The sequence below is a fragment of the Pseudomonas sp. DCB_BI genome (assembly GCF_026240995.1).
Taxonomy (GTDB): Bacteria; Pseudomonadota; Gammaproteobacteria; order Pseudomonadales; family Pseudomonadaceae; genus Aquipseudomonas.
On record NZ_JAPFCG010000006.1, the window covers coordinates 108367 to 223077 of the forward strand.

109 protein-coding genes, 2 pseudogenes and 1 riboswitch (2 of these 112 cut by a window edge) are annotated in these 114711 nt (G+C 61.7%); of the genes and pseudogenes, 78 read left to right on the plus strand and 33 right to left on the minus strand.

Going from position 1 to position 114711, the window contains the following annotated elements; translation table 11 throughout:
- A protein-coding gene (locus tag OO258_RS08580; protein ID WP_266029751.1) for a DUF3300 domain-containing protein crosses the window boundary here: on the plus strand, nt 1–630 show its 3' end. The gene continues 750 nt to the left of window position 1, outside the view; the window shows 630 of its 1380 coding nt (coding positions 751–1380); its start codon lies off the left edge, out of view; the stop codon is at nt 628–630.
- A complete protein-coding gene (locus tag OO258_RS08585; protein WP_266029752.1) occupies nt 627–1520 on the plus strand; it encodes a DUF2950 domain-containing protein in 894 nt (297 codons plus the stop codon). Before OO258_RS08580 ends, OO258_RS08585 begins: the two co-directional genes overlap by 4 nt.
- A gap of 206 nt (nt 1521–1726) precedes the next feature.
- Here the strand turns inward: OO258_RS08585 and OO258_RS08590 are convergent, their stop codons facing one another.
- The 3 genes from OO258_RS08590 to OO258_RS08600 form a co-directional block, all read right to left on the minus strand.
- A complete protein-coding gene (locus OO258_RS08590; RefSeq protein ID WP_266029753.1) occupies nt 1727–1963 on the minus strand; it encodes a transcriptional regulator in 237 nt (78 codons plus the stop codon).
- 24 nt (nt 1964–1987) lie between these two features.
- Entirely contained in the window at nt 1988–3406 is a 1419-nt protein-coding gene (locus tag OO258_RS08595) for an amino acid permease (RefSeq protein ID WP_266029754.1), read from the minus strand.
- A 321-nt stretch (nt 3407–3727) separates the two neighbouring features.
- Complete coding sequence (locus OO258_RS08600) at nt 3728–4150, minus strand: Lrp/AsnC family transcriptional regulator (RefSeq protein WP_266029755.1); 423 nt, start codon at nt 4148–4150, stop codon at nt 3728–3730.
- Nucleotides 4151–4334: 184 nt separating this feature from the next.
- Here OO258_RS08600 and OO258_RS08605 point away from each other — a divergent pair, with 184 nt between their 5' ends.
- Complete coding sequence (locus OO258_RS08605; RefSeq protein ID WP_266029756.1) at nt 4335–5387, plus strand: ornithine cyclodeaminase; 1053 nt, start codon at nt 4335–4337, stop codon at nt 5385–5387.
- A 36-nt stretch (nt 5388–5423) separates the two neighbouring features.
- On the plus strand, nt 5424–6359 hold the full coding sequence (gene ctlX, locus OO258_RS08610; RefSeq protein ID WP_266029758.1) for a citrulline utilization hydrolase CtlX: 936 nt from the start codon (nt 5424–5426) through the stop codon (nt 6357–6359).
- 431 nt (nt 6360–6790) lie between these two features.
- Here ctlX and OO258_RS08615 read toward each other — a convergent pair whose 3' ends face one another.
- Genes OO258_RS08615 through OO258_RS08625 form a run of 3 tightly spaced genes read right to left on the minus strand, consistent with a single transcriptional unit; the run spans nt 6791 to nt 9321 of the window.
- A complete protein-coding gene (locus OO258_RS08615) occupies nt 6791–7375 on the minus strand; it encodes an isochorismatase family protein (RefSeq protein WP_266029760.1) in 585 nt (194 codons plus the stop codon).
- 36 nt (nt 7376–7411) lie between these two features.
- Nucleotides 7412–8248, minus strand: coding sequence for a pirin family protein (locus OO258_RS08620; protein WP_266029762.1), 837 nt, complete (start codon nt 8246–8248; stop codon nt 7412–7414).
- Between the two features lie 11 nt (nt 8249–8259).
- Complete coding sequence (locus tag OO258_RS08625; RefSeq protein WP_266029764.1) at nt 8260–9321, minus strand: alkene reductase; 1062 nt, start codon at nt 9319–9321, stop codon at nt 8260–8262.
- A 99-nt stretch (nt 9322–9420) separates the two neighbouring features.
- Here OO258_RS08625 and OO258_RS08630 point away from each other — a divergent pair, with 99 nt between their 5' ends.
- Nucleotides 9421–10302, plus strand: a complete 882-nt coding sequence (locus OO258_RS08630; RefSeq protein ID WP_266029766.1) for a LysR family transcriptional regulator — start codon at nt 9421–9423, stop codon at nt 10300–10302.
- 58 nt (nt 10303–10360) lie between these two features.
- Here OO258_RS08630 and OO258_RS08635 read toward each other — a convergent pair whose 3' ends face one another.
- From OO258_RS08635 to araD1, 4 genes are all read right to left on the minus strand, one after another.
- Nucleotides 10361–11947: an aldehyde dehydrogenase (NADP(+)) gene (locus OO258_RS08635; RefSeq protein ID WP_266029768.1), complete on the minus strand. Its 1587-nt coding sequence runs from the start codon at nt 11945–11947 to the stop codon at nt 10361–10363.
- 30 nt (nt 11948–11977) lie between these two features.
- Nucleotides 11978–13531 carry a UxaA family hydrolase gene (locus OO258_RS08640; protein ID WP_266029770.1) on the minus strand — a complete coding sequence of 518 codons (1554 nt, stop codon included), beginning with the start codon at nt 13529–13531 and terminating at the stop codon, nt 11978–11980.
- Nucleotides 13532–13558: 27 nt separating this feature from the next.
- A complete protein-coding gene (locus OO258_RS08645; protein WP_266029772.1) occupies nt 13559–14878 on the minus strand; it encodes an MFS transporter in 1320 nt (439 codons plus the stop codon).
- A 69-nt stretch (nt 14879–14947) separates the two neighbouring features.
- A complete protein-coding gene (araD1, locus tag OO258_RS08650) occupies nt 14948–15946 on the minus strand; it encodes an AraD1 family protein (protein ID WP_266029774.1) in 999 nt (332 codons plus the stop codon).
- A 129-nt stretch (nt 15947–16075) separates the two neighbouring features.
- Between araD1 and OO258_RS08655 the strand changes: the two genes are divergently transcribed.
- From OO258_RS08655 to OO258_RS08750, 20 genes are all read left to right on the plus strand, one after another.
- On the plus strand, nt 16076–16972 hold the full coding sequence (locus tag OO258_RS08655; protein ID WP_416309198.1) for a LysR family transcriptional regulator: 897 nt from the start codon (nt 16076–16078) through the stop codon (nt 16970–16972).
- Between the two features lie 199 nt (nt 16973–17171).
- On the plus strand, nt 17172–18077 hold the full coding sequence (locus OO258_RS08660) for an NAD(P)-dependent oxidoreductase (protein ID WP_266029777.1): 906 nt from the start codon (nt 17172–17174) through the stop codon (nt 18075–18077).
- On the plus strand, nt 18071–18385 hold the full coding sequence (locus OO258_RS08665; protein WP_060545516.1) for an NIPSNAP family protein: 315 nt from the start codon (nt 18071–18073) through the stop codon (nt 18383–18385). Before OO258_RS08660 ends, OO258_RS08665 begins: the two co-directional genes overlap by 7 nt.
- Before the next feature lie 14 nt (nt 18386–18399).
- Nucleotides 18400–19332 carry a VOC family protein gene (locus OO258_RS08670; RefSeq protein WP_266029780.1) on the plus strand — a complete coding sequence of 311 codons (933 nt, stop codon included), beginning with the start codon at nt 18400–18402 and terminating at the stop codon, nt 19330–19332.
- Nucleotides 19325–19699 carry a YciI family protein gene (locus OO258_RS08675; protein WP_026034390.1) on the plus strand — a complete coding sequence of 125 codons (375 nt, stop codon included), beginning with the start codon at nt 19325–19327 and terminating at the stop codon, nt 19697–19699. The genes OO258_RS08670 and OO258_RS08675 overlap by 8 nt, the downstream gene beginning before the upstream one ends.
- Before the next feature lie 10 nt (nt 19700–19709).
- Entirely contained in the window at nt 19710–20663 is a 954-nt protein-coding gene (locus OO258_RS08680) for a fumarylacetoacetate hydrolase family protein (RefSeq protein ID WP_266029784.1), read from the plus strand.
- 211 nt (nt 20664–20874) lie between these two features.
- Complete coding sequence (locus tag OO258_RS08685) at nt 20875–21759, plus strand: SphA family protein (RefSeq protein ID WP_323054377.1); 885 nt, start codon at nt 20875–20877, stop codon at nt 21757–21759.
- An 86-nt stretch (nt 21760–21845) separates the two neighbouring features.
- Nucleotides 21846–23081: an MFS transporter gene (locus tag OO258_RS08690; protein ID WP_266029976.1), complete on the plus strand. Its 1236-nt coding sequence runs from the start codon at nt 21846–21848 to the stop codon at nt 23079–23081.
- Nucleotides 23082–23263: 182 nt separating this feature from the next.
- Nucleotides 23264–24127 carry a VOC family protein gene (locus tag OO258_RS08695; protein ID WP_266029788.1) on the plus strand — a complete coding sequence of 288 codons (864 nt, stop codon included), beginning with the start codon at nt 23264–23266 and terminating at the stop codon, nt 24125–24127.
- 44 nt (nt 24128–24171) lie between these two features.
- A complete protein-coding gene (locus tag OO258_RS08700; protein ID WP_266029977.1) occupies nt 24172–24828 on the plus strand; it encodes a class II aldolase/adducin family protein in 657 nt (218 codons plus the stop codon).
- An 18-nt stretch (nt 24829–24846) separates the two neighbouring features.
- A complete protein-coding gene (locus tag OO258_RS08705) occupies nt 24847–26307 on the plus strand; it encodes a 2-hydroxymuconic semialdehyde dehydrogenase (RefSeq protein ID WP_266029790.1) in 1461 nt (486 codons plus the stop codon).
- 9 nt (nt 26308–26316) lie between these two features.
- On the plus strand, nt 26317–27099 hold the full coding sequence (gene dmpE / locus OO258_RS08710) for a 2-oxopent-4-enoate hydratase (RefSeq protein ID WP_060545506.1): 783 nt from the start codon (nt 26317–26319) through the stop codon (nt 27097–27099).
- Between the two features lie 10 nt (nt 27100–27109).
- Entirely contained in the window at nt 27110–27913 is an 804-nt protein-coding gene (dmpH, locus tag OO258_RS08715; protein WP_266029793.1) for a 2-oxo-3-hexenedioate decarboxylase, read from the plus strand.
- A 13-nt stretch (nt 27914–27926) separates the two neighbouring features.
- Complete coding sequence (locus OO258_RS08720) at nt 27927–28127, plus strand: 2-hydroxymuconate tautomerase family protein (protein WP_019470811.1); 201 nt, start codon at nt 27927–27929, stop codon at nt 28125–28127.
- Nucleotides 28128–28159: 32 nt separating this feature from the next.
- A complete protein-coding gene (locus OO258_RS08725) occupies nt 28160–29098 on the plus strand; it encodes an acetaldehyde dehydrogenase (acetylating) (RefSeq protein WP_266029796.1) in 939 nt (312 codons plus the stop codon).
- A 3-nt stretch (nt 29099–29101) separates the two neighbouring features.
- On the plus strand, nt 29102–30115 hold the full coding sequence (dmpG, locus tag OO258_RS08730) for a 4-hydroxy-2-oxovalerate aldolase (protein ID WP_266029798.1): 1014 nt from the start codon (nt 29102–29104) through the stop codon (nt 30113–30115).
- Between the two features lie 97 nt (nt 30116–30212).
- Nucleotides 30213–30977 (plus strand): SDR family NAD(P)-dependent oxidoreductase, encoded by a 765-nt coding sequence (locus OO258_RS08735; RefSeq protein ID WP_266029800.1) that lies wholly within the window; start codon nt 30213–30215, stop codon nt 30975–30977.
- A 117-nt stretch (nt 30978–31094) separates the two neighbouring features.
- The gene (locus tag OO258_RS08740; RefSeq protein WP_266029802.1) at nt 31095–31559 is read left to right on the plus strand and encodes an SRPBCC family protein; all 465 of its coding nucleotides are present in this window, start codon (nt 31095–31097) and stop codon (nt 31557–31559) included.
- A 58-nt stretch (nt 31560–31617) separates the two neighbouring features.
- Entirely contained in the window at nt 31618–32013 is a 396-nt protein-coding gene (locus OO258_RS08745; RefSeq protein ID WP_019470806.1) for a nuclear transport factor 2 family protein, read from the plus strand.
- Between the two features lie 97 nt (nt 32014–32110).
- The gene (locus OO258_RS08750) at nt 32111–33019 is read left to right on the plus strand and encodes a LysR family transcriptional regulator (RefSeq protein ID WP_266029805.1); all 909 of its coding nucleotides are present in this window, start codon (nt 32111–32113) and stop codon (nt 33017–33019) included.
- 38 nt (nt 33020–33057) lie between these two features.
- Here OO258_RS08750 and OO258_RS08755 read toward each other — a convergent pair whose 3' ends face one another.
- Nucleotides 33058–34011, minus strand: a complete 954-nt coding sequence (locus OO258_RS08755) for a LysR family transcriptional regulator (protein WP_266029807.1) — start codon at nt 34009–34011, stop codon at nt 33058–33060.
- Nucleotides 34012–34199: 188 nt separating this feature from the next.
- Nucleotides 34200–35561, minus strand: a complete 1362-nt coding sequence (locus OO258_RS08760) for an MFS transporter (protein ID WP_266029809.1) — start codon at nt 35559–35561, stop codon at nt 34200–34202.
- A 107-nt stretch (nt 35562–35668) separates the two neighbouring features.
- On the opposite strand from OO258_RS08760, the gene OO258_RS08765 reads away from it, so the two are divergent.
- From OO258_RS08765 to OO258_RS08780, 4 genes are all read left to right on the plus strand, one after another.
- A complete protein-coding gene (locus tag OO258_RS08765; protein ID WP_266029811.1) occupies nt 35669–36565 on the plus strand; it encodes a LysR family transcriptional regulator in 897 nt (298 codons plus the stop codon).
- A 125-nt stretch (nt 36566–36690) separates the two neighbouring features.
- Complete coding sequence (locus OO258_RS08770; RefSeq protein ID WP_266029813.1) at nt 36691–37644, plus strand: alpha/beta fold hydrolase; 954 nt, start codon at nt 36691–36693, stop codon at nt 37642–37644.
- Between the two features lie 23 nt (nt 37645–37667).
- Nucleotides 37668–38402, plus strand: a complete 735-nt coding sequence (locus tag OO258_RS08775; RefSeq protein ID WP_266029815.1) for a pirin family protein — start codon at nt 37668–37670, stop codon at nt 38400–38402.
- Nucleotides 38403–38426: 24 nt separating this feature from the next.
- Nucleotides 38427–39032: an isochorismatase family protein gene (locus OO258_RS08780; RefSeq protein WP_266029817.1), complete on the plus strand. Its 606-nt coding sequence runs from the start codon at nt 38427–38429 to the stop codon at nt 39030–39032.
- Between the two features lie 80 nt (nt 39033–39112).
- On the opposite strand, the gene OO258_RS08785 is transcribed toward OO258_RS08780, so the two are convergent.
- Nucleotides 39113–40036, minus strand: coding sequence for a LysR family transcriptional regulator (locus OO258_RS08785; protein WP_266029819.1), 924 nt, complete (start codon nt 40034–40036; stop codon nt 39113–39115).
- A gap of 172 nt (nt 40037–40208) precedes the next feature.
- Between OO258_RS08785 and salA the strand changes: the two genes are divergently transcribed.
- The 4 genes from salA (at nt 40209) to OO258_RS08805 (ending at nt 45322) form a co-directional block, all read left to right on the plus strand.
- Nucleotides 40209–41495 (plus strand): salicylate 1-monooxygenase, encoded by a 1287-nt coding sequence (gene salA / locus OO258_RS08790; protein ID WP_266029821.1) that lies wholly within the window; start codon nt 40209–40211, stop codon nt 41493–41495.
- A gap of 208 nt (nt 41496–41703) precedes the next feature.
- Nucleotides 41704–42468 (plus strand): SDR family NAD(P)-dependent oxidoreductase, encoded by a 765-nt coding sequence (locus tag OO258_RS08795; RefSeq protein WP_266029823.1) that lies wholly within the window; start codon nt 41704–41706, stop codon nt 42466–42468.
- Between the two features lie 178 nt (nt 42469–42646).
- Nucleotides 42647–43594, plus strand: coding sequence for a SphA family protein (locus OO258_RS08800; protein WP_266029825.1), 948 nt, complete (start codon nt 42647–42649; stop codon nt 43592–43594).
- Between the two features lie 84 nt (nt 43595–43678).
- Nucleotides 43679–45322, plus strand: a complete 1644-nt coding sequence (locus OO258_RS08805) for an acetolactate synthase large subunit (protein WP_266029827.1) — start codon at nt 43679–43681, stop codon at nt 45320–45322.
- Nucleotides 45323–45550: 228 nt separating this feature from the next.
- Here OO258_RS08805 and OO258_RS08810 read toward each other — a convergent pair whose 3' ends face one another.
- From OO258_RS08810 to OO258_RS08845, 8 genes are all read right to left on the minus strand, one after another.
- Nucleotides 45551–46180: an RraA family protein gene (locus OO258_RS08810; protein ID WP_266029829.1), complete on the minus strand. Its 630-nt coding sequence runs from the start codon at nt 46178–46180 to the stop codon at nt 45551–45553.
- The gene (locus tag OO258_RS08815; RefSeq protein ID WP_266029831.1) at nt 46177–46566 is read right to left on the minus strand and encodes a RidA family protein; all 390 of its coding nucleotides are present in this window, start codon (nt 46564–46566) and stop codon (nt 46177–46179) included. The genes OO258_RS08810 and OO258_RS08815 overlap by 4 nt, the downstream gene beginning before the upstream one ends.
- Before the next feature lie 58 nt (nt 46567–46624).
- Nucleotides 46625–47932: an OprD family porin gene (locus OO258_RS08820; protein WP_266029833.1), complete on the minus strand. Its 1308-nt coding sequence runs from the start codon at nt 47930–47932 to the stop codon at nt 46625–46627.
- Between the two features lie 73 nt (nt 47933–48005).
- On the minus strand, nt 48006–49331 hold the full coding sequence (locus OO258_RS08825) for an MFS transporter (protein WP_038409459.1): 1326 nt from the start codon (nt 49329–49331) through the stop codon (nt 48006–48008).
- Between the two features lie 139 nt (nt 49332–49470).
- Complete coding sequence (locus tag OO258_RS08830; RefSeq protein WP_266029835.1) at nt 49471–50697, minus strand: Zn-dependent hydrolase; 1227 nt, start codon at nt 50695–50697, stop codon at nt 49471–49473.
- Between the two features lie 28 nt (nt 50698–50725).
- Entirely contained in the window at nt 50726–51655 is a 930-nt protein-coding gene (locus OO258_RS08835) for a 2-hydroxyacid dehydrogenase (RefSeq protein ID WP_266029836.1), read from the minus strand.
- Nucleotides 51652–52407 (minus strand): class II aldolase/adducin family protein, encoded by a 756-nt coding sequence (locus tag OO258_RS08840; RefSeq protein ID WP_266029837.1) that lies wholly within the window; start codon nt 52405–52407, stop codon nt 51652–51654. The genes OO258_RS08835 and OO258_RS08840 overlap by 4 nt, the downstream gene beginning before the upstream one ends.
- A gap of 13 nt (nt 52408–52420) precedes the next feature.
- Nucleotides 52421–53716 carry an MFS transporter gene (locus OO258_RS08845; protein WP_266029838.1) on the minus strand — a complete coding sequence of 432 codons (1296 nt, stop codon included), beginning with the start codon at nt 53714–53716 and terminating at the stop codon, nt 52421–52423.
- A 156-nt stretch (nt 53717–53872) separates the two neighbouring features.
- On the opposite strand from OO258_RS08845, the gene OO258_RS08850 reads away from it, so the two are divergent.
- A complete protein-coding gene (locus OO258_RS08850) occupies nt 53873–54850 on the plus strand; it encodes a LysR family transcriptional regulator (RefSeq protein WP_266029840.1) in 978 nt (325 codons plus the stop codon).
- A 35-nt stretch (nt 54851–54885) separates the two neighbouring features.
- Nucleotides 54886–55005, plus strand: a pseudogene (locus OO258_RS08855) (integrase core domain-containing protein); the annotation flags it as partial.
- A gap of 62 nt (nt 55006–55067) precedes the next feature.
- Here the strand turns inward: OO258_RS08855 and OO258_RS08860 are convergent.
- The 4 genes and pseudogenes from OO258_RS08860 to OO258_RS08875 all read right to left on the minus strand — a co-directional run bounded on the left by OO258_RS08860 (nt 55068) and on the right by OO258_RS08875 (nt 57728).
- Complete coding sequence (locus tag OO258_RS08860) at nt 55068–56087, minus strand: branched-chain amino acid aminotransferase (RefSeq protein WP_060494052.1); 1020 nt, start codon at nt 56085–56087, stop codon at nt 55068–55070.
- 205 nt (nt 56088–56292) lie between these two features.
- A pseudogene (locus OO258_RS08865) lies at nt 56293–56820 on the minus strand (ATP-binding cassette domain-containing protein); the annotation flags it as partial.
- Nucleotides 56821–56991: 171 nt separating this feature from the next.
- The gene (locus OO258_RS08870; protein ID WP_266029843.1) at nt 56992–57354 is read right to left on the minus strand and encodes a hypothetical protein; all 363 of its coding nucleotides are present in this window, start codon (nt 57352–57354) and stop codon (nt 56992–56994) included.
- Nucleotides 57351–57728: a glyoxalase superfamily protein gene (locus tag OO258_RS08875; RefSeq protein ID WP_266029844.1), complete on the minus strand. Its 378-nt coding sequence runs from the start codon at nt 57726–57728 to the stop codon at nt 57351–57353. Before OO258_RS08875 ends, OO258_RS08870 begins: the two co-directional genes overlap by 4 nt.
- Nucleotides 57729–57829: 101 nt before the next feature.
- Nucleotides 57830–58042: riboswitch (cobalamin riboswitch) on the plus strand.
- Nucleotides 58043–58141: 99 nt separating this feature from the next.
- On the opposite strand from OO258_RS08875, the gene cobW reads away from it, so the two are divergent.
- The 4 genes from cobW (at nt 58142) to OO258_RS08895 (ending at nt 64657) form a co-directional block, all read left to right on the plus strand.
- Nucleotides 58142–59209 (plus strand): cobalamin biosynthesis protein CobW, encoded by a 1068-nt coding sequence (gene cobW / locus OO258_RS08880; protein WP_323054375.1) that lies wholly within the window; start codon nt 58142–58144, stop codon nt 59207–59209.
- A gap of 3 nt (nt 59210–59212) precedes the next feature.
- Nucleotides 59213–62974, plus strand: coding sequence for a cobaltochelatase subunit CobN (gene cobN / locus OO258_RS08885; RefSeq protein ID WP_266029846.1), 3762 nt, complete (start codon nt 59213–59215; stop codon nt 62972–62974).
- 1 nt (nt 62975) lies between these two features.
- Complete coding sequence (locus tag OO258_RS08890; RefSeq protein ID WP_110744445.1) at nt 62976–63989, plus strand: ATP-binding protein; 1014 nt, start codon at nt 62976–62978, stop codon at nt 63987–63989.
- Nucleotides 63990–64090: 101 nt separating this feature from the next.
- A complete protein-coding gene (locus tag OO258_RS08895) occupies nt 64091–64657 on the plus strand; it encodes a vWA domain-containing protein (RefSeq protein ID WP_266029847.1) in 567 nt (188 codons plus the stop codon).
- 106 nt (nt 64658–64763) lie between these two features.
- Here the strand turns inward: OO258_RS08895 and OO258_RS08900 are convergent, their stop codons facing one another.
- Nucleotides 64764–65030 (minus strand): hypothetical protein, encoded by a 267-nt coding sequence (locus tag OO258_RS08900; RefSeq protein WP_003247923.1) that lies wholly within the window; start codon nt 65028–65030, stop codon nt 64764–64766.
- A 339-nt stretch (nt 65031–65369) separates the two neighbouring features.
- Here OO258_RS08900 and OO258_RS08905 point away from each other — a divergent pair, with 339 nt between their 5' ends.
- Nucleotides 65370–66695 carry a sigma-54 dependent transcriptional regulator gene (locus tag OO258_RS08905; RefSeq protein WP_266029849.1) on the plus strand — a complete coding sequence of 442 codons (1326 nt, stop codon included), beginning with the start codon at nt 65370–65372 and terminating at the stop codon, nt 66693–66695.
- A 77-nt stretch (nt 66696–66772) separates the two neighbouring features.
- On the opposite strand, the gene OO258_RS08910 is transcribed toward OO258_RS08905, so the two are convergent.
- Nucleotides 66773–68773 (minus strand): peptidase U32 family protein, encoded by a 2001-nt coding sequence (locus tag OO258_RS08910; protein WP_110744442.1) that lies wholly within the window; start codon nt 68771–68773, stop codon nt 66773–66775.
- A 168-nt stretch (nt 68774–68941) separates the two neighbouring features.
- Nucleotides 68942–69322: a RidA family protein gene (locus tag OO258_RS08915; protein WP_266029850.1), complete on the minus strand. Its 381-nt coding sequence runs from the start codon at nt 69320–69322 to the stop codon at nt 68942–68944.
- Between the two features lie 136 nt (nt 69323–69458).
- Between OO258_RS08915 and OO258_RS08920 the strand changes: the two genes are divergently transcribed.
- On the plus strand, nt 69459–70154 hold the full coding sequence (locus OO258_RS08920) for a tRNA (adenine(22)-N(1))-methyltransferase (protein ID WP_110744456.1): 696 nt from the start codon (nt 69459–69461) through the stop codon (nt 70152–70154).
- 1 nt (nt 70155) lies between these two features.
- Here the strand turns inward: OO258_RS08920 and OO258_RS08925 are convergent, their stop codons facing one another.
- On the minus strand, nt 70156–70419 hold the full coding sequence (locus tag OO258_RS08925; protein ID WP_266029852.1) for a DUF2790 domain-containing protein: 264 nt from the start codon (nt 70417–70419) through the stop codon (nt 70156–70158).
- Nucleotides 70420–70543: 124 nt separating this feature from the next.
- Between OO258_RS08925 and OO258_RS08930 the strand changes: the two genes are divergently transcribed.
- Nucleotides 70544–71476: a LysR family transcriptional regulator gene (locus tag OO258_RS08930; RefSeq protein WP_110744439.1), complete on the plus strand. Its 933-nt coding sequence runs from the start codon at nt 70544–70546 to the stop codon at nt 71474–71476.
- A 99-nt stretch (nt 71477–71575) separates the two neighbouring features.
- Here the strand turns inward: OO258_RS08930 and OO258_RS08935 are convergent, their stop codons facing one another.
- Nucleotides 71576–72727 (minus strand): acyl-CoA dehydrogenase family protein, encoded by a 1152-nt coding sequence (locus OO258_RS08935; protein WP_266029854.1) that lies wholly within the window; start codon nt 72725–72727, stop codon nt 71576–71578.
- Between the two features lie 16 nt (nt 72728–72743).
- Complete coding sequence (locus OO258_RS08940; RefSeq protein WP_266029856.1) at nt 72744–73814, minus strand: enoyl-CoA hydratase/isomerase family protein; 1071 nt, start codon at nt 73812–73814, stop codon at nt 72744–72746.
- Between the two features lie 299 nt (nt 73815–74113).
- Here OO258_RS08940 and mdcA point away from each other — a divergent pair, with 299 nt between their 5' ends.
- The 35 genes from mdcA to OO258_RS09115 all read left to right on the plus strand — a co-directional run bounded on the left by mdcA (nt 74114) and on the right by OO258_RS09115 (nt 110677).
- Nucleotides 74114–75775 carry a malonate decarboxylase subunit alpha gene (gene mdcA, locus OO258_RS08945; RefSeq protein ID WP_266029858.1) on the plus strand — a complete coding sequence of 554 codons (1662 nt, stop codon included), beginning with the start codon at nt 74114–74116 and terminating at the stop codon, nt 75773–75775.
- Nucleotides 75775–76653 (plus strand): triphosphoribosyl-dephospho-CoA synthase, encoded by an 879-nt coding sequence (locus tag OO258_RS08950; protein ID WP_416309199.1) that lies wholly within the window; start codon nt 75775–75777, stop codon nt 76651–76653. Before mdcA ends, OO258_RS08950 begins: the two co-directional genes overlap by 1 nt.
- 1 nt (nt 76654) lies before the next feature.
- Nucleotides 76655–76954 carry a malonate decarboxylase subunit delta gene (locus OO258_RS08955; protein ID WP_012272082.1) on the plus strand — a complete coding sequence of 100 codons (300 nt, stop codon included), beginning with the start codon at nt 76655–76657 and terminating at the stop codon, nt 76952–76954.
- Nucleotides 76947–77795: a biotin-independent malonate decarboxylase subunit beta gene (locus OO258_RS08960; RefSeq protein ID WP_266029859.1), complete on the plus strand. Its 849-nt coding sequence runs from the start codon at nt 76947–76949 to the stop codon at nt 77793–77795. Before OO258_RS08955 ends, OO258_RS08960 begins: the two co-directional genes overlap by 8 nt.
- The gene (mdcE, locus tag OO258_RS08965) at nt 77792–78583 is read left to right on the plus strand and encodes a biotin-independent malonate decarboxylase subunit gamma (protein WP_266029860.1); all 792 of its coding nucleotides are present in this window, start codon (nt 77792–77794) and stop codon (nt 78581–78583) included. Before OO258_RS08960 ends, mdcE begins: the two co-directional genes overlap by 4 nt.
- A gap of 1 nt (nt 78584) precedes the next feature.
- Nucleotides 78585–79199 (plus strand): malonate decarboxylase holo-ACP synthase, encoded by a 615-nt coding sequence (locus tag OO258_RS08970; protein ID WP_110744432.1) that lies wholly within the window; start codon nt 78585–78587, stop codon nt 79197–79199.
- Nucleotides 79196–80116, plus strand: coding sequence for a malonate decarboxylase subunit epsilon (gene mdcH / locus OO258_RS08975; protein ID WP_110744431.1), 921 nt, complete (start codon nt 79196–79198; stop codon nt 80114–80116). The genes OO258_RS08970 and mdcH overlap by 4 nt, the downstream gene beginning before the upstream one ends.
- Nucleotides 80117–80296: 180 nt before the next feature.
- Nucleotides 80297–80719: a malonate transporter subunit MadL gene (gene madL, locus OO258_RS08980; protein ID WP_110744430.1), complete on the plus strand. Its 423-nt coding sequence runs from the start codon at nt 80297–80299 to the stop codon at nt 80717–80719.
- A 2-nt stretch (nt 80720–80721) separates the two neighbouring features.
- The gene (madM, locus tag OO258_RS08985; RefSeq protein WP_110744429.1) at nt 80722–81486 is read left to right on the plus strand and encodes a malonate transporter subunit MadM; all 765 of its coding nucleotides are present in this window, start codon (nt 80722–80724) and stop codon (nt 81484–81486) included.
- A 256-nt stretch (nt 81487–81742) separates the two neighbouring features.
- Nucleotides 81743–87577 carry a manganese-oxidizing multicopper oxidase MnxG gene (gene mnxG / locus OO258_RS08990; protein ID WP_266029865.1) on the plus strand — a complete coding sequence of 1945 codons (5835 nt, stop codon included), beginning with the start codon at nt 81743–81745 and terminating at the stop codon, nt 87575–87577.
- 19 nt (nt 87578–87596) lie between these two features.
- The gene (locus tag OO258_RS08995; protein ID WP_266029867.1) at nt 87597–89573 is read left to right on the plus strand and encodes a cytochrome D1 domain-containing protein; all 1977 of its coding nucleotides are present in this window, start codon (nt 87597–87599) and stop codon (nt 89571–89573) included.
- Nucleotides 89570–90226, plus strand: a complete 657-nt coding sequence (locus OO258_RS09000) for an SCO family protein (protein ID WP_266029870.1) — start codon at nt 89570–89572, stop codon at nt 90224–90226. The genes OO258_RS08995 and OO258_RS09000 overlap by 4 nt, the downstream gene beginning before the upstream one ends.
- Nucleotides 90223–90888, plus strand: a complete 666-nt coding sequence (locus OO258_RS09005) for an SCO family protein (protein WP_110744425.1) — start codon at nt 90223–90225, stop codon at nt 90886–90888. The genes OO258_RS09000 and OO258_RS09005 overlap by 4 nt, the downstream gene beginning before the upstream one ends.
- 101 nt (nt 90889–90989) lie before the next feature.
- Nucleotides 90990–92477 carry an ABC transporter substrate-binding protein gene (locus OO258_RS09010; protein WP_266029873.1) on the plus strand — a complete coding sequence of 496 codons (1488 nt, stop codon included), beginning with the start codon at nt 90990–90992 and terminating at the stop codon, nt 92475–92477.
- 12 nt (nt 92478–92489) lie between these two features.
- Nucleotides 92490–93131 carry a SurA N-terminal domain-containing protein gene (locus OO258_RS09015; protein ID WP_266029875.1) on the plus strand — a complete coding sequence of 214 codons (642 nt, stop codon included), beginning with the start codon at nt 92490–92492 and terminating at the stop codon, nt 93129–93131.
- A gap of 249 nt (nt 93132–93380) precedes the next feature.
- Nucleotides 93381–93914, plus strand: coding sequence for a response regulator (locus tag OO258_RS09020; protein WP_177410727.1), 534 nt, complete (start codon nt 93381–93383; stop codon nt 93912–93914).
- 60 nt (nt 93915–93974) lie between these two features.
- Complete coding sequence (locus OO258_RS09025; protein ID WP_266029877.1) at nt 93975–95681, plus strand: GspE/PulE family protein; 1707 nt, start codon at nt 93975–93977, stop codon at nt 95679–95681.
- Nucleotides 95665–96444, plus strand: coding sequence for a hypothetical protein (locus OO258_RS09030; RefSeq protein ID WP_266029878.1), 780 nt, complete (start codon nt 95665–95667; stop codon nt 96442–96444). The genes OO258_RS09025 and OO258_RS09030 overlap by 17 nt, the downstream gene beginning before the upstream one ends.
- Nucleotide 96445: 1 nt before the next feature.
- Complete coding sequence (locus tag OO258_RS09035; RefSeq protein ID WP_266029880.1) at nt 96446–96988, plus strand: pilus assembly protein; 543 nt, start codon at nt 96446–96448, stop codon at nt 96986–96988.
- Nucleotides 96975–97538 (plus strand): type 4a pilus biogenesis protein PilO, encoded by a 564-nt coding sequence (gene pilO, locus OO258_RS09040; protein ID WP_266029882.1) that lies wholly within the window; start codon nt 96975–96977, stop codon nt 97536–97538. Before OO258_RS09035 ends, pilO begins: the two co-directional genes overlap by 14 nt.
- The gene (locus OO258_RS09045) at nt 97538–98047 is read left to right on the plus strand and encodes a hypothetical protein (RefSeq protein WP_266029884.1); all 510 of its coding nucleotides are present in this window, start codon (nt 97538–97540) and stop codon (nt 98045–98047) included. Before pilO ends, OO258_RS09045 begins: the two co-directional genes overlap by 1 nt.
- The gene (locus OO258_RS09050; protein WP_266029886.1) at nt 98044–99909 is read left to right on the plus strand and encodes a secretin N-terminal domain-containing protein; all 1866 of its coding nucleotides are present in this window, start codon (nt 98044–98046) and stop codon (nt 99907–99909) included. The genes OO258_RS09045 and OO258_RS09050 overlap by 4 nt, the downstream gene beginning before the upstream one ends.
- Complete coding sequence (locus OO258_RS09055) at nt 99906–100385, plus strand: type II secretion system protein (RefSeq protein WP_110744416.1); 480 nt, start codon at nt 99906–99908, stop codon at nt 100383–100385. The genes OO258_RS09050 and OO258_RS09055 overlap by 4 nt, the downstream gene beginning before the upstream one ends.
- Before the next feature lie 5 nt (nt 100386–100390).
- Nucleotides 100391–100765 (plus strand): type II secretion system protein, encoded by a 375-nt coding sequence (locus OO258_RS09060; protein WP_003247965.1) that lies wholly within the window; start codon nt 100391–100393, stop codon nt 100763–100765.
- Nucleotides 100740–101267 (plus strand): type II secretion system protein, encoded by a 528-nt coding sequence (locus OO258_RS09065; protein WP_266029889.1) that lies wholly within the window; start codon nt 100740–100742, stop codon nt 101265–101267. The genes OO258_RS09060 and OO258_RS09065 overlap by 26 nt, the downstream gene beginning before the upstream one ends.
- Nucleotides 101264–101653: a curli production assembly/transport protein CsgE gene (csgE, locus tag OO258_RS09070; RefSeq protein ID WP_110744414.1), complete on the plus strand. Its 390-nt coding sequence runs from the start codon at nt 101264–101266 to the stop codon at nt 101651–101653. The genes OO258_RS09065 and csgE overlap by 4 nt, the downstream gene beginning before the upstream one ends.
- Nucleotides 101650–102063, plus strand: coding sequence for a curli assembly protein CsgF (locus OO258_RS09075; RefSeq protein WP_110744413.1), 414 nt, complete (start codon nt 101650–101652; stop codon nt 102061–102063). The genes csgE and OO258_RS09075 overlap by 4 nt, the downstream gene beginning before the upstream one ends.
- 34 nt (nt 102064–102097) lie before the next feature.
- Nucleotides 102098–102949, plus strand: a complete 852-nt coding sequence (locus OO258_RS09080; RefSeq protein ID WP_266029893.1) for a CsgG/HfaB family protein — start codon at nt 102098–102100, stop codon at nt 102947–102949.
- Between the two features lie 265 nt (nt 102950–103214).
- Nucleotides 103215–103700, plus strand: a complete 486-nt coding sequence (locus tag OO258_RS09085) for an Hcp family type VI secretion system effector (RefSeq protein ID WP_266029895.1) — start codon at nt 103215–103217, stop codon at nt 103698–103700.
- Nucleotides 103697–104410, plus strand: coding sequence for a DUF4225 domain-containing protein (locus tag OO258_RS09090; protein ID WP_266029897.1), 714 nt, complete (start codon nt 103697–103699; stop codon nt 104408–104410). Before OO258_RS09085 ends, OO258_RS09090 begins: the two co-directional genes overlap by 4 nt.
- Nucleotides 104407–104691 carry a hypothetical protein gene (locus tag OO258_RS09095; RefSeq protein WP_266029898.1) on the plus strand — a complete coding sequence of 95 codons (285 nt, stop codon included), beginning with the start codon at nt 104407–104409 and terminating at the stop codon, nt 104689–104691. Before OO258_RS09090 ends, OO258_RS09095 begins: the two co-directional genes overlap by 4 nt.
- Nucleotides 104692–105079: 388 nt before the next feature.
- The gene (locus OO258_RS09100) at nt 105080–106990 is read left to right on the plus strand and encodes a sigma-54-dependent Fis family transcriptional regulator (RefSeq protein ID WP_266029900.1); all 1911 of its coding nucleotides are present in this window, start codon (nt 105080–105082) and stop codon (nt 106988–106990) included.
- Between the two features lies 1 nt (nt 106991).
- Nucleotides 106992–108725 carry an ABC transporter ATP-binding protein gene (locus OO258_RS09105; RefSeq protein WP_266029902.1) on the plus strand — a complete coding sequence of 578 codons (1734 nt, stop codon included), beginning with the start codon at nt 106992–106994 and terminating at the stop codon, nt 108723–108725.
- A complete protein-coding gene (locus OO258_RS09110; protein WP_266029903.1) occupies nt 108715–109392 on the plus strand; it encodes a S8 family serine peptidase in 678 nt (225 codons plus the stop codon). Before OO258_RS09105 ends, OO258_RS09110 begins: the two co-directional genes overlap by 11 nt.
- Nucleotides 109385–110677, plus strand: coding sequence for an NAD(P)/FAD-dependent oxidoreductase (locus OO258_RS09115; protein WP_266029905.1), 1293 nt, complete (start codon nt 109385–109387; stop codon nt 110675–110677). The genes OO258_RS09110 and OO258_RS09115 overlap by 8 nt, the downstream gene beginning before the upstream one ends.
- A 175-nt stretch (nt 110678–110852) precedes the next feature.
- Here OO258_RS09115 and OO258_RS09120 read toward each other — a convergent pair whose 3' ends face one another.
- Nucleotides 110853–112166, minus strand: a complete 1314-nt coding sequence (locus OO258_RS09120; protein ID WP_266029906.1) for a hypothetical protein — start codon at nt 112164–112166, stop codon at nt 110853–110855.
- A gap of 154 nt (nt 112167–112320) precedes the next feature.
- Complete coding sequence (locus OO258_RS09125) at nt 112321–113814, minus strand: aldehyde dehydrogenase family protein (RefSeq protein ID WP_266029908.1); 1494 nt, start codon at nt 113812–113814, stop codon at nt 112321–112323.
- A 496-nt stretch (nt 113815–114310) separates the two neighbouring features.
- Between OO258_RS09125 and peaA the strand changes: the two genes are divergently transcribed.
- Nucleotides 114311–114711: the start of a quinohemoprotein amine dehydrogenase subunit alpha gene (gene peaA, locus OO258_RS09130; RefSeq protein ID WP_416309200.1), read on the plus strand. The gene runs 1165 nt beyond the window's last position; 401 of the gene's 1566 nt are visible here — the first part of the coding sequence; the start codon lies at nt 114311–114313; the stop codon falls past the right edge of the window.

Below are 114711 nucleotides of genomic sequence, written 5' to 3' on the forward strand. Positions count from 1 at the left end.
GGCGACTGCGACTGGGGCAACAATGACATCGATATCGACGTCAACCGTTACAACAATATCAACGCCAACAACCGCATCACCAACAACCAGAACAAATGGCAGCACAATGCCGCCAACCGTGAAGGCGTGCCTTACCGCGATGCCCGCAGCCGCCAGCTGTATGGCCGCCAACTGGACGGCGCCACCCAACGCACTGCCTTCCGGGGCGACGACGCGCAGCGGGCGCAAGCTCGGGACAAGGCCCGGGCCTCGATGGACCGCGCGGGTATCGAACGCCCGGCCACCGACAACCGCCAGGCACGCCAGCAAATGCGCGAAGCGAAGGTGGGCAATTCGGCGGGCAACCGCATGCAATCCGGTGGCGACAATGCCAGAGCAACCGACCGTCGCCAGGAAACACGCAATGCCCAAGGCCGGCAGGTGGCACAGAACCGGCCGGCCAACAGCGCCGGCCGGGCGCGGAACAATGCCTTTGACGGCGTGCGCTCGCCGGCGCGCACCAGTATGCAGGCCAACCGCGGTCACACCAGCCAGTCGTTTGCCCAGCGGCCCAGTGCATCCCGTGCTGCCGGCCACCAGATCTCCCGACCCAGTGCGCCAGTGCGTCGTGGCGGAGGAGGTCGTCGATGAAACGTCAAGTATTTGCAGCAATGCTGCTTGCGACCGGCTTGGCATGGGCCTCCCTGGCGGCTGCCCAGGAGGCATTCCCGACGCCGGAGAAGGCCGTGGAGTCTTTCATTGCGGCGCTGGGTACGGAAAAGGCCGATGAAGCCCGCCTGGCCCAGTTGCTGGGTGATGACTGGCGCACCTACATACCGCGTGGTGGTGTGCAGCGCAGCGACGTGGACACCTTTCTGGAGCAGTATCGCGCGCAGCACAGTATCGACATGGCGGGCGAGGGCAAGGGCATCCTGGCGGTGGGCAGTGATCACTGGACTTTGCCCATACCGTTGACCAGAAGCAGCCAGGGCTGGCGCTTCGACCTCAAGGCCGGCAGCACCGAAATCCGCGCCCGGCGCATCGGCCGCAACGAACTGGCTGCCATGCAGGCGTTGTTGGCTTACCACGACGCGCAGATGGACTATGCCAGCCAGGACCGCAACGGCAACGGTGCGCTGGAGTACGCGCAGAAAATTTTCAGCGAGCCCGGCAAGCATGACGGGCTGTATTGGGATGACGACGGCGATGGCCAGGTCAGCCCGCTGGGGCCGCTGTTTGGCCAGGATGTGGTGGGTGATGACTGGTATGGCTACCACTTCCGCATCTTGGACGCACAAGGCCCGTCCGCCCCCGGTGGCGCCTACAGCTACCTGATCGGCAACCAAATGAGCCGTGGCTTCGCCATGGTCGCCTGGCCGGCCAGCTACGACGACACCGGGGTGATGAGCTTCATGATCAGCCATGACGGCCAGGTGTTCGAAAAAGACCTCGGGCCGCACGGCGACAGGCTGGCCAAGGCGATGAAGCGCTTCGACCCGGATGACAGCTGGAAGGTGGTGGATGTGGCAGCGGGGGATTGAGCCCGCAAATCACTGCAACCCCGCAGCCTTGTCGCTGCTGATGGCGATGGCGATAGGTTCTGATGGGAAGGCGAGAAATATGTCCTGCTCGGAAGTCTGATCGCTGTGAATCGCCGCTGGTTTGCCAGACACCTTCAAGCCTCATCATGAGCCTTGAAGGTGTCCGGCAAACCAGCGGCGATTTACTTGCTCACAGTCGATTATCTCTAGTCGCTGCTCAAGAGTTTCAGTCGATTGAGGACGCTGTTAAGTCGTTCATCGGCTTCTATGTCCCCATCAATCAGCATCTCGGTAGCGGGTGAGCCTTGCTCGACGCGCTGCAGCCAATAAAGTACCGCCATCTTCATGAACCAATGCGGTGTCCGGTCAAGGGTGGCTGCTGCCTGCTTGATCCTTGCCTTGGTTGAATGATCCAGCTTGATACCTGATGTCGATGAGCTCATGCGCGCCTCCTTTCGATGACGGGTTCAGGGTACTGCTGCCACGACGTGGCGTGAGCTGCGTTGCACCTTACGGTGATAGGCAATCAGCAAGCCGATGTACCAGATTGGCATCACATACAGGGCGGTGCGGGTGTCCGTTTCAAGCGCCAGCACGCACAGGACAAACACCAGGAACACCAGAGACATACCCGCCGTGAACCGGCCGCCGGGGAGCTTGAAGGTCGAGCGTGAGTGGGCTGGGTGGTTATTTCGTCGATAAGCGAAATACGACAGCAGGATCAACGACCAGGTCACGATGACCATGACGGCTGAGATCGTCGAGACCAACGTGAAAATTGCCATCACATCGGGGATCACGAACAGTAGAGTCAGTGCGATGACCATGCAAACCCCTGAGAACATCAGTGCGCGTGTGGGTGTGCCAGAGCCTGACAAACGCCCGAAGGCTTGGGGTGCCTGCTTGTTATGAGACAAGCCGAAGAGCATCCGCGACCCGGAATAGATGCCACTGTTGGCAGAGGATGCGGCAGACGTCATGACCACGAAGTTGATCATGCCTGCAGCAGCAGGCAGGCCGCCAAGCAGGAAAAGCTCAACGAAGGGGCTACGATTTGCCGGCACGTTTGCCCAGGAGATCACGCTGATAATGCAAGCGAGGGCGGTGACGTAGAACAGCAGAATCCGCACTGGAATGGTGTTGATGGCTTTGGGCAGTGTTTTTTCTGGGTTGTGGGCTTCCGCCGCCGCAGTGCCAATCAGCTCGGTGCCGACAAACGAAAAGATTGCAATCTGGAACCCGGCGAGAAACCCGAGGATGCCATGCGGCATCATCACGCCGGGCGCTACCAGATTGCTGAAGGACGCGGTGACTCCGCCCGCGGAGGTGTAAGACGTGGCCACCATCACAAGACCGGTGACGACGAGCGCGACGATGGCGATGATCTTGATCAGGCCGAACCAGAATTCCACCTCACCGAACGCTTTCACGGCCAGCATGTTGAGCGCCAAGAGCAGGAACATGGTACCGAAAGCAGGAATCCACGTGGGTAGGTTCGGGTACCAGTACTGCAGAAACCCAGCGACCACTACAACATCACCGACGGCCACGACCACCCAACTTAGCCAGTAAGACCAGGCGAGGATGAAGCCGGCCCTGGGTCCCAGATAATGGTGGACGAGCTCAGCGAATGAGCCCATTTCAAGGTCGGCGAGCAACATTTCTCCCATCGCCCGCATGATGCAGAAAACGAAGAAGCCGATGATTGCGTAGACCAGGATAATCGACGAGCCCGACAGCGCAATCATCTTCCCTGAACCCATGAACAGGCCAGTACCAATGGCGCCGCTAATGGCAATCAGTTGAATGTGACGATTCTCCAGGCGTCGTTTAAGTGTTCGTTCTTCATCGTGGGATGTCGCTTGCGAGTTGCACGTTTGATGCATGAATAACCTCTTATTCTTTTTTTAAGAAAACCGCTACCAGTCTCGTTGCAGGAGAGGGTGCATGGGGGCATCGATAGCCGCCGCATTGTGGGAGGCCGATAGTTCCTGACTAAACTGTCAGATAAATGAAGTTCCTGATAGGCCTGCGCGTTCGCTACGTGTCACGGCTACCGGGCTCTGGAAAATTGGAAGTGCCCATTTTGCCAGCCACAGTTGTCAACCGGAACACTACAAACTGCCAGCGCCCCGTCTGACTTTGAGCAATTTGTATAGGCGAGTCTGCAGTGTGCCAGGTCGCCTGAGCGGCGTATCGAAGAGCCATTACATCTTGAAGGAAGACAGCAAGATGCTGGTTTCAGTGTTGTCGATGTGCTTGATGGAACGGATGGTGTTGAGCGCCTTATCGAAGGCCTCCAGCGTTTCGGCATGCAGCTCCGCCATCAGGTCCCACCTGCCGTTGGTGGTGTGGATGGCAACCACATTGGGGTGCCCGCGTAGTGCATGCTTGACCTCGGCGGCGTGGTGGCCGCTGATGCCGATGCTGGTGATCGCCCTGACGCCGCGCACCATGGCATCGGTTTGCAAGCGCACGGTATACCCGAGAATGACGCCACTCTCTTCAAGCTTGTTCAGCCGGTTCTGAACAGTGGCCCGAGCGACCTTTAGTTTCTTGGCCAATGTCATGACCGGGGTGCGCGCATTGCTTCGTAATAGTGCGATGAGTTCTTGATCGATGTTGTCCATGATGATGCACACTGCCCACATTGCTATTTCTGGTGAGCAAAGTGTCTAGATTCCTGCGGAATTTGGCAACCTGTAAGCTTCATTTTGTATCGAAGGTGCATCAGAATTTCTTCGTCGGCCACATTCATACTTGGCGCTCCCCGCTCAATGCCGAGCAGAGAGTGCACTCATTAGGTGTATAACAATGACGCATTTCATCGATGTACCCACCATGTCTGACCTGGTGCAGGATATTGGCGTAGTTGAATTTCTAGGTGAGCTTTCGAAAGTTATTCACGACGATTTCAAACGCTGGCCGGAGTTCGACAAATCGGCACGCGTGGCCAGCCACTCTGCAGTAGGGGTGATCGAATTGATGCCAGTGGCCGATGCCAGTCGGTATGCGTTCAAGTATGTAAACGGCCATCCATCCAACACATTCAAAGATCTGCATACCGTGATGGCGTTCGGGGTGCTGGCCGATGTCGATACCGGCTATCCAGTGTTGCTTTCCGAACTGACCATTGCAACGGCCCTGCGCACTGCTGCGACCTCCCTGATGGCCGCCAAAGCGCTTGCGCGACCGAACTGCAAGAGAATGGCCCTGATCGGAAATGGGGCGCAGAGCGAATTTCAGGCACTGGCATTCCACAAACATCTGGGGATCCAAGAAATTGCTGCCTTCGACACCGACCCTCAGGCGACAGCCAAGCTGATCAGGAATCTGCAGGAATACCCAGAACTCAAGATCACGCGTGCCCGCAGCGTGGCAGAAGCTGTACATGGTGCAGACATCGTTACGACCGTTACCGCCGATAAGGCCTACGCGACCATCATCACGCCCGATATGCTCGAACCCGGCATGCATCTGAACGCGGTGGGTGGTGACTGCCCAGGCAAAACAGAGTTGCACGCTGATGTCCTGCGCCAGGCCAGGGTTTTTGTCGAGTACGAGCCTCAGACCCGTATTGAAGGTGACATCCAGCAGCTTGAGGCTGATTCACCTGTTGTTGACCTGTGGCGGGTACTGACAGGCGAGGAAGAGGGGCGTCAGAGCGATGACCAGGTCACTGTATTCGATTCTGTCGGCTTCGCCCTCGAGGATTATTCGGTACTGCGCTACGTGCTCCAGCAGGCCCAGCAGCGTGGGGCTGGTACAAAAATTGACCTGGTCCCGTGGGTGGAGGACGACCCGAAGGATCTGTTCAGCCACACCCGTGGCCGCGCCGCAAAAAAACGCATCCGACGCGTTGCATAACCCCCACGATCAGCTCATTACCTTTGGTATTTCTTGATGGCATTCCCAACGCGTTCAATCCAGGCACCTGCGGCTGTGGTGATGATCAGGCCCCATGCGTTTACCCCCAATCCTGAAACCGCTGCTGACAACTCATTCCAGCGTTCGAGTGCTGAGCTCGCTGCACATACCCTTGCCGAAATTGCCCATGGAGAGGTCACCCAGGCGGCCAGTCGGCTGGAAGCCGAGGGAGTTCGGGTGCATCTTTTCGATGATTTGGGCGAGAGAAACACGCCGGACTCGGTGTTCCCGAACAATTGGTTTTCCACGCACCCTGGTGGGCACATCGCAATCTACTCCATGTATTCGCCCAACCGACGGCGTGAGCGACGCACCGATGTTATCGAGATGCTCAAGCAGGAGTATCGGGTCCAGGATGTAATCGACTACTCGGGCCTCGAACAGGATGAACTGTTCCTTGAGGGCACCGGCGCCATGGTGTTCGACCACATGTCCAGGGTGGCCTACACAGCACGCTCCAATCGCGCCGACCCGATAGCCCTCGAACGGTTCAGCACACACTTCAACTTCGAGCCCATGGTGTTCGACACTGCTGACGAGCAGGGGGCACCGATCTACCATACGAATGTTCTTATGTGCGTGGCGACGGAGTTTGCGCTGGTAGGGTTTGGTACTTTCACCAACAAAGTGAGAGCTGAGCAGGTGCGTATGCGTTTGATGGAGTCAGGTCGCGATGTTATCGACCTGACCAATCAGCAGATCGCGGAATTTGCCGGTAATGCGATCGAGCTGTCTGGTCGAGACGGTCGTATCCTTGCGCTTTCCCGCCGAGCGTTCAACAGCCTGACCGATATTCAGCGTCAACGCATCGAACGTTCGGCCCGACTGGTACCGCTTGACGTGCCCACGATTGAAATGGCGGGTGGTTCTGTTCGCTGCATGATCGCCGGCATCCACCTGTCCCCTCGCTAATTGCGATTGCGCAGCAGCATCCATGCACTTTCCGCTTTGCCAGGCTGGAAAGTGCATGTCGATGACAGTGCGCTCAGCGCGCAACACTTCCGTGTGTTGTTGGGCATAGTCGACTTGCGATTGATGTTGCGCGAAGGCTGCACGGGCTCGTGTCCAGGTAGCTCTTGACTGGTCGAAGTCTTACTGACCTTCGCACTCGCGGCTGCGCTACTAAGCCTTGGATGAAGGGCATACGAGATGCTTCATATCTCGCGAACACGCTACCCATCGGCTCATCGGGCTGGTTTTTTTCGAGCAGCCGGGCCAAACATTACAGCCTCTTGCCAGAGTCCTGGCCAAACGCGCGGCACGGGATCGAGCAAGTTATTCTTGAGTGCTTGGCTGGCTTCAAGACGATGAATGTCTCGCGGGCTCACTGTGACTGGGGGCACTTAGCCGCCGAACGACTCCATGAGCACCTGTACCAACTCTCCGCCTTCAGGCGTTGCCCAGCTGCCAGCCAGTTCGGCAATCAACTGGTTGGTGGTGGTCAGCGTTACACCTGCCTTGTCCATCCGACGGAGCGCTATGTCATCGGCCATCGCGGTTGGCGACGCGCCTGCGTCGGCGACAACCTGTACCTCAAAGCCGTCACGGACCAGCGACAGTGCCGGGTAGACGGTGCAGACATCATTGGTTACGCCGGCAATGATGAGCTTCTTGCGACCAGTTGCTTTGACGGCTGCGGCAAAATGTTCGTCGTCCATTGCGTTGACGATGCCCAAGCGCTTGATGCGCTCCGCGAACTCGACCGGGAGGATTTCTTGCAGTTCACTCAGCAACGGCCCTTGCGCATGCTCCTCCATGCTGGAGGTGAGCACGACTGGCAGCTTGAGAATGCGCGCCGCCTTGGCGAGCATCAGCGCATTGCGTTTGAGCTCATCGAAGGGCATGGATTTGGCCCACCCCATGGTGCCAACCTGATGATCGATCAGCAGCAGGGCAGCGTTGTCAGCATTGAAATTTTCGTAAGTCATGATGATCTTCTCGCTTAGTTGGGAATGGTTGTTGGCTTATCGGGTTTGCAGGCTGCCGAACAGCCCGCGTTGATAGCGCTGCACGGCTTCGCCCAGTGCAGCTGGTGACGCCAGCGCCATTGGGCCTTGCCAGTGAACGGGCTGATTCAGCGGTGTCCCTGAAAAAACCACTGCCTTTGCGGCGCCGTTTTTTGCTTGCAGCATGACAACCCGCTTTGGCCCTTGGGGCAGATTCACGGGGGCCTTTGGATCAAGCAGACTGAACGGCTGGCCATCCACGCTCACCTCCCCATCAATCGGCACGACGAACGCTACATGCCCGACCGGGATTGGAATTTCTACCTCACCGCCCGCTTCCAGCAGGATGTCCAGCAACCGGACATCGGTGGGCAACGAGAGGGGGGAGGCGATCTCGCCGAAGGCCCCGAGGGGCACACGAATCTTCACCCCCGGCAGGCGTACAACGGGTACATCGCGTGCTTCCAGGCTGAAGGCATGAGGAGCCTGCGCCTGTTTGTCCTCGGGCAGATTGATGAAGATTTGCAGCATGTGCACGGTCTTGCCGGGCTCCGCTGGTACTTCTTCATGTACCACGCCGCTACCCGCCGCCGTCCAGTGCAGGCCACCGGGATGAATCACATTGCGATTGCCCAGTGAGTCCCGGTTATCGATCCCCGTTTCTGAATCCAGAAACAGGTATGACACTGCGGAGAAACCCGCATGCGGATGCGGTGGGAAGGTCGGTCCGCTGATCCAGGCATGATCCACGCCCAGAAACGGATCAATTGGTTTCGCAAACTGATCGCCACGAAGGCTGAACGCTCGGAACTGGCTTCCGTGATTCATACGCTGCAGGCGTGCGGTGGGTAGCATGGTGGCGCTCCTCAGGCCCCTTGGGTCAGGGATGGGTAATCGATGTAGCCCTCTGCGCCAGGCGCATAGAAGGTGTTTTTATCCGGGGCGTTGAGCTCGGCACCGACGCGCAGACGCTCTGGCAAGTCCGGGTTGGCGAGGAACGCACCACCAAATACGGCTGCATCCGCTTTGCCGCCGGAAATAAGCGCCTCGGCGCTTTCTTTGTTCAGGCCACTGCCGATCAGGTAGCTGCCATTGAACAGCGGACGCAGTGCACTGTGGTAGTCGAACTCGGCCCCAAACAGGGCGACGTGCAGGTAGGCGAGGTTGAACGGCCGCAGGTGCTTTACCAGGTAGGTGTAGGTCTCTTGCGGATTGGCGTCGACGATATCGTTGAAGTTCATTTCCGGAGAAATCTTGATACCCACGCGATCGCCGCCCACTTCCTCGACTATCGCGGCAAGCACTTCGAGAACGAAGCGAACGCGGTTTTCAACTGAGCCACCGTATTCGTCGTCGCGCTGGTTGCTGCCGCTGGAGAGGAACTGTTCCGGCAAATAACCCGATGCTGCATGCAACTCCACACCGTCGAAGCCAGCCTCGATAGCCCGACGAGCAGCCTGGCGGTAACCTTCAACGACGCCAGCGATTTCGACGATGCTCAGTGCATGCGGGATGACGAAGTCCTGCAGGCCGGTAGCGGTATAGGTTTGGCCCGCGGCCTTGATGGCTGATGGTGCCTGTGGCTGGGCGCCGTCGATCAATGACGGGTGAGAAACACGGCCGCAGTGCATCAGTTGCATGAAGATACGGCCGCCACGGGCGTGAACGGATTCAGCGACCTTTTTCCACGCTGCTACCTGCTCATCGGTTTCAATACCCGGGGTCCGTACATAACCCTTGCCAAGCGCCACCGGGAAAACACCTTCCGAGATGATCAGACCAGCACTGGCGCGTTGCTCATAGTAGGTGGTGACGAGATCGGAAGGAACGCCAGCATCGTTTGCACGTGAACGTGTCATGGGGGCCATGACCATGCGGTTGGACAGCGTGTAACGGCCTACTTGGACTTCGGAAAAAAGAGAGTTCATTACAGTGCTCCTTTGCGGTGATGGGGTTATCATCATTCAATCCGTTGTCGGGATAAATCCGGCAAAACTGAAATGACTAATCCATTTTTGGAGCAATGCTTGGAATACCTGAACGACATGGCCCTGTTCGTCGAGGTCGTGAAGATGCGCAGCTTTCGGGGCGCAGCGGAGTCCATGAACATGCCAAGCTCGACGCTTTCAAGGCGTATCACCAGCCTGGAGAAGCAGATAGGGTTGCGCCTGCTTCATCGCACCACGCGCAAGATTGAGCTGACAGAGGCCGGCCAGCTTTACTTTGATCGGTGCAAGCGCATTGTCGACGAAGCGAGGCTGGCGCATGAGCAGCTGGGTGAGTTGCTCGCCAGGCCCAGCGGCCTGTTGCGCGCCTCGTTGCCAGTGGACTTCGCCAACATCTACCTGGCGCCGTTGATTGCGGATTTCGCAAGACTGTATCCAGGCATCACCTTTGACTTCGATCTCACACCACGGCAGGTCGATTTGGTCAGTGACCCCGTGGATGTCGTCATTCGGATGGGCGAGCCGGCCAATTCCAACTTGATTGCGCGGAAACTGGCTACCCTGCAACGCGGCCTGTACGCCTCACCTCACTATCTACGGGTTTCCGGCGAGCCCCGTGATCCAGCGGAGCTTGTGCATCACGAATGCCTGCGGATGTCAGGAGCAAGCGCGGACAAGTGGACCCTGACCAGCCAGGGTGCTGTCGAACAGGTTCAAGTGGGTGGCCGCTTTGAGCTGAACAGTGTGGGGATGTTGCGTCGACTTGCCTCGCTAGACCTTGGCATCGCACTCCTGCCTGCCGGTATCGCTGCGCCAGATGTCAATGCAGGTGCTTTGCAACGGGTGCTGCCGCAGTGGCAAGCGACACCGGTACCCGTGTACGCATTGACAGAAACCCGATTGCTTCCTGCCAAAACCCAGCGGTTTATCGAGTATCTGCGAGATCAGTTGGAGCAGCCTTAGTCACAGAGAATGGGGCGCCCGCTCAGCGAGTGCCCCGATGGTTGCGAGTGGTACCAGATCAATCCGCCAAGGTTGCATGCTGCATCTCACCGTCGACCAAACGGCTGATACCCAGCGGATTGGCGTTTTGCAGCGCCGGGGGCAATAGCGCATCCGGGTAGTTCTGGAAGCATACCGGACGCAGGAAACGGTCGATCGCCAGGGTACCGACGGAGGTTCCTCGAGCATCCGAGGTCGCCGGGTATGGCCCGCCATGCACCATGGCGTCGCACACCTCGACACCGGTTGGATAACCGTTGAGCAGCACCCGACCGACCTTTTCCTGTAACAGCTCACCCAGCCAGCCCCAGTTCGGCAGCTCGTGCGCTTCACCGATCAGGGTGGCGGTCAGTTGCCCACGCAGCGCCTGGATGGCAGCCGCCAGCTGTTGCGCATCCGCCACTTCGATCAGCACAGTGGCCGGGCCGAACACCTCCTCCTGCAACAACTCGTCACCGCCCAGCAGCAGGCTGATGTCGGCCTGGAACAGTTGCGGTTGCGCCTGATGGTCGCCCTGGGCGCTGCCGGCCAGATGACGAACGCCCGGATAGGTGCGCAGGTGCTCCAGCCCCTTGCGGTAGCTGGCCAGCGTGCCGCGATTGAGCATGGTTTGCGCCTGCTGGTCGGCCATGTGCGCTTTGAATTGCTCGACGAAGGCGCTGAAGGCTGGCGAGCGCAGGCCGAGGATCAGACCGGGGTTGGTGCAGAACTGGCCGCAGCCCATCACCACTGACGCGCTGAGGTCACGGGCGATGTTGTCGCCACGGGCCCGCAGGGCCTCGGGCAGGAGGATCACCGGGTTGATGCTCGACATCTCGGCGAACACCGGGATCGGTTGCGCACGCTCGGCGGCGAGCCGGCTGAGGGCGTTGCCGCCCTTGAGCGAGCCGGTGAAGCCCACCGCCTGGATCGCCGGGTGCTTGACCAGCCATTCACCCACGCCGCCGCCATAGATCATGTTGAACACGCCGGCCGGCATGCCGGTGCGCTCGGCGGCGCGGATGATGGCATCGGCCACCCATTCGGCCGTGGCCATGTGGCCACTGTGGGCCTTGACCACCACCGGGCAGCCAGCAGCCAGCGCCGAGGCGGTGTCGCCGCCGGCCGTGGAGAAGGCCAGCGGGAAGTTGCTGGCGCCAAACACCGCCACCGGGCCCACGCCAATGCGGTACTGGCGCAGGTCCGGGCGCGGCAGCGGCTGGCGATCCGGCAGGGCGCGGTCGATCCGTGCGCCATAAAAGTCGCCCCGGCGCAGCACCTTGGCGAACAGGCGCATCTGGCCGCTCGTGCGACTGCGCTCACCCTGGATACGCCCGGCAGGCAGGGCGGTTTCACGGCAGACGGTGGCGACGAAGTCGTCACCCAGGTCGTCGAGTTCGTCGGCGATGGCGTCGAGAAACTCGGCACGCCGGCTGGCCGGCACATTGCGGTACAGCGGGAAGGCGCTCGCAGCGGCTTTTGCAGCAGCATCGACCTCCGCTTCGGTGGCCTGGCTGAACACGCCGGGCAGCGCTTCGCCGGTCGCGGCGTCGAGGCTTTCAAGGCGGATCTCGCCGTGCGCGGAACGTTGGCCGCCGATGTAGTTGTGACCGAGGATGCGGGTCATGGAGGGCTCCGTAATCGAGTGGGTCGGGAATCAGGTGATGGCGCCGATCTGCCACGGCACGAATTCGTTCTGGCCGTAGCCGTGCTGCTCGCTCTTGCTGCGCTCGCCCGAGGCGATGGCGAGCATCAGGCGATAGATGTGCTCGCCGCGTTCTTCGATGGTCATGCTGCCGTCGGCGATGCCGCCGCAGTTCACGTCCATGTCTTCTTCCTGGGTTTGCCACAGGCGGGTGTTGGTGGCGAGCTTGATCGAGGGCGACGGCGCGCAACCGTAGGCTGAGCCACGCCCGGTGGTGAAGGCGATCAGGTTGGCCCCGCCAGCGACCTGGCCGGTGGCCGAGATCGGGTCGTAGCCGGGGGTGTCCATGAACACCAGGCCGTGGGCGCTCACGGGTTGAGCGTATTCGTACACGTCCACCAGGTCGCTGGAGCCAGCCTTGGCCACGGCGCCGAGGGATTTCTCGAGGATGGTGGTCAGGCCGCCTGCCTTGTTGCCGGCCGAGGGGTTGTTGTTCAGTTCGGCGCCCATGCGCGCGCAGTAGGCTTCCCACCACTGGATGCGGGCGATGAGTTTTTCGCCCACCTGCTGGCTTACCGCGCGGCGGGTCAGCAGGTGTTCGGCGCCATAGATTTCCGGGGTTTCCGAGAGGATGGCGGTGCCGCCTGCGGCCACCAGCCGGTCCACGGCATTGCCCAGTGCCGGGTTGGCGGTGATGCCGGAATAGCCATCCGAGCCGCCGCATTGCAGGCCGACGGTGAGATGGCGAACGCTGACCGGCTCGCGTTGCACGTCGTTGGCTTCGGGCAGCAGGGTCTTGATCTGGGCGATGCCGCTGGCGATGGTCTTGGAGGTGCCGCCGGTGCCCTGGATGGTGAAGGTGCGCAGGGTGTTGCAGCTTTCCAGGCCCTGGGCCGCGAGCAGGTCGGGGATCTGGTTGGTCTCGCAGCCGAGGCCGATCATCAGCACCGAATGGAAGTTGGCGTGCACCGCGTAGCCGCCGAGGGTGCGTTGCAGCATGGCCAGGGCTTCGCCACCGGGATCGACCGCGCAGCCGACGCCGTGTGTGAGGGCGACCACGCCGTCGACGTTGGGGTAGGCGGCCAGTGCCTCGGGGTGGATATCACGGCGGAAATGGTCGGCGATGGCCCGGGCCACGGTGGCCGAGCAGTTCACCGAGGTGAGGATGCCGATGTAGTTGCGCGTGGCAACCCGGCCATCGGCGCGCACGATGCCCATGAAGCGGTCTTCGACTGGCGCTTTCACGCCCTTGGCGTCGACGCCGAAAGCGTAGTCGCGGCTGAAGTCGCCCATGGCCACGTTGTGCACGTGGACATGCTGGCCGGCTTCGATGTCGCGGCTGGCGAAGCCGATGATCTGCCCGTAGCGACGCAGCGGCTGGCCCGCCGCGATAGCGCGGGCGGCGACCTTGTGCCCGGCCGGGATCGGCTCGCGCACGCGGATGCCTTCCGGCAGTTCCAGCCCTTCGGTCAGCGGCTGGCGGGCAATCAGCACATCGTCCAGCGGGTTGAGTCGGATCACGGCGTTGGCAGCGCTTGCACTGCCTGTTGTTGTAATGAGTTGCATGACAGTCACCTCAATGGGGCGAGTGGCTTAGGCCAGCCCACGCTCGCGATAGTCGATCAGGCCGGAGAACAGCATCAGGCCGAAGGCCATGACCACGAAGAAGATCAGGGCCAGGAAGTAGGAACCGGTGAACTGCACGATCAGGCCGATCAGGATCGGTACGATGACGCCGACCATGTTGCCGCAGAAGTTCATGCTGCCACCCAGTACGCCGGCCTTGGATTTACCGCCGAGGATGGCCGGCAGGCACCAGTACATGCCGCACCAGCGGATGAAGAACAGCGCGACGCAGAGCAGGGCGATGACGCGGGCCGCATCCGGGGTGTAGGCCACCAGCAGGATGCACAGCGCGGCCACGGCGGCGGAGCCTGCGAACATGCTGCGCATCACGGTGTTTGGCTGGCCACCGTTGGTGCGCCATTTATCGGCGATCCAGCCGCCGATCAGTTCGCCGACGAAGCCGCACATGAAGATCAGGAAGGTGGCGCCGCCCATGGCCTTGATGTCGAGGTTATGGGCCTGGTGCAGGTAGCTCGGCATCCAGGTCAGCAGGCCGTAGAACACGCTGTTGTAGCAGGCGTAGCCGGCGAACATGCACAGCACCGAACGGCTTTTCAGCAGCTCCTTGAGCACGGCCTTGCGGTTGCCGTTGCTGTTGGCCGCGGCGTCGTTGGCGCCGGTGATGTAGTCCAGCTCGGCCTTGTTGACCAGCGGGTGCTCGCTCGGGTGGTTGCGGATGTACCACCAGGCCCAGATGCCGACGACCACGGTGCCGACACCGGCAATGATGAAGGCGATGCGCCAGGAGTCGAACCAGGTGATGAGGCCGGCGATGATGATCGCGCCGAAGGCCGTGCCCAGCGGTGCGCCGCCGTCTACCAGGGTGGCACCACGGCCGCGCTCGTTGGGGGTCAGCCAGGCGCCGTTGAGCTTGGCGCCGGCGGGCATGATCGGCGATTCGGCAACGCCCAGGCCGATGCGGGTGACCAACAGGGTGATCCAGTTGTGGGCGAAGCCGCCCAGAGCCTGGAACGCGCCCCAGCCGACGGTGGCGACGCCGACGATGTTGCGCACCTGGAAGCGGTCCAGGAGCATGCCGCTGGGGATCTGCATCAGCGCGTACGACCAGAAGAAGGCGCTGAGGATCAGGCCTTCCAGGGCCGGGGTCAGTTCGAACTCGGCGGAAATCAGCGGCAGGGCCACCGACAGCGAAGCGCGGTCGATGTAGTTGATCGCCGCGAGCAACAGCAGGATCAGGAAGATGCGCCAGCGCACGTTGGTCGGACGGGTGCTGTCGGCGGTCGCGAGGGCGGGCGAGGGGGCCGCCGGGTAAGGGCTGTTCTTCATGCTCATCTCACTCTTATGTTTGTTATGAAATGCCGGGGCGGCGCCTCCCTGCGCCTGATGCGGTTCAGGTCAAAGGGGCTTCACGGCTCCCGGTTCCAGGGGCGCGGCAGCCTGGCCGACGGCATTGCGCAGCGGCGCGCCGAACTCGGCCAGGCTGATCTCGAAGACGTCGCCCGGGATGGTCTTGACCTGATCGGCGAACGACAGGGTCGCGGTGCCGAAGAAGTGGATATGCACATCGCCAGGGCGCAGGAATTGCGGGTACTTGAAGTGGTGGTACTCCAGATTCTCCAGGGAGTGGCACATGTTGTCTTCGCCACTGAGGAACGGTTTTTCCCACAATACGGTGTCACCACGGCGAATCCGGCTGGTGCCTTCGAGGTGGCGGGGCAGGTCGCCCACCCGAAGTTCGGGGCCGTAGGCGCAATTGCGCAGCTTGGAGTGGGCCAGGTAGAGGTAGCTGCGGCGCTCCATCACATGGTCGGAAAATTCGTTGCCGATGGCGAAGCCAAGCCGGTAGGGCTGGCCATCATCGCCGATCACGTAGAGGCCAGCCAGTTCCGGCTCCTCGCCGGCGTCTTCGGCGAACGCGGGGCTCTGGAACGACTGTCCCGGACGGACCACGGCAGAACCGTCGCCCTTGTAGAACCACTCCGGCTGGGCGCCCACCTGGCCTGCGGCCGGGCGGCCGCCGTCGATGCCCCACTGGAACATCCTGGCGGTGTCGGTCAGGGCGGCGGTGTCGGCGGCTTTTTGCTGGTGCATCTTGTCGCGGGTCGAGGCGCTGCCCAGGTGGGTCAGGCCGGTGCCAGTTACCAGGCAGTGGGCCGGGTCTTCGTGGTCCAGCGGCGGCAGCACGCGGCACTCGGCCAGGGCCAGGGAATAACTTTCAGTACTGCTGTCCAGTCCGCGCTCCAGCACTTCGGCGCTGAGGCTGCGCTGGTTGCGGATGGCGGCAAGGGCCAGTTCACGCATGTGGGTGGTGTGGCGGACGAGCTGGATCAGGTCGCCTTCGACCACGCCGACGTGGCGCTGGGCGGTTGCGGTTTCAAATTGGATCAGGCGCATGCTGGCTCCGTGTTGTTCTTGTGGGATCGATGGCAACCACTTTAATTTTCCCGGCCGATGCTGCCTAATGAGAGCTGTTTGCCCCGTGATAACTTTTAGTGATCCCCTATGCTCCCACCCTTGAGTTCCATGGCCTCGCGCCTGCGCCTGCGCCAACTGCGCCTGCTCATCAACCTCGATGAGCTGGGCTCGATCCACAAGGCCGCCGAGGCCATGTCGATTACCCAGCCCGGGGCGACTAAGGCGCTCAACGAGATCGAGTCGACGCTGGGCGCGGTGCTGTTCGAACGGACCAGCAAAGGCCTTGAAGCCAATGACCTGGGCCGTTGCGTAGTGCGCTATGCACGCTTGATCGGTAACGATCTCGCGCATCTGCGTGAGGAGATGCTGGGCATTCTCCAAGGCCACGGCGGACGTCTGTCTGTGGGCACCATCATGGGCGCTGTGCCGATCATGGTCGAGGGTTTGGCGCGCTTGCGCGAGAACCAGCCGGACCTGTCTGTATCGGTGGTGGAGGACACCAGTGACCGCTTGCTCAACCTGCTCGACCAAGGGCGCTTGGATGTGGTGATTTGCCGGACGAGCGTCAGTCCAAGACCTAAAGCCTATGAGAGCCGGGTTAAACATCAGGAACAGTTGGTGCTGGTGGCAAACCCGGCGCATCCGCTGGCGGCCTGCTCAGCGTTGACCCTTGAGCAATTGGCGCAATCGCGCTGGGTGGTGTTCCCGGTAAACATGCCCATGCGCCTGACCCTTGAGCGTGAGTTTCGCGAGGCCGGCTTGAGCTTCCCGCAATACCCCATCGAAACCTCGTCGACTTTCACGACGTTGTCCATGCTCATGCAAGATCGGGATCTGCTCGCGGTGATGCCATGGGATGTCGCCAGGATGGCCCTGGACCACGGCATGCTGGTCCGTCTGCCGCTGCAACTCAAGTCGCGGAGCGAGCCCTACGAGGTCGTGACTCGGGTTGGCGTCGAGCTGAGTAAACCTGCACAGATGCTGGTAGACATTCTGATGGCCTAACCCGTTCAAGTGGCCGCGAAGACACGGCCCTTCGGGCTCCCAGCATGTTCTTCGGGCGGCTGCATGCCCCTCCTATAAGTCTCGATTCTATTTATTCATAAGCAGGGCTGTTTGCTCCGGAACACGGCTGCGCCTAGGTTAGCGCTAAGCCGAGCGACACGCTCCGGACAGAACAAAAACAATAGAAGAGAGGCTTCAAATGCCTGAAATAACCATCGGTATGGTGGGAATCGGTCAGCTTGGCCTTCCTATCGCAACCAACCTGCTTGCTGCCGGGTTTCGTGTCGTCGGATACCGGCGCCGAGACCGCGAGGCTTTCATCAGCCAAGGGGGAGTTGCCCTCGACAGTCCGGCGGCCGTGGCCCAGCGGGCAGATATCATCCTTACCTGCCTGCCAAGTGAGGTCGCCCATGTTGGCATCATGGAAGGCCCTGAAGGTCTGCTTGATTCCATCGGGCCGCAGCACACCCTGATTGAAATTGGCACCTACTGCAAAACGTTCAAGCAACGTATCGCCCAGCGTATCGAGCAACGCGGCGCGCGTGTGCTCGAGGCCGAAGTCAGTGGTACCCCTTCCATGGTGTTGCAGCGCAAGGCCTCATTGTTCCTGGGGGGTGATCCGGACTTGGTTGCGCACTGTAAGCCTGTGCTCAATGCCATCGCCGACATCCAGTTCCACATCGGTGAATTCGGTAGCGCAGTGGCGATGAAGCTGATCGCCAATTATCTGGTAGCTATCCATACCCTGGCTGCTGCAGAGGCGCTGAACCTTGGCGTGAAGGCAGGTTTCGATCCCCAGCAAGTGGTTGATGTGATACGCCAAAGCGCGGGCGGCTCGACGATGTTCAACGCGCGCGCGCCCATGATGGCCGAGCGTCATTTCGTGCCTGCACCCGGGCCGTTCGTAACCCTCGAAAAGTACATTGATATGGCCAGCGAGCTTTCTGATGGGCTCGATTGTGCTGCGCCCTTGTTCAACGCCGCGAAGCCTTATTTTGTGCGTGCGATCGAGGAGGGCATCGGTGAAGAAGATATTTCGGCAGTGATCAAGCTGATCGAGGCCGATTCCATGGCCAATTCCAAAAAAGAGAAAACATCATGCTGATTGAACAACGTACCTACCAACTAAAGCCTGGCGCGATGCACGAGTTCCTGCGCGCGTATCAAGAGGAAGGTCTGCCGATCCAAGGCGAAGCTTTGGGCAACCTGATCGGGTACTTCAAGCCCGAGACCGGAGACATTAACCGGGTCATCCAGCTGTGGGGCTACGCCAGCTTTGAGGACCGCGCCCAGCGGCGCGCGGCATTGTCCAACGACCCTAAATGGCGCGCTTTCCTCGGCAAGAACGCACACATGGTAGAAGCGCAACAGGTCGAGCTGCTCAGCGCCGCACCGTTCTCTCCCATTCGCTAAGAGGAGCCTCACCGATGATTCGCTCTCTTCAACACGTAGGTATGACCATTCCGGACCTGGAAGTGGGTCGTTCGTTCTACGAGGCAGTCGGTCTCGAAGCGCGTATCTCTGGGCAACACGTCGTGATGCGCTGCAAAGGACGCGCCCAAGACCAGGTGCGGCTGATGCCCGGCATCCAGAAGCATTTAAGCTACATCTCATTTGGCACCGACGCTGAGGGCCTGCAGGCAATTCGCGAGAACTTGAGTTTTCATGGGGTAGTAATTCACCCGGCGCCTTTTGACATTGGTCAGGACGGGATCTGGTTCCGTGATCCATCCGGTGACTGGGTACATGTCAACGAAGCCGATTCGATGCCTGCACAACCGCTGGAAACCCCGGAGCTGAATACCCCGGGCCGCTATCGCCGTATTGGTGAGCGCGGCTGTACTCCGACCTCAAAACTGCGTCGGGTAACCCCGCTGCGCCTCGGTCACCTGATCAAGTTCACCGCCGACGTTAATCGTTCCATTGAGTTTTACACCCGCGTGCTGGGGATGAAAGTCTCTGACCGTGCAGGGGACAAGATCGCATTCCTGCGCTGTGGCTGTGGTGGCGACCATCACGTCCTGGGTCTGGCCAAGAGCAGCCATAGTGGCCTGCACCACCTAAGTTTCGAAGTGACCGATCTCGACGAGATCCAGCTCGGGGCCAAACACCTGATGAGTCTTGGCTACGAGAGTGCTTTCGGCTTGGGACGTCATGTGGCCGGCTCCAATTACTTCCACTACATTCGCGACCCTTGGAGCAGCATGGTCGAGTACTTCTGGGACATCGACGTCATCCCGGAAGACGACAGTGAATGGGAAGCTTTCGACGGCGATCCTCAGGATGTGATTGCGGTATGGGCGACCAACCCTCCGCCTGAAGCATTCATCAAGAACTTCGAGGCGGCACGCGATGAGTAACTCATCGGCTCAGGAACTTCTGGCTGGCATGCTGAAAAAACCATTGTTCGTGGTGCTTCGTAAGCCCCGCGATCTGAGTAGGCTGGCGGAGTTGCTGGAAGCTCACTTGATGTGGGCGATTGTCGCCGAGAAACGTGGCGAGCTGTTCGCATCTGGCCCTTTCGTTTCGGCGCACGCGTCGCCAGGCGAACTGGGAGGCATGAGCATCCTGCGCGCGGCTGATGAAGCCGAAGCCCTGCGCATCGTCCAAGCAGATCCGTTCATTGCCAACGGACTGTATGACGTGGAAATCCGCAAATGGCTGCTGATGGAAGGTGGTTTGACCGTCCACGTCAGTTTCTCCGATCAACGCTATTCGCTTTTGTGATGGTGGTCCCATGAAGTATCAGCTTTTTGCTTATTACAACGATTTCCAAGCCCAAGCAACCGGCCTGTTGGTGGGTGAGTACGCTTATGATCTGGGGCACCTTGCTGCCAATGCCGGTGTAAAGGTGCCGTTGGTTTCGCTGGATGCGCTGCTCGACGACTGGGCTGCAACCAATACTCAGCTGCAAGCACTGGCAGATAGCGTCTTCGGCGCTCCAGCGCTCCATGAGGGCTACCGCCTGGACCTTGAGGCGGTGGAGTTTGCGCCGTTTCTGGCTCGGCCGGGCACCATTTATGCTGCGGGCGCTAACTACCGCGACCATGTGGAAGCCATGGCGCGTGCGTTCAACATGAAGTTATCGCTGGACCCACGCAGCGAAGGCATCGCGCCTTGGCACTTCATCAAGCCTGGCCGTGGTTGTCTGGTTGCACACAAGCAGTCGGTCGAGTTCCCGGCAGGTGTGCGGATGCTGGATTGGGAGGCTGAACTGGCAGTCGTGATCGGCAAACGTGCGTCGCGAGTTTCCGTTGAAGAGGCCCTTGAGTATGTAGCCGGGTACACCTGCGCCAATGACCTTTCGGCGCGCGATCGCCTTCGCCGCGAACAGGTCGATGCTAGCTCGCCGTTTCGTTTCGACTGGATCGGGCACAAGTGCTTCACCGGGTCATGCCCATTGGGGCCATACCTGACACCGGCACAGTTCGTGAAAGACCCTGAGAACCTGGATATCAAGCTGGCACGCAACGGCGCTTGGGTGCAGGACTCCAACACGCGGAATCACATGTATGGCGTCGCTGAGCAGATCTCTTATCTCAGCCAGACCATCGACCTGTTCCCAGGTGACGTACTGCTCACCGGCACGCCCGCCGGGGTGGGCATGGAAAGCCATACCTTCCTCGAGCGCGGCGATGTGTTGAAAGTGTGTATCGAAGGGTTGGGCGAGTTGGTAACTACTATCCGCTGAAACCTCCAGAACGAACTGCCTGAGTCCTGACTTACTGAAAATTGCAACTTGCTGAATGATCGGCGTGCGACGAAGCACCCGATCGTTTGGCCACGGCAGAGGAAAACTCGGCCTGGAACTTGAAGATCTCCTCCGCAATACAACAATAAAAGTGGACTATGAGATGAGCAAACCAAACCTCACGGCCAGCCGTGCAGCGTGCCTATGCGTCATGCTACCTTTCACCTCAATGACTTACGCCACTGAAGGTGGTGGTACTTCATATCCTCTCGGTGTTAACACGGTGGGCGCCGGCAAGATGCCACCTCCCGGATTTACCGAGTTCTTCTATCTTTCGGATTATCGTGCAGGTCAAACACTCGATGGGGACGGCGATAGAAAAGCAGGTATTCATGACTTCGATCTAAATATCCAGGCACTTTCGATTCGCGTCGATTATGTCTATCAGGACGTTTCATTTCTCGGCGGCAAATTTGCCAGTCGCGTCGCCTTGCCACTGGTCAAAGGCGATATCAGTTTCAATGTCGATACCCCGGCAGGTCGCGTGAGGCGCAGTGACCATCAGGAAGGCATCGGCGACCTAACCGTCGTGCCATTCGTGCTGGGCTGGAGCTCCCCCCGTTACCATCAGTTGTTCGGGCTGGACGTATTTGTGCCGGTGGGAGCCTACGACAAAGACCGCTTGTTCAACCCGGGTAGGAACACTTGGGCCTATGGGCCATGGTATTCATTTACGGCATATCCGCTGGAAAATCTCGAAGTCAGCGCAAAGCTGATTTATATGATCAACGGCGAGAACAAAGATACCGATTATCGCTCCGGCCATGAGTTCAATGCCGATTACAACATTGGCTACAACATTACCCGCGAATGGCAGCTTGGGTTGAACGGCTACCTCTACAAACAGGTCAGCGATGACGAGAAAGACGGACATACCTACCTAGATGGCAATCGGGGCCAAGTGGCCGCAATCGGTCCCGCTCTGAAGTACCAGGCGCCGGAGTTCGGTTTCGTCATGAAATGGCAACATGAAACGCATGTGGAGAATCGGGCCTCGGGTGACCGTATTTGGTTGCAAGCCGTTTACCGATTCTGAGTGTCGTTTGTTGCAAGGATCGCGCAAAGCAAAGCGACAGTCATTCCATGAATATCACTGCACTAAAATTACAATCAGGTGAAATCATGACTGGTATATCCAAGTGGCATGTATTGATCGGCGGTTTCATTGCCTATCTGTTCGATGCAATGGAAATCATTCTGCTGACCGTGGCGCTCCCGGTCATCCGTCAGGATTTAGGTTTCAGCCTCAATGAGGCAGGCGCTATGGCCAGCGCGACGCTGTTGGGCATTGGCGTCAGCGGGGTTGCGACTGGCTGGTACTCCGACAATTTTGGGCGCCGGAATGCGTTGCTCGCATCGTTGGCAATTTTTGGCGTGCTGACGTGCTTCTTTGCACAGGCTCACGAACTCTACCTACTCATGGCACTGAGATTTGTATCCGGGTTAGGACTCGGTGGCGTCTGGACCATTCTCTCAGCTTATATCGTCGAGACCTGGCCGCCTAAGCAACGGGCGCGCGCGATTTCATTCGTGATCAGCGCATTTCCGATAGGGGCAATCGTGGCCGCATTGGCTGCGAAGTTCATGTTACCCGAATGGCGTTCTATGTTCTTGTTGTCTGGGATTTCGGTGCTCTTGCCCATTCTGTATGTGTACTTCCTTATACCCGAATCGCCCGCCTGGCAAGCACAACGGCATTCGGTTGCTGAAGCCACTTCCCGTATTTCAGTGCGCGAAATTTTTGCACCGGCACTGCTTCGTTATACGCTGTTTGGCTCATGTGCAGCGAGCTTCGCTTTATTGGGGTCGTGGGGCGTAAGTACATGGCTGCCCACTTACCTCATGCAAGACAGGGGGCTGGGCTTGGCAGCCATGACCAGCTTCATGGCGGTCCTTCATTTGGGTAATTTTGTCGGGCTGAACATCTTCGGATTCATTGCGGATCGCATCGGCAAGCGGCTGACCATTGTCATATCGCTGTTGCTCACATCGCTGATGGCTGTTGTGTACGTCTACACGCCGGAGGCGCAATGGCTCATCTGGATTGGTGCGGGCTATGCCTTCTTCATGGTGTTCGCTGGGTTGTTTGGCTCTTACTTCAGCGAAATGTATCCGATACGCGTGCGAACACTGGGTGCGGGATTCTGTTTCAATGCGGGCAGGGGACTGGCGGCATTCGCCCCGGTACTCCTCAGTGGCATTGCTAGTTTCTACAGCCTTGCCGCTGGATTGATGGTGTGTGCAGGGTTCTACGTTATCTCTGCGATCTTCGTCATCGCTATGCCCCAAAACCCTGTAACGGCAGATGATGGCCATAGCGCCGAAGGCGTTCTGCCAGGGCAAGAAGCGATCAATTAAGGTTCATCTCGCGCATTGCGCCCCGGGTCCCAGGACTCGGGGCTTTTTTTTGCCTGAGTGAAAGCCAATTATGGGAAGGTCATAATAAAATCGGATAGTGGGAATAATGAATATTTGCTTCATTTATTGATCGTCGCGCCTGAAGATCTTGGTCAGACAACATCAATAAGAGGACAACCCTCATGATCAACTTGCACGATATTCGTTACGTCAGGCTGGGTACGGCCAACCTGGATGATGCAAGGCGCTACGCCACTCAGATTCTGGGCCTGCAGGTCGTGCGTGAAGCGCATGGCGCCATCTACTTCCGTTCCGACAATCGCGATCACACGCTCTGCTATTACGAGGGCGATCCCCACGAGACCACCACAGCCTTCGAGGTGAGGACCGCGCAGGATCTGGAAGACGCAGCCATCCTGCTTGAGCGTAACGAATTCAAAGTCCAGCACGGCTCGCGTGAGGACGCTGAAGTGCGCTATGTCGACGACTTCATTCGTTTCAAAGACCCTAGCGGCAACAACATCGAGCTGGTGCTGCGCCCTCATGCCAGTGGTCGCAACTATTTCCCGAGCCGAGATGCCGGCATCACCGGCTTCAGTCATATTGGCTTGCGCACCATGAATCCTCGGCGCGACGAGTTGTTCTGGACACAGCTCGCAAACGCCCGGGTAAGCGATCGCATCGGCGAGGCGCCGCTGCTACGCATCGATGAAGTTCACCACAAGATTGCGCTTTTCCCGTCGTCCCACGCTGGGGTACAGCACATCAACCATCAGGTCGAGTCGGTGGATGATCTGATGCGTGCCTATTACTTCCTGGTTGACCGGGGGATTCGCATCCTGTTCGGCCCAGGGCGCCATCCGACCTCAGGCGCGATGTTTCTGTATTTCGAAGGGCCGGACGGCATGACCTACGAATACTCGACCGGCGTCAGCCTCATCCCTGCGGAGAAAGATGCTAGCCACCAGCCACGGCAGTTCTCGGCGACGAACGAATCCTTCTGCGCATGGGGCGCAAAACCTGACATTCCAGAGTTCAAATCGTGAATCAATTTCCGATACCCAGCGGCGATGCGCAGCGACAGGTGCGCATGGCAGCGCGAGCGCTGGCGCGTGCTGGCCTGGTCCATGCTTATGGGCACTGCAGCCTTCGCCTGGACGATGAGCATTTCCTGGTATGCGCGGCACGCCCCATGGGGCTTATCAGAGCAGGCGAACCCGGGGTCGTGGTGCCAATTCACGGGGAGCTGCCCGAAGGTGTGTTGGGTGAAGTTCGTATCCACCAGCAGATTTACAGCCGTCGCCCCGATGTCCGCGCAGTGATACGGAGCATGCCAGCCCAAGTCATGGCGCTATCCTGCGCCCGGCTGACGCCGCAAGCCCGGCACGGGATCGGCAGCTATTTCAGCGCACCGATTCCCTTGTGGGATGACCCTCAGTTGCTGCGCAACGAAGCACAAGCCAGCGCGCTGGCTGACCAGTTCGGGAACGGGAACGCATTGGTAATGCGTGGTAACGGCGCCATCGTTGCTGGCGTATCGCTAGTCGAAGCGTTGACGTTGACCTGGTACTTGGAAGACGCCGCGCGCATCGAGTTGCAGTTGCACAGTGCCGGCCTTGCCGCTGAAGGACCGGTGCTCGATGCACAGGCATGTGCCCAGCGGGCTGTCACCACCGGCCGGATCTACGAGCGCATGTGGGACTACCTCACCGCCGCTGACCCCGAATACCGCATCCCCTCTCTCTAAAACAAGAAGGAATACCGTATGCCTGCGAAAGAATTCCGCCATTTCATCAATGGTGAGTGGGTGTCCAGCACCCGCACATTTGAAAATCGTAACCCTGCAGACAATAGCCTTGTCGGGTTGGTGCACGAGGCAAACCAGGAGCAAGTCGATGCTGCCGTACGCGCTGCGCGCAATGCCTTGAAAGGCCCTTGGGGCAGCATGACGGTGGCGCAGAGGACTGCGCTGCTACACAAAGTTGCAGAAGGTATTGAGCGTCGTCATGACGAGTTCGTCGCGGCTGAAGTTGCCGATACAGGCAAACCACGTGCGCTTGCTGGCCACCTGGACATCCCACGCGGGGCGGCCAACTTCAAAGTGTTCGCTGACCTGATCAAAAATGTGCCCACTGAAAGCTTCGTGATGGACACACCGGATGGCGGCAAGGCAGTCAACTACGCCGTGCGCGCTCCACGAGGCGTGATCGCCGTGGTCTGCCCATGGAACCTGCCGCTGTTGCTCATGACCTGGAAGGTCGGCCCGGCCCTGGCCTGCGGCAATACCGTGGTGGTGAAACCTTCCGAAGAAACACCCGCTACAGCCACGTTGCTTGCCGAAGTGATGAACGAGGCAGGTGTGCCACCTGGCGTGTACAACGTTGTGCATGGTTTTGGTGGCGATTCTGCCGGTGCCTTCCTGACAGCCCATCCCGAGGTTAACGGCGTGACGTTTACCGGCGAGACCGGCACCGGTGAGATCATCATGAAAGCGGCCGCCAATGGTATCCGCCCGGTATCGCTGGAACTGGGCGGCAAGAACGCCGGCATCGTCTTCGCCGACGCAGATCTTGAAAAAGCCGTCAAAGGTTTGGGCCGTGCCGTGTTCGAGAACAGTGGCCAGGTCTGTCTGGGTACCGAGCGTATCTACGTGCAGCGCCCGTTGTTCGAGCGCTTTGTAGCTGCATTCAAGGCGCATGCAGAGGGCATCAAAGTTGGCGACCCCAACCAGGCCGACACCAACATGGGGCCAGTCATTTCGCTGGGCCACCGCGAGAAGATTCTCTCCTACTGCCGCCAGGCCGTTGCCGATGGTGCAACAGTGGTCCACGGCGGCGGTATTGCGCAGGTGCCGCCGCATCTAGCCGAAGGCGCTTGGTTTGAGCCGACCATTTGGACTGGCCTTGCAGAAACCTCTGCCGTGGTCCGCGAGGAAATCTTCGGCCCAGTGTGTCATATCGCCCCATTCGATACCGAAGAAGAAGTGGTCCGCATGGCAAACGACACCCCCTATGGCCTGGCTGCCAGTGTGTGGACGCGCGACTTGCAGGTAGCCCACCGCTTGGGCAGTGCGCTCGATGTGGGCATTTGCTGGATCAACTCGTGGTTCCTGCGCGACTTGCGTACCGCCTTCGGCGGCGCCAAGCAGTCCGGTATCGGGCGTGAGGGGGGCGTTCACTCGCTTGAGTTCTACACCGAACTGCGCAATGTCTGCGTGCGGCTGTAAGGAGCCATCATGAACAAGCAAGAAATCGAAAAGCTTGGCCTGCAGCTGCATCAGGCGTTGACTGACCGCCAGGCAGTCGCGCCGTTGACCGAGCGTAATCCCGACATGACGCTTGAGCAGGCTTATCAGGTCCAACTGGCAATGATCCAGCATCGTCTCGAAGGAGGCCAGAAGGTCATCGGCAAGAAGATCGGCGTCACCAGCCAAGTGGTCATGGACATGCTCGGTGTCGATCAACCGGACTTCGGCCACCTGCTTTCGGACATGCTCTATGTCGATGGTGCTGCGATCTCTCTGGACGGTTTGATCGCGCCTAAGGCTGAAGGTGAAATTGCCTTCGTACTTAAAGAGGACCTGCGCGGTCCAGGCGTCACCGTAGCCGATGTGCTGCGGGCCACCGCCTATGTGATGCCCTGTTTTGAAATCGTCGATTCGCGCATTCGCGACTGGAAGATTCGTATCCAGGACACCGTTGCGGATAACGCTTCCGCAGGTGCGTTCGTGCTGGGGGGGCAGGGTGCCGCACCGCGCGACGTCGATCTGGCCTGTGTCGGCATGACCTTGGAAAAGAATGGTGAAGTTGTCGCAACCGGCGCTGGCGCTGCTGCGCTGGGGCACCCGGCGAACGCTGTTGCTTGGCTAGCCAACAAATTGGGGCAGCTGGGTATCGGGCTCAACAAGGGCGAGGTGATTCTCTCCGGCTCACTCGCCGCCATGGTCCCAGTTCAACCTGGCGATCAATTGCGTGTATCGCTCGGCGGCATCGGCTCCGCCTCTGTCCGTTTCGTTTGAAGGAACTCTTATGAATCTCTCTCCAAGCACCATTGCCCAACTCGCCGAACACCTGGAAAACGCTGAACTCAAGCGTGAGGCGGTAGCGAAGATCACCGATGCTCACCCAGACATGGATTGGGAAGATGCCTACGCGATCCAGGATGCGATCCGTCAGCGCAAGGAGGCACGCGGCGTGCGCATTCCAGGCCTGAAGATGGGCCTGACTTCCTTTGCGAAAATGAAACAAATGGGCGTAACTGACCCTATTCACGGCTTCCTCACCGACTACGGTTCATGCCTTGATGGCGCGGCCATTGATGTCGATAGTCTGATCCACCCCAAAGTGGAAGCCGAGATCGCCTTTGTGCTCAAGCATCCGCTGAAAGGCCCGGGCGTGCACGTTGGCGATGTACTGGCTGCCACTGATTTCATTCTGCCTGCAGTCGAGGTCATCGACTCGCGCTACGAGAACTTCCGCTTCGATCTCAAGAGCGTCATTGCGGATAACACATCCTCGGCGCGATTCGTCACAGGCGGCCAGATGAGCGGTGTACAAGGCATCGACCTGAAATGCCTGGGTGTCGTCTTGGAGAAAAACGGCGAAGTCGTCGCGACTGGCGCTGGCGCCGCCGTACTGGGCCACCCGGCGCAGAGCGTAGCGATGCTGGCTAACATGCTGGGCGCCAAGGGACGTGAGCTGCCGGCCGGCTGCTTCATCATGACCGGAGGCATTACCGAGGCGATCGCCGTTGCAGCTGGGGACAACATCAGCGTCCGCTACCAGCACTTGGGCAGCGTCTCCATGCGTTTCACCTCTTCCAGCCAACGTTGAGTCGGAGTCGACCATGCCTATCGCCATGATCCACCTCGCCGAAGGGCGTAGTGAAGAGAAAAAGCACGCATTGTTGGTCAGCGTCACTCAGGCCATCGCGCATAGCCTCGAAGTGCCAGTCGACAGCGTACGCGTGTTGTTGCAGGAAATCCCCGATACGCAGTGGGCCGCAGGTGGCAAGACCCTGGCCGAGCGCCGGCGCGGTAATGCCTGACCCAAGACTGTGTCACTAGAGGAAAAACAACAATGAGTAATCCAATCAGCGTCGCAATTATTGGTTCTGGCAATATCGGCACCGACCTGATGATCAAGATCCTGCGCAATGGCAAACACTTGAAAATGGCCGCCATGGTCGGCATCGACCCGGCCTCCGACGGCCTGGCCCGTGCTGATCGACTGGGGGTAGCCACCACGGCTGGCGGTATCGACGGCTTGCTGGCGATGCCTAACTTCAAAGATATTCGTATCGTCTTTGATGCCACCAGCGCAGGTGCGCATGCACACCATAACGAAGTCTTGCAGCAACATGGTGTGAAGGTGATCGACCTGACGCCTGCGGCAATCGGCCCCTATACCATCCCCGCGATCAACCTGGACGCCGAGCTGGATGCGCCGAACATCAATATGGTGACCTGCGGTGGGCAAGCCACTATCCCGATGGTGGCAGCGGTGTCGCGTGTGGCCAAGGTGCACTACGCAGAGATCATTGCCTCGATCAGCAGCAAATCTGCCGGTCCAGGCACCCGGGCCAACATTGACGAGTTCACCGAAACCACGTCGCAGGCGATTGAAAAACTCGGTGGTGCACAGCGCGGTAAAGCCATCATTGTGCTCAACCCCGCCGAACCACCCCTGATCATGCGCGACACGGTGTTCGTGTTGTCCGAGCTTGGAAGTCAGGACGAGATTGAACGTTCGATCGAAGATATGGTTGCCAGCGTACAGAGCTATGTACCGGGCTATCGACTCAAGCAAAAGGTTCAGTTCGAGGTCATTCCCGAAGATGCCCCGGTCAATGTTCCGGGCCTGGGCAAGCTCAGTGGTCTGAAAACCTCGGTATTCCTTGAGGTAGAGGGCGCCGCCCACTACCTGCCAGCTTACGCAGGCAACCTCGACATCATGACCTCGGCCGCCATGGCATGCGCCGAGCGCATTGCAAGTACTCGCATGAACGCAGAGGGCTGAACCATGACAACGCAGAAAAAAATCTACATCTCGGACGTGACTCTGCGCGACGGTAGCCACGCCATTCGCCATCAGTACAGCCTTGAACACGCACGGACAATCGCCCAAGCCCTGGATGATGCTCGGGTAGATTCCATCGAAGTAGCCCATGGCGACGGTTTGCAGGGTTCTAGTTTTAACTACGGGTTTGCTGCCCACAGCGACCTGGAGCTAATCGAAACAGTGGCGAGTGTGACCCGCCACGCGATGATCACCACGCTGCTGTTGCCCGGGATCGGGACCATTCACGATCTCAAGGACGCCTATTCAGCGGGGGCCCGCGGGGCGCGTATTGCGACCCATTGCACTGAAGCCGATGTTTCTCGTCAACATATCGAATACGCTAGAAAGCTGGGCATGGATGTTGTCGGTTTCTTGATGATGAGCCACATGCAGACACCGCAAGGGCTGGCGCAGCAAGGCAAGTTGATGGAGAGCTACGGAGCAAATTGCATTTATGTGGTCGACTCAGGCGGCGCATTGAACATGACCGGTGTGCGCGATCGCTTCAAAGCGCTGAAAGACGTGCTTGATTCGCACACGCAAACCGGGATCCATGCCCACCACAATCTGAGCCTCGGCGTGGCCAACTCCATTGTCGCGGTGGAGGAGGGATGTGATCGCGTTGATGCAAGTTTGTCGGGAATGGGCGCTGGGGCCGGCAACGCACCTTTGGAGGTTTTCATCGCCGCCGCCGAGCGGTTGGGCTGGAATCACGGCACCGATCTCTACACCCTGATGGACGCTGCCGATGACATCGTCCGACCCCTTCAAGATCGACCGGTGCGAGTTGACCGCGAGACCTTGGCGCTTGGCTATGCGGGCGTTTACTCAAGCTTCCTTCGCCATGCTGAAGCAGCGGCCAAACGGTATGGCCTGAGTACTGTGGACATTTTGGTCGAGTTGGGCCGTCGGAAAATGGTTGGAGGCCAAGAAGACATGATTGTCGATGTTGCCTTGGATCTGACTCGACGTTGATTGGTGGATCATTGCAACAGTCTTTGGTGTTTTTACGGGATTGTCCGTCTTGGTCACTCAAAATAGAGTGAAAAAAACAACGAGGATGTGTTCCATCATGGCTGATCTAAAAGACCGAAACATCATGCTAACTGGGGCGTCAGGCGGTATTGGACGTGCCTCTGCACTGGCCTTTGCCGAAGCTGGCGCAAGGGTTGTATTGATAGATCGCGATGTTTCGGGTCTTGAAGAGGTCTACAGCGCTATTACTTCGACGGGCGGCAAAGCTTACTCAATCGTATGTGATATCACGAATGAAGAGGCTGTTGCCGCTGCAGTTGAGGAGGTCGTGGTTCGGTTTGGCAAGCTCCATGGTGCGTTTAACAATGCCGGCGTCGAGCAAAGTAACTTGCCGCTTCATGAGATCTCGTCTGCCGCATGGGAACGCATTGTTCGCATTGACCTGACGGGTGTTTTCTACTGCATGAAGTATCAGGTTCGCGCCATGCTGAACAGTGGGGGTGGCTCAATCGTGAATACCGCGTCTGCATTAGGCGCGGTAGCAATTGCGGCCGCTGCTGATTATGTAGCAGCCAAGCACGGCGTGATTGGTTTAACCAAGGCGGCTGCGGTTGACTATGGCACGCAAGGCATCCGCGTTAACGCGATCATGCCGGGTGTCATCGAAACGCCGATGATCGTACGTGCCTCACAAGACCCGAACTTCGCCAAGCAGTTTTCGGCATTGCGGGAGCGCCACCCGATTGGCCGTCTAGGCCAACCAGAGGAAATTGCCAAGGCGGCACTATGGTTGCTGTCGGACGACGCGAGTTTCGTAACCGGTACATCGCTGGCCGTCGACGGCGGTTACCTCACCACTTGATGGAGCTGCTCGCGGCCTTTGTATTTTCAATGTCATCGACTGGGAACGGTCGCCTAAGGTTGCCTTGCTGATTTAGCAACGGCAGCAGAGCTAATTCAGAAGTAAACGGAGTCTGTCATGATTAATGTAGGTCGTCGTATTCAAGTAAACGCTGAACCGGACGCAGGCGGCGTGCGCCTTGACCGTAGCCAGGTGTGGGAAGGCCTGGTCAGTAAAGCGCGCAATGCCGTTCCTTTTGTATCGGCCATCACCGAATGCAACATCGTCGAGGACAAGGGCGATCGCTTTATTCGTGAGGTGTTGTTGCACGGCGAACGCCTGCAAGAGCTGGTCATCCTCACCGAAGAGCAGCAAGTCGAGTTTGTGCGCCTGTCTGGCAACGCACGCGGGATCATCAAGAACGTCATCGAAGAAGAAAACGGCGAACTGTACCTGCGGTTCACCTTCGATTTTTCCTTGTCGGGCGCGAAGCCTGGCAGCGAGCAGGAAACTGCATTTGCAGAAGGGATGCAGAAGTCTTATCTGGGCGCTGTGAAGAGTACCTTGGATACCATTCGTAACAAGGTCAAAAAGGCCGCCTGAGTAGCGGCAACCTGATGCACGCTCAAAAACAACAACAAAAAATGAGGATTGCCTTGCGATGAAGCATGAACTGACTGGTATGTTTGAAGATGTAGACCGGATGTCTGTCGATGGTTTTTTGAGCTATCTGACGGATGATGTTGTATTTCGTTTCGGGAATGCCCCAGAGCTCCGCGGGAAGCAGGCTGTCAGGGAGGCAATCGAGCTGTTTTTCAGTGGTATTGCCGGCCTCAAACACGATCCCCAAGGTGTTTGGAGTGAAGGAGATACCACTGTCTTACGTTTCGATACGCACTATACCAAGCTCGACGGTGTCATCCTGTCCGTGCCGTGTTGCGTCGTTGTACAGTTTGATGCATCACGTTTGATCCACGACTATCGAATTCACATCGATATTTCATCACTGTTCAGTAAAGCCTCTGTCGACGCGGTGTTATTGCAGGCGACTGCGTAATTCACCGAGTGGTTGCACCGCGCTTGTCGGCTAGAGTCCACGAATGCTTTGCCGGCTCGCGCGGTGTTTTGGTTTTGGCGCACCAGAAGGCGTTGTGATGAAAGACTTGAACCTTCTCTATACCTTCGAAGCGTTATGGCGGGACCATTCGGCTTCCATAGCGGCCCAGAATCTAGGGGTCACCCAGGCGGCGGTGAGCGGTTCGCTCAAACGCTTGCGCAGCGAGTATGGCGATAGGCTCTTTACGCTGGTAGGTCGGCGTATGGAGCCGACGCCGTTCTGCATTCACATAGCACCCAGATTACTGACCTCACTGGCCATGGTAAGAGAAGCTGCCTGCCAGATGCCCATGTTTGATCCGCAAAGCTGCGAAAAAGCGTTCACGGTACGCATGCGTGATGTCGGTGAGGTGGTCTGCTTGCCTGCCATTGTCAGCGAACTCGCGCGTGTAGCGCCTAAGGCGCGCATCCACACTGTGGCGGCGGGGATGGACGAAACCCTGAACGGCCTATCCACCGGAAGGATTGATCTGGCGCTGGGGTTCATGCCAACGCTTCAAACCGATATTCATCGAACGGCCGTCTTCTCGCAGCATTATGTTTGCGCCATGCGCAAGGATCATCCATTGGCGCAGGGGGGCTTAACGCCAGAGGCTTTTGCTATAAGTGAGCATTTGCTGGTCGAGTCTGGGGGCAGTGGCCATCTGGCGCTTGAGCGCGCCATGATCGATGCCGGAGGGAGGGACTGCATCAAAATGAGAATTCCCCAGTATCTGTCAGGTCCTCACCTGCTGCTGGACTCTGACATGATATGGACACTACCCAATGCACTGGGTAAAACCTTGGCGCAATTCTATCCGCTCGTAATATGGCCTCTGCCCCTGCAGGTGCCATCATTCGAGATCGATCTGTATTGGCATGATCGGTTTCACCGCGACCCACAGAGCCGATGGTTCAGAGAAATGGTGGGCGGCGTACTGCGCAGCCAGCAATCGGTCTGGCAATGACAGGATTTTTCCAGGGCATATTGACACTGCCCTCCAACCTACGTGGACTTGACCCCGTCGCTGTGTAGGCTCAAAGGAGAGTCCTCGGCCGTGAAAATGTGGGGCAGATGCAGGCTCAGGTAGTCGATCAGGCTACGGACAGAGGGCAGCATGCCTTTGGGCTTGGGATAGAGTAAATGGATGATGTGCGTTGCACCGGTCCAGGACGGGATGACCTCCAGATCCTTTGAGTTGACAGATGCCGCAGCAATGGGTTCGGGCAGCAGAGCTACTCCGATGCCATTGACCGCAGCTTCCAGTTGCATGCGTAGGTCGTCAGTGATCAACCGCGGTTGATGACTGATCAGCACGTCTTCACCCTCGTGATCTTGTAATAGCCATCGTCCCACGCCATCGTGGATGTCACCCGGGCGAGAGAGCGTCTCCAGGCCAGACAGGCCGTGTGCAGTTGCAGGCCGTCCCACACGATCAAGGTATCGAGGGCTTGCGACTAAAATCTTCCGAGAGGTTCCCAGACTTTTCGCAACAAGGCCTGCGGTTTCCTCTATTTTTGCCCGCGACCGTAGCGCCAAATCAAAGCGCTCTTCGAACAAGTCGACCTCCCGGTCCACCGCGCTCATCTCCAAGCGGACCTTGGGATACTTTTCCATATAGCCTGGGAGCAGAGGGGCCAAGTAGGTCTGCGCCATTACTTGCGGGCAGCTCAGCCTCACCAGCCCGACGGGTTCACGCCGCAGGTGCTCGACACTTTCATAAGCAGTGTGTGCCCCCTCAACGACAGGTTGGCTGAGGGCATAAAAATGATGACCTGCCTCGGTCAGCGAGACCTGACGGGTCGTCCGGTGCAGCAGCCGTGCGCCCATTCGTAACTCCAGGTGGGCCACATGCCGGCTGAGAAGCGTTTTTTCGATCCCGGTTGCGCGAGACGCTGCAGAAAAACCGCCGTGCTTGACCACCAACACAAAGTAATACAGGTCGTTCAGATCTTTCATGCATCACCTTTTCCTGCAATCGAACGCCCCGTTAGAGAGTGAGGCCGATCGCTGGAGTGAGAGGAGTCGTGGCGCCTGTGACGGCTACGCGGACTGATGGCGTAATGATCAGTCACCCAAGGAAGGGGATAAAGGCGTCTGGGTTGAAATGACTGTTCCATCAGTGGAGCAGTCATGGCCCTAATGGCTTACTGAGCTTCGGAATGTGCCGTCATTGTTGAAGGCGCTGGATCGCGTTCTCGCCTATCTAACCAGTAGAGGGTGCAGAGCGTGATTGCAGCCGCGGCCACTGGAGCAGCCAAGCAATGGAAGAAGGCCTGGGCATTACCGGCTGCGGCGATGACCCACGCGCCCATCATGGAACCCACAATCGAACCGGAACGGCCTACCGCCATTGCCCAACTGACGCCAGTGACGCGAGCGGTGGTGGGATACAACGTTGCTGCCACGAGATTCAGACCATTCTGTGCACCGGCGATACCAAAGCCGATGACAAACACCATCGCGGCCAACTGATAGGCATCCCCCATCATGTAGCCAGTAATCGCAACGACGACTGCTGTCACCGAATACGCAACTGCTAGCACTGGGTAAGGCCCTGTACGGTCCATCAGCATGGCCATGAGGAGGGCGCCAGCTGTTCCGCCCAGGGGCACCATGGCACCGATGCGTGATGCATGAGCAATATCGTAACCTGCATCTTTGAGCAGCGTTGGCAGCCAACTGCTGAGCAGGTAAAAGACAAACAGTGAGCAGAAGAACGAGAGCCACAGCAGCAGCGTGCGAATGGCACGGCCCTCGATAAAGAGATATTTGACCGGCGATCTTGCCTGGTCATGATCCTGGTCACCGCTGATCGTGATGTCGCGCCAGCTAGTGCGAGTGATCCGCTCGACCACTCTACGCAGGCGTTCTGCATGCTTGGCTGATGAGGCCATGAACTGGACAGATTCTGGCATCAGCCACGCCAGCAGCGGTAATAGCAGCAAGGGTAAAATACCGCCCAGGATTAACACTGAACGCCAGCTGTATGCAGGTATCAGGTAGGCGGCCAGCACGCCGCCCAAAGCGAGTCCAGCGGTGAAACCACTCCAACTCAATGTCACGAGGATCATTCGGCGTCGCTTTGGCGAATATTCGGCACTCAAGGCTATGCAGGCGGGCATCGCTCCGCCCAAGCCGACGCCTGTGACGAAGCGCAAAATTGTCAACGATTCGATGGTCTGGGTGTATGCGCTGGCGAACGTCGCCAGCCCGAACACCAATATGGAAATCAGCAAAACACGCTTACGCCCGACAGCATCGGCTATTGGGCCCAACATCAGGCTGCCGACCATGAGCCCGAACAGTCCGGCGCCGAAGACGGGTGACAACTGGCGGGGCCCTAACCCCCATTCTTCCCGCAGAGAAGGCGCGATATAACCAATGGCCGCGGTATCAAAACCGTCGATAAGAACAATGATGAAGCACATGGACAGGGTTGCGATCTGGTAGGGCGAAATCTTGGCACGATCGATGATTTCGCCAATTCGGATGGGCGTAGCATTCATGGGTACGATCCATATTTTTATTTTTTGAGTAGACGGGATCGTCGCTAACCGTTTTAAATAAAGGAAGCTAATTCTATTTATGTAAACTATCCGTTTTGGTTATACCCATGCGAACCGATCTGAATCTGCTGCGCGTTTTGCTTGCCGTATACGAAACCGGCAACGTAACAACAGCCGCCAAGCGGCTTGGCATGAGTCAACCAGCGGCAAGCGCTGCGCTGGCGCGTTTGCGTCATTCCTTGGGTGACCCATTGTTCATTCGCGCCGGCAATGCGATGGAGGCCACCCCCCGTGCACAAGGCATCATTGAGCACACACGTGAAGTCATCGAGATTATTGATCGTGACATCCTCATCGGACCCAGCTTCGACCCCGCTACCAGCGAACAGGAATTCGTTTTCTGCCTGAGTGAGGTAGGGGAGGTAGTGTTCCTGCCGGCGTTATTCCAGAGCCTGCGACGGCTTGCACCCAGTGCCCGGATACGCACCATCAGCCTCGCACCTGATGAGCTTGTGGAAAGTCTTCATGAAGGGCGGGTCGATGCGTTGTTGGGTTATTTCCCCGATTTGATTACGTCAAACATTTACCAGCAACGGCTGTTTTCACACGATTTGGTCTGCCTGGTACGACTCGACCACCCCTTGGTGGGCGAACACCTGACGCTTGACACCTTCAGCAAGTTGGAGCATTTGCAGGTTCGAGATGGCAGTCGTCGCCAGGAAATGTACGAAGCCCACTTGGGCAAGAGCGGCGTTCATCGCAACATCGTGCTGCAGACATCTCATTACATGAGCGTGCCCTCGATCATCGAGCAATCGGACCTGATCGTCGTTCTACCACGCACAGTTGCCAACATGTACATTCATCACCCGAATGTACGAACGGTGGAGCCCCCACTGGCGTTTCCGCGCTACGACCTCAAGCAGTACTGGCACGCCCGCTATCATGAGGCACCACGGAGTGTGTGGTTGCGGCGATTGATCTCGACAGTGTTCAGCGAGTAATGAGTCACTTTTGACCGTCTACAGCGACTGGTGCATAGTCGCAACAGCCTTTGGTGTTTTCGCCCCTAGTCATCCCCGCTCATCACTTCTAACGTCATTCGATTAAATGAATCGGATGAATTCGGATGTTGCAAACGGAGCACTTAAAAACACTGTCGGGACTTGGATCCGTACACGATGCCCCCGGTTTGTCTGAGGGTTTTACCGAGGTGTTTGAAAGTTATCAGGTGCCTGCCAACGGAGTGGACTTGCACGCCGTCATAGGCGGCGAAGGCAAGCCATTGCTGCTACTGGGTGGTTGGCCGCAGAGCTGGTTTGCCTGGCGCTACCTCATGCTGCCCTTGGCTCGCCACTACACGGTGATCGCTGTCGATCCCCGCGGTGTAGGGCTTTCAGAAAAACCTTCAGAGGGCTATGACTCCATAACCCTTGCCCAAGACATGTTTGCACTCATGGATGCGTTGGGTTACGCCTCTTTCGCCATGGCAGGCCACGATATCGGCATGTGGACAGGCTATGCCATGGCCCACGACCAACCCGGGCGAATCGAGCGCATTGCGTTGGGTGAGGCGCTAATCCCAGGGGTTTCACCTTCACCGCCTTTACTGCCAGATCAACGATGGCTAAGTGACTTCCTTTGGCATTTCAATTTCAATCGGGCTTTCAGCGTCAACGAGCTGCTTGTCAGAGGGCGTGAAGAAATCTATTTCGGCCATCAGTTCGCTACCAAGGCCGGTTCGCCTGACGCCGTGCCCCGTTACGCCGTTGACCATTACATAGCGTTGCTCAAGCGTGATCCAGAAGCGCTGCGAGCAAGCTTTGACTATTACCGCGCCATTGATCAGTCGATCCCGCAAAACCGGGAGCGCATGGCAACGCGTTTGACTCTACCGGTGCTTGCGTTTTCCGGCGCGCTTGCACGCGGCGACAGTGTTGACGCAGAGCTGCGCACAGTGGCGGCCAATGTCGAGTCCGTCGTCATCCCGGCGTGTGGTCATTACCCTGCAGAGGAGCAACCGGATGCGCTGCTTGGCGCTTTGCAGCGCTTTTTCGCACCTTATGCAGATGCCCCTGCCTGAGACCCGATCCAGAGGTTGCATACATGTCTAAAGTCATTGTCCCAGTCCATCGCGCCAAGGTGGGTGATCACTTCCATGGTTACGGGCTGCGAACAGATCAGCATCTGATCTCACCCTTCATCGGGGTTGATCATTACTGGATGACCGCCCCCACTTTTGCTCCGCACCACCACGCCGGTATTTCGGCCCTCTCGTACCTGCTTGGCGATTCAGAAACGGGAATGGCAAACCGGGATTCAATCGGTACTCAAAACATTATCAGCCCCGGCGGGCTGCATTGGACTACTGCCGGGCGCGGTGTGACCCATGAGGAAGTACCGGCGCAATCCGGGAAAACCGTTCATGGTTTACAAATTTTCGTAGCTCTTGCGCAGTCGAGGCAAGGTATCGCTCCTTTCCCGTTGATACTCGAATCACAGGCTGTACCAGTGGTGAACAAGCCGGGGGCGATTATCAGGATACCGCTAGGGCAATATGAGGGCGTGCGCTCTCCCGTGGATCCTCCCACCGAAGTAACGATGCTCGATATCAACCTCGACGCAGGTGCGGAGTTACGTGTGCCCGTGACAGAGGGGCATTGCATGTTCGTTTTACCGATAGCCGGTACGGCGGAAATCGATGGACAGCTTTTCGACCGTGAAGACCTCCAGGTCCCGGTTTTCACGGCACAAGACAAAACCCAGACAATAATCTTCAAGGCGCCGCATGGTAGTGCCCAGGCCGTGCTTTTCAGCGGCCCTCCGCTACCCTTTGTGTGACTCCACCCAGCGAGGATCTGAACTATGGCTGTCGTACGATTTACCGCAGACAACGCCGCATTGCTGCTCATCGACCACCAGGTCGGTACGATGCAATTGATCAAGAACATCGACAGTGATCTTGCCGCCAAACAGTCGGTTGCATTGGCAAAAATGGCAAAAATTCTCAATATGCCAGTAGTCATTACTTCGAGTCAGGAAGATCAAGCTCAGGGCCCGATACTGCCGGAAATCGCTCAGGTGCTTCCAGATGCGTACGCAGCGAGGGTCAAACGGCCAGGCGTGGTAAATGCCTGGGAATATCCAGACTTCCACAAAGCGGTACTGGCTACTGGCCGCAAGAACCTGATCATGGCGGGGGTAACTACTGATGTCTGCCTTATCTTCCCTGCGATCGACGCTGCTCAGGAAGGCTTCGCAGTGCAAGCGGTGATGGATGCGTCAGGATCGCCCAGCTTGCTATCTGAGGAATTCGCCCGGCAGAGAATGCATGATGCTGGCGTGGTACTCACCGCCACCAATACGTTGATGGCAGAAATCGGCAAAGACTGGTCAACACCAAACGGACAGCAGTTGATTGGCCTGTTGTTCAGTGATGTGTTCCCTGCATTAGGGGCTGGCATCAAATAACGTTTGGCATCCATCCATCGGAACTCGGGGGAGGCTAACTGCTCCCCCCTAGGCGCGCATCGAGCTGCAGTCAAACCACATCACGAAATCGCCACCCTCTGCTGGTCTGAAAACAGGTCAAACATCGTTTGGCGCAACCACCGATTCGCCGGATCCTTGTTGAAACGTTCATGCCAGAACAGGTTGATCTCGATATTTGGCAATTCAACCGGGGGTGGCAACATACAGAGGCCGAACGGTTCCTGACAACTGATCGCAAAGCGTTCCGGAACTGTTGCGAGGAGGTCCGTTCGCTGAAGTATGTGTCCCACCGCCACAAAATGCGGGACTTCAAGGCGGACATTGCGCGCAACGCCAGCACGCGCGTAGAAGGTGTCCACCTCACCATGCCCTGTGTTGGCAGCTACCACCTTTACGTGACCGTAACTGGAGAACGCTTCAAGTGTCAGTGGCTGTAGCGTGGCAGGGTGACCAGCACGGCAGAGGCATACGTAGCGGTGATGGAACAGCCTGCGCTGAAAAAAACCTGCTTGCAGATGAGGAAGCAAACCAACCGCCAGGTCGACAGTACCATTTTGCAGCCCCTCGGCGACGGAATCAGAAGTGTTTCTCAGTGTGCTGATGGTGCACCCTGGGGCTAGCTCAGCCAAGGCATCCATCAACGCAGGCATGAAATAGATTTCGCCGATGTCCGTCATGGCCATGGTGAAGCGCCGGTTGCAGGTCAAAGGATCGAATGTATTTTGTCGGACAAGCGCATCGCGCAGCGTTTGTATGGCATTAGTTACCGGCCCAGCCAGATGCAACGCATATGGGGTCGGCGCCATGCCTTTGGAGGTCCGTACGAACAGTTCATCATTGAGCGCTGTGCGCAGGCGCTTGAGTGCGTTGCTCATTGCGGGCTGGGTCAGTGCGAGATTTTCTGCGGCGGTCGAAACCTTGCGATCTATGAGCAATTGGTTAAAAACCAGCAGCAGGTTCAGGTCCAGGTCGCGTAGTTCCATGATGCCGTTACTTTCCTAACCGTCGATGGTTGAAGGCAATGCCGGGTAATCGGGCTGCCAGGTACATTCACAAGCGTGATGGGCATTATACCGGTCACGGCATTTATAAATAACATCACAGCAGCAATCATCTGGGAGCTCCAATAACAATCATTCCCAGGGGTATTTAGCTATGCATGACTCATCTTCTGCCTTGCGTGTCTCGATTATCGGTGGCGGTATTGCCGGCATCGCCCTCGCTCTCAATCTTTGCCGACATACCCACCTAAGCGTTCAATTATTTGAAGCCGCCCCCGCATTTGGCGAAGTGGGCGCTGGCGTTTCGTTTGGCGCTAACGCGGTCAGAGCAATCGCGGGCTTAGGTATTGCAGGGCATTACCGAAAGATCGCTGATTGCACACCCGCTCCATGGCAAGACATCTGGTTTGAGTGGCGCCTTGGCAGCAATGCCCACTATTTGGGTAACAGCGTTGCGGAGGGGGTCGGCCAGTCTTCGGTCCATCGCGCTGATTTTCTGGATGCGCTGGCCCGGCAGTTGCCATCGGGTATTGCTCAGTTTGGGAAGCGTGCGCAACAGGTGATTCAGAACGAGGAGGGGGTTCGCGTAACGTTTTCTGATGGTAGTAAGCATCACTGTGATTTGTTGATCGGCGCCGACGGCATCAAGTCATCGATTCGTGACCATGTACTGCAGGGCTTGCAGCAACCCTTGGTTTCACCCCGGTTCAGTGGTACTTGCGCCTACCGCGGCCTTATTGACAGCCAGCAGTTACGCCGCACCTACCGGGCGCGCGGGGTCGATGAACACCTACTGAATGTGCCACAGATGTATCTCGGCCTGGATGGTCATATCCTTACCTTCCCTGTCAAACAGGGGAGGCTGATCAATGTGGTCGCATTCACCTCCAATCGTACCCATTCCGAACCAACCTGGCCGAGTGATGAGCCTTGGGTCAGGACTGCAAGTCAAACAGAAATGCTGCAGGCGTTTGCGGGCTGGGGCGATGCAGCACGCATCCTGTTGGAGGCTATTGCGAGCCCATCGTTATGGGCACTGCACGACCTCCCAGAGCTTCCAGGTTACACGCATGGGCGCGTGGCCGTGATCGGCGACGCGGCCCATGCAATGCTGCCGCATCAAGGTGCGGGCGCTGGTCAAGGCCTAGAAGACGCCTGGCTACTCGCGCGCCTACTTGCCTACCCACAAGTGGTCAACAAGAATCCTGAAGCTGTGCTGGAAGCGTATGACGCCGTACGCCGTCCACGCGCCTGCCGTGCCCAAAGAACGTCGTGGGAGGCGGGCGAGCTTTATGAGTTTCGTAACCCTGATGTATTAGATAACCAGCAAATGTTGGGCAAAGCGCTGAGCGAGCGATTCGACTGGCTATGGCAGCACGATATGCACGTCGATCTACTTGAGGCTATGAAAATCCTGGGGTTGCATGTCCAGGCAGCGTGATATCTGAAGGGAGCGGACCAATGTATAAGTCCACTCAATACCGGCTCAGCCCTGATGATTATTGGTGCTCACACGCAACAGTGTTTAGTGATTTGCTCGACTAGTCATCCAAGTGGGCAAGTCCCTAAAGTTTACTCAAATATCGACTCCATAGTCTTTTTTTAGATGTTGCGCCTGAAAATATTCAAATAACAACAAGGAACACGTCATGAGCGATCGTTTGAAAGGCAAGGTCTGCATTATTACGGGTACCGGTGGCTCAATGGGCCGAGCTGCTGCGCTTATGTTTGCTCGGCAGGGCGCCAAGGTTGTTGGCTGCGATGTGTATCCGGAATCTGCCGAAGAGACAGTGGAGATGGTCAGAGGACAGGGCGGCGATATGGTCTCCCTCAGTCGTTGCGACCTGACCGACCCAGCCAGTTGTGCCAAGCTGGTTGATCTCGCTGTATCAACCTATGGCCGTGTGGACGTGCTGTTCAACAACGCTGCAATGGCCTATTTTGGATGGATTGATCAGATCTCCGATGACGACTGGCACCGCACCATCGATCAGGAAGTGAACCTGGTCTTTCACATGGTGCGGGCCGCATGGCCTGAACTGATCAAGTCGCCGGGTGCGTCGATCATCAATACGGCGTCTGTGTCAGCGTGGTCCACATACAAACTGCTGCCCGGGATTGCCCACTCGGCGGCGAAAGGCGCCGTGCTGTCCATGACTCGCCAGTTGGCGCTGGAGGGGCGAGTCCATGGACTGCGGGCCAACAGCATTTCCCCCGGCCTGATCGAGTCCAAGCAAACCATTCCGCTGCTCCAAGATCCCGTATGGGCCGAGACCATGGTAGGCAAGGTCATGCTGGGGCGCATGGGGAAACCGGAAGAAGTCGCTGCCACGGCGCTATTTCTGGCCTCGGATGAGAGCTCCTTCATCACCGGTACGGATATCCGCGTGGACGGCGGTACTACTGCCTGGTAGCGATCAAGCATGATGGCTGCGGCATTCTCATTAAGCCGAGAGTGCCGCGCCCAACTGAAGTATTTCCCCCGAATCCGAGCAAGTTACCTGGCACCAGGAGGAACACTGCTGCCTGAAATGAAGCATCCACTACATGAATCTTCGTAATTAAAACAACAATCCATACGAGATCATCTTTATGCTGCGTGCCCCTGCGTTGCTGACCGGCAACCGTTTCCCTGTTTTTTGTGCAGCCGCCACCCTGCTGTTGAATGCCCCCGCACACGCGACTGAATATAACGGTACTGCGTACCCTTTAGGCCTGGACACGGTACTGGCTGGCCGAATGCCACCGCCAGGGCTGACGACCTTTCTCTACAGTTCTGCGTATAAGGCAACAGAGCTAAAAGACGCAAATGGTCATGAACAGTCGGGTATTGAGGACTTCAGCATCAGCTACGAGGCTCTTGCCGTCTGCCTTGATTACGTTTACAGCGACTACACCCTATTCGGTGCAACAATCGCCAGCCGAGCTGCGCAGCCTTACATCAGCGGCCAAGTGAGTTGGTACACGAACACGCCTCAGGGCCGCGTGCGCTATAGCGGCAAAAGCGCGGGACTTGCCAATCTTGCATTTACCCCATTGTTCATGGGCTGGAGTTCGCCACGCGTTCACCAGATGCTGGGTGTGGATGTCTACGCCCCCACAGGTTCGTATGACAAAGACCGACTGTTCAACGCCGGGACGAATGTGTGGTCGTATTCGCCTTGGTATTCGATCACAGCCAACCCAATCGATGAACTCGAGATCAGTGCAAAGATGCTGTACATGATCAATGAGAACAACCGTGAGACCGATTATCGATCGGGACGGGAGGTCAACGTCGACTACCACTTGGGCTACAGCGTAAATGAGCACTGGCAAGTGGGCTTGAGCGGCTATCTGTACAAACAGGTCAGCGATGACGAGCACCAGGGTGAGTCGGTGGGAGAGAACGGCAACCGTGGGCAGGTCGCTGCATTTGGCCCGGTGGTGAAATACCAGACGCCAGAATTTGGAGTCGTCCTGAAGTGGCAACATGAAGCGCTGGTGGAAAACAGGGCACAGGGGGAGCGCATCTGGTTGCAGGCCGTTTTATTGTTCTAAGGCGCCACACGCCTGGGTCAATCAAGGGGGAGCACCCAGTCCCCATTCGTTTATTTCCACAACAATCTCAGAGAGTGAACTGATATGACCAAGGCCGCCGATGTCGTTGTGCAATGCCTGGAAAACGAAGGTGTCGAGTATGTGTTCGGCATTCCCGGTGAAGAAAACCTGGACCTGTTGGAATCCCTGCGCAAGTCGAAGATCAAGCTGGTACTGACCCGTCACGAGCAGTCCGCCGGCTTCATGGCTGCCACTTATGGCCGCCTCACCGGCAAAACCGGCGTTAGTCTGTCGACCCTTGGCCCTGGCGCGACCAACTTGGTGACCGCCAGTGCCTACGCGTACTTGGGTGGCATGCCGATGATGATGATCACCGGCCAAAAACCGATCAAGAAGTCCAAGCAAGGCCGTTTCCAGATCATCGACGTGTGCGGCATGATGGACCCCATCACCAAGTACACCCACCAGTTCGCCTCCGCCGACAACATCCCGGCGCGTATGCGCGAAGCGTTCCGCCTGGCTGAAGAAGAAAAACCGGGCGCCGTGCACCTGGAGTTGCCTGAGGACATCGCGGCGGAACAGACCGACAGTTTGCCGATTCCCCCGAGCCTCCACCGTCGCCCCCTGGCGGAACACAAGGCCGTCGAAGCCGCTGTAGAAAAACTGCAGAAGGCTCGCAGCCCGATCCTGGTGATCGGTGCCGGTGCCAACCGCAAGATGACCGCCAAGGTCCTCAAGCAGCTGATCGACAAGACCGGCATCCCGTTCATCACCACCCAAATGGGTAAAGGTGTGGTCGACGAGCGTCACCCGCGTTTCCTGGGGAACGCTGCGCTGTCGTCCGGTGACTTCGTCCACCGCGCCATCGAAGCGGCCGACCTGATCATCAACATCGGCCACGACGTGATCGAAAAGCCGCCGTTCTTCATGGTCCGTAGTGGCACCGAAGTCATCCACATCAGCTTCCGCTCCGCCGAAGTCGATGCCGTGTACTTCCCGCAGGTGGAAGTGATCGGCGACATCGCCAATGCCGTGTGGCAGATCAGCGAAGCGCTGAACGATACCGCGCACTGGGACTTCACCCGCCTGATGGCCATCCGTGAAGCCAACGAAGCGCAGATCGCCGAAGGTGCCGATGATGACCGCTTCCCGGTCTACCCACAGCGCCTGGTGGCCGACATCCGTCGCGTGCTGCCGTCTGAAGGCATCGTTGCCCTGGACAACGGCATCTACAAAATCTGGTTCGCCCGTAACTACAAGGCGCACAAGCCGAACACCGTGCTGCTGGACAATGCACTGGCGACTATGGGCGCCGGCCTGCCGTCGGCCATGGCGGCGCATCTGGTACATCCGGATCGTCCGGTGATTTCGGTGTGCGGCGACGGTGGCTTCATGATGAACAGTCAGGAACTGGAAACCGCGGTCCGTCTGGGCATGCACATCACTGTGGTGATCCTGCGGGACGACGGCTACGGCATGATCCGCTGGAAACAGGCCAACATGGGCTTCACCGATTTCGGCCTGGACTATGGCAACCCGGACTTCGTTAAATATGCCGAAGCTTACGGCGCCAATGGATACCGAGTGGACAGTGCTGATGCTTTGCTGCCGCTGCTGGATCACTGCATTGCCAACCCCGGCGTGCACGTGATCGACTGCCCAGTCGACTACAGTGAGAACGACCGCATCCTTAATGGGGAATTACGTGAACGATCACTGGCTGTATAAGGTTTCCGGTGGCGAGATCGGGGGGGGGCACGGGGGACGCTTCCCGTTATTCCGTCACTCCCGCTCGCATGGCGAGCGTTCAACTGCAACTTACGCCGAGCAGTGCCTCAGCCCTATTGAGGCACCCTCGGGAAGCGTCTTAATGGCGTTTTTTTACTCTATGATTTGCACTGCACATGGGTGGATGGCAGGTTTCCAATCACCCATGTGCGAGCAGCCTCACACAGTTTAGCTAGCCGTTTCAATACTCGTAAGCAGCATCTCGTGGAGCGGTACGCCATCGCGCAGTCGCGCCAGTAAATCGGGTTCAGTGAGGTCGGCATTGAGTGCCTTGTCTATTACTTTTGTCAGCTCTCGTGCTGGCAAGATGAGCACACCGTTGTCATCGGCCAAGACAAGGTCGCCTGGATTCACCGTGACCCCAGCGCAGTTCACTGTCACATTCACCTGGCTGGTGGCGCTTCCGATCAGCTTGGTAGTCAGCTGAGTGGTGCCGCGAGCGAAGACCGGCAACTGGCAAGCACGCAGCTCGTTGATGTCGGTAACTACGCCGTCAACGATGATGCCGGCTGCACCTGCGCAGCGAGCCGCAAACTGCGTGACCGCACCAACGCAAGCGTGGGCATGGTCACCCGCCATGTCGATCACCAGAGCGTCGCCCGGCTGCAGGGAGATCAGGGCGCGATTGACTGCGATGGCATCCGGCTCTGCAAGACGCAACGTCACTGCCCGGCCAACAATGCGTCCGCCCGGCACCATTGCGCGGACTTCGTGGCTGACGAACCCTTGTTCGAGGAAGTGGCCCAGTGCAGCGAAGCTGACCTCTCGCAGCTTTGCGATAAAATCGTTGTCGTTCATTTCCCACGCTCCATGTCGACCAGCTCGGCTATACAGTCGATTTCCAGGCTCACTCCCCACAACTGTACGCAGACGGTTGTACGGGCAGGTGGTGCATGGCCAAGGATTTCCTTGTAAACCTCGTTGAATGGCGTCAGTTGATCGGGATCTGTCAGGTATGCGTTGACCTTGACGATGTGTGACAGGCTGGAGCCAGCTGCGTCGAGGATCGCGGCCAGGTTGGCGAAGGTCTGTCTGACCTGATCTTTGAAGTTATCGGGTTGTTCCTCGAGGCTGCCCAGTGATGGGATCTGGCCGGCGGTGAATACCAGGTGGCCGCTGACCACGGCTTGGGAGTAGGGGCCTACTGGGCTGATGGTGCCAGTGGCGCTGTGGATGCGTTTCATTGAGAGCTCCTTGAAGCGAAGGCGTGCCGCCGGCTCGCCGGCAGCACTTGGTCAGAAATCAGAAAAGCGCCAGGGTGTAGCTGACTATGAGTCGGTTTTGTTCCTGGTTGGGATCGATTTCGGAGTGCAGCAACCCGTGGCGCCAAGCCAGACCGAGGCCCTTGAATGCACCGTCCTGCACGACATAATCCAGGCCAACATCCCGCTCCCATTCGCTCGCGTCATTTCCGCTGGTGGTGCGGATGTCGTCACCCTTCAGGTACATCAGGGAGAACTTCAGGCCAGGTACGCCGGCAGCGGCGAAGTCGTAGCTGTACTGAGCGAACGCGGTACGCTCGCCTGCCCGGTTGAAGCTCGCGAGCATACGGTCGGTGTAGAGATAGACACTGGCACCCCCTGCACCCTTGCCGCTGAGGGAGCCCTGGTTCGGCTGAACGAAGTTGCTCCCATCCGACACTGCCTGATAGCCGGCCATGAGCGCGTGTCCCTGTACGGAATAGGTAAGCGCGGCGCTCCAGGTGTGGTTATCGATCTTGCCGTCACCGTCCTCGGTGTAACCGCCCACGCGGTATCCACCTGCGCGACCAGAAGCAGAGTCGTTTGCTCCATCGGCGAAGGTGCGGAAGTAGCGCAGATCAGTCCGTAGCGATTGGCCTTCGGAGAACGGAAGGGTGTGGGTGAGGCCTACGAAGTGCTGGGTGTAATAGTCCTCAAGGTTGGCAACGTAGTATTGCGCCGTGAGTTGTTTGCCGAAGCGGTAGTCGCCACCCGCGAAGAGGAACTGGTCGCTCTCACGGGTGCCGCCGGCTACGGCCAATCCAGTACGGTCACTGGAGGCACGGCCCGTAGCACGATTGAGGCGCCCGCCGGTAAGGGTCAGGCCATCCAGGTCGGTTGAGGTGATCTGGGCGCCCTCGAACGTTTGGGGTAGCAGGCGACCATCGTTGTAGGTCAGCACCGGCAGCTTGGGCATCAGCGTGCCGTATCGCAGTTCGGTGTTGGCGACTTTCAGCTTGGGTGTCAGGCCCAGGCGACTCCACTGTTGGGCCGCGCCGCTGCCGTCGTCGGGGATCATGCTGCTGCCCCGGTGGCGACCATCGCCGCTATCGAGCGTCACACCCATCAAGCCCAAGGCATCCAGGCCGACTCCGATTGGCCCATCGGTAAAACCGGATTTGAAGTCGAGCACGAAGGCCTGGGCCCACTCTTCGGTTTTGCTCTGGCCGAGGCTGCCGGCCTGATCGCGGAAGTCGTTGTTGAAGTAAAAGTTGCGCAGGCCAAGGTTCGCATGGCTGTCGCCCACCAGATCGGCTTGAGCGAAGGGGGACAAGGCGAAAACGCCTGCACTCATCAGGTACTTTTTCATCGGGAAACTCTTCAAATGGAAATGGAAAGCGCTCGCCTGGTTGGCAAGAAGCACTCACGGGTACAGCACGGAATTACTGCCGTGCTTGGTCGATATCCCGTTTGAAGGTCTCGGTGAGTAGCAGCAGCGCGATCAGAGAAACAACTGCTGAGCCGATCATGTACCAGGCAATCGATGAGCCTTTGCCAGTCCACGACAGCAATGCGGTGGTAACCAGAGGCGTTGCAGCGCTTCCGAGGAGGCCGGAAAGCATGTAGCTGATCGACAGGCCCGAGTAACGCACTCGAGTGCCGAACAACTCGGCGAGGAACGTGGCAATGGGGCCGTAGTTGGCCGCGAATGCCGTCATCATCAGCATGTAACCGGCGAACGCCAGGCCGAGAACTTTGGAATCCATCAGCCAGAACATCGGGAAAGCCACGAGTGCCTCGGCGATGATCCCGCCGATGATGATCGGCTTACGGCCAACCTTGTCTGAGAGGGCGCCGAAGAACGGCAGCATGGCGATACAGGCAGCGCAGGAAACCAGCACTACCGTGAGCATTTCGCCACGTGTGAAGCCCAAGGTCTGGGTGCCGTAGGTCAGGCCGAAGGCCACGATCAGGTTGTAGGAGGTGCCAGTGGACATAGTTGCCACGCCTCCTAGGACTACCTGCTTCCAGTATTTGCGGAACACTTCGAACAGCGGCACTTTGACTTGTGTGCCTTTGTTCTCCACCGCTTTGAACGACGGCGTCTCATGGATATTGAGGCGGATGTACAAGCCCAGTCCGATCAGCAGAACGCTTAGCAGGAACGGGACACGCCACCCCCAATCCAACAACTGCTCGTTGGTCAGCGTGGTGGCGAACATCAGGAACACGAGGTTTGCCAGCATCGTCCCCGCGGGTACGCCGATTTGAACCCACGAGCCGTACAGTCCACGCTGATGTTTGGGAGCGTGCTCCACGGCCATCAGAACGGCGCCGCCCCATTCCCCACCCAAGGCCAGGCCCTGGATGATGCGCAGTGTCAGCAACATGATCGGTGCCCAGATGCCCACCGATTCATAGCTCGGCAACAGGCCGATGGCGAAGGTGGCCGCCCCCATGGTCAGCAGCGAGATGAGCAGCATCGATTTTCGGCCCAGGCGGTCACCGAAGTGACCGAAGAGCGCGGCGCCGATCATCCGGGCGCCGTAGGCTGAAGCAAAGGTGCCGAAAGCGAGGAGGGTGCCTACCAGGGGATCAAAGCCTGGGAAGAAGATTTTGTTGAATACCAGGGCCGAGGCCGTGGCGAAGAGGAACAGGTCATACCACTCAACGGTGGTGCCGATCACACTGGCGACCGCGACTTTTTTCATGTCGGCGGTGCGTTGTGGTTGCGCGCTGGCAACCTCGGTGTACGCAGGGCTGGTCATTGCCATTTTCTCCCGAAAGATGGGTTCTGGTTGTTATTGGCAGCTGAAGACGGAGCGGCTATTTCTTGTTTTTGGGCAAAGCGTTCCCGTGGGCCCAGCTTTCTTGAATTGGCTGGGCGCCTGGGTGGATCTGGCTAAGTCAGCGTCTGTCGGCGCGGGTCAGCACGGCGTTAAGCAGTACGTCGCAGCCCATGGTCACGTCGTTGGGCAATGCGTCTTCGGCTTCGTTATGGCTCAGGCCGCCGACGCAGGGGATGAACACCATAGTGGTTGGGCAGTGACGGGCCAGGTGAATGGCGTCATGGCCGGCGCCGCTGACGATTGGCTGGTACGGGTAGCCCAGGCCTTCGATGGCTTTGCGTACTGCATCGATGCAGGCCGGATCGAAAGGCGTGGCCGGGCTCAGCCAGTGGCGGTTGATCTGAACTTGCAAGCCACGCTTGGTGGCGATCTGGTCGATGAGTGCACGGGCGCTGGCTTCCATGTCAGCGATGGCGGCGTCTTCGTGATGGCGAAGGTCGAGGGTGAACGCCACGTGGCCAGGGATGGTGTTGCGGGAGGAGCGGGCGATCTGCAATTGGCCAACGGTAACGAGACCTTTGGGGGCGAAGTCGCGTGACAGTTGTTCGAGTGCGGTGATCATTTCCCCTACGCCGAACAAGGAGTCGCGGCGCAGAGGCATTGGCGTGGTGCCTGCGTGAGCGGCCTGGCCACTGATCTCGATGTCCAGCCAGCAGATCGCTTGCCCACCCGTGACCAACCCTACGGGCAGGCCGGCGTCCTCCAGGATTGGGCCTTGCTCGATGTGTGCTTCGAAGTACGCGTCGAACTCACGGCCCAGAGGAAGCTCACCTGCGTAGCCGGTTTGTTCCAACGCTTCGGCCACGCTGACGCCTTCAGCATCGCGGCTGGACAGCGCTTGGGCCAGGGGCAGCTCGCCCGTGAACACCGCCGAGCCGAGCATGGCGGGAGTGAAACGAGCGCCCTCTTCGTTCGTCCAGACCGCGATTTCCAGTGGGCGCTCGGGCTGCAGGCCTTTGTCTTGAAGGCTGCGTACCACTTCCAGGCCGGCAAGCACGCCGTAAATGCCATCGAAGCGCCCCCCCTTCGGCTGGGTGTCCAAATGGCTGCCCATGACCACAGGGGGCAGGTCGTCATTGCGACCTGGCAGGCGGGCGAACAGGTTGCCGATAGCATCGACATGGATGCTCATCCCGGCCCCGCGGCACCAGTTTGCGAACAGCTCGCGTCCATCACGGTCTTCTTTCGACAGTGCCAAGCGGCAGTTGCCGCCTTTGGCGGTTGGGCCGACCTTGGCCATGTCCATGAGGCTGTCCCACAGCCGTGTGCCGTTGCATGTATGCATGATGTGAATCCTCAAACAGGCGGTGGGATCAGTATCCGAGCGCGGGGTCTACTTGGTTTAGAAGTGGTTCATCGCAGGCCAGGCGCCGGGCGTTCTCGGCCACCTGCTGCGCGATGCAGTCGTGGGAAGCGCATGAGGCCATGTGGGGTGTGACGACGATTCCCGGCGTGCTCCAGAGGCGGCTGTCCAATGGCAGCGGCTCTTTCTCGAACACATCCAGCAACGCACCGCGCAGGCGGCCAGTGTTGACGGCGTTGACCAGGTCAGCCACCTGCAGGTGCTGCCCGCGTCCGCAGTTGATCACTGCCGCGTTTGGCGCCAAGGCTTCAAAGGTCTTCTGGCAGAGGACGCCGCGAGTGGCGTCGGTCAATGGCAGCAGGTTGATCAACAGATCGAGACCATCCAGGAACTGATCGAACTCCGCTGGGCCCGAGAATGTGCGCACGCCGGTCAGCTGCCTGGCACTCCTCGACCAACCTCGCACTGCATATCCGGCCTCGGCCAACTCGCCGGCAATAGCTCCTCCAAGGGAGCCGAGCCCCATGACGCCGATGCGGTATTCACCAGCGAGTCGTTGAGGGTGACGTTGCCATACCTGTTGCTGCTGTTGGGCAAGTGCTCGGTCGAAGTCCCGATGGTAGTGGATGACCGCCCAGCGAACATACTCCGCCATGCCTTGGCGGTGAGCTGGGTCTACGACTCTGCACACTGGCAATGCTGGCTGGCTCGGGTCGTTGGCCAGGTGATCAACACCAGCAGCCACCGAGTGGATCAGCTTCAGGTTGGGTAATGCGCTGAGGCTGCCTATGGGAGGGAACCAGCAAGCGGCTACCTGTGCCTCTTGGGCAGCGGGATCGTTGGCCAGCACCACGCGTAGCTGCGGAGCGCTGCGAGCGAAGGCGGACTGCAGTTGGCCCAGAAGTGCCTGGTCGGTTGACAGTAATACCAGCGGTTTCATGAGCAGTACGACTCGCGTTGGTGTTCGATCAAGGTCAGGGCGGCGTTCCAGCTCAGGCTGATGATTTGCGCCGACTCGTCGCGTTGGAATTGCGCGGCGGTGTGGCGGCAGACTTCTTCGCTGGGGTAGATGAGCTTGCTGCCGCCGGCCAATGCTTGCACTTGCGCTTGGCAGGCGCGCTCCAGGAAGTGAATCTCGTGGAAGGCCTCGGCAACACTGGCGCCGCCGGCCAGCAGTCCATGGTTCCGCAGGATCATTGCTTTGTGCGTGCCGAGGTCGGCGATCAGGCGCTCACGCTCATCCAGGGACAGGGCGATGCCTTCGTATTGGTGGTAGGCCAGTTTGCCGTAGAACTTCAGCGCATGCTGACTGATCGGCAACAACCCTTGCTCTTGGGCTGACACGGCTATGCCAGCAGCTGTGTGGGTGTGGATCACACAGTGCATGTCCGGGCGGGCCATGTGGATCGCCGAGTGGATCACGAAGCCGGCAGCATTCACCCGGCGTTCACCAAAAGCCTCGTCGACGACGTTGCCATGCTGGTCAATTCGTACCAGGTCACTGGCGCGCATCCGGTCGAAGATCACGCCGTATTGGTTGATCAGGAAGTGATGCTCAGGCCCAGGAATACGCAGGGTGATGTGGGTGTCGATCAAGTCGGTCATGCGGAAGTGCGCCACCATCCGGTACAGCGCGGCCAGTTCGCAGCGTGCCTGCCATTCGACATCGCCAATGTTGTGCGGCTTGCTCATGAAAACTCCTGATTTAACGTGCGATGGCGGGGGTGGGGTGCTGCTGCTCGCCACGAAGGCGAGAGAGACCACAGACGCCGATCAAGGAAAGCGTGGAGAGCGCGGTGAAGAATACGGCGAGTGGCAGCCACTGGCCGGCGAAGCGGTCGGCCAGCAATGTGCCAATGATCGGCGTGCTGCCCCCAGCGATGGCGCAAATCAACTGATAGGCGAGAGAGATCCCCGAGTAGCGCAGGTGAGCGGGGAAGGCCTGGGTCATGTAGCCAGCGATCACCGCATACAGCGCCGAGAGCGTGACCACTGCCATCGCGATGCCGGCTGTCATCAACACCAGATTCTGGGTGCCGACCAGCATGAACATGGGGTAGGGCACAGCCATGCACAGCAGGGCCACCAATTTGAGGAACCGGCCTTCGCCAATGCGTTCAGCGAGCAGTGCTGCCAGCGGCTGGGTCAAGAACTGCAGGATGGTCACCAGGAACAGGCAGTCGAGGATGGTTGCTCGTGGGATACCCTGGTAGTTGGTGACGTAGGTGATCATGAAGGTGTTCGTGAAGAAGAATCCGGCGGAGCCGATGGTCACCGCGAGAGCGGCAAACAGGATCTGCCTCCAGCAGTCACGTACCACTTCCAGCACCGGGTATTTGACGACCTCTTGCTTGGCCTTGGCGGCTTGGAATTCAGGGCTTTCCTCGACGCCGAAACGGATCGCCAGACCAACCAGCATCAGGACGCCGCTGGCCAGGAACGGCAGACGCCAACCCCAGTTCAGGAACTCTTCGGGTTCCAAGGAAGACACCAGGCGGAATGCGATCAGCGCGAGCAGCAGGCCAGCCGGGCTGCCGAGCTGAGCGAAAGAGGCATAGAACACTTTGCGTTTGGCCGGCGCATGCTCACTGGCCATCAGGACGGCACCACCCCACTCACCGCCGACGGAGATCCCCTGGACAATTCGCAGGGCAATCAGACCGATGGGGGCCCAGATGCCAGCACTGGCGTAACTGGGTAGCAGGCCGATGCCTGTGGTTGCCAGGCCCATGAGAACCATGGTGACCAGCAGCATTTTTTTACGGCCCAGACGGTCGCCCAGATGGCCAAACACCATGCCTGCCATTGGTCGGGCAACGAAGCCTACGGCGAAGGTGCCGAATGCCGCCAAGGTGCTGAGCAAGGAGTTGCCGCTCGGGAAGAACACCTGACCCAGCACGAGCGCAGCCGCCGTGGCGTAGATGTAGAAGTCGTAGAACTCGATGGTGGTGCCGACAAATGCGGCAGCCGCCGCACGACGCGGCTGGTTTGACGTATGCATGCAAGGCCCTTCTTAGAGTTATAGGCAGGTGGGCAGGTTTGGCTAAGCCGGTCGCGCTCTGTTCGGCGCTTTCGAGATTTATCGCCTTCGGGCTATGATTAGTCAATTTGCTAATTCTTATCCGTCGTATTAGCAGCGCTACTAATAGGCCCGTCAATGAATCCGCCAACTTCAAGATCTGATGCTTTGGTCAACAAATGGGAAGGACGTCGATTTCTGAACGATCGCCTGGACTGGAACCTGCTGCGTACCTACCTTGCGATTGGCCAAGAGGGCAGCATCAGCAGAGCTGCAGCAAGGCTGCACGTGACCCAGTCAGCGGTTAGTCAGGCGCTGAGGCGTCTGGAGGAGCAGCTCGGCTGCGCTCTCATTCTCCGAGGCGGGCCGCGTTTCGACCTCACGGTTGCCGGGGAGGAGGTCTTGCGCATCGCCATTGATATCTATGGGGATGTATCGCGCATCAGTGCTGCGGTGGAAAAGGAAAGCGATGACGTAGTAGGCAAGGTGCGAGTGCTGAGCGTTAGTCGGGTTCAGTCACAGCTCTACGACGATTTCCTGGGAGATTTCCATGAGGCGCATCCACGTGTGGAACTGGAAATTGATGTCATGCGTAGCGCCGATATCATCAGCTCTCTGCTTCAAAAGACTGCCACTGCTGGTGTTGGCTTGTGTCGCATTCCCCAGCTGAAGCTGGAACAACGCCTGTTGCTTAGTCAGCGTTATGCGTTTTTCTGTGGCGTGCGGCATCGATTGTTTGGGCGCAGCGATGTGACGCTTGAGTCGCTACGCGGGGAAAATTTCGTGAGTTTTGTCAGCGATCAGTTGGGGGGCAACCTATCTCCCCTTGCGATGTTTCGCGATCAACATGGCTTCACTGGGCGCATCGTTGCATCGTCTCCGAGTGTTGAGGAAGTTCAGCGGCTGGTTTGTGCCGGGTACGGAGTGGGCTGCATGCCTGAGCACCTCCTCCATGAAGAGGTGGAAAAGGGGTTGCTATGGCGGTTGCCGCCTGCAGAGGGCATCGTCAACGCGGATTTGCATTTGCTCTGGAATAGGGAGCAGAGGATGACCATGGCAGAGACAGTGTTCTTGGAAAGTTTCCAGCACCGTCTCGCTCAGGCCTTGCTTGCCTGATAGGTTCGACTGGGGTTGGGCATGCCCGTTCACTGCCTCTACGCCTGGATCAAGCAAGACAGATGGTTGATGAGACAGTGCGGATCTACAGCACAGAGAGGCCACACATGGCCCTGAAAAACAAAACGCCCGATGCAGTGCATCGGGCGTTTTGAGGCCTGTCAGGCCTACCTGAACAGGTGTAAGCCTATTTCAGGATTAGACACGCTGAAGCGCCTCAGGCGACCTTGACGATCCAGCCTGCCGGCGCCTCTACATCGCCGCTCTGGATACCGGTCAGCTCGTTGTAGAGCTTCTGGGTAACCGGGCCGACCTTTTCCAGGTCGTGGAACACGTGCAGCTTGCCGTTGTACTCGATGCCGCCGATCGGGGTGATCACGGCTGCGGTACCGCAGGCACCGGCTTCGATGAAGCGGTCCAGCTTGCTGATCTCGACATCGCCTTCGATCACGGTCAGGCCCAGACGCGACTGCGCCAGTTCCATCAGCGAGAGGCGGGTGATGCCTGGCAACACCGAGGCCGATTTCGGGGTGACGAACTCGTTGTTGGCGGTGATGCCGAAGAAGTTGGCCGAGCCGACTTCTTCGATCTTGGTGTGGGTCAGTGGGTCCAGGTAGATGGCGTCGGCGAAGTTGGCTTTCTTCGCTTCAGCGCCTGGCTGCAGGCTGGCAGCGTAGTTGCCACCGACCTTGGCCGCGCCGGTACCCTGCGGGGCAGCACGGTCGAAGCTGGAAATCTGGAAGTTGTGCGGCTTCATGCCGCCCTTGAAGTACGAGCCAACTGGGATGGCGAATACCGAGAAGATGAACTCGGGGGCGGTGCGCACGCCAATGTTGTCGCCGGTGCCGATCACGAACGGGCGCAGGTACAGGGCGCCTTTGCCGTGCGGGGGCACGAACTTTTCGTTGGCCTTGACCACTTGCTTGCACGCTTCGATGAACACATCGGTCGGCACGTGCGGCATCAGCAGGCGGGCGCAGCTGCGCTGCATGCGGGCGGCGTTCTGGTCCGGGCGGAACAGGTTGATCGAGCCGTCCTTGCAGCGGTAGGCCTTCAGGCCTTCGAAGCACTGCTGGCCGTAGTGCAGGGCCGTGGAGCCTTCACTGATGTGCAGCACGTTGTCTTCGGTCAGGGTGCCCTTGTCCCACTCGCCATTGCGCCATACGGACAGGTAGCGTTTGTCGGTCTTGATGTAGTCGAAACCCAGCTTGTCCCAATTAATGCTTTCGTTGCTCATGACACCCTCATTGTCTTGCAAGTGCCCGATCGCTCGGGCTGCTGTTATATGCGCACCATGCCACCTTAATACATCCTTGGCGGATCGGGAACGGCCAGTCACGAATTGATAGGCTGCGATGCTTTTTTTTTGGTTTCTACAACAGCAAGTACTCATCCAGCGCCAGGTTCTCCAGCAATACCACATCATGGGACACCACTATCAGCGCCCCGCAAAACAAGGTAATAGCGCTGTCTTGCTCCACCTTGCGGGCGGCGTCACGCACTTGGCCCAGTAGCGTTTGCCGAGCATCGCGATGGTCGCGGCGCTGCTTGCCAGCGGTGGCCTGGCTGCGCTCCTGCTTGCGGTGGATCAGAATCTTGGCCTGGTTGGCGTGCTTGGCTTGGTGCCCGGCCCGCGCTTGATGGCGCTCCAGGTCTTCGCGTTGGCGCTGCAGTTCACGGGCCTGGCGCTGCTGCTCCTGCTTCAGCCGGGCAAGTTGCTGCTGGGCCTGCGTGCGCTCGATGACTTGCTGGTCCAGCAAATGGACAGGCCCGAGGCGTCGACAATGGCCGCTGCTCGGTTCACGCTGGCCGGCATGAATCTGCCCTAGCAGGCTTTTGCCCACGCCATTGCGCCCGACCAGGCCGGTGCGCCGTTGGTCGATGGTTTCGTTGAGGTTGCTAAACAGCGGCCTGCCATCAGGCAAGGCCAAGGACACGCTGTCCAGCGTCAGCGTCGACGTGTTCGTCATGCACAACTCCATAAATGCCGCGACATCTCCGGTACGAACCGGAGGCTGAAGACTGGCCGTCGAACGGACGGCGGCATCAATGGCGCATTGGACGAACACCTCGTAATTTACAGAATGCGTAGCCTAACGGACCGTCTGGGGCCGGGTAAAGCACCGGCTGCCGGTTGGGGCTCAGCGCTGCGTCTGCAAGCGCTTGGCCCAGTCTCCGCCGTGGCCGTGCGCGCAGGCTTCTTCACTGTCGAATCGCACATGCCAGGCCGGATGGTCCAGCTGAATGCCGGCTTGCTCCAGCGCCAGAGCGGTAAGTGCCAGCATGCGCGCCTTCGCATCACCGACCACGGCCGCTGCCTTGTCGGCCTCTTGCTCGAATACCCAGGTAATACGCAGGCTGCTCGGAAAGTCCTCGGGGTCGAGGCGATGGGTAAGCCAACTGAAGCCGACAATCTCCGCCTTGGCGGCTTCGCAGGCATCGGTCAGGCACGCGACCAACTCCCGCTCCAGGCGGCCTATTTCGCGCTTGCCCAAAGCCTTCACGGGTTGGCCTCGTCATCGATCTGCTGGCAGAAGCGCAGGCGGTTGCCGAACGGGTCCCACACTTGCATCTGCAGGCCCCAATCCAGGCGCTCGGCCTCCGGCCGGGCAAAACCGTACTGTTTACCCTGCAATTCACGCTCCAGCGCGCGCAGGTCGTCGAGGCGGGCGAACACGGTCGAGCCAGGGCAGGCATCGCCATGGTGCTCTGAAAGGTGCAGGATCAGGCCATCACGGTGGATTTGCATATACAACGGCAAGTCAGGGCTGAAGCGGTGCTCCCAGTCCAGGCTGAAACCCAGGAAATCGAGGTAGAACTCCTTGGCCTTGTCGATCGAGAATATGCGCAGTACAGGTATGGCAGGGGCGAGGGGCATGGTGCGTCCTTGACCGTGGATAAAGGCGCCACTGTAGCGCACTTGCGCCCAGCGTTGTCGACCGGCCCCGCAGCAATGGTTGACCACCCGCCAGCCACTGCGTAGCCTTGCCACTTCGAGGTTCTTCGGCCAGGCCGAAGCTAAGACGGGAACGCGGTACAAGCCGCGGCTGCCCCCGCAACTGTAAGCACCGACAACGGATCGACACAGCCACTGCGCCAGGCGCGGGAAGGCGTCATCCCGCCAGACTGCTGCATCAGCAGGCGACTGGAACGGTGCAAGCCAGGAGACCTGCCTCGCAACGTTTTCGACTTTCAACCGGGCGGGGTGATCCGGTGGCGAACAAGCCCGGCCGGTCTGGCCCGTGGCTGTCGTCCTGCATGCCCGCGCCATACTGCCAAGGGCAATGCGACATGAAAACACTGGCCAAGCTCCCCGTCACCATCGTCACCGGCTTCCTCGGCTCGGGCAAGACCACCTTGCTGCGCCACATGCTCGACAACGCCCAAGGCCGCCGTATTGCGGTGATCGTCAACGAATTCGGCGAACTGGGCATCGACGGCGAAATCCTCAAGCAGTGCAGCATCGGTTGCACCGAAGAAGAAGCCAGCGGCCGCGTCTATGAACTGGCCAACGGCTGCCTGTGCTGCACCGTGCAGGAGGAGTTCTTCCCGGTCATGCGCGAGCTGGTGGCACGCCGGGGCGACCTGGACCACATCCTGATCGAAACCAGTGGCCTGGCCCTGCCAAAACCGCTGGTGCAAGCCTTCCAGTGGCCGGAAATCCGCAACGCCTGCACCGTCGATGCCGTTATCACCGTGGTCGATAGCCCTGCGGTGGCTGCCGGCACCTTTGCTGCTTACCCGGAACAGGTCGATGCGCAGCGCAAGCTCGACCCGAACCTGGATCACGAATCGCCACTGCACGAGCTGTTCGCCGACCAGCTGGCCAGTGCCGACCTGGTGGTGTTGAACAAGGCCGACCTGATCGACGCCGAAGGCCTTGCCAAGGTCCGCGCCGAAGTCGCCGAAGAACTGCCGCCCGCGGTGAAAGTGGTCGAAGCCAGCAGCGGCAAGCTGCCGCTGGAAGTGCTGCTGGGCGTGGGTGCCGAGTCCGAGGCGCATATCGATGGGCGCCGCACCCACCACGACTCGCACCACGACGGTGACGACCATGACGATCATGACCACGATGCCTTCGACTCCATCTCCATCGACCTGCCAGAAGCCGACGAAAGCCTGTTGCTCGATGCCCTTACCCAGCTGGTGGTGGAGTTCGGCATCCTCCGTGCCAAAGGCTTCGCGGCCATTCCGGGCAAGCCGATGCGCCTGCTGGTGCAAGGCGTGGGTACCCGTTTCGACAAGCACTTCGACCGCGCATGGCGCGCTGACGAGCCGCGCATCACCCGCCTGGTGCTGATTGGCCAGGACCTCGATGCGGCGCAGCTGGAAGCGCGCCTGCGCCAGGCCCTGGGCGCCTGACCCATGCACCTGCTGCGGACCCAGCCCGGCGGCTTCGTGCCGGATGACAGCATTGCCGACCTCGGCCAGACACCCGCCGAGCTGGTGATTCTCTGCAGCGGCGATTCACACCTGGCATTGCTCGCCGATACCGCCGAGCAATTGCCCGAAGGCTTCCCCAGCTTGCGCCTGGCCAACCCGATGCAGGTGCAGAACCATGCCTCGGTCGACCTGTATGTCGACCAGGTGCTGCGCCATGCCAAGGTCATCCTGGTGTCGTTGCACGGTGGCGTCGGCTACTGGCGCTACGGCGTCGAACAGCTGGTCGAGCTGGCCGCCCGCGGTGTGCAGCTGATCCTGGTGCCAGGCGACGACCGCCCGGACCCGGAGCTGACCAGCCTGGGCAGCGTCACGGGTGCGCAGGCCGAGCGCCTCTGGCACTACTTGCGCCAGGGCGGCAAGGCCAATGCCATCAACCTGTTCAACTGCCTGGCCAACCAGTGGCTGGGCCGCGACTACGCCTGGGACGAGCCGCAGCCATTGCCGCGCACGGCGGTGTATCACCCGCACAAGGGCAGTGCGACGCTGGAGGACTGGTACCCGCAGTGGCACCCTGAACAGCCGGTGGCACCGCTGCTGTTCTACCGCTCCCACCTGCAGGCGGCCAACACTGCATTCATCGATGTGTTCTGCCAGCGCCTGCAGGCTGCCGGGCTGAACCCGTTGCCGATTGCCGTGGCCAGCCTCAAGGAAAGCGCCTGCCTGGAACAGGTTGAAGCCTGGCTCGACGAGGTCGGCGCCGAGGTGCTGGTCAATACCACCGGCTTTGCCCTGTCCAGCCCGGAACGCCCCAACCTGCGGCCGTTCCGCCGCGACATCCCGGTGTTGCAAGCCATTTGCGCGCAGGACAACCAGCCCGGCTGGGAAGGCAGCGAGCAGGGCCTGGGCGCGCGTGACCTGGCGATGCACATCGCCCTGCCGGAACTTGACGGGCGCATCATCACCCGGCCGGTCAGTTTCAAGGACATGGCCTGGCGCAGCGAGCGCAGCCAGTCCGACGTGGTGTGCTACCGGGCCCACCCCGAACGCATGGACTTCGTCGCCGAGCTGGCCCGCCGCTGGGTCGAGCTTGCCCGCCTGCCAAATGCGCAGAAACGCGTAGCACTGGTGTTGGCCAACTACCCGACCCGCGACGGCCGCATCGGCAATGGCGTCGGCCTGGACACTCCGGCAGCCGCGCTGAATATCCTCAAGGCATTGCAGGCCCAAGGCTACCCACTGGCCGACCTGCCGGGCAGCGGCACGCAGCTGATTCACCAATTGCTTGGCGGCGTGACCAATGACCTCGACCACCTCGACCAGCGGCCCTGCGCCCAAAGCCTGAGCCTGGACGACTACCAGGCTGCGTTCGACCGCCTGCCCGAGGCCAACCGCCAGGCGGTGCTGGAGCGCTGGGGCCCGCCCCAGCGCGATCCGATGTTCCGCAATGGCCGGCTGATGGTTGCCGGCTTGCGTTTTGGCCTGACCTTTGTCGGTATTCAGCCGGCGCGCGGCTACCAGGTGGACCCCAGCGCCGTGTACCACGACCCCGATCTGGTGCCGCCGCACGGTTACCTGGCGTTCCACTTCTGGCTGCGTCATGCCTTTGCCGCCGACGCGGTGATCCACGTCGGCAAGCACGGCAACCTCGAGTGGTTGCCCGGCAAGGGCGTCGGGCTGTCGGCGCAGTGCTGGCCAGATGCCTTGCTCGGCCCGTTGCCGAATATCTACCCGTTCATCGTCAACGACCCGGGTGAGGGCGCCCAAGCCAAACGGCGTACCCAGGCGGTGATCATCGACCACCTGATGCCGCCGCTGACCCGGGCCGAAACCTACGGCCCGCTGCGCCACCTGGAGCAGCTGGCCGATGAGTTCTATGAAGCGCAACTGCTCGACCCACGGCGTGCCCGCGAGTTGCAGCGCGACATCCTTGAACTGGTCAAGGCCAACCACATCGACCGTGAGCTGCAGCTGGAAGGGCAGCTGGACGATGCCGCGGTGTGGTTGCCACGGCTGGACACCTACCTGTGCGACCTCAAGGAGTCGCAGATTCGCGATGGCCTGCATGTGTTCGGTGAGTCGCCTGAAGGGCGCTTGCGCCTGGATACGCTGCTGGCGTTGTTGCGGGTTGAGCGCGGTGACGGACGCGGCGGCAATGCCAGCCTGCTACGGGCGTTGGCCAAGGCGCTGGTGCCCGGCTTCGACCCGCTCGATTGCGAGCTGGGCCTGCCGTGGCAGGGGGCACGCCCCGAGCAGTTACAGGCCATGGGTGAGGCACCTTGGCGTACCTGTGGCGACACCCGCGAGCGCCTTGAACTGTTGGCACTGCAACTGATCGAGCAGGTGCTGGCCGGTACTGCGCAGCTGCCCGCGCAAAACGAATGGCAACCGGTGCACGACGTGGTACACGCCCTGCGTGACGCTGTAGCCCCCAGCCTGGATGCCTGCGGCCCTGCCGAAATGAATGGCCTGCTGGCGGCGCTGGCCGGGCGTTTCGTACCGGCCGGCCCCAGCGGCGCGCCTAGCCGGGGCCGCCTCGACGTACTGCCCACCGGCCGCAACTTCTATACCGTGGACGTGCGCAACCTGCCCACCACCACCGCCTGGCGTCTTGGCTTCGCCTCGGCCAACCTGATCCTTGAGCGCCACTTGCAGGACCACGGCGACCACTTGCGCCAGCTGGGCCTGTCGGTGTGGGGCACGGCGACCATGCGCACCGGTGGCGACGACATCGCCCAGGCCATGGCGCTGATGGGCGTGCGGCCTGTGTGGGCCACCGGCAGCCAGCGTGTCGATGATTTCGAGATACTGCCCCTGAGCCTGCTCGACCGCCCACGGGTGGACGTGACCTTGCGCGTTTCCGGGTTTTTCCGCGATGCCTTCGGCAACCTGATCCGCCTGTTCGATGCTGCAGTGCAGGCCGTGGCCGCGCTGGACGAGCCCGACAGCCTCAACCCCCTGGCCGCCCGGGTGCGCGGCGAGCGTGCTGCCCTGCTTGAACAGGGCGTTGACGCTGAACAGGCCGCGCGCCAGGCCGGCTGGCGGGTGTTCGGTGCCAAACCAGGTGCCTACGGGGCCGGGGTGCAGAACGCCATCGACGGCCGGCTGTGGCATAGCCGCGACGACCTGGCCGAGGTTTACCTCAACCACGGCGGCTACGCCTACGGGGGTAGCGACGACGGTACCCCGGCCCGCGCCCAGTTCGCCCAGCGCCTGGCCAAGGTACAGGCGGTGCTGCAAAACCAGGACAACCACGAGCACGACCTGCTCGATTCCAACGATTATTACCAGTTCCAGGGCGGTATGCTGGCGGCGTCGGAAACCCTGAGCGGGGCCGGCGTGGCCAGCTACCATGGCGACCACAGCCAGGCCGACCGGCCGCGCATCCGCACCCTGAAGGAAGAGCTTAACCGGGTGGTCCGCGCTCGCGCGCTCAACCCGAAGTGGATCGACGGGGTGAAGCGCCATGGCTACAAGGGTGCATTCGAGATGGCGGCGACGGTCGACAACCTGTTTGCCTTCGACGCCACCACGCACCTGATCGACGACCACCATTACCAGGGGCTGGCCGATGCCTACGTGCTCGACCCGGCCACCCGCGACTTCATGCGCGAGCACAACCCCGAGGCCCTGCGCGACCTCACCGAGCGCTTGCTGGAGGCCCAGCAGCGCGGCCTGTGGCAGGCGCCGGGCGACTACCGCGAAGCCCTTGAGGAACAGCTGCTCGACGGCGAGGAACAGGCTTGAAATGAGTGAACCCGTACAATTTCCGCTGGCCGCCGTGGTCGGTGCCGACGCGCTGAAGCTGGCACTGTGCCTGACCGCCATCGACCCGAAGATCGGCGGCGTGCTGATCGAAGGGCCGCGCGGCATGGCCAAGAGCACCTTGGCGCGTGGCCTGGCCGACCTGCTCGGCGAAGGCCCGTTCGTCACCTTGCCACTGGGCGCCAGCGAGGAACGGCTGGTCGGTACCCTCGACCTGGACGCCGCGCTGGGGCAGGGCAAGGCGCAGTTCTCGCCGGGGGTGCTGGCCCAGGCCGATGGCGGCGTGCTGTATGTCGACGAGGTCAACCTGTTGCCCGACACCCTGGTCGATCTGTTGCTCGACGTGGCGGCCAGCGGCACCAACCGCATCGAGCGCGACGGCATCTCGCACCGGCACAGTGCCCGCTTCGTGCTGATCGGGACCATGAACCCGGAAGAAGGCGAGCTGCGCCCACAGTTGCTCGACCGCTTTGGCCTGAACGTGGTGCTGGAAGGCTTGCCCGAGCCCGCAGCGCGGCAGCAGATCATTCGCCGCCGCCTGGCCTTTGACAGTGACCCACAGGCTTTTTGCGCGCAATGGGCCGTGGCCCAGGCACAACTGCGCGAGCGCTGCCAAGCGGCGCGTCAGGCCCTGGCCGGCATCGCCCTGGACGACCAGGCGCTGGCCTGGATCACCGAGCGCTGCTACGCCGCTGGCGTCGATGGCCTGCGCGCCGACCTGGTGTGGCTGCGTGCCGCGCGCGCCCATTGCGCCTGGCGCGGTAATGCCGCTATCGAAGAAGTGGATGTCGAGGCGGTGGCCGAATTCGCCTTGCGCCACCGCCGCCGGGCTGCTCCCCAGGCCAACCCACCCGCGCAGCCTGAGCCGCAGCCGGGCCAGCAGGGTGTCGGCAACCCAGGCGAGCAAGGCGGGCAGGGTGACTGGGGTGCCATGCCGGCGCAGCCGGTGGCCAGCGGTGCCCGCCGTGAGGTGCCGAACTGGGCAAAAAAGCCCTGAGCATCCCCCAGCCACCTGCCACAGGGGCGGATGCCAAAGCAGGCGCAGGCAAGCAGTACGGCGCCAACCGCGGCCGCGTACTCAATGCGTCCGCCGGCCGGGTGGCCTGGCTGCCGACTTTGCTCAAGGGGCGCCCACGCCAGCGCCAGGACTTGTGCTGGCAGCAGCGTCAAGGCAAACCGGCGGAGCTGTGGCTGGTGATCGTCGATGCTTCAGCCTCGACCCGTCGCCATCAGGCGCTTGCGCAAACCAAAGGCTTGCTGGCGTCTTTGTTCGACCAGGCCTACCGTCAACGTGCCCGCCTGGCGTTGCTGACTGCCAGTGGGCGCGCGCCGCAGTGGCAGCGCCACGGCCTCAAGGCTTCGGCCGCGTTGCAGCCCTGGTTGCAGGCATTGGGGGCAGGAGGCGGAACACCACTGATCGCAGCGCTTGAGCAGGCCCGGCACTGGCTGCAGGCGCGGCAACGGGCTCATCCACAAGAAGCCATGCGCTGCCTGGTATTTACCGATGGTCGACTGCAGCACTGCAATACTGTACAGCCGATGCCCTGTGCCACGTTGTTGGTGGACATGGAACTGGCGCCAGTACGTCTGGGCCGTGCACAGCGGCTGGCTGAACAATTGCAGGCCGATTATCAGCACGTGCAGCAGTTCAGTCTGGCGGAATGAAAAGTGGCTGCGCGACATTATGTCGCAATAAGAAAAGTTGCCAGGGCAGTGTGGAGGTAGTTGTACAAGTGCGTGATGTTACACGCACTTGTGTTGCCGGCCGTTATTATTTCGGCATCGACCAAGGTTGCAGGTCGTAACCTTTTTCGCACAGTTCGGCGCGCACTTCCTCGATCAGGCTGGCCCACTGGGCCGGATCGGAATAGATACGCGAGGATACTTGCTTGGCGCCGATACGGGTGCTGGTCCGGTCGATCACTGCCAGGCTCAGTTCACCAGTACCGTTGGGTGCATCCCAGGCTACGCACTGGAAAGGTTCGAAGGCGTGGTCGGCAATCAGCAGTGCTTCGTTGACACGGAGCGGGGCATTCATGGTTCGGTCTCTCTATGGTCCCAAACATCGTCAAGTCCGCGTTGCTTGAAACTCGCCTCATGTATCGCGATGTGCAGCGCGGGGTTATGTGTACTGATGCTCGTTGTCAGGGGGCAAGTCACACAATGGTTGTAAATTTTTTTGTCAGGGTTGCATCCGTTCTTGCCTGCGCCGCCATGTGATGTCGTTAAAGTGCGAAAATTCCCGTGGCGGATTGTAAAAAAATGCGTCGGCAGACAGACGGTACTGGGAACCGTCAACTTCGTTGCTACTGTTAAACGGGCGCCACAACTTGCTGTTTTACTTCAAAAAACCAAAAACTGGCGCCAAGGATCGGTCATGCACCAGGCTGCCGCTCAACGCCGTTTGCTAATTGTCGACCCCTGTGACGACTGCCACGATTTGTTGCCTGGTTTGCGCAACGCAGGCTGGGATGTAGACAGTTGTGTGCTCGGCGCAGCGCTCGACCATCCTTGTGATGTGGGCCTGCTGCGCTTGCAGGCTTCGCACCTGAGGCACCCGGACGCGGTCAAGGACATGATCAAGCGCAGTAACACCGAATGGATCGCCGTGCTAAGCGCCGAACAGCTGCGCATGCCGGCATTCGGCGATTTTGTCTGTGAGTGGTTTTTCGACTTCCATACCTTGCCGTTCGACGTCTCCCGGGTGCAGGTTACCCTGGGCCGGGCCTTCGGCATGGCCCGCCTGCGGGGCAAGGGGGCGGTCAAGGTCGACGAGGCGCCCCACGAGTTGCTTGGCGAAAGCCGGCCGATCCGGGAACTGCGCAAGTTGCTGGGCAAGCTGGCCCCTACCGAGTCACCGGTGCTGATCCGGGGTGAAAGTGGCACCGGCAAGGAGCTGGTGGCGCGCACGCTGCACCGCCAGTCGCAGCGCAGCGAGCAGCCGTTCATCGCCATCAATTGCGGGGCGATCCCCGAGCATCTTATCCAGTCGGAGCTGTTCGGCCATGAAAAGGGCGCCTTCACCGGCGCTCATCAGCGCAAGGCCGGGCGTATCGAGGCGGCCCATGGTGGCACGCTGTTCCTCGATGAAATTGGCGATCTGCCGCTGGAACTGCAGGCCAACCTGCTCCGGTTCTTGCAGGAGAAGCATATCGAGCGGGTCGGTGGCAGCCAGCCGATCCCGGTGGATGTGCGGGTGCTGGCGGCGACGCATGTGGACCTGGAACGGGCTATCGAGCAAGGGCGTTTTCGCGAAGACCTGTACTACCGCCTGAACGTGTTGCAGGTGGTGACCGCACCGTTGCGCGACCGGCATGGTGACCTGTCGATGCTGGCCAGTCATTTCGCGCATTTCTACAGCCTGGAAACCGGGCGCCGACCCCGCTCGTTCAGCGACCATGCCTTGGCGGCAATGGGCCGGCATGATTGGCCAGGCAATGTGCGCGAGCTGGCCAACCGTGTGCGCCGCGGCCTGGTACTGGCTGAAGGGCGGCAGATCGAGGCGCAGGACCTGGGCTTGCATGCCCTCGACCAGGAGCAGCAGCCGCTGGGCACGCTGGAGGAGTACAAGCACCGCGCTGAACGGCAGGCACTGTGCGATGTGCTGAACCGCCACAGTGACAACCTGAGTGTGGCGGCCAAGGTGCTGGGTATTTCGCGACCGACGTTCTATCGGTTGCTGCACAAGCACCAGATACGCTGAGAGGCTGCTTTTGCAGCCCCCCAGCGCGGTACCTGTAGCAGCCTCGCTGTGAATGGGTCCCTACAGGCTATGAAGGATCAATGCGGCCCGCGCGGAATGGTCTTCAGCAGGTCTTCCGGGCTGATATGCCCGACCACTTGCGCCACCGCGCTACCCGGCGTTGGCAGGTCGATGATGTGGCTCTTCATTTTGCCGATCACATGCATCTCGCACGGCTTGCAGTCGAACTTCAAGGTCAGCACTTCGTCGCCCTGAATCAGCTGCATCGGTGCCACCTTGGTGCGCACTCCGGTCACCCCCTTGGCCTGCTTGGGGCACAGGTTGAAGGAGAAGCGCAGGCAGTGCTTGGTGATCATCACCGGCACTTCGCCATGCTCTTCATGGGCCTCGTAGGCTGCATCGATCAGTTGCACCCCATGGCGGTGGTAGAAGTCGCGGGCCTTCTGGTTGTAAACGTTGGCCAGGAACGACAGGTGCGACTCGGGGTACACCGGCGGTGGCGTGGTCTCGGCCTTGCGCCCGCCCCGGGGGTGCGCCTGCACGCGAGCGGCAGTCAGCGCTTCGATGGCTTCGCGGCGCAGGGCCTTGAGCTGCGAGTTGGGGATGAAATATGCCTGCGGGGCGTCCAGCTCGATGCTGTCGGCGTGGTACATCGTGGTCCCCAGCTGGCCGAGCAGATCGTGCAGCTGCTCTAGCGCCTGCTGCGGCTTGTTGGCCGCGCCGAACGGGCCTTCCAGGGCCACCTGCACGCTCACGCCTTCTTCACTGCTCAGGGTCAGCATCAGGCGTTGCTCGCGCAATACCGCGTGCCACTCCACGCCAACCCGGCGCTCGGAAGACGTACGTTGCAGGGCCTGCTGCCAGTTGTGGTCGAGGTTGCGCGACAGCGGGTGGTTGGGACGCAGTTTGTACAAGCCCTCGGGCATTTCGTTGGGCTCGACGCGGTAGCGGTAGCGCTTGCTGCCGTCTTCCTCGAACTCGCCACGCGGTTCGGCGATGTTGGCCCGGAAGCCCACCACTTCACGCTTGACCAGCACGTTCAGGCCGTCGCCGTTGGTCAGCGGCACGTCGGTGACCACCAGCATGTCGCGCTTGCCGACCTTTTCCACCACGCCCACCGGCAGGCCGGTGAAGGTTGGCGAGTCGAAGGCGCCGATATCGACCTTGCGGTCGGTGACGAAGTAGTCGGTGCTGCCACGGTGGAAGGTCTTGTCCGGGTCGGGCAGGAAGAAATGCTCGGTACGGCCGCTGGAGGCACGGGCATACTGCGGGCGGCCCTCAAGGATCGCGTCGAGTTCCTTGCGGTAGTGGGCGGTGATGTTCTTCACGTAGCCCATGTCCTTGTAGCGGCCTTCGATCTTGAACGAGCGCACACCGGCATCGACCAGGTCGGCCAGGTTGGCGGTCTGGTTGTTGTCCTTCATCGACAGCAGGTGCTTCTCGAAGGCCACTACGCGGCCCTGGTCGTCCTTCAGGGTGTAGGGCAGGCGGCAGGCCTGCGAGCAGTCGCCCCGGTTGGCGCTGCGGCCGGTCTGCGCGTGGGAAATGTTGCACTGGCCGGAGAATGCCACGCAAAGCGCACCATGGATGAAGAACTCGATGGCGGCGTCGGTTTCGGCGGCGATGGTGCGGATTTGCTGCAGGTTCAGTTCACGTGCCAGTACCAGCTGCGAGAAACCAGCCTGGTCGAGGAACTTGGCGCGCTCCAGGGTACGGATGTCGGTCTGGGTGCTGGCATGCAGCTCGATCGGCGGAATGTCCAGTTCCATCACCCCCAGGTCCTGCACGATCAGCGCATCGACACCGGCGTCGTACAGCTGGTGAATCAGCTTGCGCGCGGGTTCCAGCTCGTTGTCGTGGAGGATGGTGTTGATGGTGGTGAACACACGTGCATGGTAGCGATGGGCGAACTCGACCAGCTCGGCGATATCGCTGACTTCGTTGCAGGCATTATGGCGCGCGCCGAAGCTCGGGCCACCGATGTAGATGGCGTCAGCGCCGTGCAGGATCGCCTCACGGGCGATGGCCACGTCACGGGCAGGGCTGAGCAGTTCCAGGTGATTCTTTGGAAGGGACATGTCGTTATATTTTCGGGCTGTCACGGTTTAGGCGGGCATTGTAGCGGCGAAACGGGCTGGCGGCATCATTGGGGTGCCGAGAGGTGCGGGATTGGCTGCGAGTATGCGGAATCGTGAAAGTGGCCTTGCGTCGCGAAAGGGCCGCAGGGCGGCCCCGACAAGCCCAGCTCAGCGCTTGGCAGCCATCGCTGTCACTTCTACGCGCATGCCTTCAAATGCGAGGGATGCCACACCCACTGCGGCGCGCACCGGCCAGGGCTTGCTGAAGAAGCGCTGGTACACCTCGTTGAACGCCGCGCGGTCAGCCATGTCGGTCAGGTAGATGGTCAGGTGCAGCACCCGGTCCATGCCGCTGCCGGCCTTTTCCAGCGCCACTTTCAACGCCTGCAGGGTGCACTCGCTCTGCTCGACGATGTCGCCCAGGGCCAGGCTGCCGTCGGCGTGGGTCGGGATTTGCGTGGTGACCAACACGCCGTTGTACTCGGCGACGTCAGAGGAAATCGACTCGGCGTCCGGGTCCGGGGTGTAGATGATGTCTGCATTTGCCATGGTGCGTTTGCCTTGCGACGGAAGGAAAACGGCAAGCCTACGCGAGCGCACGGGTCGGGTCGAGGGTGCCCCGGTGTTTGAAATGCGCGGCGTTCAAGGTCAGAATCGCGGCCGATTGCAAAACCAGGGGTTTACGTTGAACGAACAGACTTTGTCCAGGCGCCTCGAGCGCGTGGCCGCCCATGTGCCGCAGGGCGCGCGCCTGGCCGACATTGGCTCGGACCACGGCTTCCTGCCGGTGGCCTTGATGCTGCGGGGTGTGATCGAAGCCGGTGTGGCAGGTGAGGTGGCGCAGACGCCGTTCGCTTCAGCCCAGCGCACGGTACGCAGGAACGGCCTGGAGGCTGATATCACCGTGCGCTTGGCCGATGGCCTGGCCGCGGTCGAGCCGCAAGACCGCATTTCGGTGGTCAGCATGTGTGGCATGGGTGGCGAGACCATGTGCGAGATCCTCGAGGCCGGCAAGCAGCGCCTGGACGGGGTAACGCGCCTGGTACTGCAGCCCAATGGCGGGGAACGCGAGCTGCGCCGATGGCTGGCAGGCAACGGTTACCGGATCGTCAGCGAAGAACTGCTGCGGGAAAACCGCTTCGACTACGAGATCATAGTGGCCGAGCCGGGCGATGGGGCGGTCTACACGGCTGAGCAGCTGTACTTCGGGCCGGTGCTCATGCAGGAGAGAAGCGAGGCGTTTCTGTTCAAGTGGCAGCGCATGCTGCGGCAGAAGCAGCAGACTCTGGCCAATTTCCAGCGGGCCCGTGACGCGGTGCCTCAGGCAAAGATCGACGACTTCAACCAGCAGCTGGGCTGGATCACCCAGGTATTGGCCTGACTCACTGCTGCGAGCAGTTGCCCATTTCACGGTAGTCGATTTCGCGCTTCTGGCCCTGATGATCGACATACACCATGTGTGCGGTCCCCACTTGGCAGTCCGCAGCGTTGCTGGCTGGGGTGATGGAGATGACTTTGGCCACGTCCAGCGGCATGCCGTATTCGTAGTTGCTGCTGCTGACCGGCTGGTTGCTACCCGCGTCGGCAAAGGCACCGAACGAGGCGAGGGTAGCGGCAACTGCAAGAACAGCGATCGAACGTTTCATGACAGGCTCCTTTTTCAATGTGTGACTAATGATGTATTCAAAGGTCTCACACAATAAATGGGCTAACCCGTGATAGATTCCTGCCTGTAGCGTAAGAATAAGACCGATAAAGGAGCACACCTTCATGGACATGCTGCATGCAATGCGTACCTTCGCCCGTGTGGTGGAATGTGGCAGCTTCGCCGCAGCCGCCAATGCCCTGGACATATCCGCGGCGCAGGTGTCGCGCATCGTTGCCGAGCTGGAAAACCAGCTGCAGACTCGCCTGCTGCACCGCACCACCCGCCGCTTGCGCATGAGCGAGGCGGGCGAGCGGTTTCTGGAGCGGGCGCGGCAGATCATGCTGCTGACCGAGGAAGCTGTAGGCGAAGCCCGTGGTGCGCACCTGACGCCACGCGGGCGCTTGCGCTTGCATTGCCCGCACGGCTTGGGCTTGCTGCTGATGCCGCTGGTGGCCGGCTACAACGCGCTGTGCCCGGAAGTGGTGATCGAACTGACCTTGTCGCAGCGCAACCCGGACCCGCTGGCTGAAGGGCACGACGTGGTGATAACCGTCGACGGCGCGCTGCCGGACTCGCAGTTGATCGCTGTGCCGCTGGGCAATATTTTCAGCATCCCCTGCGCTGCCCCCGGTTACCTGGACACCCATGGCGTACCGGAGCAGCCCGAGGACCTGCACAACCATCGCTGCCTGCGCATGGCTTACCCTATGTACGAAGGCGACTGGGTGTTCCCGCAAGGGGTTGACCAGTGCGTGATCACGCCGAACGACAGTTTTTCCACCAACGTCGCCGACGCCATGCTGGTGGCCAGCGAGCTGGGCATGGGCATTGGCCTGCTGCCGTTCTACACCGCCAGCCAGGCGATCGAGCAGGGGCGCTTGTGCCGGCTGCTGGCCCCGTATCGGCTGAGGGAGAGTGCGCTGTATGCGATGTACCCGTCACGCCATTACCTGGATGCCAAAGTGCGCACCTGGATCGACTACCTCAAGGAGCAGTTGCCTGCGTTGTTCGAGGGGCATGCCAGGGTGGTGGATGATGCGCGGTATTGGCGTTAGGGTATCGTGAGGGCAGGTACTCCCACGCAGCATGCGACGCGGCGGATGGCACCGGCTATGCCGGTGCGCGCGGGGGCCGCATGCTTTGCAAGGTCGGTATTACAGGGGATAGTGCTTCAGCTCCCGCGCAATCAGCATGCGCTGGATCTCGCTCGACCCTTCATAGATCTGGGTAATCCGCGCATCGCGGTAGTACCGTTCCACCGGGTAGTCCTCCAGGTAGCCATAGCCGCCATGCACCTGGATCGCCATCGAACACACGCGCTCGGCCATTTCCGAAGCGAACAGTTTGGCCTGCGACGCCTCTGACAGGCAGGGTTTGCCGGCGCTGCGCAGGCGTGCGGCATGCAGGATCAGCAAGCGTGCGGCGTTCACCTGGACCTGCATGTCGGCCAGCAGGTTGGCGATGCTCTGGTGTTCGTTGATTGGCTTGCCGAACTGCACGCGGTCACGCGAGTAGGTCAGCGCCGCCTCGAACGCGGCGCGCGCGATGCCCAACGCCTGGGCGGCAATGCCGATGCGGCCGCCTTCGAGGTTGGACAAGGCAATGGCCAGGCCCTTGCCACGCTCGCCAAGCAGGTTGGCGGCCGGAATGCGGCAGTTGTCGAACGTGACCGCGCAGGTGTCCGAGGCGCGGATGCCCATTTTGTGCTCGCTGCGATCAACCTTGAAGCCAGGGTTGTCGGTGGGCACCAGGAATGCCGACAGGCCTTTTTTGCCCAGCTCCGGGTCGGTCACCGCAAAGACGATCGCCAACCCGGCACGCCGGGCGTTGCTGACGAATTGCTTGGCGCCATTGATCACCCAGTGGCCGTCCACCTGTTCGGCACGGGTGCGCAAATTGTGCGCCTCGGAGCCGGCCTGTGGCTCGGTGAGGCAGAAGCAGCCGATCACTTCGCCCGTGGCCAGGCGTGGCAGCCACTGCTGTTGCTGTTCGGGAGTACCATAGGCCAGCAGCGGCCCGCAGCCAACCGAGTTGTGGATGCTCATCATCGCCCCGGTGGCCCCGCAACCGGCGGCAATTTCTTCCACCGCCAGCGCATAGGCGACGTAGTCGGTGTAGCTGCCGCCGAAGTCTTCCGGCACCACCATGCCAAGCAGGCCCAGTTCGCCCATCTTGCGCACCACGCCGTCATCGATCCAGCCGGCCTTTTCCCACGCCTGGGCATGCGGAGCGATCTCGCCCCGGGCAAAATCCCGAGCCATGTCGCGGATCATGATCTGTTCTTCGCTCAGTTCCAGGTCTTGCATCTGTGTACTCCCGGGCTCACAGGCCTTCGAAGAATTGGTCGACCCGCTGGCGCTGCAGTGCGGCCAGGGTCGGCGGGTTCCAGCGCGGTTGCTTGTCCTTGTCGATGATCAGCGCGCGCACGCCCTCGATGATGTCGCCATGCTGGAACCACTGGCGGTCCAGGTGCAACTCCATCGCAAAGCAGTCGTCCAGGCCCAGATGGCGACCGCGGCGCAGCATCTCCAGGGTAACCGCCATGGCCAGCGGCGAGCGGCTTTCCAGCTGGTCGGCGGTAGCAATGGCCCAAGCGTGGCTGTCGCCAATGGTGACCGCACGCAGCTGCTCGACGATGGCCGGCAGGTCGGGCAGGGCGAAGAAGTGGTCAATGACCGGGCGCAGTTTTTCCAGCGGTGCGTCATCCAGCACCTGGGTACCAAGCCTGGCCAGCAGGTTCTGCAGGTCTTTAAGGGGTTGGTCGCCGAAGCTGAGCTGGTTCAGGCCCTGGTCGAGGGCGGCGAGCTGATCGCTGGCCAGGTACCAGTCGGCAAGGCCGCAATAAAGCGCGTCGGCTGCCTGGATCTGCGCGCCGCTGACGCCCAGGTAGGTGCCCAGTTCACCGGGGATGCGCGACAGGAAGTAGCTGCCGCCGACATCCGGGAAGTAGCCAATGCCGACTTCGGGCATGCCCAGGCGGCTGCGCTCGGTGACTACCCGCAGGTCGCAGCCCTGGGCCAGGCCCATGCCGCCGCCGAGGGTGTAGCCGTCCATCAGCACCAGCACCGGCTTGCGGTAGCGATGGATGACCAGGTCGAGGGCGTATTCCTCGACGAAGAATGTTTCGTGCAGCGTGTCGCCCGCCTTGAAACTGTCGTGCAGCGAGCGGATATCACCCCCGGCGCAGAATCCCTTGGGGCCTTCGCCGCGCAGCACCACCGCACGTACTTGCGGGTCTGCGGCCCATTGATCGAAGTGCTGGCGCAGGCTGCGGACCATGTCCAGGGTCAGGGCATTAAGGCCGGCGGGGCGGTTCAGGGTCAGGTGGCCGATCTGGTTGCGGACCTCGGCCAGCACAGGGTCGGTTGCCGAGGTATGAGCGTGCGCAGTCATTGCGTTCTCCCTGCTTTGTTATTGATTTTCCGAGTGAAGTCTGGAGTTCGCTAGAGGATCTGCGGATCCTTGCATGCGAATTTACCTTGCACAATCGACAAATCTGCAGGGGGATTCTGCATTTTTGCCTTGGCCGACGTTGTTGCCACTCTAGCAAGGTTTCAGGTTGGCAGGGCCGACAGGGAAGCAACAGCCGGTTGATCATTAACCTGGGCGTAACGATTGGCAACTGAGCTTGATTGATACCCGGGTACCCCAGCCCTAAGGTGACCCCACGACAGCGAACCCGTGGAGTCACCATGACAACAACACAAATTCCACCGCCGCAATGGTCGCGGCGGCGTGCCGAAAAGCAGCGCCGCCTGGACCGCGTCCGCCACCTCGCCGAAGGCGTGGTGCTGCCCACCGAGCGCATCGTCGAAGCGCTGGAGCTGCTAATCGCCCCCGGCGACCGGGTGGTGCTCGAAGGCAACAACCAGAAACAGGCCGACTTCCTCTCGCGTTCGCTGGCCAAGGTCGACCCCGGCCACCTGCACGACCTGCACATGATCATGCCCAGTGTCAGCCGTGCCGAGCACCTGGACCTGTTCGAACGCGGCATCGCCCGCAAGCTCGACTTTTCCTTCGCCGGCCCGCAAAGCCTGCGCATCGGCCAGTTGCTGGAAGACGGCTTGCTGGAAGTCGGTGCCATCCACACCTATATCGAGCTGTACTCGCGGCTGCTGGTCGACCTGATCCCCAACGTCACCCTGGTGGCGGGGTTCATGGCTGACCGCCAGGGCAACCTGTTCACCGGCCCCAGCACCGAAGACACCCCGGCACTGGTCGAGCCGGCCGCGTTCAGCGACGGTATCGTCATCGCCCAGGTCAACCAGCTGGTGGACCGCACCGATGACCTGCCTCGGGTCGACATCCCGGCATCGTGGGTCGACTTTGTGGTGGTCGCGGACCAGCCCTTTTATATAGAACCGCTGTTCACCCGCGACCCGCGCCATATCAAGCCGGTGCATGTGCTGATGGCCATGATGGCCATTCGCGGCATCTATGAAAAACACCAGGTGCAGTCGCTGAACCATGGCATTGGCTTCAACACCGCAGCCATCGAGCTGATTTTGCCCACCTACGGCGAGTCGCTGGGCCTGAAGGGCAAGATCTGCCGCAACTGGACGCTCAACCCCCACCCGACATTGATCCCGGCCATCGAAACCGGCTGGGTGCAGAGCGTGCATTGCTTCGGCACCGAACTGGGCATGGAGGACTACATCGCCCAGCGCCCGGACGTGTTCTTCACTGGCCGCGATGGCTCGCTCCGCTCAAACCGCATGATGTGCCAGTTGGCCGGGCAGTACGCCGTCGACCTGTTCATTGGCGCGACCTTGCAGGTGGACGGCGATGGCCATTCCTCAACCGTGACCCGTGGCCGACTGGCCGGTTTCGGCGGTGCACCGAACATGGGCCACGACCCGCGCGGCCGGCGCCACGCGACGCCAGCCTGGCTCGACATGACCGTACCGGACACCTTGCTGGAGCGGGGGCGCAAGCTGGTGGTGCAGATGGTCGAGACCTACCAGGAAGGCGGCAAGCCGACCTTCGTGGAAACCCTCGATGCCGTGGACGTGGCCAGGAAGGCCGGCATGCCGCTGGCGCCGGTGATGATCTACGGTGACGACGTCACCCACCTGCTGACCGAGGAAGGCATTGCCTACCTGTACAAGGCTCGTAGCCTGGAAGAACGCCAGCAAATGATCGCCGCCGTGGCCGGGGTGACCGCCATCGGCCTGCGGCATGACCCCAAGGACACCTTGCGCCTGCGTCAGCAAGGCCTGGTCGCCTTGCCCGAAGACCTCGGCATCCGCCGCACCGATGCCAGCCGCGAACTGCTGGCCGCGCGCAGCATTGCCGACCTGGTCGAATGGTCCGGCGGCCTGTACAACCCGCCTGCACGGTTCAGGAGCTGGTGATGAAAGCACTCGACTTGCAAGCGCAAGTGCCTCTTTGCGGGCTGGCCCAGACACACCGAATGCCACTGCCTGACCAGCTTGCCGACCTGGCCGTGGAAGCCTTGATCGACGAGGCCGACCTGTCGCCTAAACCCGGCCTGGTCGATCGCCGCAGCAACGGCGCCCACAGCGACATGACCCTGGGCCTGATGCACGCCTCGGCCCTGGCCCTGTGGCCATGCCTGCGCAACATGGCCGAAGCCGCCCACACTCTTGGCTCGATCAGCCAGACCCTGCGCGCCAGCCTGGGCCAGCTCGGCCGCGATGGCGAGGCCGCGATGCTGGCTGCGACCCATGGGGTGAATACCCACCGCGGCGCGATCTGGGCCCTGGGCTTGCTGGTAGCCGCCAAGGCCCTTGACCCCAATGCCGACGCCTGCACTGTGGCCGCCCGGGCGGGGCGCATCGCCCTGTTCGACGACCCGGCCATGCCCCTGCAGCTCAGCCACGGCCTGCAGGTACGCCAGCGCTATGGCAACGTCGGCGCCCGCGAGCAGGCGCAACAAGGGTTCCCTGCCGTGATCGGTCACGGCCTGCCACAACTTCAACGCAGTCGCGCCAAGGGTGCCAATGAAGTTCACGCCCGGCTTGACGCCTTGCTGGCCATCATGGCCGTGCTCAGCGACACCTGCGTGCTCTGGCGCAGCGGCCCGGCCGGGTTGGCTACCGTCCAGCAGGGTGCGCGCGCCGTGCTGGACGCAGGCGGCAGCGCCACCCTGGGCGGGCGTCGGCACTTGCGCGCGCTCGATCAGCAACTGCTGCACCTGAATGCCTCACCGGGCGGCGCTGCCGATCTGCTGGCCGCCTGCCTGTTCCTCGACAAAGCCGGGAGCCTGTGACATGGAAACCCTGACCTTCAACTTTCCCGCCGCCGAACCGGGACGTGGCCGTACCCTGGTGGGTTGCGTCAGCTCTGGTGACCTTGAAGTGCTGATCGAACCCGGTACAGCCGGCAGCCTGCAGATCCAGGTGGTGACCTCGGTCAACGGCAGCGCGGCACGCTGGGCGCAACTGTTCCAGCGCCTGTTCGAGGGCCGCGCCTGGCCGGCCGTGAACATCGACATCCATGATTTCGGCGCCACCCCAGGCGTGGTCCGCCTGCGCCTGGAGCAAGGTTTCGAGGAGATCGCCCATGACTGATACCGCACGCTTGCTGCGCAGCCGCAGCTTTGTCGAACTGGGCGCCCGCCAGCGTGCCCGTGCCCTGCTTGACGCGGGTAGCTTCCGTGAACTGCTCGGCCCGTTTGACCGGCTGATGTCGCCATGGCTGCCGCGCCAGGGCATCGTGCCGCAGGCTGACGATGGCGTGGTCATCGCCAAGGGCCTGCTGAACGGGCGCAACGCCGTGGTCGCCGCGATCGAAGGCGGCTTTCAGGGCGGCAGCATGGGCGAAGTAGGCGGCGCGAAGATTGCCGGTGCGCTGGAGCTGGCCATTGAAGACAACCGTAACGGCATCCCCACTTGCGCGGTGTTGCTGTTGGAAACCGGCGGCGTGCGCCTGCAGGAAGCCAACCTTGGCCTGGCGGCCATTGCCGAAATCCAGGCGGCAATAGTCGAGCTGCGCGTATGGCAGCCTGTGATCGGGCTGATTGCCGGTTCGGTCGGCTGCTTCGGCGGCATGTCCATCGCCGCTGGCTTGTGCAGCCATTTGCTGGTCACTCGCGAAGCGCGCCTGGGCCTCAATGGGCCACAGGTCATCGAACAGGAAGCGGGCATCGGTGAGTACGACGCCAAGGACCGCCCTTTCATCTGGAGCCTCAGCGGCGGCGAACAGCGCCATGCCAGCGGGCTGGTCGATGCCTATGTGGCCGACGATATCGAGGCGCTGCGCGAACGCCTGTTGCAGTTGCTTGACACGCCTGCCAGCGACCGCGCCAGCCAGCACGCCTGGTTCCTCGAACGCCTGGCCCGGCTGGGGGCGGACTGCCCGCAATTGGGCGCCGCTGCCGTGCGTGACCTTTATCAAGGAGAAGCCAAATGAACCGTGCCATGAACTGGCTGCCGGGCCTGGCCGGTGGGCAAGCCTTGCCAGGCTACCCGGCGTCGTTGCGGGTTATCGACGGTGAACTCGACAATCGTCCGGCGCGCTTCATCGCGGTGGTCCCCGATGCCGATAACCCGTTCCCCCGGGCGCGCTCGGGGGAGGTCGGCCTGCTGGAGGGCTGGGGGCTGGCCAAGGCCGTCAGTGAGGCGGTGGAGGCTGACTGTAGTGGCCAGAAGCGTGTGATTGTCGCGGTGATCGATGTACCCAGCCAGGCTTATGGCCGACGCGAGGAAGCGTTGGGCATTCACCAGGCGTTGGCCGCTGCCGTGCAGGCCTATGCCCAGGCGCGGCTGGCCGGGCACCCGGTGATCGGCCTGCTGGTCGGCAAGGCCATGTCGGGTGCCTTTCTGGCCCACGGCTACCAGGCCCAGCGCCTGATCGCCCTGGACGATGCCGGGGTCATGGTGCACGCCATGGGCAAGGCAGCCGCGGCGCGGATTACCCTGCGCAGCGTCGAGCAACTGGAGGCCTTGGCCGCCGAGGTGCCCCCGATGGCGTATGACCTGGCCAGCTATGCCTCGCTCGGCCTGCTGTGGCGCCGCTTGACGGTAGGCAACGCCGAGGCGCCGAGCCCCGAGGATATCGCCCAGGTACGCGCCTGCCTGGCGGAGGCGGTGCGCGATATCGGTAGCTCGACCGACCTGTCGTCGCGGCTGGCGGGTGAGCACCGCAGCGCCTCGCGCCAGGTACGCGAACAGCTGCGCCGCCAGTGGCAGGGGGCCTGAAATGAACGCGCCACGGCCACACGACCTGCTGTGGGGGATGCCGGCATCGGGCTTGCCCGCTGACGCCCCCCAGTGGGCGCGGGATGTGTTGGCAAGCGGTCAGCCGGTGGTGGTCCGCCGCGGCGTCTGTGAGGCCGGTTGGGTGGCGGTCGGGCTGCGTGGTCAGGGCCGGGCGCAGCGCTTGCCGGCGTTGATGCACCTGGCCGATGTTCAGCGCCAGCAAGGCCCCGAAGCGCTGCGCTGGCAAATGCAAAGCCCCTGGCCGGCGTTGCAGGCCCTGGCGTCGATAGCCCCGGTATTGAATGGCAGTGGCCTGGCCTGGGGGCCGACAGGGGGCGTGGGGTACCAGATCGCTACCGGTATGGACGTGGTGCATGCCGACAGCGACCTGGACTTGCTGCTGCGTACGCCCCAGCCGCTGGCGCGGGCGCAGGCACGGGCGTTGCTGGATAGCCTCGACTGCGCACCGTGCCGTATCGACGTGCAACTGGAAACCCCGGCAGGTGCTGTCGCCCTGCGTGAGTGGGCCGGCTTCGCCCGTCGAGTTCTGCTCAAGTCGGTCCATGGGCCGCGCTTGGTCGCTGACCCGTGGGCAGCGGGGGAGCGTGCGGCATGAGCAGCCTGTTCGCTTTCCCCGGCCAGGGTGCTCAGCAAGTGGGCATGCTGCAGCGCCTGCCTGAGGGCTGCGGGCCATTGCTGGCCGAGGCCAGTGATGCCCTGGGTCAGCCAGCACTGGCGCTGGACAGCCAGCAAGCCCTGCAGTCTACCCGTGCCGTGCAGCTGTGCCTGCTGCTGAGCGGTGTGGCCTGGGCGCGCTGGCTGATGCAGCGCAGCCCAGCGCCGGACTACGTAGCGGGTTTGTCGATTGGCGCGTATCCGGCGGCCGTCGTGGCTGGCGCCCTGGGCTTTGCCGATGCCGTTCGCCTGGTTGCCCTGCGCGGCGAACTGATGCAGCGCGCCTATCCGCAAGGGTATGGCATGACTGCACTCAGCGGCCTGGACCTGGCCAGTGTCGAGGCGTTGCTTGGTGAGGTGGGTGGCGAGGTGTATGTCGCCAACCTCAACAGCGAAAGCCAGATTGTGATTGCCGGTAGCGACAGGGCAATGGCGGCGGTCGCGGCCCAGGCTCGCAGCTTGGGACGAGGCGTGGCCCGCCGCCTGGCGGTCAGCGTGCCGTCGCATTGCCCGCTGCTGGACGGCCCGGCAGCGGAGTTGGCCCATGCGTTCGCAAGGGTCGAACTGCAACGGCCACGTATCACTTACCTCAGTGGTAGCAGCGGGCGGCCGATCTTCGACCCGCAGCGCTTGCGCGACGACCTGGCCGGCAACATGGCGCGGGTGGTCGACTGGCGCGCGACGTTGCGCAACGCCTATGAACGCGGTGTGCGCCTGCACCTGGAAATGCCACCCGGTAGCGTGCTCAGCGGGCTGGCGCGGCCGGTGTTCGAACAGGGCAGGGTGGTGGCGGTGGACGGTACCCGCTGGGACAGCCTGGATGCGCTGTTGCGCCAGGAGGTGGCTGACGACCGATGATGTCAGTCGGCAGACGCTGTCATTCTGGGAATCTGGAAGCTTGCGCGACCCATGTGGGAGCGGGCAAGCCCGTGTCATCCACCGAGGCGCCTGCTCCCACAATGACCGTGCACGCCGTATCAATGTGTGTTTACGAAGAACAACAACAAGCAACTTCGACACTACCTGAGGACAACAACAATGATCATCTATGGTGTGGCACTGCTGGCGGTCTGCACGCTGGCCGGCGTCATCGTCGGCGACTTCCTGGGCGTGCTGCTGGGCGTCAAATCCAATGTGGGCGGGGTGGGCATTGCCATGATCCTGCTGATCTGCGCTCGCCTGTACATGCACCGCAATGGCGGCATGAGCAAGGAGTGCGAATTCGGCGTGGGCTTCTGGGGTGCCATGTACATCCCGGTGGTGGTGGCGATGGCGGCTCAGCAGAATGTGGTCACCGCCCTCCACGGCGGGCCGGTGGCACTGCTGGCCGCGGTAGGCGCGGTGCTGGTATGCGGTGCGACCATTGCGCTGATCAGCCGCAGCCATCGCGGCGAACCCCTGCCCGCGGCCGAGCCGGGCCCCGAGACCAATGTGCAGGCTGCCCCTGCAGGAGGGCGCTGAACATGTGGCCGATCATTGACAATGCCCTGGAACACAACGGCCTGATCACCGCCTTTGCGGTGGTTGGCGGGATCATGTGGTTGTCGGTGCTGCTGTCGAAGTACCTGACCTTTGGCCGCGTACACGGCTCGGCCATCGCCATCGTCATCGGCCTGGCGCTCGCCTGGGTGGGTGGCACCATTACCGGTGGCCAGAAGGGCCTGGCCGACATGGCGCTGTTTTCCGGCATCGGCCTGATGGGTGGGGCCATGCTGCGGGACTTTGCCATTGTTGCCACGGCGTTCGAGGTGCAGGCCACCGAGGCACGCCGGGCCGGTATGATTGGTGCGGTGGCGTTACTGCTCGGTACGGTGCTGCCGTTCATCGTCGGCGCTGCGGTGGCCTACGCCTTTGGTTACCGCGATGCGGTGAGCATGACCACCATCGGTGCCGGTGCGGTGACCTATATCGTCGGGCCGGTGACCGGGGCGGCACTGGGGGCAAGTTCCGATGTGATGGCCCTGTCGATTGCCACCGGGCTGATCAAGGCGATCCTGGTGATGGTGTTCACCCCGGTGTCGGCGCGGCTGCTGGCATTGGATAACCCACGTTCGGCGATGGTGTTTGGTGGGTTGGCAGGGACGGTCTCGGGGGTGACTGCCGGGCTGGCGGCGACCGATCGGCGGTTGGTGCCGTACGGTGCGCTGACCGCGACATTCCATACCGGATTGGGTTGCTTGATGGGGCCGTCGATCTTGTACTTCTGCGTGCGTGGGCTGGTAGGTTAAAGCTTTTTTCGCCCAGCAACATCACCGGGGCCGCTCTGCGGCCCATCGCCGGCAAGCCATCTCTCAGAGAACAACCGCTGGGTCATTGACTTGGCCGAACCCTGCAACCCCACCCCCAATTCGGGGAAAACCGCTGGGGATTCCTCCCCAATCTGCTTCGTTTGTCAGCGTAACCAACTGATAAGAAACGCAATTCGCACCTGGCATACACCTTGCTCCAGCTCCCCGCAGAGTTCCTGTGCCCCGGAGGTGTAGCATGTCGACGCCACGCAAAGGCCCCATCCTGTCATCACTCGTTCTGGCCTTGCTCGGCTGGGAGTCGACCAGCGAGGCGGCCGTGCAGTGCCAGCGCACCCTGGTCGCCAACGTGGTGGCCCTGGACCAGCCGCTGATGTTCAACCGCCTTGGCGCGCAAAACGCCAATGGCATGATGTTCGCCCTGCGCGAGGATGTGGTGGACGACAAGCTCGTCCCGCTGAGCATGGGCGGGGCTGCCGTGCCGGGCAAGGTCACCCTGCGCCCGGACAAGCGCCCACGGCCCATCGTGCTGCGCGTGGCTGCCGGCGACTGCCTCACGGTCAACCTGACCAACCTGCTGGCTTATCAGGCCAACCCCAACAAGCACGGCATCGAGGCCGAAGGCCCCGAAGGGGAGGAAGTCGAAAACGAGGCCGCTGAAGGCTTCGTTGCCGATGAACAGGTCGCCGAGCGCATGGTCGGGTTCCAGGTCAATGGCATGCAAGCGGTCAACAGCATCGCCGACATATCCGCCTACACCGGGCGTAACGGCAACTTCTTCGTCAACCCCGGTAATACCCGCAGCTACACCCTGTACGCCGAGCGTGAAGGGGCTTTTGCCGCCACCAGCAAGGCCGCCACGTTTGGCGGCGAAGGCGCCGCGGGCAACGTCGCCAACGGCTTGTTCGGCCAGGTGGTCGTGGTGCCCAAGTTGGGCCGCACCTACCGCAACACCCTCACCGAAGAAGAAATGCGCCTGGCCACCACCGGCCGTACTGCCACCGGCCAACCGGTGATCGACTACGAAGCCCGCTACCCGCAAGTGCAACCTTGGATTGCCGAAGGCAAGGCTGGCAAGCCGATCATTGCCATGGTCGATGGCAACCAGATCATCAATAGCGAAACCGACGCTATCGTCATGGGCCCCAACCCGGACGGCAGCTTCCCCAAAACCACCTACCCGCTGGAAAACATCGGCAAGCGCAACCCGGCACTGCCCAACCGGCTGGAGGCATTCCGTGATTTCGCTTCGCAGTTCGCCGACGAAGTCGCCGGTACCCAGGCCTTCCCCGGCTACTGGGCCGACCCGGTCATGGGCCATGTGCTGGAGCCGGCCCGCGACTCGTTCATGATCAACTACGGCTCGGGTGGCATGGGCGCTGAAGTGGTTGCCAACCGCCTGGGCGTAGGCCCGATGCACGACTGCCTGTCGTGCGCCTATGAAGAGTTTTTCCTCAGTGCACACACCGTGGGTGACGTCGGTACGCTAGTGGATGTTCCGGCTAACGTCGGCCTGGAGCACATCCGCCCCGGCGAAGTTCCGCCGGCCAGTGCCACTGGTGTCAAGGCGAGCATGGCCTTGTTCCCGGCCGAACCGGCCAACGTCCACCACAGCTACATTGGCGACTTCACCAAGTTCCGCAACACCCATAACGGCCACGAGCAGCACATTTTCCATTTGCATGGCCACCAGTGGTTGTTCAACCCCAATGATGACAACTCCGACTACATCGATGCGCAAGGCATCGGTGCCGGGGTCGGCTACACCTACGAAATCGCCAACGGCGGTTCCGGCAACCGCAACCGGGTGGCCGGTGATGCCATTTACCACTGCCACTTCTACCCGCACTTCGCCCAAGGCATGTGGGCCATGTGGCGGGTCCATGACGTGTTCGAGGAAGGCACCCGCCTTGAGGTGAGCGGGCAGGGCGAGAACGGCTTCCACAGCACCCCGTTCGCCCTGCGTAGCGGCAAGCCAGCGGCAGGCGCCCGGGCCCTGCCGGACGGCGAGATCGTTGCCGGCACGCCGATTCCGGCCATCGTGCCACTGCCCGGCAAGGCCATGGCGCCGCTGCCGGGCAAAGTCGTGGTGGTACCGAAACTCTCCGAAGAACTGGTCGCCGCCCATGACGACGATGACGAAGAAGAAGAGGGCGATGACGACCATGCCAACCCGCCACCCGTGCGCAAGGCGATCGGTTCGCTGGCCCTGGTCGATCGCACCGACGCCAACCGCAACGCCGACGGTACCCTGAAAAACCCAGGCTACCCGTTCTGGATCGGCGGCATGGAAAGCAGCGTCGGCAACCGCCCGCCAACCCCGCCGCTGGACATGCTCGACCCAGCCCTGGCACGGCAGCTGAAGGACAGTGGCAAGGCCCTGTGGGCCAACCTGGATGCCAACCAGGTCGATGGCTGGGACGGTGGCCTTGGCCGACACGCTCTGGACGGCGTATCTGCTGGCGGCGAAGCCGAAACCACCACCACCAAACTGGACTTCACCAAAGTGGTGCACAAGGCCAAACCCATCTACCTGCCGGAAGAGGGTACCGATGTCGAGCAGGCAGCCATGCAGTTCCATGCCATGGCCGAGCACCCCAGCTACGCGCTGATCCCCGGCGGCCAGCCTGTGGCCAAGGCGTTCCGCACCAACGGCGCATTGCCGACTGCCGGCGCGCCATTCTACGAACCCTGCATGGATGACCGGGGCAAGCGCCTGACCCAATCCTCAGGGGTGGGCGATTTCTTCAGCGGCGAAAGCCTGACCGGCGTGAACTTCCGCGGATCTTCCGCTTTCACGGCTGACCGCCCACGTATCTACAAGGGTGCCAACATCCAGTTTGACGCGGTGTACAACAAGGTCGGCTACCACTTCCCCCAGGCGCGCATCATCGCCCTGTGGGAAGACGCCTGGCCAGTCATCACCAAGCAGCGCCCACCAGAGCCGCTGGTGATGCGCATGAACACCTTTGACTGCACCATGTACCAGCACACCAACCTGATCCCCAACGTCTATGAAATGGACGACTACCAGGTGCGCACGCCGACCGACGTGATCGGCCAGCATATTCACCTGCCCAAGTGGGACCTGACCGCCGCCGACGGTTCGGCCAACGGCTGGAACTACGAAGACGGTATTCTCTCGCCCGGCAGTGTGGTCGAGCGCGTGCAGGCCATTCGCGCCTACAACGGCTGCACCGATGGTGATAGCCGCGATGGCAGCGCTGCCTGCCCGAAAGCCAGGCAGCACCCATACTTCGGCCGTTTCGGCCGTGCCGACTGGCTCGGCGCTCGCACGGCCATGCAGCGCTGGTTCGCTGACCCGCTGGTGAACGTGTTCAACGTCGACCGTGGCCTGGGCACCATCTTCACTCACGACCACCTCGGCCCATCGACCCACCAGCAGCTAGGCCTCTACGCCACCGTGCTGGCCGAGCCTGCCGGCTCCAGTTGGTACCACGCCGAAACCGGTGAGCAGCTGTATAACCCGGCCACCCGTCAGGACGGTGGGCCGACCTCGTGGCAGGCCGTGATCCAGACCGGCGATAACGATGGCGATGGCAAGAACGACAGCTACCGTGAGTTCTTCCTGGAGTACAGCGACTTCCAGCATGCCTATGAAGCTGGCGTATATGTGGGGGCAGGTCCGGACGGCATCCCGAATGCGCAGTCTTACCCGGCCACCGCCGACAGCTTCCGCTACGCCATCAACCCCCCGGTGCGCGGCAAGGCTTCGAACCTGCTGGAAGCCATTGTCGAGGAGCGTGGCGGCATCAACCCAGGTTGCCCAAGCCGGCCATGCCCGCAGGCGATTTCGGTGGATGACCCTGGCATGTTCGTCGTCAACTACCGCAACGAGCCGTTGGCTCTGCGCGTCTACGACCCGAACAAGGTCGGCCCGGACGGCAAGCGTGGCATGCAGGCAGACGGCTTGGCCGGCGACCTCAGCTATGCCCTGCAAACCCGCACCGACCGCGCCATCCCGGCAATGAACCTGGCGCCTTCAGCCATTACCTCGGCGGTTGGCCCAACCGGTGGGACCACGTTGTTCCCGCCGCACATCAACAAGGCGGGCAGCGAACCAGGCGACCCGTTCACGCCGATGCTGCGCACCTACTCCGGTGATAACGTGCGCCTGCGCATGCACGCCGGTGGCCATGAAGAAGAGCACAACGTCACCCTGCACGGCGTGAAATGGCTGCAGAACGGCACGGGCTTCGGCAACAGCTCCAACTCGGGCTGGAAGTCGTCGCAGATGATCGGCATTTCCGAGCAGCTTGGCTTCATGGCGCCGGTCTCGATGATCTCCAGTTCCGCGGCCACCAACGGCGACTACCTTTATTCGCTGGACGCCGCCCTGGAAGGTTACTGGAACGGTATCTGGGGCATCATGCGTAACTACACCGCGCAACGTAGCGACCTGTTCCCGTTGCCCAACAACCCGCAGCCGGTGGCCATGCGCAACACCGTGAACTTCGACGGCATCTGCCCGAAAACCACGGCCAACCCTAACGGTATCGGTACCCGCACCACCGTCAAGCGCAGCTATGAGATCGTCGCGGCGCTGGCCAACGATATCCTCGAGAACCGCAACGGCGTCAGCATCAATGACCCGGCCGGTATCGGCCAGCATGTGGGTGGCCCGCTCAAGGCCAATGGTGGCACCTTGGTGTTCAACAGCCGTAAAACCGCCATCCCGCTGGTAAGTGGGGTAGACCCCGAAGACGGCGAACCCTTCACCATTGGCGGCCACAGTGCCCCGTTGCACGACCCGACCGCGATCCTGTACGTGCGCAAGGCCGACCTGGACGCCACCACTGGCAAGCTCAAGGCGGGGGTGCCGGTTGAGCCTCTGGTACTGCGCGCCAACGCTGGCGACTGCATCAGCATTACCTTGGAGAACCGCCTGCCACTGGTAATGCCCGACTTGCCGAGTACGGCAGTGATGCACAACGTGGTCAAGCGTGACCGCTTCGACAGCGAGGGCGCCACCGCCTTTGCCAACAACCTGATGCGGCCATCCAGCCACGTGGGCCTGCACGCGCAGTTGCTGGCCTACGACATCACCCGGTCCGATGGTGCCAACGTTGGCCTGAACCCGGTACAAACCGTGCCTGCGCGTGCTGGCACCAGTGGTGCATGGCCGACCCGTACCTACCAGTACTACGCCGGCCACCTGGAGCGTGAAGGCAAGCCGGTGTCGCAACTGGGTCGCACGGTGGACAACATCAACACCACCGCGATCGAGTTCGGCGGCCTCAACCTGACCCCGTCGGACTTCATCAAGCAGCCGCAGAAAGGCCTGGTGGGCGCCATGAGCATCCTGCCGCAAACCGCCACCTGGACCGAGGACGGTGCTACACGTGCCCAAGCCACGGTGAAGGTGACTGGCCAGCCCGACTACCGCGACTTCGTCACGGTGTGGCAGCGTGCGCTGAACATGCGCTGGGCCGATGGCCGCCCTGTCGAAGGCATCAACACCGAAGGCAACGGTGCCGCAGGCGACCCGCAGGACAACGGGAACATGGCGGTCAATTACAAGACCGAGCCACTGTGGCTGCGCTTCGGCATGGCCCCAGACTCGCCATTCGGCCGTGCCGATGGCCTGGGCTTTGGTGATGTGCCCAATGCGCACATGGCCTACGCCAATGCCCTGGTCGGCGGCGACCCGCAAACCCCTGTGCTGTACGCCAAACCTGGCCAGCCGGTGCGCAACCACATCGTGATGCCTAGCGGTGGTAGCCGCGGCATGGTCTACCAGCTCGATGGCCACCTGTGGCCGCTGCACAACTACCAGGCGGAAAAGAGCGATGTGGACGGTTACCCGATGAACTTGCCAGGTATCGGCTCGGTGCGCTTCGGCTACAACCCGATGGCCATGTACATCGGTGCCCAGGAAAGCGTACTGCCAGCGGCGCACTTCAGCTTCATGCTGCCCAGTGCTGGTGGTGCCAACGCGGTGGCGGGTGACTACCTGTTCCGCGACTACGCCGCCTACGGCAACCTCTCGGGGCTGTGGGGGATCTTGCGGGTGACCAACGAAGCGCCGCCGGCAACGGCCCCGGCGCAATGATGGATAAGGGAGCGCGAGCATGAACAAGAAGACTCGCCCTGCTTACTTGGGGGTTGTACTGGGGGTGGCGCTGATCGGCCTGGGCGTGGCGTACGAAAAGCTCTGGTGCGATCCCCGCGAGCTGTTGCAGGAAGCTGCCGACACGCAAGCCCTGCACCGGCTCAGCCGGGACGGCGTGACCGTGGAGTTTGAGGCCCGGCCGCTGGCCGGGGGCGAGCTGCAGGAAGGCAGCTTCGCCAACATCCGTTTCAAGGTCAGCGACCAGACCAGCGGCCAGCCGTTGTCAGGCATGGCCCCCGGGGCGTGGATCGACCCGGCGCAGTCGGCCCCGGTCGGGGATCGCAACCAAAGCTGCAAGTCACGGGTCGCGCTGTTTCTCAAGAGCAGCATTGGTGCCCGGCCGCTGCTCGACCTGAACAGCTACTTCCTGTTGATGCTGAACAATGACGCCAGCCTGACGGTGATCGACCCGACCGTGTCGGTGGGCGGCGTCACCAGCACCATGGCCCGCATCGATCTGCCCGGGCGGCCCATGGACTGGGTGGCCACCAGCGACGACAAGCAGGTGTTCGTGTCGATCCCCGAAAGCGGCAAGGTGGCGGTGATCGATACCGAAACCTTCACCCGCGTGGCCGACCTGGACGCTGGCGAGCAGCCACTGCGCGTGGCCTTGCAGCCCGACCAGCACCGGCTGTGGGTCGGCAACAACAGCAGTGACCCGGCCAAGGGCGGCGTCACGGTGATCGACGTGCCGGGGCGCACCAGCCTGAAAAGCTTCAACACTGGCACCGGGCACCACGAAATCGCCTTCAGCGCCGATTCGCGCTTTGCCTACGTCAGCAACCGCGACAGCGGTACCCTGAGTGTCATCGATATCCCGGAAATGCGCCTGGCCAAGACCATCAAGGTGGGCCCGCACCCGTTGTCGGTCAGCTATTCGGCGTTGTCCCAGGCCGTCTATGTGGTCGATGGCGAGGAGGGCAGCGTGCGCGTGTTCGATGCGCGTAACCACCAGCTGCGCCACACGGTCAAGGCCGAACAGGGCTTGGGGCCGATGCGCTTCAGCAGCGATGGCCGCTACGGCGTCGTGCTCAACACTCTGGAAAACCAGGCCCTGGTGATCGATGCCAGCACCGACCGGCTGATCCACAAGATTCCAGTGGCGGCCGAGCCCTACCAGCTGACCTTCACCAAGGGCTATGCCTATGTGCGTGGCCTGGCCTCGCCGAAGGTGAGCATGATCAACCTGGCCAGCCTGGGCGAAGGGCGTACGCCGATCGTGCAGGGCTTCGAGGCTGGCCCGGCGGCGCCACGCCAGGCCGGTAACCTGCCGCTGGCCCAGGGCCTGTCGGTGTCGCGCGATGACAACTCGGTGTTCGTGGTCAACCCGGTGGACAACACCACCTACTTCTACGCCGAGGGCATGAACGCGCCGATGTCCGGCTACAACAACCGCGGCCACCAGGCCCGCGCCGCTATCGTCATCGATCGCAGCCTGCGTGAAGTGGCGCCAGGGGTGTACGGCTCGACGGTGAAACTGCCCGCCGCCGGCAAGTTCGACGTCGCCTTCCTGCTCAACCAGCCACAGATTATCCACTGCTTCAGCACCGAAGTGGCCCAGGCTCCCAATACCGGCAAGCGCAAGGCCGCACATGCCGAGTTCATCGGCTTGGACCAGCCGTTGCCGCAGCACAGCAACTTCACCGCCAAAGTGCGCATCGTCGGCGACGACGGCCAGCCACGCCTGGGCCTGAACGACCTGAGCCTGCGCTACTTCCTGGCGCCGTCGTCGATGCCGCGCAACCTGCAGCTGCAGGAGGTGGGCGAGGGCGTCTACCAGGCGGCGCTGACACTGCCTGAGGCCGGCGCCTGGTACCTGCATGTGCAGTCGCCCTCGCTGGGGCGCAAGTTCGCCGAAGAAAACTACACCAGCCTGCGCGTCCTGCCGGCCGCAGCGAGCAACGCTTCCCAGACTGACGTGAGGAATGTGCGATGAACGCCAAGCATGCTTTCACACTGTTGGCCCTGAGCCTGGCGCTTGCCAGCAACTTGGCCCTGGCCCACGCCGGCCACGACCACAAAGGCCCCGCCGAGCAGCCGCCAGCGGCGCACCAGGAAAAGGCCAGCGTGCGCTTTGCCGATGTTTCGCTGCTGAACCAGGACGGCATGCCGGTACGCCTGGAAAAAGACCTGGTGGGCGACCACCTGGTGGTCATGGGCTTCATTTATACCAGCTGCACCACGGTATGCCCCGTGGTGTCGTCGATCATGGGCAAGGTCCAGCAGCAACTGGGTGGTCGGGTCGGCGAGGAGATTCACCTGGTATCGATCAGCGTCGACCCCCAGCGCGATGACGCCAGGCGCTTGCAGGACTATGCCAAGGCGTTCCAGAAGGGGCCAGGCTGGAGCTGGTTGACCGGCAGCCCGTACGCCATCACTGAAACCCTCAAGGGCCTGGGCAGCTTCAGTGCCGACCTTAGCCAGCACCCGCCGCTGATCCTGGTCGGCGACGGGCGCAGTGGGCACTGGACGCGTTACTACGGCTTCACCGACCCGGCCGTGCTGATCGCAGAGATCAACCGGCTCAGCGCCCGCCGGGTGCATGCCAAGAGCACCGCCATCGCCGACCATCACGAGGTGCAACCATGAGCACTGTCACCCCCCGCCGCGCTGGCATGCGTGGCTTCGACTGGCTGGTACTGGGTGGCTGCCTGTGGATTCTGGCCTCGGTGGCGTTTGCCCATGAAGGCCATGGCCAGCAAGGGCCTGCGCCACAACCGGCGCCGCAGGCGATGACCAGTGGCGGCGGCACCCGCGATGCCCAGACCTGGTTCACCGACACCGTACTGCAGGACCAGAACGGCCGCGAGCTGCGTTTCTACAGCGACGTGCTCAAGGACAAGGTGGTGATGCTCAACGTGATTTTCACCCACTGCACTGACGCTTGCCCGCTGATTACCCGCAAGCTGCGCGAGGTGCGCGAAGCCATGGGGCCGGCGCTGGCCAGCCAGGTCACATTCGTGTCGATCAGCAGCGACCCGCTGAACGATACCCCACAGGCACTCAAGGCATTTGCCGCCAAGCAGGGGGTGGACGGCCCGAACTGGCTGTTCCTGACCGGTGACAAGGCCAGTGTCGACCTGGTGCTTGGCCGCATCGGGCAGTTCCTGCCCAGCCCCGAGCAGCATTCGACGCAGCTGATTGCCGGTGATGTGGCCGGCAAGCGCTGGAGCAAGATCCGTCCGGATGCACCGCCCGCGGCGATTGCCCAGCGCATGCAGTTGCTGACCCAGCCACTGGCGGGTCGGTGAGTATCATGCGCCTCCTGGGGAGTTCGCCTCTAGGGCAGCTGCTTTCGCGACGCACGGCCGCTCCCGCAGGGCTTGCGGTATGGCTCACATGCGTGCTTGGCATGGCCTCTTTTTCAGCCTTGGCCCTCGACCTCACCGACCACGAACAAGCCGGCAAACGCCTCTACCGCGAAGGGCTTTCCAGCAGTGATGCGCAACTGCAGGCCCGGGTCGGTGCCAGCGACATGGCCGTCCCTGCCAGCGTGCTGCCCTGCGCCAGTTGCCACGGCAGCGACGGCCGTGGCCGTGCCGAAGGTGGGGTGCGCCCACCCAGCCTGGACTGGCAACGCCTGGCACTGGGGCAGGGCACGCGCGAAGCTAACGGTCGCAACTACCCGGCCTATACCGACAGCAGCCTGGCCCGGGCCATCCAGCAGGGTGTGGACCCGGCCGGTAACCGCCTGGACCCGGCCATGCCGCGTTTCGAGCTGACCTTGGCCGACCAGCGCAACCTCACGGCCTATCTCAAGCGCCTGGCCCAGGAGCGCGACCCCGGCGTGGAGGAGGGTGTGCTGCGCCTGGGCACCTTGCTGCCTGCCAGCGGCCCGTTGGCCGAAGCCGGGCACGTGATTCGGGCGGTACTGCAGGACGGTGTGGCGCAACTCAACCTGCAAGGCGGCATTCACGGGCGACGGCTGGAACTGGTGGTGCTCGATCCGGGCGCCGACCCGGCCAGCGCCGAACGCGCCTTGCAGCGGTTGCTGGGGCAAGAGCGGGTATTTGCCCTGGTCGCGCCGCTGGCGCCGATGCTCGACCAGCGCCTGACAACCTTGCTGGGGGCACAGAATGTCCCCCTCATCGGCAGCACCCCGCGCAGCGGCGGCAGTGCGCAGATCTTCGACCCGCTGCCCGGCCTGCCGGAGCAATTGTTGAGCCTGGCAGGCCACGCCCGCACCGCGCTGGGCCTGGCCCCCGGTGAACTGCGCGTGGTTTACGCTGGCAATGAACAGGCCGCATTGGCCGAGCAGGTACGCGAGCGGTTGCTGCAGCAGGGCTGGGCGACGCCCGCCATTCAGGTGTTCGATGGCCAGGCCGTGGATGGCCCGGGCATCATCTTCCTTGGCCGCGCTCAGGCCTTTGCCGAGCTGGCGGCAGCGTTGCAGGCAGCGGGCCGCCAGCCATACCTGTTCGCCGCTTCCAGCCAGGTAGCCGGGGCCGTGGCGCGTTTGCCGGAGCAGTGGTCGCGACGGCTGTTCCTGGCCTATCCCTATGTGCCTGGGGACTGGACCGAGCAGGGCTTGGCGACTTTGGCCGGCCTGCAACAGCGTCAGGGCCTCGACCCACGCCAGGCTTCGTTGCAGGTCTCCACCTTGTGTGCGTTGCGGTTGCTCAGCGAAGCGCTGAAACAGATTGGCCGTGACGCCAGCCGCGAGCAGCTGATTACCGCGCTGGAGGGCCTGCACGATGTGGCCACTGGCCTGACCCCGGCATTGGGCTTTGGCCCCGGGCGTCGCCAGGGCATGGCCGGCGCCCATGTGGTAGCGGTCGACCTGCCTGGCCCGCACTTCACTGCGGTCACCCCGTACCGGCCGGTGCCGGTAACGCCTTGAACGGAGGTTGCCATGCGTATCATGTTGCTGTGCCTGTTGCTGGTGTTGGGCCGGGCGGTCTGGGCCGATATGCCCGCCGCGCGGGTCAACGGTGTGGAGATCGGGCAAATGCGCCTGGAGCGCTATTTCAGCGAGTACCTGGAGGCCCAGGGCCGTGCGCTGACCAGCATCCGCAACCCGGGCCTGTACAAGCGCCTGCGCGACCAGGCGCTGGACGAGCTGATCGACAAGGAACTGCTGTGGCAGGAGGCGCAACGCCAGGGCATTGCCATCAGCGATGAAGAGGTGTCGGCACACGTCGGCGAAGTGGAGGCGGCATTTGGCAGCCCGGCCATTTTCGAGCGGCGTCTGGCAGAGGCAGGCTTCGATCGGGCACATTACACTGAATACACCCGACACGAGATGGCCGCCCAGCTGGTGTATGCCCGGCTCAGCGCAGTCGACGCGCCTAGCCAGGAGGATGTCCAAGCATTCTATGCTGCCAACCGAGAAAGCCTGCAGGGAGCGCAGAACCAAAGTGATAATCCGTCAGTCATACACGAACAGGGCCTGGTGTTGGCCAGGGCCACGCTCATCGGTCAAAGAGAAGCGCAGGCGCGCAAGTTGGTGCGCCAACGTTTGCGTGAATCCGCTAAAGTGGAGATCGCCGACTGAGTTCCCTGATGGCGGTTCCCCCAATGCTGGGGAATCAGGGTTTGGCAATGTGCCATCATTTTCCCCGGTTCTGGGGAACAGGCTGGGTGCGCCTGCCCGCCGCGTTATCGGTGCTGGCCGGCACCATCGTAAAATCAATGAGTTACAGCGGTGCAACATGACTATTCACGCCTGGCACGAAGCCTGCTCAAGCTTGTACAAGGGCGCACTTCGCAGACCGGGTAACCGGGCAGTTCTTGGGAGTCGACCTTGGTGAACAGAGTATTGGTAGTCGATGACGAACAGACTCTTGCGCAGAACCTGCAAGCGTACCTGCAGGCGCAAGGCCTGGAAGTTCATGTTGCCCACGACGGTGCCAGTGGTATCGAACAGGCTGTAAGCCTGGCACCGCAAGTAGTCGTGCTGGATTACCGCTTGCCCGATATGGAAGGTTTTCAGGTACTGGAGGCTGTACGCAAGAACAGGCAGTGCCACTTCGTGCTGATCACCGCCCACCCCACCGTCGAGGTGCGTGAGCGGGCCGCCGAACTGGGCGTGAGCCATGTCCTGTTCAAGCCGTTCCCGTTGATGGAACTGGCCCGTGCAATCTTCGACCTGATGGGCATCGAGCGCCGGCGCAGGGCCACGGACAACCCGGCTGAAGGGTTCGTCGAACGACGCCAGAACAGGAACGAATCGTTCCCCCTGCAGTTGTACGATGGAAGCTGGGTGTTGGCCGACCGCCGCCGAAACGGCGCCAAGCCACCAGGGCCCGACGACGACCAACTGCTTACAGGGGAATAGCGGCGCCCGCACCCCTGGCCGAGCCAGCCTGCGACGCGCCCCTGAGCGGAGTCGTAGGCCATGCCAGAAGCATTCGATGCAACCGTTGCGGCCCTGTCGCCGGCACAGCCAAAACCACTTCAAGCCTACCCCCGCGACCTCCTGGCCCAGGCTCGCCTGCAAGCCACCGACCAACGCCTGCTCAACTGCCTGGAGCAACTGGCCGGCGATACCCCGGGCACCTTCACCCAACGCCTGGGCCTGACCCTGCATTACCCGGTACTGGCTAGCCACAGCCTGCTGGCCAGTACGCCACGCTTCGACAAGGTCAGCCTGGCCGCGTGCCTGAAGCGCGAATTCGTGCTGATCGAGCAGGACGGCCAACTGTTGGGTGTATTCGCCGACCCCTTCGACCCTGCCCGCCTGGCCTGGATCGATGACGTGCTGCAGGGGGCGCCATTGTACCTGGCCCATCCTGCCGAGCTGGCCACCTTCCTTGCCCGCCATGAAGAAAGCTTCCACGCCGTCGATGCCCTGGACCACGACACCGAGACCAGCAGCGAAAGCGACCCGCTGCAACGCCTGTCGCTGGCCAGCATCAGCGAAGACCAGAGCCGGGTGGTCAAGCTGGTCAACTCCACCCTGTATGACGCGCTGAAGCTGCATGCCAGCGACATTCACCTGGGCATGACTGGCCAGGGCCTGACCATCAAGTACCGCATCGACGGTGTGCTTAACGGTGCCGGCAAAGCCAGCGGCAGTGCCTTCGCCGACCAGGTGATTTCGCGTATCAAGGTCATGGCCGAGCTGGATATTGGCGAAAAACGCGTGCCCCAGGACGGCCGCTTCAAGGTTGCCGTTGGCGATAGGCAAATCGATTTCCGTGTATCGATCATGCCCAGCATCTTTGGTGAAGACGCGGTGCTGCGGGTGCTCGACAAGCAGGACTTGTCCGACCGGGTCAGTGGTGTGCAATTGCAGGCCCTGGGGTTTGCCGATGAAACCCTGCGCGCCCTGCGCCGGCTGGCCGCCGAGCCCTACGGCATGATCCTGGTCACTGGCCCTACCGGCAGCGGCAAGACCACCACCCTGTACGCCATGATCAGCGAGATCAACCACGGCGTGGACAAGATCATCACCATCGAGGACCCGGTCGAATACCAGCTGCCTGGCGTGCTGCAGATTCCGGTCAATGAAAAGAAGGGCCTGACCTTCGCCCGCGGTCTGCGCTCGATCCTGCGCCACGACCCGGACAAGATCCTGGTGGGTGAAATCCGCGACCCGGACACCGCGCAGATCGCCGTGCAGTCGGCGCTCACCGGCCACCTGGTATTCACCACCATTCACGCCAACAACGTATTCGACGTGATCGGCCGCTTCAGCCAGATGCAGGTCGACCCCTACAGCTTCGTGTCCGCGCTGAACGCGGTGCTGGCCCAACGCCTGATTCGTCTAGCCTGCCCGCACTGCGCCGCGCGCTGCGAACACGATGACGACACCTTGCATGGCTCGGGCCTGACCCGCGACGGGGTGGCCGGCTGGCGCTTCGTTCGCGTCCAGGGCTGCGGCCAGTGCCGCGGCAGTGGCTACCGCGGCCGCAGCGCCATCGCCGAGCTGCTGCACCTGGACGACGACCTGCGGCAGATGATCGTCGAGCGCCGGCCCCTGGCGCAAATCAAGACACTCGCCTGCCAGCGTGGCCTGCGCCTGCTGCGGGCTTCGGCCCTGGACCTGGTCCGCGATGGCCGTACCACCCTTGAGGAGATCAACCGTGTCACATTCATCTGACCGTTACTGCGCCGTATTGGGCGCCGAGGGTGTCGGCCTGGGTCGCTGGCACAAGAACCATCACCAGTGGCTGGGCAGCCGCGAGTTCAGCAGCGACGCCACCCAACCGGCCTGGGATGCCGCCGTCGACGGGCTGGCTGCGCTGCTGGCCGAGCATGCGGTGCGGGGTGCCCAGTTGCGGGTGCTGCTGTCGGCCCGCTACAGCCGCTTCTGCCTGGTGCCCTGGAGCGATGCCATCGGCCACCCGCGCGAGCTGGATGCCTATGCCAGGGCCTGTTTCGAAAACCTTTATGGGCAATCGCTGGACGACTGGCGGATCGTGCTGTCGCCCGAGCCTGCCGGTGCCGCCCGCATCGCGACGGCACTGCCCGAGGCGCTGCTGCAACGGCTGCAGGCGCTGGGCCGGGAAAGCCGCCTGAACCTGCGGTCAGTACAGCCGTACCTGATGGCTGCCTACAACCGCTGTTCGGCGCAGCTGGAGCAGGGCGACTTCCTGTTCGTGCTGGCCGAACCACGCCGCAGCGTGCTGCTGCTGGCGGCCGGTGGGGCGTGGCAGCAAGTGCTGGCGCAAGGTTGCGCCGACAGCGACCAGGCCCTGCAAGCGCTGATCGAGCGCACCTGCGAGCTGTACGGCGAGCACCTGCCACGGGTCTACCTGCATGCACCGGGGCGGGGCGACGTGCCGCAACTGGCGGCGGTACAGCTGTGCCAGCCGGCCAGCGAAGCCGACCCGCTGTGCGCCATGTGGCGGGCGGTGGCTTGACATGCGCCGCCTCAATCTGGAATTCCAGCCACGGCGCAGCAGCCCGTTGGCCTGGGCGCTGCTCATCCTGGCCAGCGCGGTGGTTGCCGGCTTGGTACTGCTGCAACACGGCCTGCAGGCCGAGCAGGTCGACCTGGAGGCCAGCGTGCACAGCCTGGAATTGCAGTTGGGCCGCCGCCCGGCCACTGCCGCGCCCTTGAACAGTGCCGCCAGCCGCGAACAGGCCGAGCGCCTGGCACAGATGCGCAGCGTGTCGCAGCAGTTGCAACGCCCTTGGCAACAGCTGTTCGCCATGCTCGAAGCCATGCCGCAAGAAGATGTGGCGCTGCTTGGCCTGACCCCGGATGCGCGCAAAGGCCAGGTACGCATCGCTGCCGAAGCACGCAACCTGGAAGCGATGCTGCAGTACCACCAACGGCTGGAAGCCAGTGCAGAGCTGAGTGACGTGTCGCTGCTCAACCACGAAGTGCTGGCCGCGCAACCTGAGCACCCGGTGCGCTTTACCCTCACCGCTACCTGGGAGACCGGCCATGCGCGCCCCTGACGCACTGAACAGCTTGATCCTCCAGGAACGCCTGCGCAGCATTGGCCCGGTCGGCTTGGGCGCAGTCCTGGTCAGCGTGCTGGCCATTGGCGTGATCTGTGCCGGGGTGCTGCCGCAATGGCAGGACGTGCGCGAACTGCGTGCCAGTGAAGCGGACGCCAGCGTACAGGTGCAGCGGGTCAAGCGCGGTGAGCTGAAAATTGCCCTCAAGCCAGAGCAGGAAGCGCTGGACAGCCTGCGCCAGCAACTGCCAGGGCAACCCCAGGCCAGCGAACTGATCGAGCGCCTGTACCACTTGGCCAGTGCCGAGCACATCAGCCTGGCACGTGGCGAATACGCCTTGGGCATCGACCCCAAGACCCAGCTGGCGCGTTATCAGATCCTGCTGCCGGTGCGCGGCAGCTACCCACAGATTCGCGGCTTCATCAAAGGCCTGCTCAAGCAGCTGCCGACCCTGGTGCTGGAAGACCTCGAGCTGCAACGCAAACGCATCGGCGACAGCGAGCTGAACGCCCGGCTGCGCATGACCCTTTACCTGTCGAGGTCGTGATGAACACTCAACGTGCAGTCATCTGGGCCGGTTTCCTTGGTGTGAGCGCAGTCCTCGCCTGGGCACCAGGGCACTGGTTCGGCCAGGAAGACAGCGTCGCGGTCTTCGCGGGCAAGCCCGCTCCCACAGGGGTTGTGGGCAACGCCGAGCCTGTAGGAGCGGCTTTGGCCGCAAAAGGGCCGGAGCAGGCCTCCAGAAACCTGTTCCCAACCCAGCAATGGACCAAACCCAAAGCCCTGGCCACGGTCACCGAACAACCCGTCATGACCGCACCTGTCGTCGCCGCGGCCCCGACGGCTCCGGAGCTGCCGTTCCAGTTCATCGGCCGCATGGGCAACGACGACGACCTGCAGATTTTCCTGCAGAGCGGCGAAAAACTCTACGTCGTGCGCCAGGGCGACGTCATCGAAGACACCTATCGCCTCGATCGGGTATCGGCCAGCGAGCTGAACCTGGTCTACCTGCCTTTGCACCAGTCGCAGACCTTGTCTGTCGGGAGCGCACCATGAAATCGTCAAAGCTGTGCAAGCCTGCTCCGTTCCTGCTTTTGGCGCTGTGCGTGGCCATTGCCGGCTGCGGCTCCAGCGCGGTACGCAAGGACAGCGATCAGTTGATGAAGGAGGGCCAGTACGAAGCCGGCATCGCCCGCCTGGAAGAGGCCTTGCGCGATGATCCGCGTGACACCGAGCTGAACATCGCCCTGGCCCACAGCCGCCAGGCGGCGGTCGAGGCCCTGATTACCCAGGCCGACAGCGACCGGGTCCGCCACGACTTCGTCAACGCCCGCATGGGCTATGGCCGGGTGCTGACCCTGGAACCGAACAATCGCCGCGCCCAGGAGGGCATCCGCCAGCTGGAGCTGATCCGCACCCTCGACGAACGTGTAGCGCTGGGCCAGGCGGCGCTGCGCCAGGGCGACCTGTTCGGGGCCGAACGCTACATGCGCGAAGTCCTGCGGCTGGACCCGCAGAACCAGAAGGGCATTGCGCTGCGCACCGACATCGAGAACGTCCAGGCGCGTACCGCGCAGCCGTTCCCGCAGCTGCGCAGCAAGCTGGAGCGGCCGGTGACCCTGGAGTTTCGCGACGCCAACCTGAAAACCATCTTCGAAGTGCTGTCGCAGGTGGCCGGCATCAACTTCATCTTCGACAAGGACCTGCGCCCGGACATGAAGGCCACCATCTTCGTGCGCGAGGTGCGCATCGAGGACGCGATTGCGCTGCTGCTGGAGCAAAACCAGCTGCGCCAGAAAATCGTCAACGACAACACCCTGATGGTCTACCCGGACTCGCCGCAGAAGGCCAAGGACTACCAGGAACTGGTCATGCGCACTTTCTACCTGACCAGCATCGATGCCAACACCGCGCTGAACATGGTCAAGACCATGCTCAAGACCCGCGATGTGTTCGTTGACGAGCGCCTCAACACCCTGACCATGCGCGACACCCCCGATGCGGTACGCATGGCCGAGAAGCTGCTGCAGTCGCAGGACCAGTCCAACCCCGAAGTGGTGCTGGAAGTGGAGGTGATGGAAGTGGCCACCTCGCGCATCCTCGACCTTGGCCTGCAATGGCCGAATACTTTCGGCGTGCTGAGCGACGATGGCAACCCGGTCAGCGTGCTCGACCAGCTCAAGGGGATCAATTCCAGCCGCATCAGCATTGCGCCGGCGCCGCAGGCCAAGATCAACGCCCAGGACAAAGACATCAACACCCTGGCCAGCCCGGTGATCCGCGTCAGCAACCGCGAGCAGGCGCGTATCCACATCGGCCAGCGGGTGCCGATCATCAGCGCCACCTCGGTGCCGTCCACCCAGGGCCCGGTGATCACCGAAAGCGTCACCTACCTGGACGTCGGCCTGAAGCTGGAAGTGCAGCCCACCGTTCACCTGAACAATGAAGTGGCGATCAAGGTGGCGCTCGAGGTCAGTAACGCCACCCCGCTAGAGGCTACCCGCCAGGGCACCATCCCGGTTCAGGTCGACACCCGCAACGCGCAGACCAGCCTGCGCCTGCATGATGGCGAAACCCAGGTGCTGGCCGGCCTGGTACGCAACGACCACAACGCCAGTGGCAACAAGATCCCCGGCCTTGGCGACATTCCGGGCTTGGGGCGGCTGTTCGGCAGCAACAAGGACGACATGAGCAAATCCGAGCTGGTACTGGCGATTACCCCGCGCATCGTGCGCAACCTGCCGTACCAGAGCCCGTCGGACATGGAGTTCTCCACCGGCACCGAGTCGGCCATGCAGGTACGCCAGATGGCGCCGCTGCCACCGGTGGACGTGCCCGGCAATGCGCCCACCTCCGAGAGCCCGGTCGTCGACAGCCAGATGGCAGTGGCCCCGGTGAATGCGAGCCCGCGGCCATGAAAACCTCGCGCCGCATGCGTGGCTTCAGCCTGATCGAGGTCGTGCTGACCCTGGCACTGCTCGGGCTGCTCGCCAGCATGGCCGCGCCGCTGACCGAGACCGTGGTGCGCCGCGGCAAGGAGCAGCAGTTGCGCGAGGCGCTGTACCAGATCCGCGACGCCATCGACGCCTACAAGCGCGCCTTCGACGCTGGTTACATCGAGAAGCGCCTGGATGCCAGCGGCTACCCGCCGAACCTGCAGGTGCTGGTGGACGGGGTGCGCGACGTGCGCAGTGCCAAGGGCGCCAAGTTCTACTTCCTGCGGCGCATCCCGCACGACCCGCTGCTGGCGACCAAGGCGGAAGATGAAGGCGGTTGGGGCCTGCGTGCCTACGAGAGCAGCCCCGACAACCCGCGCGAAGGCGAAGACGTGTTCGACGTGTACTCCAAGGCCCGCGGCAAAGGCCTCAACAACATCCCGTACGGGCAATGGTGATAGCCATGAAACGCAGCAAAGGCTTCACCCTGATCGAACTGCTGGTGGTGATGGCGATCATCGCCACGCTGATGACCATCGCCATGCCGCGCTACTTCAACAGCCTGGAAAGCTCCCGCGAGGCCACCCTGCGCCAGAGCCTGGCGGTGCTGCGCGAGGCGCTGGACCACTACTACGGCGACACCGGCCACTACCCGGATTCGCTGGAGCAACTGGTGGAACAACGCTACCTGCGCAACACCCCGGTCGACCCGATTACCGAGCGCAGCGATGCCTGGCAGTTGGTACCCCCGCCAGAAGGTGTGGCGGGCGGCGTGGCCGATATCAAGAGCGGTGCCACAGGGAGGGCGCGTGATGGCAGCCTTTTCGCTGAATGGTAAAGCCAACGGCGGCTTCACCTACCTGGGCGTGCTGCTGCTGATAGCGGTCAGTAGCGTCGCCCTGGCAGCCACCGGCACGCTTTGGACCAGTGCCGCCCAGCGCGACCGCGAACGGCAGTTGCTGTGGGTAGGCGGCCAGTACGCCCAGGCCCTGCGCAGCTACTACCGCGCATCCCCCGGGCTGGCCCAGTACCCGCAGGACCTGGCTGACCTGCTGCAGGACAACCGCTTTCCGCAGGCCCGCCGGCACATTCGCCGGCTGTACCCCGACCCCATCACCAACAGCGACGATTGGGGCCTGCTGCGTTCGATCGACGGCCGTATCACTGGCGTGCACAGCCGCTCGGCCGACACACCGTTCAAACGCAGTGGTTTCAACACCGAGTGGAGCGGTTTCGAAGGGCTTGAGCACTACAGCGACTGGCAGTTCGTCGCCGAACAGGCGTTTACCGATAGTGCCGCCGGCGGGCAGACCCACAGTGGCCCGGGAGATACGCCATGAAGCGCCTGGCTGCGTTGTGCCTGCTGCTGGCACTGGCCACATCGGCCAAGGCCGGGGTGGAGGACGAGATGCAGGGGTTTATCGTCGACAACACCATCTCGCACATCGGCCACGACTTTTACTACTACTTCGCCGACCGCCTGCGTGCCACCAGCCGCCTGGACTTCAACCTGGTGGTACGCGAACGCCCCGATGCGCGCTGGGGCAGCCTGGTGACCGTGGAGTTCGAGCGCGAAGTCATGTACCGGCGCTTCCTGCCACCGAACACCACCGAGCTCAAAGACGAGGCCGTTGCAGCTGCCGACCTGGTCAAGCAGCAAATCATTCAACGCAAGCTGCAACGCCTGCTGCAGGACACCACCGACTTGGAGAGGGACGAGCTATGAACCACCGCATACCCCGTTGCATCGCCGCCTGCCTGCTGGCCAGCGCCTGTGCGGCCCAGGCCACGGAACTGGTGTACACCCCGGTGAACCCGGCGTTTGGCGGCAACCCGTTGAATGGTACCTGGCTGCTGAACAACGCCCAGGCGCAGAACGACCACGACGACCCCGACCTCGAGGACCGCGCCTCGGCCTTTACCGGCACTACGGCCCTGGAGCGTTTCAGCAACCAGCTGGAGTCGCGGATGTTGTCGCAGTTGCTCGACAACATCAGTAACGGCAGTACCGGCAGCATGGCGACCGATGCGTTTCTCATCGACGTCATCGACGATTCCGGGGCCTTGAGCATCAAGGTCACCGATCGCGCCACGGGAGAAATTTCGATCATTGAGGTCAGCGGCCTGAACCCCTGAGAGGGAAGGGCTTTTATGTTGGGGAGAGAACACCATGAAACGTCTGCTGAGCACGCTGCTGATCCTCACCGCCCTGGGCCTGCAAAGTGGTTGCAGCCTGCGCGAACCCATGTCGGCCGAACAGGACTCGGAAACCCCGACCCTGACCCCTCGGGCCTCGACCTACTACGACCTGATCAACATGCCCCGGCCCAAGGGGCGCTTGATGGCAGTGGTGTACGGGTTCCGCGACCAGACCGGGCAGTACAAGCCGACCCCGGCCAGCTCGTTCTCCACCAGCGTCACCCAGGGTGCGGCGAGCATGCTGATGGATGCCCTGAGTGCCAGCGGCTGGTTCGTGGTGCTGGAGCGTGAAGGGCTGCAGAACCTGCTGACCGAGCGCAAGATCATCCGCGCATCGCAGAAAAAGCCGGATGTAGCGGAAAACATCATGGGCGAACTGCCACCGCTGCAGGCCGCCAACCTGATGCTGGAGGGCGGCATCATTGCCTACGACACCAACGTGCGCAGCGGCGGCGAAGGCGCGCGCTATCTGGGCATCGACATCTCCCGCGAGTACCGGGTGGACCAGGTCACCGTCAACCTGCGCGCCGTGGACGTGCGCACCGGGCAGGTGCTGGCCAACGTGATGACCAGCAAGACCATCTACTCGGTCGGGCGCAGTGCCGGGGTGTTCAAGTTCATCGAGTTCAAGAAGCTGCTGGAAGCCGAGGTGGGGTATACCACCAATGAACCGGCGCAGCTGTGCGTGCTGTCGGCGATCGAAGCGGCGGTAGGGCACTTGCTGGCGCAGGGGATCGAGCGGCGGCTGTGGCAGGTGGCTGGGGATGCGGGGGACGGCACGGCGACGGTGGGCAAATTCCTGAGCCAGAATCAGCAGCCTTGATCGACCTTGAGGGCCTCTTCGCGGGCTCGCCCGCTCCCACAGGGATCGCGTGACCCAAGGTGCGATGCCGTCCCTGTGGTTTTAACCATGAAGAGGTCGGTGCAGAACTGAGCTCATGGCACCCTGTCCACGGGCATGTGCAGCTTCACAGAGGCCCTAATAAACAAAAGGTTTAAAGCACGCCCAGAACATTTCAGACGCAGCCGACATACAGCCTTTTCCTTGCTCCGTAACCTTGGGCATCCACCTACAAGGAAATTTGGCCATGGCTAGTAACGGATACATGCGGATAAACGGTGAGCGACAGGGCTTGATCTCCGCAGGCTGCAACTCGCAGCCGTCCATTGGTAACCGATGCCAGCTCTCTCATCAGGATGAGATCCTGGTGCTGGCGTTGAACCACGCAATGTCCAACACCGACAACACCCGACGCGCGACTCACCATCCCGTGTCGATCACCAAACTGGTCGACAAGGCCAGTCCATTGCTGGCTCAGGCCGTGGATTCCCAAGAGGCGCTCGTCTGTGAAATAGACCTCTATCGCACGCACTCAGGAGGTCACCAGGAAAAATATTTTTCCATCAAGCTGGAAGGCGCGGTGATCGTCGCTCAGGAGCTGGATATACCCCATGCCGTGTTGATGGCCGATCAGCAGGCGCAAGAGCAATTGCTAATTCGCTACCGCTCGATCAGATGGAGTCACCATGCTGCCGGGACAACCGGGCACGCGGCGTGGGGGAAAATACCATGAGCCGGCAAGAGGAATATGGCGATCGCCCGGACCAGGCGTTCTGGGAAGTGAATGCTGCAGCCACCGGGTTGATCAGTCACGGTTGTACTGTCAGTGCGCGGTACCTGCAGGATCGCAGCTTGCGTATGCAGTTCAATCGGGAGCTCGCCTATTACGCGCAGCGAGTGGTGGACGATGTAGTTCAGCGACGTATTAGTCCGGAGGAAGGGCTCCAGAGTATCGAAGGTGAGGCTAAAAACTTGGCCTCGGAATTTCGCCGAGTGGCCCTGCAAGTTTTCGGCATGGCCGCTGGTGCCTCTCAGGCCGCTACAGGTTTGGCAAGCTGCATGGCTAGCTTAGGTACCACATGTGCGTTTCATGGCATGCCCTTGATGGCCCATGGTGGGAATAACTTTTATGAGAACGGCCGAGGGCTTTATGAAGGGCGCACGGATGTCGTGGGGCCGGTTCGGAAGCTATATCAGGAGGCTGCCAAGTCGGTGGGTTATGGTGAACGTGAGGGAAACATGGCTTATTACAGCGCAGATCTCGTATTTTCTGGGCGGGCTTTAACTCAGCGGGTTCCCAAAAAAGGCGCCTGGCGTTTATATCGCTATTTGGAAGCCGATAGGGAGAGGAAGTTCAAGCAGTTGGGTAAGAGGGGGTTGTGGTTCGAGTTTGGTTCGTCGGCATCGACATTGGAACAGCTCAGGAGTGAGTCAAAAAAATGAAAGTGCTGCTGTTTGTTTTTTTTGCAGTGTGTGATGTGGTGTTCAGGTTGTACTTAAATAAAACCGTATTTAGATCGCTGAAAAGTAATTGGCGATTGGGCCTTGCGGGTTGCTATTTCGTGCTTATGATGAGGGTCTATACAGATGCAATGGGCGGGGACGGTTTGTTTGGGCCATACAAACCTGATGACAGTGTTATCATAGTGTGGGTGGTTTCTACTCTCTGCGTTGTACTGCTGTTTTTTCATTTGTGGGCAATTACTTCTCGGATGGATGACTAGTTTTTTGGCCAAGCGCAGACCGGAAAGGGGCGGGAAAGGGTTGTACAGGCGCGGGGTGTTTGAAGGCTGGTTTGGGCATTTTTGATTTATGCGCGGTATGTGGGGGATCTTGAGGGCCTCTTCGCGGGCTCGCCCGCTCCCACAGGTACAGCGCAGACCTCAGGCCTGGTGTGAACCCTGTGGGAGCGGGCAAGCCCGCGAAGCAGGCGACGCGGGGATGGCGCCGGCAAGCCAGCCCCCCACAGGGATTGCGCCAGCTTCAGGTCACCAGCCCAGCTACACCCCAATCCATCCGCTACCTGATGACGCCCAGCCATTTCTCCCGCACACTGCGCAAAATTCCCAAGCCCGTCTCCCGCCATCTTGCGGGGCACAGCCGGAGTAGAAAATGGCGCGACAACTAATAACAAACGCCCAAGACCCGCTGCACGAATCCCGCCAGGCCCGCCTGAGACTGGCGAGTGAAGGCGAGCTGCCGTTGGGCATGCTGCGCGACGAGATCGACGCCTCCTGGCGCCGCAGCCTCGGCCATGGCCTGGACAGCCTGCAAGGCGAGCAAGTTGGCCTCGGCCTCGAACACGGCCATGACTTGCGTACCCTGCTTGAGCGCAACCGCCTGTTGGTCGATGCCGTTACCCCCGAACTCGACTACCTGGTCTCGCGTCAGGGCAAGGCTGGCATCATCATCCTCGGCGACGCCAAGGCCAACGTGCTGGCCATCGAGGGCCAGACCCACGTACTCAGCCGCGAGGGCCTGCGCGACCTGCAACCGGGTAGCTGCTGGAGCGAAACACTGCGTGGCACCAACGCGATAGGTACAGCGGTGGTGGAAGGCCGCCCTACCCTGATCAACTGCGGCGAACATTACCTTGACCGCCTCAGCCCGTTCTCCTGCACCTCCGTGCCCCTGCGCGACCCGCGTGGCGAAGTGATCGGCGTGCTCGACATCACCCGCGAAGGGGTGATGGCGCAGCCACAGGACAGCCTGACGACGCTGATGCTGGCCGCCGGCAATATCGAAAGCCGTCTGTTCGGCCTGTGCCACCCGGACCAGTTGGTGCTGGCCTTTCACAGCCGGCCGCAGTACCTCAACAGTGCCTGGCACGGCCTGTTGGCCCTGAGTCTGGATGGCGAAGTGCTGGCTGCCAACGACAGTGCCTGCCAGCTATTACAGTTGCCGCGTCACGAACTGCTTGGTCGGCGCAGCACCGACCTGCTGGGCGAGCGTTCGCCGGCCTTTATCGCTCGCCTGTGGCAAGGCGGGGTGAGCAGCGTGCAGACCGCCAAGGGTGAGTTCTATTTCCGCGCCTTGCAGCTGCCGCGCCATGGTCGGGTCAGCTCCAGCACGCCACCCAGCAAACCGGCCTTGAGCAAACAGTCGCCTGTACTCGATGCACTGGCCGGTGGTGATCAACGCCTGGCGCGCAACCTGCGCATGGCTCGCCAGGGGCTTGGCAATGGTTTGCCAGTGCTGTTACTGGGCGAAACCGGTACCGGCAAGGAAGTGGTTGCCCGGGCCTTGCACCAGGCCAGCCCGCGTGCCGACAAACCGTTCGTGGCAGTCAACTGCGCGGCCATTCCCGAAGGGCTCATCGAGTCCGAGCTGTTCGGCTACCGTGAGGGCGCTTTCACCGGCTCGCGCCGGGGTGGCATGGTAGGGCGGCTGATGCAGGCCCATGGCGGCACCCTGTTCCTCGACGAAATCGGCGACATGCCGTTGGCCCTGCAAGCACGCCTGCTGCGGGTATTGCAGGAGCGCCGCGTAGCCCCATTGGGGGCGGGCGACGAGCAGGACATTGACGTGGCGCTGATCTGCGCCACCCACCGCGACCTCAAGCGCCTGGTGCAGGAACAACACTTCCGTGAAGACCTGTACTACCGGGTCAACGGTGTGTCGCTGCGCCTGCCGGCCCTGCGCGAACGTGATGACCTGGCGGTGATCATCCAGGGCCTGCTGGACAAGTCCAATGCGCGTGGCGTAACCCTCGACCCCGCGTTGACTGCGTTGCTCGAAGGCTTCGACTGGCCAGGCAACATCCGCCAGCTGGAAATGGTGGTGCGCACCGCGCTGGCCATGCGCGAGGACGGCGAGCAGGTGCTGACCCTCGATCACCTTACCGATTGCCTGCTGGACGAACTGGCCAGCAGCACAGCGCCCTCCGGCAGCCTGAAGGACAACGAACTGGAACAGATCCGCAGCGCCCTGGCCCGCCAACAGGGCAATGTGTCGGCCGCCGCCGAGGCGCTGGGCATCAGCCGGGCGACGCTGTACCGCAAGCTCAAGCAGTTGCGCGGCTGACGTGGGCGGCCTGTTCGCAAGGCTGGTGGACTCCAGCGACCCTGTACTCATGCGCCAGGCGTTGGCCTGGCTGTATGGTTTCGTGCGCCCACACCGGCGTGCTATCGGCCTGTTGCTCGGCTTGTCGCTGGGTGCATCGCTGCTGGCGCTGGCGCAACCCTGGCTGGTCAAGACCCTGATCGACGAAGGGCTGTTGGCCAAGGACTACCAGACCCTTTGGCACATGGCGGCAATCATGATCGGCGCGGGCCTGCTGGGCACTGTGCTGGCTGGGGTCAACCGCTACCTGCATACGCGCTTGTCGGGGCGCATCCTGTTCGCCCTGCGCGACGACCTTTACCGCCATCTGCAGCAATTGTCACCGACCTTCTACGGGCGGCGGCGGATCGGCGACATTCTTTCGCGGCTGGATGGCGATGTGGCAGAGATCCAGCGCTTTGCCGTGGACTCGTTGTTCTCGGCGGTGTCGGCGGTGATTGGCCTGGTGGGTGCAGTGGCGTTGATGCTGATGCTGTCGTGGCAGTTGTCCCTGTTGCTGGCGCTGCTGGTGCCGATCGAGGTGCTATGGCTGCGCTGGATGCGGCGCAAGGTGGAGCGCGAAGTGCGCAACTTGCGTGAGCGCTCGGCGGATGTGTCGTCGTTCCTGGTCGAGACCCTGCCGGCGATGAAGTTCATTCAGGCGGCCGGCCAGCAAGGCCGGGAAGCAGGGCGGCTGGACCAGCTTGGCCAGGGCTACATGCGCCAGCTGCTGAAGGTGCAGGTGACCGAGTTCTTCACCCAGGCCATCCCCGGCACGCTTACCTCGTGGTGCCGCGCCTGTGCGTTTTTGGTCGGTGGGTGGTGGGTTATCCAGGGCACCTGGCAATTGGGCGCGCTGATCGCTTTTTCGACTTACATGGGCATGGCGGTAGGGCCGGTTCAGAGCCTGTTGGGCTTGTACGTGGCGGTGCAGCGCATGGCTGTGAGCCTGGGAAGGGTGATGGAATTGAAGCAGGAAGCGGTGGCGGTACATCAGGCCGCCAACCCGCAGCCCATCCCCGATGGCCCCGGCGAGTTGCGCCTGGAGGCGCTGAGCTTTGCCCATGAGGGGCGCCAGGGTGCGGTACTGAACAACGTGCAGGTGAGCATCCCGGGCGGCCTGAAAGTCGCCATCAGCGGTGCCTCCGGGGTGGGCAAGTCAACCCTGATCGACCTGCTGCAGCGCTTCTACGACCCGGACGCCGGACGCATCCTGCTGGACGGCACCGACCTGCGCGACCTGGACCTTGTTGCACTGCGCAGGCGAATCGCCGTGGTCAGCCAGGACATCGTGCTGTTCCGTGGCACCCTGGCACAGAACCTGGCTTATGGCGTGCCCGAGGCCAGCCGTGACCAACTGGAACGGGTGGTGCGCCTGGCGCGGCTGGACAGCCTGGTCGAAAGCCTGCCGCTGGGCCTGGATGGCCTGCTGGGCGAGCGCGGCCAGCAGTTGTCCGGGGGGCAGAAACAACGTATCGCCATTGCCCGCGCAGTGTTGCAGGCCCCGGCGATCCTGGTGCTGGACGAGGCCACTTCGGCGGTGGATGAAACCACCGAGCGGGAAGTGATCGCCGCCATCGACCAGTTGTTCGCAGGGCGCACGCGCATCCTGATCAGCCACCGGGCTTCGACCCTTGCCGATGCCGACCTGCATCTGCAACTGCATGACGGTCAGTTGCAGGTACTGGCGCAGGAGGTGATCAAGCATGGGCACTGACGTGCGCGTTGGCATCATCGACAGCGGCTGCTCGCCGGAGCAGGCCAACGGCTTGCGGGACGCCCGCCGTTTCTGGCTGGAAGACGGCCAGTTGCGCGAAGGTGAAATGCTCCCCGACCAACTTGGGCACGGCAGTGCGGTGCTCGCCAGCTTGCAACACCAGGCTGGTCCTGTGTCGGTGCTGGTGGCCCAGGTGTTCAGTGCCCAGGCCAGCACCAGTGCGTTGCAGGTGGCTGCCGCATTGCTGTGGCTGGTGGAGTCGGGAGCCACGCTGGTCAACCTGAGCCTGGGCTTGCAGCAGGACCGGCCCGTGCTGCACCAGGCCTGTGCCGAGGCTTTGGCCGCAGGTGTGCTGTTGTGTGCATCCAGCCCGGCGCAGGGTGGGCCGGTGTTCCCCGCCAGCTACCCGGGTGTCATTCGGGTCACTGGCGATGCCCGCTGTGCACCGGGCCAGTGGTCGTGGCTGGGTACTCGACAGGCGGATTTTGGCGCGTACGTGGGTGCGAGTGAGCGGGCGGGTGCGAGCCTGGGTTGCGCGGCGTTGAGCGGGAAGATTGCCGCCTTGCTGCGTGATGCCCAGGGAATGGACCGCCAGCAGGTGCATGACTGGTTGCGTGACCATGCGGCCTTCAAAGGGCCCGAGCGGCGAGGTGGCCGCCATGGCTGAATTGCGCATTGTGGTGCTGGGCGCCGGCCCTGCGGGTGCCGCCACGGCCATTGGCTTGCGGCGGTTGGGTTACACCGTGACGGTGGTGTCGCAATGGCGCCGTTTCGCGGCAGTTGAAGGCGTTTCGCAGCGGGTGCTGGAGGGCTTGCGTCACGCAGGCCTTGGCGAGGCCTTGAGCCAGGCGGCCATGCCGGCCACTCGCCAGGTGCTCTGGAACGGCCAGCACCTGCACATGAACCAGGAGTTTTTGCTCGACCGGCAACGCTTTGACCAGGCGCTGCGCGAAGACCTTCAGCGCGCAGGCGTGAGTGTGGTCGAGGGGCGGGTGCGAGAGGTCGTGCAGGGGGGCGGTCATCATGTGCGCCTGGACGATGGGCAGGTGCTGACTGCTGATTTCCTGGTCGAGGCCCGAGGCCGTCAGGCGCCCCTGGCCGCAGACCGCCTGCGTGGGCCGGAAACGGTGAGCTTGCTCAATGTCTGGCAGGGTAGCCCCGGTGCGCCTGCGTCGGCGGTGGAGAGCCTGGAGGATGGCTGGGCGTGGATGGCACGGCTGGAAGATGGCCGCTGTTACTGGCAAGTCACCCAGGACGCTGCCGGGCTGCCGGGAAAGGCTGGGCTGGCAGCGTATTGCGTGGCGTTGCGGGGCCGCAGCGCGTTGGTCGCTGAACTGTTCGACGATCAGGCATTGATACCGGCACAGGTGCATGCACGCAGCAGTAGCGCCATTCTGGCGGGTGAATGTGTCGGGCAGGACTGGATCCGGGTGGGGGATGCCGCCATGGCCGTTGACCCGCTGTCGGGCAACGGGATTTTTCAGTCGCTCTCTTCGGCATTGCAGGCGCCGGTGGTGATCAATACGTTGCTGCGCAGGCCTGAGCGGGCCGAGCTGGCGCGGCAGTTTCACCAGCAGCGGGTCGAGCAGCTGTTCTTGCGTTTTGCCCGCATTGGCCGGGATTTTTATGCCCAGGAACAAAGCCGGGTGGGGCAACCGTTCTGGGCCCGGCGCCAAGGTTGGCCGGATGCGCAACCCCTCCATCAGGCGGCTGATTGGCAAGCGGTGCGGGTTGAGCGGCGGCCGGTGCTGCGTGACGGGCTGGTGGATGAAGCCGAGGTCGTGGTGACGGCGGACCAGCCGCTGGGGGTTTGGCATTTGCGGGGGGTGGAACTGGCGCCTGTGGTGCGAAAAATACACAGTGGGCGGCCTGTTGAGGCGGTGTTGTCGGGGCTTGCGGGTGAACAGCAGAGGAGCGTGCGGCGGTGGCTGGGGGAGCAGGGGTTGGTTTGAGATTGTCGGGGCCGCTTTGCGGCCCATCGCGACGCAAGGCCGCTCCCACAAGGATCGCGCCAGCTTTGGACTGCCCCCAAGAAGTTGGACACCAATCCAACCCTTGGGAGCAGGTCCACCCTGTGGGAGCGGCCTTGCGTCGCGATGGGCTGCGAAGCAGCCCCAGGATGTCGGATCAGAAGAAGGTCCCGACAATCAATTGCAGGTAAGTCCCGGTATCCCGCCCACCTAACTGCGTACCGCCATTGGCCGCACTGCGCTCCGGCTTGTAGAACCCCACCACCGGGCTGATCAGCAAGTGGTCGTTGACCATCCATTCCACATACAGGTCCAACTCGCGCCCGCCAAGGTTGCCCAGGTCGGTGTCCAGCGTGTCGAAGTCGAAGTACAGGGCGCCGACGGTCAGGTTGTCCCGTGGTTTGCCTTTCAGCGCTACATGGTGCACTTGGCTGTTCTTGTTGAACGGCCCGGCATAGTTGGCTGCCACTTCACCCTGGAACCAGGTGCCGTAGCCTCGGCTCAGGCCATAGAACAGCGGGTCGAAGCCTTCGGAGAAGCGGCTGTAGCGGTAGGTGGCGGTCGGTGACCAAGGCAGTTGGGAGAAGGTCCAGTTGCCCTCCAGGTACCAGGCATTCTCGCGCCCGCCGGGCTTGTCCTGGGTCACGTACTCGGCGGCCAGCTCCAGGTCCTTCACACCGAGGCTCCCACGCCCGCGCAGGCTGGCGGTGTCCATGCCGTCGCGGTGTTCCAGGCCCATGATCTGCGCGTAGCGCTGGTCCACATCGAGGCCGCGGATCCAGCTCAGGCCGACGGTGCCATTGTCGGCGACGTGCTCCAGGTTGGCGACCGCCAGCGACGTGTCGGCCTGGTAATGGTTGTCGGACTTCAGCCACATCAGGTCGCCGCGCCAGCCCTGTTTGCCGCCCAGGCGTAGCACAGCGGTGCGGTCGAAGGCCTTGCGTGCGGCCAGGTAGTAGGCGCCGCCGCGGTCGAAGTTGGCGCCCAGGTCGACCTTGCCCAGGTTGACCGGGTCACCCTGTATCAGGAAACCATCACCCAGGGTGACTACCTGGCGGCCACCGGAAATGTCCACGCCATCTTCGCCCAGCGCCGGGAACAGGCTGGCCGAGCGCCAGCCCAGGTACAGGTCTTCGATGGCGGTGCGGCGCTCGTCGCCCAAGGTAAGGCCAGCGGCGTCGCCATCGCCCCAGGTGGCGGAGCTGAGCAGGTTGACGGCGCCGTAGAGCGCGCCGCTGTCGGCCAGTGCCTGGCTGCCGCTGAGGCCGTACTTCACGTAGCCCTCCTGCCAGGCGGTGCTGCCGGGCTGGCGGTTGCCGGCCTGGTTGTAGCTTTCATCGCTGTGGAAGACGCCGAACAGGGCTTCGAGGTCGGCGTTCAGGGTGGTGCCGTTCTGGTTGTACAGCTCGTAGGCTTGGGTGGCGGGTGCGGTCAACAGCAGGGCCAATGTGCAGGCGAGTGTGTGCCTCATGGGTTTGCTCCATGGTTTTTATTGTTGTTTTTGTATTGCCTGATCTGGCCTCTTCGCGGGTGAACCTGCTCCCACAGGGACACCACAGCGTTCAGATTTGTGGTGATCCTGTGGGAGCGGGTTTACCCGCAAAAGGGCCAGACAAGGCAGAAGATCAGAGCTTGATCAACACCGACTTGAGCTCGGTGTAATGCTCGATGGCCGCGGCCCCCATCTCACGCCCGACGCCAGACATCTTGTAGCCACCAAACGGCAGCGCCGGGTCCAGCGCGCTGTGGCAGTTGACCCACACCGAGCCGGACTTGATGCGCGGGATCATGCGGTGCACGGCCCCCAGGTCGTTGGACCAGATGCTTGCACCCAGGCCATAGGGGTTGTCGTTGGCCATGCCGATCACTTCGTCGATGTCATCGAATGGCATCGCCACCAGCACCGGCCCGAAGATTTCTTCCTGTACCAGCCGGTGACGCTGGTCGACATCCACGATCACGGTCGGCTTGACGAAGTAGCCAGGCCCGAAACTTTCACCGCCGCAGGCGATGGTGGCGCCCAGTTCGCGGCCAAGTTCGATGTAGCCGGTGACACGGTCTTGCTGCTTGGCCGAGATCAGCGGGCCCATCTGCACCGCAGGGTCCAACCCGCTGCCCAGCGTCATGCCATTGGCGATGCTGGCAATGTCTGCCACCACGTTGTCGAAGTGCTTGCGGTGCACGTACAGCCGCGAGCCGGCGCAGCACACCTGGCCCTGGTTGAAGAAGATCGCCGTGGCCGCGCCGGCTGCGGCTTCCTGCAGGTTGGCATCAGGCATGACGATGGTCGGCGACTTGCCGCCCAGCTCCAGGGTGACGCGGGTCATGTTATCCATGGCCGCCTTGCCGATCAGCTTGCCGACTTCGGTTGAGCCGGTGAAGGTCAGCTTGTCTACGCCGGGGTGACGGCTTAGCGCAGCGCCGGCGTTCAGGCCGGTACCTGTAACCACATTGAACACGCCGGCCGGGTAACCAGCCTCGTCGACCAGTTCGGCAAGCTTGAGCACGCTTAGCGGGGTTTCATCGGCAGGCTTCAGCACCACGGTGCAGCCGGTGGCCAGCGCCGGGCCGAGCTTCCAGCAGGCCAGCAACAGGGGGAAGTTCCAGGCGACGATGGCGCCGACCACGCCAACTGCCTCGCGGCGCACGAAGCCGTGGAACTGGTCATTGGGCATCAACGGCATGGAAGCCTCGACAGTGCTACCCTCGATCTTGGTGGCCCAGCCCGCCATATAGCGCAGGAAGTCGATGGCCAGCTGTACGTCCATCACCTGGGCCACGACGGCGCTCTTGCCGTTGTTCAGGCACTCGAGTTCGGCCAACTGGCGGGCGTCGCGCTCCATCAGCTCGGCCAGGCGCCACAGCAGGTTCTGCCGCTCACGCGGGCGCAGACGGCTCCAGGGCGAGTCGTCGAAGGCCTGGCGTGCGGCGCGCACGGCGCGGTCGACATCTTCGGCCTCGGCGGCAGGCACTTCACCCAGCACTTCGCCAGTGGCCGGGTTGCGGAACTGCAGGGTGCGACCGCTGGCAGCGTCCTGCCAGTCGGCGCCGATGCGCATCTGCAGCTTGCGTTCGAGAAAGGCGCGGGTGGCGGGCAGGATGGGCAGGTCGGAAAGCATGGGGCTGTGCCTCTTGTCATTGGATGTGACAGGCACTGGCGCAATGGCCGTGCCAAGGTGGGCAGTTGGCAGCAAGGCATTGAGCTGATTGGGTTTTGCCGGGATGCAAGGTTCCGATTGCAAGGGTGCGCTGTTGCACATTGAGACGGTGTGAGACGTTGGTGAAACACTGCTTTGTACGGCCCTCTTCGCGGGACAAGCCCGCTCCCACCGGTAGGGCACAGAATTGAGGCCGGTGTGATTTCTTTGGGAGCGGGCATGCCCGCCAAGGCCTGCATCGCAGGCCACTGTCTCAGGATGAAACACCCTGTCGCGAAATGGCACGCTACAAGTGGCCATCTTTGCTGCTGGCCAAACACGGAAAACCGCTTAAAAGGTTGAAAGGAAACGCTTTTACCGCAACTGGCACAGTTCCTGTATCGCAACCTTCACATGCACACCTGCTGTACCAAAGCGTGCGAAAAACGATAAGAACAACAACCGTGGAGGTCTGACCTTGAAGATGACTCGACTCCGGCGGCATGCGGGCAAACTGGCGCTGGTCGCCGCCGCGCTGCTGAGCACCCAGGCCATGGCGGCCGAGCAGGGCCCGAGCTTGTTGCAGAACAAATGCATGGGGTGCCATATCCCTGAAGGCAACGATACCTACAGCCGTATCAGCCACCAGCGTAAAACGCCGGAGGGCTGGTTGATGAGCATCGCCCGCATGCAGGTGATGCACGGCTTGCAGATCAGCGACGACGACCGCCGCACCTTGGTCAAGTACCTGGCCGACAAGCAGGGCCTGGCGCCCAGCGAGACCGATGGCGTGCGCTACGCCATGGAGCGCAGGCTCAACACTGTCGAGCACTTCGATACCCAGCTCAGCGAAACCTGTGGCCGTTGCCACTCCGGTGC

Coding starts and splice junctions, on each gene's coding strand:
- OO258_RS08795 (WP_266029823.1), top strand. CDS start 41,704: ATGAGCGATCGTTTGAAAGGCAAGGTCTGCATTATTACGGGTACCGGT.
- OO258_RS09025 (WP_266029877.1), top strand. CDS start 93,975: ATGCCAGAAGCATTCGATGCAACCGTTGCGGCCCTGTCGCCGGCACAG.
- OO258_RS08760 (WP_266029809.1), bottom strand. CDS start 35,561: ATGAATGCTACGCCCATCCGAATTGGCGAAATCATCGATCGTGCCAAG.
- OO258_RS08600 (WP_266029755.1), bottom strand. CDS start 4,150: ATGGACAACATCGATCAAGAACTCATCGCACTATTACGAAGCAATGCG.
- OO258_RS08665 (WP_060545516.1), top strand. CDS start 18,071: ATGCTGATTGAACAACGTACCTACCAACTAAAGCCTGGCGCGATGCAC.
- OO258_RS08605 (WP_266029756.1), top strand. CDS start 4,335: ATGACGCATTTCATCGATGTACCCACCATGTCTGACCTGGTGCAGGAT.
- OO258_RS09080 (WP_266029893.1), top strand. CDS start 102,098: ATGAAACGTCTGCTGAGCACGCTGCTGATCCTCACCGCCCTGGGCCTG.
- OO258_RS09055 (WP_110744416.1), top strand. CDS start 99,906: ATGAAAACCTCGCGCCGCATGCGTGGCTTCAGCCTGATCGAGGTCGTG.
- OO258_RS08845 (WP_266029838.1), bottom strand. CDS start 53,716: ATGCATACGTCAAACCAGCCGCGTCGTGCGGCGGCTGCCGCATTTGTC.
- OO258_RS08755 (WP_266029807.1), bottom strand. CDS start 34,011: ATGAAAGATCTGAACGACCTGTATTACTTTGTGTTGGTGGTCAAGCAC.
- dmpE (WP_060545506.1), top strand. CDS start 26,317: ATGAACAAGCAAGAAATCGAAAAGCTTGGCCTGCAGCTGCATCAGGCG.
- OO258_RS08800 (WP_266029825.1), top strand. CDS start 42,647: ATGCTGCGTGCCCCTGCGTTGCTGACCGGCAACCGTTTCCCTGTTTTT.
- OO258_RS08740 (WP_266029802.1), top strand. CDS start 31,095: ATGATTAATGTAGGTCGTCGTATTCAAGTAAACGCTGAACCGGACGCA.
- ctlX (WP_266029758.1), top strand. CDS start 5,424: ATGGCATTCCCAACGCGTTCAATCCAGGCACCTGCGGCTGTGGTGATG.
- OO258_RS08620 (WP_266029762.1), bottom strand. CDS start 8,248: ATGCTACCCACCGCACGCCTGCAGCGTATGAATCACGGAAGCCAGTTC.
- OO258_RS09050 (WP_266029886.1), top strand. CDS start 98,044: ATGAAATCGTCAAAGCTGTGCAAGCCTGCTCCGTTCCTGCTTTTGGCG.
- OO258_RS08940 (WP_266029856.1), bottom strand. CDS start 73,814: ATGACTGCGCACGCTCATACCTCGGCAACCGACCCTGTGCTGGCCGAG.
- OO258_RS08695 (WP_266029788.1), top strand. CDS start 23,264: ATGATCAACTTGCACGATATTCGTTACGTCAGGCTGGGTACGGCCAAC.
- OO258_RS08720 (WP_019470811.1), top strand. CDS start 27,927: ATGCCTATCGCCATGATCCACCTCGCCGAAGGGCGTAGTGAAGAGAAA.
- OO258_RS09090 (WP_266029897.1), top strand. CDS start 103,697: ATGAGCCGGCAAGAGGAATATGGCGATCGCCCGGACCAGGCGTTCTGG.
- OO258_RS09075 (WP_110744413.1), top strand. CDS start 101,650: ATGAACCACCGCATACCCCGTTGCATCGCCGCCTGCCTGCTGGCCAGC.
- madM (WP_110744429.1), top strand. CDS start 80,722: ATGTGGCCGATCATTGACAATGCCCTGGAACACAACGGCCTGATCACC.
- OO258_RS09015 (WP_266029875.1), top strand. CDS start 92,490: ATGCGTATCATGTTGCTGTGCCTGTTGCTGGTGTTGGGCCGGGCGGTC.
- OO258_RS08830 (WP_266029835.1), bottom strand. CDS start 50,697: ATGCATACATGCAACGGCACACGGCTGTGGGACAGCCTCATGGACATG.
- OO258_RS08660 (WP_266029777.1), top strand. CDS start 17,172: ATGCCTGAAATAACCATCGGTATGGTGGGAATCGGTCAGCTTGGCCTT.
- OO258_RS09060 (WP_003247965.1), top strand. CDS start 100,391: ATGAAACGCAGCAAAGGCTTCACCCTGATCGAACTGCTGGTGGTGATG.
- OO258_RS08930 (WP_110744439.1), top strand. CDS start 70,544: ATGGACATGCTGCATGCAATGCGTACCTTCGCCCGTGTGGTGGAATGT.
- OO258_RS09065 (WP_266029889.1), top strand. CDS start 100,740: ATGGCAGCCTTTTCGCTGAATGGTAAAGCCAACGGCGGCTTCACCTAC.
- OO258_RS08645 (WP_266029772.1), bottom strand. CDS start 14,878: ATGAAGAACAGCCCTTACCCGGCGGCCCCCTCGCCCGCCCTCGCGACC.
- OO258_RS08890 (WP_110744445.1), top strand. CDS start 62,976: ATGAGTGAACCCGTACAATTTCCGCTGGCCGCCGTGGTCGGTGCCGAC.
- OO258_RS08970 (WP_110744432.1), top strand. CDS start 78,585: ATGAACGCGCCACGGCCACACGACCTGCTGTGGGGGATGCCGGCATCG.
- OO258_RS09005 (WP_110744425.1), top strand. CDS start 90,223: ATGAGCACTGTCACCCCCCGCCGCGCTGGCATGCGTGGCTTCGACTGG.
- csgE (WP_110744414.1), top strand. CDS start 101,264: ATGAAGCGCCTGGCTGCGTTGTGCCTGCTGCTGGCACTGGCCACATCG.
- OO258_RS09035 (WP_266029880.1), top strand. CDS start 96,446: ATGCGCCGCCTCAATCTGGAATTCCAGCCACGGCGCAGCAGCCCGTTG.
- OO258_RS08955 (WP_012272082.1), top strand. CDS start 76,655: ATGGAAACCCTGACCTTCAACTTTCCCGCCGCCGAACCGGGACGTGGC.
- OO258_RS08680 (WP_266029784.1), top strand. CDS start 19,710: ATGAAGTATCAGCTTTTTGCTTATTACAACGATTTCCAAGCCCAAGCA.
- OO258_RS08745 (WP_019470806.1), top strand. CDS start 31,618: ATGAAGCATGAACTGACTGGTATGTTTGAAGATGTAGACCGGATGTCT.
- OO258_RS08960 (WP_266029859.1), top strand. CDS start 76,947: ATGACTGATACCGCACGCTTGCTGCGCAGCCGCAGCTTTGTCGAACTG.
- OO258_RS09115 (WP_266029905.1), top strand. CDS start 109,385: ATGGCTGAATTGCGCATTGTGGTGCTGGGCGCCGGCCCTGCGGGTGCC.
- OO258_RS08810 (WP_266029829.1), bottom strand. CDS start 46,180: ATGAACGACAACGATTTTATCGCAAAGCTGCGAGAGGTCAGCTTCGCT.
- OO258_RS09110 (WP_266029903.1), top strand. CDS start 108,715: ATGGGCACTGACGTGCGCGTTGGCATCATCGACAGCGGCTGCTCGCCG.
- OO258_RS08690 (WP_266029976.1), top strand. CDS start 21,846: ATGACTGGTATATCCAAGTGGCATGTATTGATCGGCGGTTTCATTGCC.
- OO258_RS08875 (WP_266029844.1), bottom strand. CDS start 57,728: ATGCCCCTCGCCCCTGCCATACCTGTACTGCGCATATTCTCGATCGAC.
- OO258_RS08780 (WP_266029817.1), top strand. CDS start 38,427: ATGGCTGTCGTACGATTTACCGCAGACAACGCCGCATTGCTGCTCATC.
- OO258_RS08815 (WP_266029831.1), bottom strand. CDS start 46,566: ATGAAACGCATCCACAGCGCCACTGGCACCATCAGCCCAGTAGGCCCC.
- OO258_RS08765 (WP_266029811.1), top strand. CDS start 35,669: ATGCGAACCGATCTGAATCTGCTGCGCGTTTTGCTTGCCGTATACGAA.
- OO258_RS08935 (WP_266029854.1), bottom strand. CDS start 72,727: ATGCAAGACCTGGAACTGAGCGAAGAACAGATCATGATCCGCGACATG.
- OO258_RS09120 (WP_266029906.1), bottom strand. CDS start 112,166: ATGAGGCACACACTCGCCTGCACATTGGCCCTGCTGTTGACCGCACCC.
- OO258_RS08675 (WP_026034390.1), top strand. CDS start 19,325: ATGAGTAACTCATCGGCTCAGGAACTTCTGGCTGGCATGCTGAAAAAA.
- OO258_RS09100 (WP_266029900.1), top strand. CDS start 105,080: ATGGCGCGACAACTAATAACAAACGCCCAAGACCCGCTGCACGAATCC.
- OO258_RS08860 (WP_060494052.1), bottom strand. CDS start 56,087: ATGAGCAACGAAAGCATTAATTGGGACAAGCTGGGTTTCGACTACATC.
- mdcH (WP_110744431.1), top strand. CDS start 79,196: ATGAGCAGCCTGTTCGCTTTCCCCGGCCAGGGTGCTCAGCAAGTGGGC.
- madL (WP_110744430.1), top strand. CDS start 80,297: ATGATCATCTATGGTGTGGCACTGCTGGCGGTCTGCACGCTGGCCGGC.
- OO258_RS08750 (WP_266029805.1), top strand. CDS start 32,111: ATGAAAGACTTGAACCTTCTCTATACCTTCGAAGCGTTATGGCGGGAC.
- OO258_RS08615 (WP_266029760.1), bottom strand. CDS start 7,375: ATGACTTACGAAAATTTCAATGCTGACAACGCTGCCCTGCTGCTGATC.
- OO258_RS09045 (WP_266029884.1), top strand. CDS start 97,538: ATGAACACTCAACGTGCAGTCATCTGGGCCGGTTTCCTTGGTGTGAGC.
- dmpG (WP_266029798.1), top strand. CDS start 29,102: ATGACAACGCAGAAAAAAATCTACATCTCGGACGTGACTCTGCGCGAC.
- OO258_RS09010 (WP_266029873.1), top strand. CDS start 90,990: ATGGCCTCTTTTTCAGCCTTGGCCCTCGACCTCACCGACCACGAACAA.
- OO258_RS08655 (WP_416309198.1), top strand. CDS start 16,076: ATGGCCTCGCGCCTGCGCCTGCGCCAACTGCGCCTGCTCATCAACCTC.
- OO258_RS08900 (WP_003247923.1), bottom strand. CDS start 65,030: ATGAATGCCCCGCTCCGTGTCAACGAAGCACTGCTGATTGCCGACCAC.
- pilO (WP_266029882.1), top strand. CDS start 96,975: ATGCGCGCCCCTGACGCACTGAACAGCTTGATCCTCCAGGAACGCCTG.
- araD1 (WP_266029774.1), bottom strand. CDS start 15,946: ATGCGCCTGATCCAATTTGAAACCGCAACCGCCCAGCGCCACGTCGGC.
- OO258_RS08995 (WP_266029867.1), top strand. CDS start 87,597: ATGAACAAGAAGACTCGCCCTGCTTACTTGGGGGTTGTACTGGGGGTG.
- cobN (WP_266029846.1), top strand. CDS start 59,213: ATGCACCTGCTGCGGACCCAGCCCGGCGGCTTCGTGCCGGATGACAGC.
- OO258_RS08585 (WP_266029752.1), top strand. CDS start 627: ATGAAACGTCAAGTATTTGCAGCAATGCTGCTTGCGACCGGCTTGGCA.
- OO258_RS08840 (WP_266029837.1), bottom strand. CDS start 52,407: ATGAGCAAGCCGCACAACATTGGCGATGTCGAATGGCAGGCACGCTGC.
- OO258_RS08640 (WP_266029770.1), bottom strand. CDS start 13,531: ATGCAACTCATTACAACAACAGGCAGTGCAAGCGCTGCCAACGCCGTG.
- OO258_RS08705 (WP_266029790.1), top strand. CDS start 24,847: ATGCCTGCGAAAGAATTCCGCCATTTCATCAATGGTGAGTGGGTGTCC.
- OO258_RS08835 (WP_266029836.1), bottom strand. CDS start 51,655: ATGAAACCGCTGGTATTACTGTCAACCGACCAGGCACTTCTGGGCCAA.
- mdcE (WP_266029860.1), top strand. CDS start 77,792: ATGAACCGTGCCATGAACTGGCTGCCGGGCCTGGCCGGTGGGCAAGCC.
- mdcA (WP_266029858.1), top strand. CDS start 74,114: ATGACAACAACACAAATTCCACCGCCGCAATGGTCGCGGCGGCGTGCC.
- OO258_RS08685 (WP_323054377.1), top strand. CDS start 20,875: ATGCTACCTTTCACCTCAATGACTTACGCCACTGAAGGTGGTGGTACT.
- OO258_RS08625 (WP_266029764.1), bottom strand. CDS start 9,321: ATGAACTCTCTTTTTTCCGAAGTCCAAGTAGGCCGTTACACGCTGTCC.
- mnxG (WP_266029865.1), top strand. CDS start 81,743: ATGTCGACGCCACGCAAAGGCCCCATCCTGTCATCACTCGTTCTGGCC.
- OO258_RS08635 (WP_266029768.1), bottom strand. CDS start 11,947: ATGACCCGCATCCTCGGTCACAACTACATCGGCGGCCAACGTTCCGCG.
- OO258_RS08950 (WP_416309199.1), top strand. CDS start 75,775: ATGAAAGCACTCGACTTGCAAGCGCAAGTGCCTCTTTGCGGGCTGGCC.
- OO258_RS08595 (WP_266029754.1), bottom strand. CDS start 3,406: ATGCATCAAACGTGCAACTCGCAAGCGACATCCCACGATGAAGAACGA.
- OO258_RS08915 (WP_266029850.1), bottom strand. CDS start 69,322: ATGGCAAATGCAGACATCATCTACACCCCGGACCCGGACGCCGAGTCG.
- cobW (WP_323054375.1), top strand. CDS start 58,142: ATGAAAACACTGGCCAAGCTCCCCGTCACCATCGTCACCGGCTTCCTC.
- OO258_RS09095 (WP_266029898.1), top strand. CDS start 104,407: ATGAAAGTGCTGCTGTTTGTTTTTTTTGCAGTGTGTGATGTGGTGTTC.
- OO258_RS08805 (WP_266029827.1), top strand. CDS start 43,679: ATGACCAAGGCCGCCGATGTCGTTGTGCAATGCCTGGAAAACGAAGGT.
- OO258_RS09000 (WP_266029870.1), top strand. CDS start 89,570: ATGAACGCCAAGCATGCTTTCACACTGTTGGCCCTGAGCCTGGCGCTT.
- dmpH (WP_266029793.1), top strand. CDS start 27,110: ATGAATCTCTCTCCAAGCACCATTGCCCAACTCGCCGAACACCTGGAA.
- OO258_RS08925 (WP_266029852.1), bottom strand. CDS start 70,419: ATGAAACGTTCGATCGCTGTTCTTGCAGTTGCCGCTACCCTCGCCTCG.
- OO258_RS08775 (WP_266029815.1), top strand. CDS start 37,668: ATGTCTAAAGTCATTGTCCCAGTCCATCGCGCCAAGGTGGGTGATCAC.
- OO258_RS08850 (WP_266029840.1), top strand. CDS start 53,873: ATGAATCCGCCAACTTCAAGATCTGATGCTTTGGTCAACAAATGGGAA.
- OO258_RS08700 (WP_266029977.1), top strand. CDS start 24,172: ATGGCAGCGCGAGCGCTGGCGCGTGCTGGCCTGGTCCATGCTTATGGG.
- OO258_RS08770 (WP_266029813.1), top strand. CDS start 36,691: ATGTTGCAAACGGAGCACTTAAAAACACTGTCGGGACTTGGATCCGTA.
- OO258_RS08905 (WP_266029849.1), top strand. CDS start 65,370: ATGCACCAGGCTGCCGCTCAACGCCGTTTGCTAATTGTCGACCCCTGT.
- salA (WP_266029821.1), top strand. CDS start 40,209: ATGCATGACTCATCTTCTGCCTTGCGTGTCTCGATTATCGGTGGCGGT.
- OO258_RS09125 (WP_266029908.1), bottom strand. CDS start 113,814: ATGCTTTCCGACCTGCCCATCCTGCCCGCCACCCGCGCCTTTCTCGAA.
- OO258_RS08910 (WP_110744442.1), bottom strand. CDS start 68,773: ATGTCCCTTCCAAAGAATCACCTGGAACTGCTCAGCCCTGCCCGTGAC.
- OO258_RS08785 (WP_266029819.1), bottom strand. CDS start 40,036: ATGGAACTACGCGACCTGGACCTGAACCTGCTGCTGGTTTTTAACCAA.
- OO258_RS08725 (WP_266029796.1), top strand. CDS start 28,160: ATGAGTAATCCAATCAGCGTCGCAATTATTGGTTCTGGCAATATCGGC.
- OO258_RS08825 (WP_038409459.1), bottom strand. CDS start 49,331: ATGACCAGCCCTGCGTACACCGAGGTTGCCAGCGCGCAACCACAACGC.
- OO258_RS08590 (WP_266029753.1), bottom strand. CDS start 1,963: ATGAGCTCATCGACATCAGGTATCAAGCTGGATCATTCAACCAAGGCA.
- OO258_RS09085 (WP_266029895.1), top strand. CDS start 103,215: ATGGCTAGTAACGGATACATGCGGATAAACGGTGAGCGACAGGGCTTG.
- OO258_RS08670 (WP_266029780.1), top strand. CDS start 18,400: ATGATTCGCTCTCTTCAACACGTAGGTATGACCATTCCGGACCTGGAA.
- OO258_RS08820 (WP_266029833.1), bottom strand. CDS start 47,932: ATGAAAAAGTACCTGATGAGTGCAGGCGTTTTCGCCTTGTCCCCCTTC.
- OO258_RS08735 (WP_266029800.1), top strand. CDS start 30,213: ATGGCTGATCTAAAAGACCGAAACATCATGCTAACTGGGGCGTCAGGC.